This is a genomic window from Brevibacterium sp. CS2 (assembly GCF_005280295.1).
GTDB classification, from domain to species: Bacteria; Actinomycetota; Actinomycetes; order Actinomycetales; family Brevibacteriaceae; genus Brevibacterium; species Brevibacterium pityocampae.
The window spans coordinates 1090445-1205179 of the sequence record NZ_CP040020.1 but is presented as its reverse complement, the minus strand read 5'-3'; the positions used below and the strand labels follow the sequence as shown (position 1 = coordinate 1205179).

Here is a 114735-nt window from a genome sequence, read left to right as displayed (position 1 = left end):
CGCGACTTCTTCCTCGCTGCGCAGCAATTCGACGAGCTGCTCGGCGGTCCAATCGTCCTTGAACTTCAGATTTCCCCCGTTGAGCTCCGTCACGGCCTCTTGCACCTCGGACGAGTGGTAGACATCGATGAGCGTCTCCCACCGCGGATCGTCGGCGTTCTCCTCTTTGGTGACGAAGGCGTTGATGTACGCGTCGTTCGTCCCGGACTCGAGGTCGTCCTTGTAGATGATGGCTTCGTCGCCGAGCCCGCCCTTCTGCGCCTGGGTGTTGTTGACGACCGCTGCAGCGGCCGAGCCGTTGAGGGCGGTGACGGTCTGATTCGAGTCGACCGGCGTGATCTCCACCTTCGCGGACTCGATCTCCGCCGGGGTCGAAAGCGAGTCGCCACCGTCCTTGAGGGTGAGCAGTCCAGCTTCCTGCAGGTTGAGCAGGGCGCGGGCCTGGTTCGTCGGATTGTTCGGAATTGCGACCTCCGCACCCTCCGGCAGTTCCTCGAGCGAGCCGTAGTCCTTCGAGTACAGCGCGAGCGGATAGACCGCCGTCGCTCCCACGGGAACCAGAGTCCCGTTGTTGTTGACGTTGTACTGCGCGAGGTAGGCGAGGTGCTGGAACAGGTTGATGTCGATATCGCCGTTCTCTGTGGCGGTGTTGATCTGCGTACCGTCCGAGAAGGTCTTGACCTCGGCCTCGATCCCTCCTTCGGCGAGCTTCTCCTGGATGATCAGCCAGTGCTTCTCCTGGCCGTCATCGGTCCCGATGGTGAGGACATCGTCTGGGCCTTCCGCAGAGGCTGCCCCTCCCCCGCACGCTGCCACGCTCAGCAGCAACCCGGCGGCGGATAGGGAAAGGGCGGTCTTCACCCACGAATGAGTTGTCGGACGGGTCATGGCATTCTCCTCGGCGTCGAGTTGAGTCTGATGCTCGGAACGCTATGCCCGAGGCGCATCCGGAGTATGTGGGGAATGTCTCAAAAAGTCGCGATTCGTCACACATCCACCTCAGGTGACGCACAAGGTCACCATATGACGATTGGCGGTTCCCGTTCAGCCGGCTCGTCGTTCACTGTCACCTGTGCAGACAACCGCAGGGAGTGATCCGGTGAGTGACATCGATCCCCACATCCGCTTCATAAGTATTTTCAAGGAGTACCCATCCCCGCGCGGCAAGGAGAGCAGCGTGAAGGCTCTCGACGGGGTGTCTCTCGACATTGCACGCGGCTCTGTCGTCGGCATCGTCGGCTACTCCGGTGCCGGCAAGTCGACCCTCGTGCGACTCATCAACGGGCTGGAGCTGCCCACATCCGGCAGCGTCGTCATCGACGGCACCGACATCACCGGACTGCCGGAGACCAAGCTTCAGAAGGTGCGCAGCCGCATCGGCATGATCTTCCAGCATTTCAATCTCTTCGGCTCGCGCACTGTCGCCGGCAACGTCGGGTACCCGCTGAAGATCGCCGGCTGGTCCAGGGAGAACATCAAGGCCAGAGTCACCGAGCTGCTGCGCTTCGTCGACCTCGAGGACAAGGCTGATGTCTATCCGAGGCGGCTGTCCGGCGGGCAGAAGCAGCGGGTGGGCATCGCGCGCGCCTTGGCAACCAGCCCTGAGATCCTGCTCGCGGACGAGGCGACCTCCGCACTCGACCCGGAGACGACGACCGAGGTGCTGGGACTGCTGCGTCGCGTGAACCAGGAGTTCGGAACCACCACCGTGGTCATCACCCACGAAATGGCCGTGGTCCGCGAGCTCTGCGACAACGTCGTGATGATGGAGAAGGGTCGCATCATCGAAGCGGGCAGCACCTACTCCCTCTTCTCGAATCCAGTGACCGACACCACGAGGAAGTTCATCGCCACCGCTATTCAGGGAACTCCGTCCGCAGCCACGCTCGAACGCCTCCGTGCCCGCCATCCGGGCACGATCGTGGCCATAGAGATCAACGAGGAGTACGGCTCGTCGGAGGTCAACCGCATGCTGGCGGCCGCGCAGGTCACGGGCACCGTGGTGTTCGGCGGAGTCACCGAGATCGGCGAGCGCCCGCTCGGCACCCTGACCTACGAGCTGACCGGACCACCCGAGGCGATCACCGCTGCGATCGAGCAAATCGCAGCACACACCCGCACCGAGGTGCTCTCCTCGCAGCAGCCCCAGAAGGAGGTTTCCCATGGACACTGATTGGCCGACTTTGCTCCCCGTCCTCCTGCAGTCGGTGCAGGAGACACTCGTCATGGTCACCGCCACCATCGTGCTGAGCGGCATCGCCGGGCTGATCATCGGTGCTGCGCTCTACGCCTCCCGACCAGGCAACCTGTTCGAGCAGCCGGTGGTGTTCGGAATCCTCAACGTCATCGTCAACATCGTGCGGCCGATCCCCTTCATCATCTTCATCACCGCCATCGGACCGCTCACTCTTCTGGTCGTCGGGACCACGATCGGCACGGCTGCGGCGATCCTGCCGATGACCCTCATGGCCTCGGTCGTCATCGGCCGGGTCGTCGAGCAGAACCTCGTCGCCGTGGACCCGGGAATCGTAGAGGCGTCCCGGGCGGCCGGTGCCGGGCGACTGCGCACTCTGTTCAGCATTGTCCTTCCCGAGGCGCTCGCCCCGCTCATCCTTGGCTACACCTTCATGCTCATCGCCATCGTGGACATGTCCGCGATGGCCGGCGTGGTCGGCGGCGGCGGCTTGGGCAACTTCGCGATCATGTACGGCTACCAGCAGTTCGACTGGAACGTCACCCTCGTCACCGTGACCGTCATCATCGTCATGGTGCAGGTCGCTCAGCTCGTGGGCAACTGGGTCTCACAGCTCATCCTTCGGAGGTGATCACAGTCCGCACGACGAGGCAATGCCACGACGGCACAATGCGTAGATCCCAGTTTCACCGGCGGTCTGCATCCGGATGCGGCACGGTGCGATAGGCGTGCACGGATGTGACGAGCAGCCAGGCGAACCCTGCGACAACCGCAATCCAGAGGGCAAGCACTCCGAGACCGCTCAGGCCGCGCCGAACGCGACACCTGAACTGTTCTGACCGGGGCGTGCAGTGAGCAGCGCAAGCCGGAACTGTTCAGCACTCTGATTTCGCGCCGCGCGGGCCTTCGCCAGTGCGCGCAGGACCATGTAGTCGAGCCGTGGATCGATGTGTTCGCGAAACTTCGACGGCGGCTCGGGTGCGTGATGAACGTGCTGGAAGGTGAGCTCCACTTGAGAGCTTCCCACAAACGAGGTCCGGCCAGTCAGCATCTCGTAGAGGACGCATCCCGCGGAGTATGCCCGCCTCATGAACGATCGCCCGCCACGCACTGAGCTGAGTCGCCTGCAGCCTCCGACGCCGCCCCGCGTACAGGTTGACGACACCAATGATGCAGTCATTCACGCGCAGCGGCATCGCATAGATCGATCCGAAGCCAACCTCGACCGATTTGGCGCTGAAAGTGGGCCAGCGCCGAACTCAATCTCCATTTGTGCCCCCGTGCTCCGATAGAGCTCGAGTGAGCTTCTGACAATTGCGCACTCCGGGGTCTGAAATGAGCTGCGCTTGGATCCTTCAGCCGTCTGCTTTCCTGCGGCTCAGGTCTAGACAAGGAAGCAGAAGACGGCGGTCGCAATGCAGATCACCAGCATCCCGATGGCGTTGACGAAGAGGTTGCGGCCAAAATCACGAGCGCGGATGTGCATGCTGATGGCGAGGATGAAATACACGATCAGGCACACAGTGGTGAGCGCGGCCAGGCCGGGAATCCGGATCCCGAGGATGAGGCCTGCCGCCGCTGCGAACTTGATCGGTGGAATCACCCACCACCAGCGACGCGGGAAGCCGACGTCCTCGAAGCACCGCCCGATGAACTCCAAGGGCTTGATGCACACGAGCCCGTCGATGAAAGAGATGACCGCCAGCAGGATGACCGGCCATACAGGATCCGGCAGGAGCTCCATAACGCATACCGTACCGTGCAGCGCAGCGACCGGCGGTGCGTCGCGTGGTGAAGCGCCTCTGCAACGACCCATTGAACCCGAGCCCATTTTCTCGACCACGAGTGATCACGGTCCGGGTGATGATGCCACCGGTGATGCCGCCGGTGGCCGCGGGCCCGCCAGCCCCCGCGGGACTCGCCAGCCCCCGCCCCTACCGCAGCGCCCGGGCCACCTCGCGCCGCTGGGCCTGCTCGACCGGATCGGGCACCGGGAGCGAAGCGATGAGACGCCGCGTGTAGTCGTGCTGCGGGTTGCCGAGCACCTGCGCACCTGTCCCCTCCTCCAGCAGCCGGCCGTGGAACAGCACACCGATCCGATCGGAGAGCATGTCGACCACGGCGAGGTCGTGGCTGATGAAGAGCGCCGCGTAGTGGAACCGCTCCTGCAGCTCGCGGAACAGCTCGAGCACCTTCGCCTGCACCGAAACATCGAGCGCGGAGGTCGGCTCGTCGGCGATGAGGAACTCCGGGTCGAGCGCGATGCCGCGGGCCAAGGACGCACGCTGACGCTGCCCGCCGGACAGCTCGTGGGGGAACCGGGCGGCATAGGACTGCGGCAGCTGCACGGCCTCGAGCAGGTCGAGCGCGGCCCGCCGGCGCTGCTGATCGCCCAGCTCCGGACGGTGCACCGCGAGCGGCTCGGCCACGCACTCGCCGATCGACAGGTGCGGGTTGAAGGAGGCCGCCGGGTCCTGGAACACGAACCCGATCCGCTTACGCACGGGTCGGAACGTCTTCTCCCTGAACCCGACCATCTCGTGGTCGAACACCGTGAGCGAACCCCCGGTGGCACGGGTCAGACCCGCGATCGCGCGCCCGATGGTCGTCTTGCCCGACCCCGATTCGCCGACGAGGCCGAACACCTCGCCCGGCCGGATCTCGAAGCTCACGCCGTCCACGGCGGTGAAATCGCTCTTGCCGAAGCCGCCCGGATAGACGATCTCGAGGTCGCGCGCGACGACCACCGGCGCGATATCCGGGCGCACGTCCGCGGCCGGATCGGCACCGGGAGCCGCGGCCGCCGCCCCCGCCGAGGCGCCTGTTGCAGCCTCGGCGACCGGCACCTCGGTGACGGAGAGCCGGGGCACGGCGGCGAGCAGCGCGCGCGTGTACTCGTGGGTCGGATTCGCGAACAGGGTGCGGACGTCGGCGGTCTCGACGAGGTCGCCGCGGTACATCACGGCCACCCGGTCGGCGAGGTCGGCGACGACGCCCATATTGTGGGTGATGAGGACGATCGAGGTGCCCATGTCGTCGCGCAGGTCGCGGAGCAGGTCGAGGATCTCGGCCTGCACGGTGACGTCGAGCGCGGTGGTGGGTTCATCCGCGACGATGAGCCGGGCCCCGAGTGCCAGCGCCATCGCGATGACGATCCGCTGCTTCTGCCCGCCGGAGAACTGGTGCGGGTAGTAGTCGTGGCGCTCCTCGGCGTTCGGGATGCCCACGTTCTCCATCGCCTCGACGACGCGCGCCCGCATCGCCTTCCTGCTCATCTTCGGGTTGTGGGCGCGCAGGCCCTCCGCGATCTGCCAGCCCACGGTGAACACCGGGTTGAGCGCCGTCGAGGGCTCCTGGAACACCATCGACACATCCGCCCCGCGCATCTGCCGCAGCTTCTGCGGGGAGGCGGTGAGGACGTCGGTGCCGGACAGGACGATCGCCCCGCCGGTCGTCGCGGTCTCCGGGAGCAGCCCGAGGATCGACTTCGCGGTCACCGTCTTGCCGGAGCCGGACTCGCCGACGATCGCGAGCACCTCGCCCGGGCGCACGCTCAGGTCGAGGTCGTTGACGGCGTGGACGTCGCCGGCGTCGGTGGCGAAGGTGACGTCGAGGTCGGAGATCGTCAGCCGGGCCCCACCCGCCCCGGTGCCGGCGGCCCCGGTGCTCCGGGCGCGGCTGTTCTCATCGTGCGCTGCAGCGAGGTTGTCCGAGGTCATCGCAGATCCCCCTTCGTCGTCGTGGCGGCCGAGGACCCGGTCGCCGAGGTGCCCGCGGCACCGGGGGCAGTCGCCGAGGACCCGGCAGCACCTTTCGCACGGGCACCGGCACCGGCACCGGCCCGCCTGCGGCCGCGGGCCCGGCGGCGCACGCGCAGGCGCGGGTCGTTGAGGTCATTCATCGACTCGCCGACGAGCGTGATGCCGAGCACCGTGAGCACGATCGCCAGGCCCGGGAACACCGAGGTCCACCAGATGCCCGAAGTGACGTCGGACAGCGCCTTGTTGAGGTCGTAGCCCCACTCCGCGGCCGAGGTCGGCTCGATGCCGAAGCCCAGGAAGCCCAGCGCCGCGAGCGTGAGGATCGCCTCGGAGGAGTTGAGGGTGAAGATCAGCGGGATGTTGCGCGTCGCATTGCGGTAGATGTGGCGGGTGATGATGCGGAACTTCGACTCACCGATGACCTGCGCGGATTCCACGAACGGCTCCGCCTTGAGGCGCACGGTCTCCGCCCGCACCACGCGGAAGTACTGCGGCACGAACACGACGGTGATCGAGATCGCCGCGGCCAGGACACCGCCGACGACGTTCGACTGCCCGCCGGAGATCACGATCGTCATGACGATCGCGAGCAGCAGGGACGGGAAGGCGTAGATCGCGTCGGCGACGACGACGAGGATCCGGTCGAGCCAGCCGCCGATGTAGCCGGAGATCAGACCGAGCGCCACGCCGATGAACAGCGACATGACGACGGCGACGATGATGACGAACACCGCGGTGCGCGCACCCCAGATGACCCGGGAGAACACGTCGAAGCCGCCGACGGTGGTGCCCCAGATGTGGGCCGCGCTGGGCGGCTGCTGGGCGCCGAACGCCCCCTCCGGGGTGCGCAGCTGGGCGTAGTCGTAGGGCGCGATGAGCGGGGCGAAGATCGCGGCGATGAGCACGAGCGCGCAGATCACCAGGCCGCTGATGAGCATCCCCCGCTGCAGGCCGACGGACTGGCGCAGGTGGCTGACGACCGGCAGGCGCGACCAGCGCGAACGGGAGCTCGACGGGGCGCCGGGGGTCGCGGACGCCTCGGGGGCGGGCGCTCCGGGAGCGCCGGGGGTGGGGGTGGTCTCGGTGCTCATCAGTACCTCACTCGCGGATCGATGAGAGCGGCGATGATGTCGACGACGAAGTTCGTCAGCGCGACGAGCACGGCCAGCAGGACGACGATGCCCTGGACAGCGACGAAGTCGCGCGCGGCCAGGTACTGGGCGAGCTGGAAGCCCAGCCCCTTCCACTCGAAGGTCGTCTCCGTGAGGACCGCGCCGGCGAGCATGAGGGCGATCTGCATGCCCATGACGGTGATGATCGGGATGAGTGCGGGCCGGTAGGCGTGCTTGGTGACGAGCCGGAACTCGGACACCCCGCGCGAGCGGCCGGACTCGATGTACTGGTTGCCGAGCGTGCCGATGAGGTTCGTGCGCACGAGCCGCAGGAACGTGCCGCCGGTGAGCAGGCCGAGCGCGACGGCCGGGAGCACCGCGTGGCGCAGCACGTCCCCGGCGGCGTCCATGTCGCCGATCCGCAGGGCGTCGAGCAGGTAGAGGCCGGTGGGGCCGACGACGCCGGACATGAGGAGCTCGGTGTTCCCGGTCGCGCGTCCCGCGACCGGTAGCACCGGCCACATCACGCCGAACACGAGCTTGAGGAGCAGGCCGGCGAAGAACACCGGGGTGGCGTAGCCGAGGATCGCGAGCACGCGCAGCACCGCGTCGGGCCAGCGGTCGCGGAACTTCGCGGCGACCATGCCGAGCGGGACGCCGACGAGGAACGCGACGATGAGGGCGAAGAAGACGAGCTCGAGCGTGGCCGCGCCGTAGGTCAGGAGGACCTCGGTGACGGGCCGGTTGTCCGACAGGGTGGTCCCGAAGTCGCCGCGCAGCAGACCGCCCATGTACTCGAAGTACTGGACGATGAGCGGGCGGTCGTAGCCGGCGGCGGCGACGCGCTCGGCGAGCTGCGCCTGCGTCAGCCGGCCGCCGAGTGCGGCGGTGATCGGGTCGCCGGTGATCCGCATGAGGAAGAACACCAGGGTGGTGAGGATCCACACGGTCGGGATGATGAGGAGGAAGCGGACGAGGATGTACCGGCCGAGTCCCGAGCCCTGACGGGTCTTCGGGGACTTGACCGGACCCTCGGCGAGTTCCGGGGCTTGCACGCTGGCTGTCATGGATTCGCAATCGGGCTGGGGAGCAGGGGTGTGGTGCGGCGGCGCTGTCCGCGGATCACGCGGGCGGCTCGCACGGGCCGGGCCCAGGGAGACCCGGACGCCGCAGCGGGACGGGCAGGAAGATCCTACCCGCCCCGCTGCGGTGGTGGTGCCGGCGGGCGCCTCGGCCGAGGTGCCCGCCGGGTGATCGGGTGACGTCACCCGGCCGGCCGGGCGAGGACCGCCCGACCGTTCGGCATCACTTGCCGAGGAGTGCCAGACGGAACTGGAAGGACGGATCGAGGGTGTCCTCGATGCCGGTGACCTCGGAGTTCGCCACGGCGATCTGCTCGCCCTGCAGCAGCGGCAGGGTGGGCAGGTCCTCGGACAGCGTCTTCTGGATGTCCTCGATCGCAGTGGTGCGCTCGCCCTCGTCCTCCATCGACACCTGCTCGTCGAGCTTCTGGTTGAGCTCGTCGTTGGTGTAGTCGTTGCCGAGGAAGCTCGGGGAGTCCTCGGTGTTGTAGAAGAACGGGACGAGGTAGTTGTCCGCGTCGGAGTAGTCCGGGAACCAGCCGAGCTGGTACTGCGGGTAGGCGTCGATGCGCTCTTCGGCGTACTGCACCCACTCCGTCGACTGGAGGTCGACGGTGAACAGCTCGGTGCTCTCCAGCTGGTCCTTGATCTGGGCGTACTCGTCGCCCGAGGACGGACCGTAGTGGTCCGGGCTGTACTGGAGCTTGATCTCGACGGGGGTCTCCACGCCGGCGTCCTCGAGGGCCTGCTTGGCCTTCTCGACGTCCGCGCCGCCGCTGCCGTCGCCGTAGGCGCTCTTGAGCTCCTCGGCCGCACCGGGCAGGCCGTCCGGCACGTGGCCGAACAGCGGGGTGTAAGTGCCCTTGTAGACCTGCTCGGCGATCGCCTCGCGGTCGATCGAGTGGGCCATCGCCTGGCGCACGGCCTTGGCCTTGTCCTCGTCGGCCTCGTCGGTCTCGGTGCCGAAGGGCATCGAGTCGAGGTTGAAGACGATGTAGCGGATCTCGCCGCCGGGGCCCTCGTGGACGGTGAGGTTGTCGTCGCCGCCGAGGTCCTCGATGTCGGTCGCCGACAGCGAGCGCCAGGCCACGTCGATGGTGCCGCTCTGCACGTCGAGCTTCATGTTGTTCGCGTCGGTGTAGTAGCGCATCTGCACCGCGTCGGACTTCGGCTCCCCGAGCGCACCCTGGTACTCCGGGTTGGCCTTGTAGGAGACGAGCTCGTTGAACTGGTAGGAGTCGATGGCGTACGGGCCGCCGAACGCCTCACCGGAGACGATGTCGTCGTCGGCGGTGATCTCCTCGGCGGAGAACACGTCCTCGTCGACGATCGGGCCGGCCGGGCCGGCGAGCACGAGCGGGAACGTCTGGTCGTTCTCACGGGTGAGGTTGAAGACGACCGTCTGCTCGTCCGGGGTGTCGATCGACTCGAGGCCGCCGAGCAGCGAGGACGGTCCGTTGGGGTCCTGGATCGACTTCTGACGGTCGAAGCTGAACTTGACGTCGGACGAGGTGAGGTCGTTGCCATTGGAGAACTTCAGGCCCTCCTTGAGCTTCACCTCGTACTTGGTCGGCTCGGTGAATTCGGCGGACTCCGCGATGTCGGGCTCGGTCTCGGCGGTGCCGGGGGTATAGGCGAGCAGGAACGGGAACACCTGCTGCATGACGAAGAACGAGCCGTTGTCGTAGGAGCCGGCCGGGTCGAGCACGGTGACCTTGTCGGTGGTGCCGATCGTCAGGGCGTCACCGCCGCCTTCACCGCCCTCTCCCGAGGTGTCGGTGGTGGAGGTGGAGCAGGCGGACAGCAGGAGCGCGGTGGCGCTCAGTGCTGCACCGGCTTTGAGCAGCGCACGAGTGCGAGTCATCGATACATCCTTATCTCGGTCGGGATCTCAGGGTGGAGATCCGCTGGGGCTCGGCCGACATCGCGCGAGGCGGTGGGCGGCTGCTGCGCTCAGATCTGAGCACGCCATCCCTGTTCCGTGGGCATCGGCTGAGAGACACGCATCATCGTAGTCCCTTCCGGAACTCCCGGCCCCTGTTCGCCCGCCGGACGCCCGAATGCAACCGAATCGTCACTTTCGCGGGGCATGCGGGCCGGGCACGCGGCCTCCCCGGTTGCGCGGGCTGCGGCCCTCCCGCACCTCGATGCGACTGATTCTGGAGCAGACGATGGAATTCAGTCGCAAACAGCCCCGAAGGGCCGATATTCGGCTGCCGTCTGCAGGAACAGTCGCATCCCCGGACCGGACGCCTCCCCGGGGCCGGCCTGAGCGGTGCGGAGGACGACCTCCGCACCGTCGGTCACTTGAGCGCGTTGCCGGCGGACCCGAGATTCTCGCAGGCCTCGACGATGCGCGCGGCCATGCCGGCCTCGGCGGCCTTGCCCCAGGCGCGCGGGTCGTACTGCTTCTTGTTGCCGACCTCGCCGTCGATCTTGAGCACGCCGTCGTAGTCGCGGAACATGTGGTCGGCGACGGGCCGGGTGAAGGCGTACTGGGTGTCGGTGTCGATGTTCATCTTCACCACGCCGTGGCTCACCGCGGCGGCGATCTCCTCCGCCGTCGAACCGGAGCCGCCGTGGAACACGAGGTCGAACGGCTTCTCCTTGCCGACCTCCGCGCCGACGGCGTCCTGGATCTCCTTGAGGAGCTCGGGACGGAGCTTGACGTTGCCCGGCTTGTACACACCGTGGACGTTGCCGAAGGTCAGCGCGGTCAGGTAGCGGCCCTTCTCACCGGTGCCGAGCGCCCGCGCGGTGGCCAGGCCGTCCTCGACCGTGGTGTAGAGCTTGTCGTTGATGGCGTTCTCGACGCCGTCCTCCTCGCCGCCGACCACACCGATCTCCACCTCGAGCAGGGTGTTCGCCTTCGCCGACAGCGCGAGGAGCTCCTCGGCGATCTGAAGGTTCTCGTCGAGCGGCACCGCGGAGCCGTCCCACATGTGGGAGCCGAACAGCGGCTGCTCGCCGTTGCGGGCGCGCTCGGCGGAGAGCTCGAGGAGCGGCTTGACCCACGCCTCGACGGCGTCCTTGGGCGCGTGGTCGGTGTGGAGCACGATGTTGACGTCGTAGCTCTTGGCGACCTCCTGGGCGAACGCGGCGAACGCCACGGCGCCGCGCACGCGGTCCTTGATCGTCGGGCCGGACATGTACTCCGCGCCGCCGGTCGAGATCTGGATGATGCCGTCGGACTCCGCCTCGGCGAAGCCGCGGATCGCGGCGTTGATCGTCTGGGAGGAGGTGCAGTTGACGGCCGGATAGGCGAAGCCGCGGGACTTGGCGCGGTCGAGAAGCTCGCTGTAGACCTCAGCAGTTGCAATGGGCATGTCGTCTCCTTGTTCCACCGGGCCGCGCTCGGAATCGGCGGCGTGCGGGTCCTGCCTCCGATGTTTTCACGTCCGCCCGGCCGGTGCCAGTCATCAGCGCGCCCCTCACGGGGCTCCCAGGAGCCCGCCCCCAGGTGCCCGCCGATTCCGCGCGGCGCGGCACCGCGGCAACGGGGGTGCGCAGAGCACGGGCGGGATGGCGCAGACCACGGACGGGGTGGTGCGGACGGCGCCGAGGCGCCCGCCCGGTGCCGGTCCGGGCGGGCGCCTCGGGCCCGGGTCACTCGCCCTGCGGCGCCCCGCCGTCTGCGCGAGCGGCCTCCCCGGCACCCGGCGCCTCGGCTCGGCCGCGGGTGAACGGGCCGGTGGTGCGGGAGAGCCGGTAGTCGATCCGGTCGTCGACGCGCGTGTCGACCTGCCGGCCGAACGCGTGGTCGAAGTCGTCGGCGAGCTTGCCGCTGAGCATCGCGTAGCGCTCCTCCCGCTCCCGCTTCTCCCGCAGCGCCTGGTCCACCTGCAGGCTCCGCAGGGTGGACACGGCCATGAGGAGCATGACCACGCTGAACGGCAGCGCGGTGGCGAGCGAGGCCGCCTGGAGCGCCTGGAGACCGCCGGCGAGCAGCAGGCCGATCGCCAGCGCACCCTCGAGGAGGGCGAACATCACGCGCGACCACGTGGGCGGGTTGGGGTGGCCGCCGGAGGCGAGCATGTCGACGACGAGCGAGCCGGAGTCCGAAGACGTGATGAAGAAGATCGCGACGAGGACGATCGCGGCGACCGACAGAATGGTGCCCAGCGGCAGGCCGGTGAGCACGTCGAACAGGGCGGCCTCGGCGACGACGCCCGCCTCCGGGTCGACGAGGTCTCCGGCACCGAAGATCTGCCGGTAGATGCCGGCGCCGCCCATCACGGAGAACCAGAAGAAGCCGACGATCGTGGGCACGAGGAGGACGCCGGCGATGAACTCGCGGATGGTGCGCCCACGGGAGATCCGGGCGATGAAGACGCCGACGAACGGCGCCCAGGAGATCCACCAGCCCCAGTAGAAGATCGTCCACGAGGAGTTCCACGCGGCCCCCTCCTCGCCGGTGTAGGCGCCGACGTCGAAGGACATGTCGAGGACGTTGGCGAGGTAGGTGCCGAGCGACTCGATGAAGTTCTGGAACAGGAAGAGCGTCGGGCCGAGGAGCAGCACCGAGATGAGCAGGATGCCGGCGAGGGAGAGGTTGATGTTCGACAGCCACTTGATGCCCTTGCCGAGACCCGACACGACGGACAGGGTGGCGAGGAAGGTGATGACGACGATGAGGATGACGAGGATCGTGTTGTCGACCGTGTCCACGACGCCGAGGCTCGACATGCCCGAGGCGATCTGCTGGACGCCGAGGCCGAGTGAGGTCGCGACGCCGAACACGGTGCCGAAGATCGCGAGGATGTCGATGACGTCGCCGACCCAGCCCTTGACGCGCTCGCCGAACACCGGTTCGAGGGCCCAGCGGATCGAGATCGGACGGCCGCGACGGTGCACGGCGTAGGCGAGCGCGAGGCCGATGACGGCGTAGATGGCCCAGGGGTGGAGACCCCAGTGGACGAAGGTCTGCGCCATCGCGAGCTGCGCGAGCTCGGTCTCGTCGCCGCTCCAGCCCGGCTTCGGGCTCGACGTGGCGTAGGTCAGCGGCTCACCGACGCCGTAGAACACGAGGCCGATGCCCATGCCGGCGGAGAACAGCATCGCGAACCACGACAGGAGCCCGAACTCGGGGCGCTCGTCGTCGTCGCCGAGCCGGATGCGCCCGAACTTCGAGAGCGCGATGCCGACGACGAACACGATGAACCCGGCGATGATGAGCATGTAGTACCAGCCGAGGTTCGTCACGATCCAGCCCTGCACCGCCTGCAGCGCGGTGTCGGTGGGGCCGGGGGCGAGGATCGCGATCACCGCGACGGCGAGGATGACGAGCAGCGACGGCCAGAACACCGCCGGTGCGACGTTGCCGCGGCCCAGGCGCACTCCCTGCCGCTTGAGCTTCTCGGTGATCTGCGCGTCGGTGTCGTCCTCGGCGATCTGGTGCCGCGGTTCGAGATCGGGGTCGATCGGGTCGACGCCGTCGTCGCGGGTGTCGGCGCGCGCGCCGGCCGCGCCGGTGCTGTCTGATGCGTTCATCCGGGTGTCCGTTCCGTATTCGCTGAATCGTCGTGAGGTCTGGGTTCCGTATGGCCTGGGTTCCGTGAGTCCCGGGTGTCGTACCGTGACGAGGGTACTCGGGAGATTCCCAGGTTTCATCCCCTGGACGCCCCGTGTGACGAGGTGCACGGCTAGAGTGCCCGGTATGAGCACCCCCGAGACGGAGCGTCCCGCATCCGAGGTGCCCCGTCCCTCGGGGACCGCACCCAAGCGCACCGTGCTGTCGTGGGCGCTGTGGGACTGGGGCGGTTCGGCGTACAGCGCCGTCGTCGTCACCTTCGTCTTCGCCCCCTACCTGACCTCCGGCGTCGCGGCGGACGAGGTCGCCGGCTCCGCGGCGCTCGGCTGGGTGACCGGGATCGCCGGGGTCGTCGTCGCCCTCCTCGCCCCGGCCGTCGGCACCCGCGCGGATTCGAGCGGTCGGCACCGGCTGTGGCTCGGCGTCAACACCTTCCTCGTCGTCGCCTGCGTGCTCGGCATGTTCTTCATCCGGGACTCCCCCGGCTACCTGTGGCCGGGCCTGCTGCTCCTCGGGCTCGCCGGGATCTTCTACGAGCTCGCCGAGGTGTTCTACAACGCGATGCTCTCCCGGATCTCCACGCCGAGCACCGCCGGGCGGATCTCCGGTTTCGGCTGGGGGCTGGGCTACTTCGGCGGGCTCGCGCTCCTCGTCATCCTCCTGTTCACCGTGATCCAGCCGGAGGTGGGCCTGTTCGGCGCCACCGACGAGGACGGGATGCGGTATCGGATCGTGGCGGCGGCCTCGGGCGTGTGGTTCGCGGTGTTCGCCGTCCCGCTGCTCGTGTTCGGCCCGCGCGATGTGCCGGGCGCGGCGGCCGGGCCCGGTGGGGGTGTGCGCGGCATGGTGCGGCAGTGGGGCCGGGACCTCCTCCACGTCGTCGAACGGATCCTCGACCTGTTCCGCAGCGACCGGGAGACGCTCAAGTTCTTCCTCGCCTCGGCGGTGTTCCGCGACGGCCTGACGACGATCTTCGCCTTCGCCGGGGTGATCGCACTCGGCTCCTACGGCTTCAGCGGTGCGGAGGTCATCTACCTCGGGGTGGCGGCGAACCTCGTCGCCGGGATCGGGGCGGTGAGCGCCGGCTGGTTCGACGACCGGTTCGGACCGCGCGCGGTGATCATCGTCGGGCTCGTCTGCCTCATCGCCGGTTCCCTGCCGATCATCGTCAGCGATTCGAAGACGGTGTTCTGGGTCGCGGCGATGTGGCTGTGCCTGTTCGTCGGCCCGGTGCAGGCCGCCTCGCGCTCCTTCCTCTCCCGGATCACGCCGCCGGAGCGGGCCGGTGAGAACTTCGGACTCTATGCCACGACCGGGCGGGCCGTGAGCTTCCTCGGCCCCTTCATGTTCTCGACCTTCATCATGCTGGTCGGCTTCCAGCGCGCCGGCGCGATCGGGATCGCGCTCGTCCTCACCGTCGGCCTGATCCTCTTCCTGCCGGTCGGCCGACCCGCCGAGGTGCGCGCACAGGAGAGCTGATCGCGCGGGCCGATCGATCACGCAACGCCATCGACCTGCCGCCTGTGCTCGAGACCCGGGCGGATTCTCGAGCATCCGTGACAGCTCGACGTGCCGATCGCGCGGTGCCGGCAGCTCGTCGCCCGAGGGCGCCTCGGCGGCGGGCATCCGACCTTACTCAGCGGTAACGGTCAATTGTGACTGTTGCCACTCCGGCTACTACACTGGGATGCAGACCCCATCCCTGAACGAACGATCGAGGAAGATCCATGGATAATCTGCTGAGCAAGGAAGAACTCGAGTTCGCACAGCACATGCGCGAGTTCTATCGCACCGAGATCCCCGAGGACATCCGTCGCCGCAACGCGATCGGCGAGGAACTGAGCAAAGAGGACATGGTCACCTCGATGCAGATCCTCAACAAACACGGCTACGCGGTGCCCAACTGGCCCGTCGAGTGGGGCGGCCAGGACTGGACTCCGGTGCAGCGCCACATCTGGCTCGAGGAGATGCAGCTCGCCTCCGTGCCCGCGCCGCTGGCGTTCAACGCCTCGATGGTCGGCCCGGTGATCGCGACCTTCGGCAGCCAGGAGATCAAGGAACGGTTCCTCCCCAAGACCGCCAACCTCGACATCTGGTGGAGCCAGGGCTTCTCCGAGCCCGACGCCGGCTCCGACCTCGCCTCCCTCAAGACCACCGCGGTCAAGCAGGGCGACAAGTACATCGTCAACGGGCAGAAGACCTGGACGACGCTCGGCCAGTACGGCGACTGGATCTTCATGCTCGTGCGCACGGATCCGAACGTGAAGAAGCAGGCCGGCATCTCCTTCCTGCTCATCGACATGAGGACCCCGGGTGTCACCGTGCGCCCGATCCAGCTCATCGACGGCGGCCACGAGGTCAACGAGGTGTTCTTCGAGAACGTCGAGGTCCCGGTCGAGAACCTGGTCGGCGAGGAGAACAAGGGCTGGACCTACGCGAAGTTCCTGCTCGGCAACGAGCGCACCGGGATCGCCCGGATCGGCGCCTCGAAGGTTGCACTCGCCCGCGTCAAGGCCTACGCCGCAACCACCCGCACCCCGCGCGGCACGCTCCTGCAAGACCCGCTGTTCTCGGCGCGCCTGACCAAGGTCGAGGCCGAGCTCACCGCGCTCGAGTTCACCCAGCTGCGCATCCTGTCGACCCAGGCGGCCGGCTCCGACAAGCCGGACCCGCGGTCCTCGGTGCTCAAGCTGCGCGGCTCCAAGCTGCAGCAGGACATCACCGAGCTGCTCGTCGACGTGCTCGGCCCGCAGGCCCTCGACTTCGTCGACTCCCGCGAGGTCGCCGACGGCTTCACCACCCTGCCGCCCGGTGCCTCCGACGCCCTCAAGGCGTACTTCAACTACCGCAAGGTGACGATCTACGGCGGTTCGTCCGAAGTCCAGCGGTCCATCATTTCCAAGGCTCTGCTCGGCCTCTGAGCCGCGACGATATTCGAAGGAGAATCGCCCCATGGATCTCGAACTCACCGATGTTCAGCAGGAGCTCGGCTCGACCGTCGCCCGCCTGCTCAAGACCAAGTACGACGCGGGCACCCGCGAAGCCCTCCTCGCCACCGACCGGGGTTGGAGCGAGGAGATGTGGAACCAGTACGCCGAGATCGGCCTGCTGGGACTCCCGTTCGCCGAGGAGCACGGCGGTGCCGGCATGGGCTTCGCCGAGGTCGCCGTGGTGATGGAGGAGTTCGGCCGTGCCCTCGTGCTCGAGCCCTACCTCCCCACCGTGGTGCTCGGCGGCGGCCTGGTGGACGCCGTCGGCACCGACGAGCAGAAGTCACAGGTGCTGCCCGGCGTCGCCGAGGGCACGACCTTCCTCGCCTTCGCCGGCCAGGAGCCCAACAGCCGCTACGACCTCACCAGCCCGGCGACCACCGCCGCGGTGTCCGGTGACGGCGCGACGCTCACCGGTGAGAAGTCCGGTGTGCTCGGCGGCGACGCCGCCACGCAGTTCGTCGTGTCCGCGGCCGTCGACGGCGGCGTGGGCCTGTTCCTCGTCGACGCGCAGGCCGAGGGCGTGACCGTCGACGTGCGCACGCAGGCCGACGGCCTCAAGACCGCCTCGGTGCTGTTCGAGAACGCACCGGCCACCCGTCTGGGAACCGGCGATGCGAGCGATGCGATCGCCCGCGTCATCGACACCGCCAACGCCGCGCTCGCCGCGGAGGCCGTCGGTGCGATGTCGGCCTCGCTGAAGATGACCGCGGAGTACCTCCACACCCGCGAGCAGTTCGGGGCGCCGATCGGCCGCAACCAGGTGCTCCAGCACCGGGCGGCGGACATGTACGCGACTCTCGAGGGCGCGAAGAGCATGGCGCTGTACTCGAAGCTCGCGATCACGCAGGACGTGGACGGCACCTCGAAGTCGCGTCACGCCGACGTCATCGCCGCGAAGATCATCGTCGACGACGCCGCCGAGCAGATCAGCCAGGAGTCGATCCAGATGCACGGCGGCATCGGCATGACGATGGAGTACCCCATCGGCCACTACGCCAAGCGCCTCACCGTCATCCCGCGCACCTTCGACGACGAGGACTCGCTCGTCGCGGAGCTCGCCGGGCTCGGCGGACTCATCGAGCCGGAAGCCGCAGATGTGAGCTGAGTCCCGGTCTCCGACAGCACAGAGCCCCTCGGTCACCCGAGGGGCTCTGTCGTGTCAGCCGGTCCTGCCGGTCGACCGCGCTGGGCGCCGCAGCCGACCGCCCGGCTCACCGCTGCGGCCGGGTCGGCGTCGAACTCAGCGCCGCGGTGGCCGGAAGCGGTCCTGCGGGTTCTGTCCCGGATGACCCTGACCCGGGTGGTTCTGACCGGGGAATCCTCCCTGCTGCCCAGGAGGGTACTGCCCGGGCGCGTGCTGACCGGGCATCTGCGGCCCGCCCTGGGGATGTCCTCCGGGGTGGCCGCTGCCCGGCTGCACCGGCGGGGAGCCCGCGGGTCCGCCGCAGCCCGCAGGTGCCGGTCCGGAGCCGTACCCCAGTGCGGGCCCCGAGCCGTACGGGCCGGGCTGCTGCTGACCGGGCTGGGGTCCGGGGCCGTGGTGGCCGGGCGCGGGTCCCGAGCAGTACTGACCCGGCTGAGGTCCCGAGCCGTATTGCCCCGGCTGAGGTCCCGAGCCGTATTGCCCCTGCTGAGGTCCCGAGCCGTACTGACCCGGCTGCGGACCCGAGCCGTAGGGACCGGCTGCCGCTGCAGGTCCGCCCGGGTACCCCTGACCGCCGGGGGCACCGTACTGCGCACCCGGGGCACCGAATCCGGCGCCCTGCTGCTGCCGCTTCTTCTTCCGCGACATGACGATGAGCACGATGATGAGTGCCACGATCCCGAGGATCACGATGATGCCGATGACGATGAGGACCCACCACGGGAACCCTGAGGCCTGCGCCTCAGCGGTGAGCTCTTCGCCCTCGAAGGTCTGCAGGTCCCAGGACGCGGTCGAGCCGTTGACCTCCGCACCGGGCGCATCGATGACCTTGCCCGGGAAGGTGAACGCGATGACCGACTCGTCGAGCATCGAGCGGATGCTGTCGACGCCGAGACCGGTGTCGATGCCGGGTGCGGCGCCGGGGTAGCCGCCCGTCGGCGGGGCGGGCATGTCCATCGACGGCATCGCCACCGGGTTGGGCATCGACAGGGAGATCGTGCCGTCCTGCTCGCTCAGCGAGAGCTGCGAGATGAATCCGAGCTCGTCCTCGGTGAACTCGGTGGGGTCGACGTCATCGAGGGTGAACCGGATACCGACGTAGAGCTCGTCGTGCACCTCCCCCGTGGTCACGCCGCGGTCGGACATGTCCGGCACGTCCCCGGTCATCTCTTCCAGGGCCTCGTCCGTGGTCTGCCCGAGATCTTCGACCGCGGACTTCTTCATCATCACCGACATCGTCCCGGACAGTGTGAGGTCCGTGCTCACGTCGAGGTCGGAGTTGAGCTTCACACAGCCGGTGAGGACGAACAGGGTGAGCAGGAGGAGTGCGACCCCGGCGAGACGTGAACGCCGAGCGCGAGGCGGCAGGGACGCGGTGGGTGCCGGGGACATGGCCGAGCCTTTCGACGATGAGTGCTGGCTCAAACCTATGCGGCAGGCGGCCTCCCGCGCCACTGCCGGGCCGGCCCGTGGGCAGCGGACTCCCCGGTCCTGCCGTCCCCGTGCCCGAGGTGCGGGCTCACCGGCGCTCGGGCGCCGGGTCCCGGCCCGGGGCCCCGGCGGCGAGCTGGCCAAAGGCGTGCCGGCGGATCCAGGCGTGCATCGCGATCGCGGCGGCCGCGGCGGCATTCATCGACCGCGTGGACCCGTACTGCTCGATCGAGAGCACGGCATCGCACGCGGCGTGCGCGGCGTCGGTGAGGCCGGGGCCCTCCTGGCCGAAGAGGAGCATGCACGCCTCGGGCAGCTCAAAGGTCTCCAGCGGCACCGAGTCGGGGAAGTTGTCCACGCCGATGAGGCTCAGTCCGCGCTCGGCGCACCAGGCGGCGAGCGCCGCGGCGTCGGGGTGGTGGTGGATGTGCTGATAGCGGTCGGTGACCATGGCCCCGCGGCGGTTCCACCGCTTCCGGCCGACGATGTGGACGGCGGCGGCGTTGAAGGCATTGGCGGTGCGCACCACGGACCCGATGTTGAGGTCGTGCTGCCAGTTCTCCACGGCGACGTGGAACGAGTGGCGGGACCGGTCGAGGTCGGCGACGATCGCCTCGAGCGTCCAGTAGCGGTATCGGTCGACGACGTTGCGGCGGTCACCGGCGGCGAGCAGCTCCGGGTCCCAGTGGTCGCCTGCCGGCAGCGGGCCCTCCCACGGTCCGACGCCGACGGGCAGGCGCTCTGCTGAGCCCGCCTGCCCGTCGTCCTGGTGCTGCTCGGTCACCGAGCGCCCGGCTTCTTCCGCTTCGAGGCGGCCGAGGAGCCGGCTTTCCCGGACTTCCCGGCGGTACCCGGCTTCGCCGCGGACTTCCCGGTCGCGGTCTTCGCGGCCTTCGTCGCCGGAGCGGGCTTCCCGGTCGACTTCCCGGTCGACTTCGCGGTCGTGGCCGTGGACTCCTCCGCGGCATCCTCGTCCGGGTCGGAATCCTCGACGTCCGCGTCATCGAGGTCCGCGCCATCGACGTCCTCGGACCTGCCAGCGGTCGTCGACTTCCCGGACTTCCCGGACTTCGCGGACTTCGCGCCCGTGGCAGCTTTCGCGCCCTTCGACGACTTCGCGTCCTTCGTGCTCGTCTCCGCGGCGTCGTCGTCGCCGTCCTCGGTCTCGGCGCCCTTGCTCCGATCCCCCTTGACCTTCGCGGTCTTACCGGTGCGACCGGAGCCGCGCAGGAGGTTGCGGCGGTAGGCGGCGGAGGCGAGGGCGAACGCGATGAGTGCGGCGACGAGCACCGAGCCGAGCGCGATCAGACCCTCCCACCACTCGGCCTGGGAGGCGAAGTAGCGCAGCGGGGTCGCCACCGGAGCGGTGAACGGGATCCACGACATCCACTTGAGCGCCTCGAAGTTGTTGAGGAAGAACAGCGGCGCAAGCGCCCCGCCGAGCACGAGGATCACGGTGAGTCCTGCGCCCACCTGGCGGCCGCGGCGCTTGGCGGCGGTCGCGGCCCACAGGTACAGCGACAGGAACAGGAGGTGAGCGAGCAGGAACAGGCCGGCGAACCAGCCGAGTCCCGGCATCATCGACACCGCGAGCGAGGTGCGCGAGGCGATCGAGAGTCCGAGCAGGAGCACGCCGACGGCGATCGCGAGGTACCCCAGCGACAGCAGCGTGAGGCCGTACACCCGGCCCCAGGCCGCGGACTTCGCCGGGATGGTGGCGGCGATGATCTCCGCGATGCGATTGCGCTTCTCGACCCGCATGTTCGAGTAGAGCAGCGCGCCGAGGGTCATCACCGAGGCGATGAGGAGGAACGCCAGGCCCCAGCCGAGCGCCTTCGCGGCCTCGGTGTTGACCGCCGGGGGCTCGAGGTAGGTCACCGGCATCTGCGGGGCGAACTTGTCGAGCACGGCGGTCGGCTCGCTGTTGAGCGCGACGATCGTGTCGTTGCCCTGGCCCGTCACATCGGGGATGAGCGCGGCGTCGGCCTCGCCGTTGCGCACCATCTCCTGGGCGACCTCGACGCTCTCCGCGTCGAGGACCGTCATGCCGAGCTGCTGCTCGAACAGCGGGGCCTGCTCACCGATCCCGACGACCGCGACCGCGGTGTCGGAGCCGTCGCTCGTCGAGTCCGCGTTGCCGAGCCCGATGACGAGGGCGGCGAGCACGGCGAGCCCGATGGCGAGGGCGGTGACGTAGAACAGGGGGCTGCGGGAGGCGGTGGTCGTCTCCCGGTTGGAGACGAGCCAGGCCGCCTGGCGACCGGTGAGGTCACGGAACTCGGAGACGAGGCCGGTGCGCGGCTCGGTCGCCGGGTCCTGCCGGTCCTCCCGCAGCTCGTAGGGCACCTCGTCGTCATCATCGATCGTCGCGACCTCGATCTCCTCGTCGGCCGCATCCGCGTCGAGATCGTCGTCGGCGAGTTCATCGTCATCGGGATCGTCGGTGGCGGGATCCTGCGGGTCGACGGCGTCGTCCTCGGTCGTCGTGGTCTCGTCCTCGGTCGTCGTGGTCTCGTCCTCGACCAGGAATTCGTCGTCCTCGAGGTTCCCGAGGTCGGAGGACAGGTCGCGCTTCGGCCCGTTGGCGCCGGTGTCCTTGGGATTCGTCATCACACCTTCTCCTTGAACAGTTCGGCGAGGCTGGGCTCGACGGTGGTGAAGCCGCGCAGACCGCTCAGTCCGGTGACGGCGGCCCCGGCGGCGTCGACGTCGTTCGCCTCGAAGGCGACGGAATCGCCTGTGCGCGCGGCGGTGGCGACGCCCGGGCTCGCGGTGAGGTGCGCCTCGGCGGCGGTGGCCGAGGCCTCGTCGGCGAAATCGGCGCGGTAGCTGCGGTGGTCGGCGCGGAGCTCGGTCAGGGTGCCCTCACCGGCGATCGTGCCGTGCGAGAGCACGATGATGTCGTCCGCGGCGGCCTGGGTCAGCTCCCAGCTGTCGGAGGTGAACACGATCGGCACACCGGAGTCGGCGTGGTCGCGCAGGAGCTCGAACACCTTCTCCGAGCTCGCGGCGTCGAGTCCGTCGAACGGCTCGTCGAGGACGACGACGTCCGGGTCGGCGGCGAGGATCGCGGCGATGTCGACGCGCGCGACCTCGGTGCCGGAGAGATGCGACAGCGGCGCATAGGCGCGGTCGGACAGATCGAGGCGGGAGAGCAGGGTGACGGCGTTGCGCTCGGCCGCGCCCATGGTCATCCCGTGGAGGCGGGCGAAGAAGACGATCTGCTCGAGCACCTTCATGTTCGGGTAGCCGCCGCGCTCGCTGGGCAGGTAGCCGAAGTTCTGGCGGTCGCCGAACCCGAGCTCGTGGCCCTCGAGGGTGATGGTCCCGGAGTCCGGTTCGATGAGGCCCATGATGATGCGGGTGAGCTCGGTCTTGCCGGAGCCGCGGGGGCCGACGACGCCGGTGATCCGGCGGGCCTTCGCGGTGAATGACACGTCCTTGAGCCAGGTCTTGCGACCCGACTTGAGCGTGATTCCTGTGAGTGTGAGCACTGATCGTCCTTCTGTTCCGCCAGGGGTGCGCACGCGTCAGACCGATGGGTGCGCAGAGACAAGTGTGTCCCGAGGGTGGGACATGCCACAAACCGAGGGGCGGCCCGGCGTTCGTTATCCGGACAATTCCCAGTCGCCGCGCGGGGTGTGCCGGGGTGCCGAGGAGGCCCTGGGGCGCCCCGCAGCTTCGCCGGGGCCTGGGGGGCTGGAATCGGGGGCCTAGCCGGGGCGTGGAGCGGATCTAGTCGAGGCCGAGGTCCGCGGTGGTGAGGGCGGTGAGGTAGGGCAGGCCGGCCGCCTCGACCCGCTGCTTCGCTCCGGTGTTGCGATCCATCACGACGGCGACCGCGACGACCTCGGCCCCGGCTTCGCGCAGCGCCTCGACGGCGGTGAGCACGGAGCCGCCCGTGGTCGAGGTGTCCTCGACGGCGATGACTCGGCGCCCGGCGACATCGGGGCCCTCGACGCGCCGGCCCATGCCGTGGGCCTTGGCCTCCTTGCGGACGACGAAGGTGTCGAGCGGGGTGCCGCGCACCACGGAGCGGTGCATGACCGCGGTGCCGACCGGGTCCGCTCCCATGGTCAGGCCGCCGACCGCGTCGACGCGGTCGAGGTAGCCCTCGCGCTCGAGCAGGTCGAGCACGACGTCGCCGATGAGCGGGGCGGACCGGTGGTCGAGTGTGACCCTGCGCAGATCGAGGTAGTAGTCGGCCTCCTTGCCGGAGGACAGCGTGACGCGGCCGCGGACCACGGCGAGTTCGTCGATGAGGGCGAGGAGCTGGGTGCGCGCATCCGCGGCAGAGGTCTCAGACATGGCCCCAGTCTACGGCGACGGGGCGCCGGTGCCGGAGTGGTGAATACAGAAGTCCCGGGGCGCGGAGACCGCGACATCCCGGGACTTCTGCAGCACTCCCCTCGAGTACCCGGACGCATCCCCATACGTCCGTTTCATTCGTCCGATCCCCACCGGACGAATGGTTCCATTTGACCACAGGATTCCGACGGCTGTAAACCGGGCGTTCACTTTGCTCGATTACTCTCAGTCTTCTCACAAAAAGCATAGACAAGCGCGAATTCGTGCGGGTCACAGGCATCACCCGGGCGCTCCGGGCGTCGGCGCAGGTCAGACCTACTGTGGAGTAGAGCCGCCGCTACTCGCGAGTACTGTCAGATGTCCACACCTCGTCACTGCGCCCGGGCACGCCGCGCCGCCCGATCGGACTCGGACGGCCCCCGCAGCGGGTGCGGCCCGTTCAGGAGTGCGGTCCGGGCCGGGCCGGGCGGCGCAGACGGCGGAATCGGAATCCATTGCTCAGGCCTCGCAGCAGCGGCCGAGGCACGGCCTGCGCGAGGAGGTAGGCGAGCTTGTACTGCAGGCCCGGCACGGACACCGCCTTCCCGGCGCGCGCATCCGCCAGCCCCTCCCGGGCGACCTGGTGCGCTGCGACCCAGGCGATGGCCGGCATCGTCGACATGTCCACGCGCATCCGGTCGTGGAACTCCGTGCGCACGAACCCGGGCAGCACCGCGGTCGCCGTGACCGGGGTGTCGGCGAGCTCCGCGGCGAGGTTCTCGGTGAATACGAGGGCGGCGGACTTCGCTGCGGCGTAGGCACCCATGGTGGTGAGAGCGGCCATCGACACGACGTTGACGATCCCGCCGCGACCCCGTTCGATCATCCGGTGAGCGGCGTGCCAGGAGATCTGCTGGACGGCGGAGTTGAGCACCCGGTCGAGCGCGACGAGGTCTGCGGGGCCCGTGCGGAGCACCGAGTGCTTGAGCCCGTAGCCGGCATTGTTGACCACGACGTCGACCCGTTCGCGGTCGAGGAAGCCGGTGACGGTACGGATCCCCGATTCGGCGGCGAGGTCTGCGGTGAGCACTCGCACCGGGACGCCGTACTCGTCCTCGAGCACCTCGGCGGTCTCCTCCAGCCGGGCGAGAGTGCGGGCGACGAGCACCAGGTGATAGCCGTCGGCCGCGAGCGCCCGCGCGAACTCCAGCCCGATCCCGCTCGTGGCCCCGGTGACGAGGGCGACGGGCACGGGGCCCTCCGGGGCATGCGCGGCGCGGCCGGGGTGGGAGACGGCGTCGGAGGTGCGGGAGTGGGGCGAACGGTCCATGGGATCACCCTACGGCGGGCCGCTGACGCGGCGCCCGCGAAACTCCGGCCTCGCTCCGGGCCGGAACGCCCGGGGCTCGACCCTGATCCCCAGGCAGTGCGCTCCGGGTCCGGCCCGTTCCGGTGTCCATGCGCTCAGGCCCCGGCCCCGTGTCCGAGGCGTCGAATACAGTGGGGGCATGCGAATCGCGACGTGGAATGTGAACTCGATCCGGGCCCGGGCGGAGCGGATCGGAGCATGGCTCGACCGCTCGGACGCGGACGTGCTGGCGATCCAGGAGCTCAAGTGCCGCGACGACCAGTTCCCCGCCCAGGTCTTCTCCGAGCGCGGCTACGAGGTCGCCTTCCACGGGCTCAACCAGTGGAACGGCGTCGCCATCGCCAGCCGGGTGGGGCTCGCGGATGTCGAGATCGGCTTCCCCGACGTCCCGGGCTTCGGCGACCAGGACGATGTCGAGGCCCGCGCGATCAGCGCCGACTGCGGCGGGGTGCGGGTCCACTCGCTCTACGTGCCGAACGGCCGCGAACTCGACCACCCGCACTACACCTACAAGCTCGCCTGGCTCGAGGCGCTCCGCGCGGAGGTCTCCCGGACGCTCGCCGCGGACGCCGGCACCCGGCTGGTGCTGTGCGGGGACTTCAATGTCGCACCGGAGGACGACGACGTCTGGGACATGGCCGAGTTCGACGGCGCCACCCACGTCTCGGAGCCGGAGCGCACGGCGTTCGCCGCGCTCCTCGACGCCGGCCTCACGGACGTCGCCCGACCCTTCACCCCGGGACCGGGCGTCTACACGTTCTGGGACTACCAGAAGCTGCGGTTCCCCAAGAAGCAGGGGATGCGCATCGACTTCCAGCTCGCCTCGCCGGCTCTGGCCGAGCGGGCCGAGGATGCGTTCGTCGACCGCGAGGAGCGCAAGGGCAAGGGTGCCTCCGACCACGCACCGGTGGTCGTCGACTACAGCGGCTGAGGCGCAGGCGTCCTCCGAATCGCCCTGATCTGACCCCTCATCCGACAAACTTAAAAATTCTGGCCGCGTTTCTTATAAGATCATCCAGTGGACCCTGCCAGATTTGTAAGTTCCGTGTTCGGCACCGTCATCACCGACCCCCTGCTCGCGTGGGACCACCCGTTCTTCAGACCGGCGCCGATTCCGCGTTCGATATCTCTGCGACAGGAGACCAATGATGCACTCTCCCGCGCGAGCCTGGCACTGGGGAAGCTCGGGGGAGCGAGTCTGATCGTTCCGGACCCTTCGCTCTTCCTGGCCCCGTCGATGGCACAGGAAGCCGTGTCGAGCTCTCGAATCGAGGGAACCCAGGCTTCGCTCAGTGATGTTCTCTCTGCTGAAGCGATATCCGATTCGTCTGCAGTGGATCCGGACCTCCAGGAAGTCCAGAACTATCTGGCTGCGATGAGGCTCGGTGTCGAGCTCCTGCCCGATCTGCCACTGACGCAACGCTTCATCAATCGACTGCATGAAGTGCTGATGACAGGCGTTCGCGGGGAAGAGAAGAGTCCCGGGGAGGCTCGCCGATCGCCGGTCTGGATCGGGGCAGCAGACGCCACTCCCCGAACAGCCGCTTTCATTCCGCCCCACAATGAGTATCTGCCCGAAGCCCTGACCGACTGGGAACGATTCGCCAATGGCGACCACGCCATGGCGCCCGTCCTCAAGAGCGCGCTTCTCCACTACCAGTTCGAGACCATTCACCCGTATCTCGATGGAAATGGCCGCATCGGCCGATTGCTCATACTCTTCGGCTTCATCAGCGACGGGATCCTGCCTCATCCCACTCTCAACGTGTCCGGATACTTCGAAGCCCACCGACGCGAGTACTACGACCGGCTCCAGGCGGTGAGAGAACGCGGTGAGATCGACGAATGGGTGCAGTTCTTCGCCCGGGCCATCGAAGTGCGCTCCGACGCGTCATCCCGCAGACTGCAGCACTTGATCTCCACACGGGAGCGGTATCGAGAAGCTGTCACGCGCAGGAACGAAAGGACTGCATTGACGCATCTCGTCGAAATCATCTTCCGCAACCCCCTGGTCACCGTGGAGAGCGTGAGGCGGGAGCTCAACGTCAGCCAACCGACCGCGTCGACGGCCATCAGAGCAGCCGAGGCCGAAGGGTGGCTGAGATCCGAAGGCAGATGGGGCCGTGGCGGAAAGGAACGATGGGTAGCCCCTGAGATCTGGGACGCCATCAGTGGAGACGAATGATCGCAGGAACGGAATCGGCGCACTGGTGAGTCGCGCTCTCCGTCAACCGTCGACTACAGCGACTGAGGCGCAGGGGGGGGCATCCCGTGTTGCAGTTCCGCCATACTCCCGCTCGGGCGCTGGTAGGCGGCGGGAACCGTGACCTAGTGTGGACGCCATGAGCTATCCCAACGATCCCTATCGGCGCCCGAATCCCCCGCAGGTCACCCCCCGGCCGCAGACGGGCCAGGGACATGGGGCTCCTCCCGGCACGGGCAGCGGTCAACCGGGCGGCCCGTTCGCCGGACAGCCGGGCGGTCAGCAGCAGCCCGGTCCGGGCGCCGACGGATACCCCGGCGGCCCGCAGCGCCCGAGCGGTCCCGGTGGACCCGGCCCCTCCGGAGCACCGGGACATCCGGGTGCAAGTGGTCCCGGCCGTCCCGGCGCACCCGGGCCCCAGCACCCCGGCACTGCACACCCCGGCAACGCGCAGCCCGGCTATCCGGGCGCCCCGCAGAGCGGCGGACCCGGGAGCACCGGAGGTCCAGGAGGCCCCGGCGGCTACCCGGGGGCATCTCCGGCATCCGGCTACCCGGGAGCGTCCCCGGCCTCGGGCTACCCCGGTTCGCCGAGCGGACCGGGCCACCCGGGCGCACCGGGATATCCGGGCGGGCCCGGCGGCCCCCCGCCCAAGAAGAAGCGCACCGGGCTCTTCATCGGCCTGGGCGTCGGCGCGTTCCTCGTGCTCGCGCTCATCGTCGGCGGCGGCCTGTGGGCCGGGAGCACAATCCTCAACAAAGGCGAGCCCGAGCCCTCCGAGTCGGCCGTCGCCGAGCCCACGCAGGATCCCACCGGGGAACCCACGCAGGAGCCGACCCAGGATGCCGCGGGCGAACCCGACCTGGCCGTGGGCGACTGCATCGCCAATCCGGACGTCACCACCGCCCTGCAGACCGTCGAATGCGATCAGCCGCACTTCGCGCAGGTGTACGCCCAGCAGGAGATCGATGGCGACACGTACCCGGGCACGAGCACGCTGACGGCGGACGCGCAGGCTTTCTGCGAATCCGGCACTGCCGGAGCACTCGATCCGGCGAAGCTCAGCTCCGACTTCGCCGCGAGCTACGTCATCCCGACCGCGGAGACCTGGGGCCAGAACGACCGCCACATCCACTGCCTCGTCCACCGGGCGGACAAGGGCGACTTCACCGAGAACCTGCTTCCCAGCTCCTGAGGCACGTCGCGTGCACCTGCCCGAGGCGCACGCACCTGCACGCGCTGCGCCCCGGAGCAGGAGTTCTCGCACGCATGAAGCGTCCCCGCTGTGATGTCACAGCGGGGACGCTTGATCTCACGGTCGTCCGATCCGTGCACTCCGGCGGCGCGACGCGGGCGTCCCGACGGGGACGCCGCCGCGCGGGGCACCGGGGCGACCGGTCACACCGGGGCGATGACCAGCCCACCGGAGGCATCGGCCGCGGTGTCCTCCGGACGGTCCACCCGCACGGTGTCGCCGTCGTGGATGACGCCGCCGAGGATCTCCTTGGCCAGCCGGTCCCCGATCTCGCGCTGCACGAGGCGGCGCAGCGGCCGGGCGCCGTAGGCGGGATCGTAGCCCTCGATCGCCAGCCATTCGGAGGCGGCCGGGGTGATCTCGAGCGTGAGCCGGCGCTCCGCCAGGCGCTCCTGCATCGCCGCGATCTGCAGATCGACGATCCGGCTGAGATCCTCCATGGACAGCGGCTCGAACATCACGATGTCGTCGAGCCGGTTGAGGAACTCGGGCTTGAACGCCTGGTGCACCACGTTCATCACCGCGGCCTCGCGGGCCTGCTGGTCGAGCGACTGATCGATGAGGAACTGCGAGCCGAGGTTCGAGGTGAGGATGAGGATGGTGTTCCGGAAGTCCACCGTCCGCCCCTGCCCATCGGTCAGCCGGCCGTCATCGAGCACCTGGAGCAGGATGTCGAACACGTCCGGGTGCGCCTTCTCCACCTCGTCGAGCAGCACCACCGAATAGGGCCGGCGCCGGATCGCCTCGGTGAGCTGGCCGCCGGTCTCGTAGCCGACGTATCCGGGAGGCGCGCCGACGAGGCGCGACACCGAGTGCTTCTCCCCGTACTCGCTCATGTCGATGCGCACGAGCGCGCGCTCGTCGTCGAACAGGAAGTCCGCGAGCGACTTCGCGAGCTCGGTCTTGCCCACGCCGGTGGGCCCGAGGAACAGGAAGCTGCCGGTCGGCCGGTCCGGGTCGGACACGCCGGCCCGCGAGCGCCGGATCGCATCCGACACCGAGGCGACGGCCGCCTGCTGGCCGATGAGTCGCTGTCCGATGATCTCCTCGGCGCGGAGCAGCTTGTCGCGCTCGCCCTCGAGGAGCCGGCCGGCGGGGATGCCGGTCCAGGCGGCGACCACCTCGGCGATGTCGTCGGCGGTGACCTGGTCGCCGACCATCGGGCGGGCGGTGCCGGTCCCGGACTCCTTCTCCTCCGCCTCGGCGGCGGCGATCTCCTTCTCGACAGCCGGGATCTCGCCGTAGAGCAGGCGCGAGGCGGTCTCCAGGTCGGTGTCGCGGCGGGCGATCTCCGCCTGCGAGCGGAGGTCGTCGAGCTTCTGCTTGAGCTCGCCCACCCGGTTGAGCCCGGCACGCTGGGTCTCCCAGGTGGCATTGAGCCCGGCGAGCTCCTCCTGCTTGTTCGCGAGGTCCTCGCGGAGCACCGCGAGCCGTTCGACGGAGGCCGCGTCGCTCTCGTGCGAGAGCGCCATCTCCTCCATCTTGAGCCGGTCGACGGCGCGGGTGAGCTCATCGATCTCGATCGGCGCGGAGTCGATCTCCATCCGCAGGCGGGAGGCCGCCTCGTCGACGAGGTCGATCGCCTTGTCCGGCAGCTGCCGGCCGGCGATGTACCGGTTGGACAGCGCAGCGGCGGCGACGAGCGCGGAATCCGCGATCGTCACCTTGTGGTGCGCCTCGTAGCGCTCCTTGAGGCCGCGGAGGATCGCGATCGAGTCCTCGACGCTCGGCTCGCCGACGAACACCTGCTGGAACCGCCGCTCGAGCGCGGGGTCCTTCTCGATGTTCTCGCGGTACTCGTCGAGCGTGGTCGCGCCGACGAGCCGCAGCTCACCGCGGGCGAGCATCGGCTTGAGCATGTTGCCCGCATCCATCGCGGAATCGCCGGTAGCACCGGCGCCGACGACGGTGTGGATCTCGTCGATGAACGTCACGACCTGGCCGTCGGAGCCCTTGATCTCCTCGAGCACGGCCTTGAGGCGCTCCTCGAACTCGCCGCGGTACTTCGCACCGGCGACCATGCCCGCCATGTCGAGGCTGATGAGCGTCTTGTTGCGGAGCGATTCGGGCACGTCGCCGGCGACGATGCGCTGGGCGAGGCCCTCGACGACGGCGGTCTTGCCGACGCCGGGCTCGCCGATGAGCACCGGGTTGTTCTTGGTCCGGCGCGACAGCACCTGGACCACCCGGCGGATCTCCGAGTCGCGGCCGATCACCGGGTCGAGCTTGCCCTCACGGGCAGCCGCGGTGAGGTCGACGCCGTACTTCTCGAGCGCCTGGAAGGTGTCCTCCGGGTTCTCGCTCGTGACCTTGCGCCCGCCGCGCACCTCGGGCAGGGCGGCGAGCAGTCCGTCGCGGGAGACGCCGTTGCGGACGAGCAGCCTGCCGGCCTCCCCGGTGTCCGCGGCAGCGGCGATGAGGAGGTGCTCGGTGGAGACGTACTGGTCGCCGAGCGCGGACATCTCCTTCTCCGCGTTGTTGACGAGCTGGAGGCCGGCACGGGACAGGCTCGGCTGCGCCTGGTTGGTGCCGGAGATGCTCGGGAGCGTGGCGAGCAGCGTCTTCGCCTCGCTCTGCACGGCCAGGGCATCGGCGCCGAGGTGCTCGAGGAGGGCGGAGGCGATGCTGTCCGGCTGGGACAGCAGGGCGAACAGGATGTGGGCGGGCTCGACCTGGGAGTTGCCCCGTTCGACGGCGTCCTTGACCGCCGCCGACAGGGCCTCCTGTGACTTCGTGGTGAACTGGGATTCCATGGGTGTTCCTTTCGAATTCTGGCTTCTCAAAGGTCAACAGCACCAGAGTTGAGTCTATTCCACTCAAGGTGGCTTCCCTCAAGTCCGATCTCGCTGTGCGGGTCCGCCTCTCCTCCGGATTTCACCGGCGCGCACGCGCAGGTCAAAGGCTCAGCGCGGCGCGGCCGCGGCGGCCACCGCTATGAGCGCGGCGGCGGCCGGGGGCGGCTGCGGGCCGCGCCACACCGCGCGGATTTCCCGGGTGAGGTCGAGACCGGTCACGGGGATCGCGATGAGGTCGCCGCGCTGCAGGGGCCCGGCGATGACGAGCTCGCTGAGCACCGCCGGATCCGCTCCGGCGGACACACTGGCGAGCACTGCCGCGTTGCTCCCGGATTCGAGCGCCGGCGGCACCGGCCGGTAGGGGGCGAGCGCCTCGTCGAGGGTGACCCGGGTGCCGGAGCCGGGCTCGCGCACGACGAGCGGCGTCGCGGCGAGCTCCTCCGGCGCCAGCCCGTGTCGCCGGGCCGCCCAAGGGTGCCCGGGCGCCACGACGACGACCAGCCGGTCGCGCGCCACGGTGCGCGTGCGCAGCGTCGGGTGCAGGTGCGGGGTCTCGACGAACCCGAGGTCGCAGTCGCCGGCGGCGACGAGGTCGAACACGTGCGAGGAGTTGTGCACCCGCAGGCGCACCTCGGCATCGGGGATCTCGCGCCGGAGCTCGGCGAGCCATCCGGGCACGAGGTGCTCCGCGACGGTCATGCTCGCAGCCACGTCGAGGTGAGCGGTGTGCTGTGCGGCGAGCGCCTCGGCGACGGAGCTGAACTCACGGGCGGCGTCGAGCACGCGCCGGGCCCAGTCGACGACGACCGCACCCTCCTCGCTCACCCGTGAACCGGACGGGTGGCGGACGAGCAGGTCGACGCCGAGCTGCTTCTCGAGCGCCCGCATCGCGCGGCTCGCGTTCGGCTGGGCCATCCCGACGGCGCGCGCCCCGGCGCCCAGTCCCCCGCGTTCGCTCACGGCGGTGAGGAGCTCGAGGACGGCGAGGTCGGGCCAGCGGGCAGTCATATCACTATGATATGTCCGGATGCGGGATCGGGGTCTACCGGCGCTCCGGCGCGGGGCGCAGGCTGGAACGCATGCCCTCCGACCCGACGACGCTCCCGCGCAGCAGCGCTCGCATCGCGCGACTGCGGGAACTCGCACCGGGTGCGGGGCTCGCCGCCCTCGGCGCCGCGGCGGCCGTCGGCATCGGTGCGCTCCTTCCCACCGTGAGCGCCCTGCTCGTCGCGATCGTCCTCGGCATGCTCGTCCGCAACCTCGCGACCCTGCCTCCGCGCGTCGAGCCCGGCCTGAACTTCGCCGCCAAGCACGTGCTCCGCGCGGGCATCGTGCTGCTCGGCCTGCAGCTCGTCCTCGGCGACATCCTGGGCCTGGGCACCGGGGTCGTCCTCACCGTCGTCGCGGTGGTGGCCGTCGGGTTCGCAGCGACACTGCTCGCCGGGCGGCTGCTCCGGCTGTCGTCGACGCAGACGCTGCTCATCGCCTCCGGGTTCTCGATCTGCGGGGCCGCCGCCGTCGCCGCGGTCGACGGGGTGATCCGCACCGAGGACGAGGAGGAGGTCGTCACCGCAGTCGCGCTCGTCGTGGTGTTCGGCACCCTGATGATCCCCGCACTCCCGCTCGCCGCCGCCGCGCTCGGGCTCACCGAGGCGCAGACGGGGCTGTGGGCCGGCGCCTCCGTCCACGAGGTCGCGCAGGTCGTGGCGATCGGCGGGAGCCTGGGGGCTGCGGCGCTCAGCGCCGCTGTGCTCGTCAAGCTCGCCCGGGTACTCCTGCTCGCACCGGTGATGATGATCATCGCCGTCCGGCAGCGCCGGGTGATCCTCGCCGCGCGCACCTCGGAGGCGACGCGCACCTCGGACGCCGGCACGGATGACGCGCCGTCGCTGCCGCCCCTCGTGCCCCTGTTCGTCCTCGGCTTCCTCGCGATGGTCGCGCTGCGCTCCACCGGGATCGTCCCGCTGCTCGTCGTCGATGCGGCGGCGATCGCGCAGACGGCGCTGCTCGCAGCGGCGATGTTCGCACTCGGCACCGGGGTCCGGCTGTCCATCGTGAAGCGGGTGGGGGCGCGCCCGTTCGCACTCGCCGCGCTCTCCACCCTCGCCGTCGCGGCCACCGGGCTCACCGGGGTGCTGCTCGCCGCGTGATGCCACCGGGCCGAACGGCACGGCCACCGCAGCCGGCCCGTCCGGGCGCACTGTTCAGGTGCCGATGAACTCCCAGTTCTCCTGGCAGGTGATGCCGATGATGCTCGGACCCGAGCGCATCTCGTCGAGCTGCGAGGGCACCTCGGTGTCCTGCGTGCGGCCGAGCTCCGTGCCTTCGCCGAAATCGCCGGTGATCTCCTCGACGATGCAGGCGTCGAAGTAGGGCTCGTCGGAGTTCACCGCGAGCTCGAACACGCCTCCGGGGCCGGCGTGGAGGAAGTGGCCGGAGCCGAAGCCGGACTCGGGCACGAGCATCATGTCGCCGATCGGCTCGAACCGGATCTCCCAGTCGGCGTCGCCGGTGACGGTGATCGTCGACCAATCGACCGACACCCCGCCGATGTAGGTGTCCGAGGTGCCCGTCCCGTCGGCGCCGAGCAGCCAGCCCTGGCGACCGGACTCGTCGGCCTCGACCATCTGGAAGGTGCCCTCGCTCATGATCTCGTAGGTCACGACGGCCGGGCCGGTGACGTCGGCGGGGACATCGAAGTGGTCGGGGCCGGAGCCGGAGACGGTCTGCGGCTCGAAGGTGCCGTAGTTGGCGTCCGCCCAGTCGCGCGCATCCTGCTCGTCGGCGGCGGCGACGTCGATGAGCGAGGGACCGTAGTCCGGGCGCTCGGGCGCCTCCTCCTCGCCTGGATCCGGCGGCGGCACGGGCGCCTCCGTGGGCGGGGCGGAGGCCGCGGCCGGGTCCGAGGCGGAGGACGACTCCGCGGTCGGGCCAGCCACGGGCTCGTCCCCGATGGTGGCGCCGAAGCCGAACCAGATCACCCCGGCGACGAGCGCGAGGACGAGGACGCCGGCTCCCAGGGCCAGGCCGATGATGAGGCCGACCGGCTTCCCGCGCCGCGGCATCGTGCTCGGCCCGACCGGCGGGCCGGGGAGGATCGGGGCGCGGGGGTGGTGCGGGGCGCCAGGGTGCGGACCGCCCGCGGACCGCGCGCCGTCGTCGTACGGAGCGGCGCCGTCGTACGACGGGGTGCCGTTCCAGTGGGGCGGCTTACCGGGCGGTGGGGGGCGGTGTGCTCATCGTGGGACTCCGGGATGGGGGCGGCCCGCCGCCGTGCGCGGCAGGCGTGACCTGGACGAATACTCGTCATCGTAGTCGCCGTCCGGCGCCCGGACCGGCCCGGGATGTGCCAGGTCCGGGACATCCGTTCCCGGCTCCGCCACACCGGCCGCCGCGTTCGGATCGCGGTCGCGCGGGACCCGTGTCCACGCCATCGGGCACACTGGGGACATGAGCGAAGACACCGTACTCCTCACCGTCGAGGACACCGTAGCCACCGTCACCCTCAACCATCCGGCGACCCGCAATGCGCTCTCCCTCGAGCTCATGCGCGCCCTCATCTCCACCTTCCGCGAGCTCGGCGGGCGCCCCGACGTCCACGCGATCGTGCTCGCCGCCGCCGGCCACGTGTTCTCCTCCGGCCACGACCTCAAGGAGGTGAGTGCGGCGGACCACGCCGGGCAGCAGGAGATCTTCGACACCTGCTCCGAGCTCATGCTCCTCATCCAGGAGATCCCGCAGCCGGTGATCGCCCGGGTACAGGGCGTCGCGACCGCCGCCGGGTGCCAGCTCGTCGCCACCTGCGATCTCGCCGTCGCCTCGCGTGAGGCGCGGTTCGGCACCCCGGGCGTGCGGATCGGGCTGTTCTGCTCGACCCCGATGGTCGCGCTCAGCCGCGCCGTCGACCGCAAGACGGCCATGCGCATGCTCCTCACCGGCGACATGCTCAGCGCTGAGCAGGCGCTCGCCCGCGGCCTCGTCTCCGACGTCGCGGACGCCGCGGAGCTCGAATCGGCCGCCGCCGCGCTCGCCGCCCAGGTCGCCCAGGCGTCCTCGGCCACCGTGGCGATCGGCAAGCGGGCGTTCTACGAGCAGATCCACCTCCCCACCGCGGAGGCCTATGCGCGGATGAGCACGGTCATGGCCGACAACGCGGGCATGCCCGATGCCCGGGAGGGGATCGACGCCTTCCTCACCAAGCGCGAACCGCAGTGGCAGCACCGGCAGTGAGCCGCCCGACCCGTCGGGTCCGAGCGGCTGCCCGGGCCCCGCACGCGCACCGCACCGGCGCCGCGTGTGCACCGCACCGGCGCCGGTGAGGGGTGAGTTCGCACGTGTGACTTCGCTCGACGGCCTGGCTTAGGATCGAAACGGTCGCAGGCCCTGCCCGCGCCCGCCGCCCGGGCCGGTCGGGAACCGCGTCCGGAACCGCCGGCGGACCGCCGCCGCGACCGCACCCGCACCCCATCAGCAGCGTCAGGATCCCAGTGAAGTACGCAGACACCGTGCTCGACCTCGTCGGCAGCACCCCCCTCGTCAAGCTCAACTCCGTGGCCTCCGGGGTCCGGGCGACCGTCCTGGCGAAGCTCGAGTACATGAACCCCAGTGGCTCGATCAAGGACCGGATCGCCGTCAGCCTCGTCGCCGACGCCGAGCGCTCCGGCAAGCTCGCCCCCGGTGGCACCATCGTGGAGCCGACCTCGGGCAACACCGGGGTGGGCCTGGCGATGGTTGCGGCGATCCGCGGCTACGACGCCGTGTTCGTCACCCCGGACAAGGTGGGCAAGGGCAAGCGCGACGTGCTCTCGGCCTACGGCGCCGAGGTCGTCGTCACCAAGACCAACGTCGCCCCCGACTCCCCCGAGTCCTACTACGGGGTGTCCGACCGCATCACCGCCGAGCGGGAGGGCGCGTTCAAGCCCGACCAGTTCTCCAACCAGGCCGGGCCCGAGGCGCACTACCGGACCACCGGGCCGGAGATCTGGAACGACACCGACGGCCGCGTCACCCACGTCGTCATGGGGCCGGGCACCGGCGGCACGATCACCGGCACCGGCCGCTACCTCCACGAGGCCTCCGAGGGGCGGGTGAAGGTCGTCGCCGCCGACCCCGCCGGATCGATCTACGCCGACCACTCCGCCGACCTCCACAGCTACTACGTCGAGGGCGTCGGCGAGGACATGATCCCCGACACCTACGACCCCTCCGTCCCCGACGGCTTCGTCACCGTCGACGACGCCGCTGCCTTCGAGATGACGCGCCGACTCGCCGTCGAGGAGGGTCTGCTCGTCGGCGGCTCGTCCGGCATGGCGGTCGTCGCCGCTCTCGAGACCGCCCGCGAACTCGACGAGGACGCGGTCGTCGTCGTCGTGCTGCCCGACTCCGGGCGCGGCTACATCGACAAGATCTTCAACGACGAGTGGATGGCCGAGCACGGCTTCACCACTGCCGCCCGCCGGGGCGGAGACGTCGTCGCCGCTCCCGGCGCCGAGGTCGAGGACTCGGAGCCCGCAGGATCCGGGCAGCCGGGTGCCGGACACGGGCAGCAGGGCGCCTCGGTCGCGGATGTCGTGACCGGGCTCGGGATCACCCCGGGCGACTATCCCTGCGTCGGTCCCGACACCCGGCTCGCCGAGGCCGTGGCCGCTCTCAGCGGAGACGTGCTCCTCGTCGCGGACGCCGGCGCGGCCACCGAATTCAACGTGTTCGGGGCATTCGAGCGCAGCGCACTGACGTCCCTGCTCCTCGACAGCGAGGCGGTCGCCGGGCGCTCCTCCGGCCCCTCGCTCGGCCCCGACCGGGTCGACGGCGACACCGCGGTCGGCACGCTGAGCGACGCGCTGGTCGACCTCCCGAAGGTCGGCATCGGCCAGACCGCCGAGGTCCTGCGCGCCCGTCTGCTCACCGCCCCGGCGGCCCTCGTCTACGACGCCGGCCGGCCCGTCGCCCTCATCGACCGCACCGCCCTCGCCCGCTGGGCCGCCTCCCGAAAGGACCACTCGTGACCGAGAACATCACCCCCTCCTTCTCCACCAAGGCCATCCACGCCGGGCAGGAGCCGGATGCGCAGACCGGCGCGGTGATCCCGCCGCTCCACATGAGCTCGACCTACAAGCAGGACGGGGTGGGCGGATTCCGCAGCGGGTACGAGTACTCGCGCAGCGCGAATCCCACCCGCGACGCCCTGCAGGCGCAGCTCGCCGCGATCGAGGGCGGGGCGCACGCGTTCTCCTTCGCCAGCGGGCTGGCCGCGGAGGACGCCCTGCTGCGCGCGCTCACCGCTCCCGGTGACACGATCCTGCTCGGCAACGACGCCTACGGCGGCACCTTCCGCCTCATCAACGCGGTGTTCGGGCAGTGGGGCGTCAAGCACTTCGCCGTCGACCTCACGGACACGAGCACCGCGGCCGATGCGATCGCCGCCCACCGGCCCAAGGTCGTGTGGGTGGAGACGCCCACCAATCCGCTGCTCAACGTCGTCGACATCCGCGAGACCGCCCGTCTGGCCCGCGAGGCCGGGGCGATCCTCGTCGTCGACAACACCTTCGCCACCCCGTACCTCCAGAACCCGATCAGCCAGGGCGCGGACATCGTCGTGCACTCGGTGACGAAGTACCTCGGCGGCCACTCCGACGTGGTCGGCGGTGCGCTCGTCCTCGCCGACGACACCCACGCCGAGGCGATCGGCTACATGCAGAACGCCGCCGGCGCGGTCTCCAGCCCGTTCGACGCCTGGCTGACGATGCGCGGCATCAAGACCCTCGCCGTGCGGGTCAAGCAGCACAGCCAGAACGCCGCCGCGCTCGCCGCGGCGCTCACCGACCACCCGAAGGTCGAGACGGTCCTCTACCCCGGGCTCGAATCCCACCCCGGCCACGCGGTCGCGGCTCGCCAGATGCGTGAGGGGATGTTCGGCGGCATGATGTCGATCCAGGTGGCCGGCGGGCGCGAGGCCGCCCGGACCCTCGTCGACAGCACCAAGGTGTTCACGCTCGCGGAGTCCCTGGGCGGGATCGAGTCGCTCATCGAGTACCCCTACGACATGACCCACGCCTCGGTCCAGGGCACCGACCTCGAGGTGCCGGCGAACCTCGTGCGGCTGTCGGTGGGCATCGAGGACGTCGAGGACCTCCTCGCCGACCTCACCCAGGCGCTCGACCGCCTCTGACCCTCCCCTCCCCCTCACAGCAATTTTCGAAGGTTTCTGAGAGGTGGTGTCAAGCTTCTAACGCATCAGGAGCTTTTCGAACATGTCGGCCGGGGTCTGCAACTCGAGTGTGGGCCTCGGCCGCGTGTTGATCAGGTACTCGACGTGGGCGACTTCTTCATCGGTGACGTCGCGGAAGTCTGTGCCTTTGGGGAAGAACCCGCGGATGAGTCCGTTGGTGTTCTCGTTCGTCCCGCGCTGCCACGGGGAATGCGGGTCACAGAAATACACGTCCATCTTCGTCGCGGCGGTGATCTGCTTGTGCTGCCCCATCTCGACTCCCTGATCCCAGGTCAAGGACTTGCGCATCCGGGTCGGGAACTCCCCGAATCGCTCTGCGATCACCCGGGCGACGGGTTCGGGCCCATGCCCATCGGGCAGCCGGATGATCACCGCGTACCGGGTCTGGCGCTCCACCACCGTGACCAGCGCGCTCTTGTGGTCCTTCCCGATGATCTCATCGCCCTCCCAGTGCCCGGGCACACTGCGATCATCAGGGTCGAAGGGCCGGTCGGCGATATTGACCATGTCACTGATCCGGCCGCGTCGTTCCGTGCTGGAACGGGACTTCCGCTGTTTCCTGCGGGTCCGCAGGTACGTGGTGAGCTCACGTCTGAGTCCGCCCTTGGCCTGCACGTAGAGCGCTTGATAGATCGTTTCGTGACTGACTCTCATAGACACATCGTCGGGGAACTCCTCGACCAGCATCAACGCGATGAGTTTCGGTGACCATCGCTGCTGGCTGAGTTTCTCCTGCACCCAGTCCCGCAACCGGGCGTTCGTCGCGAGTTTGCATGGCCGCGTCCGGTGCCGGCGATGCACCGCTTTGAGCTGGGCGCGTGCCGGGGAGTAATCGACCCCGGCCCCGACGAGCCTGCGATCACGATTCCGCGCGACCTCGCGACTGATCGTCGAGGGACTCACCCCCAGCGATGCTGCGATCGTGCGCATCGAATACCCCGCGGCCAGACCGGCGAGGATCGCTTCGCGATCCGAGATCGTCAAGTGCTGGCCCTTGCGGGCCCGTGATCCCGGAGGGATGCGCCGCGGTGGCATTCCCCCGCGGCGCGAGATGATCCGCGAGACCCAGGTCGCGGACTTCTCGACCGTGGAAGCGATCTCCTCGATCGAGAGTCCCTGCCCGCGTAGTTCCCAGACCCGGAATTCGAACTCCCACGCCAGACCGTACCGACCGACCCTGCCCGCATTCCTCGACCCGACCATCACACAACCCCTTTCGCACCTACCCTGACAACGAGTGTTGCGATGACTGTATGACACCACCAGAGCAGTTCCGCGCATCTATGCAATGTCACGGCCCGGTGCCGGGGCGCCCGGCACGGTGTCGCGGACGCGGTGTGAGGTCATCGTGCCCGGGCACGGGGTCAGCATCGGTGCCCCGGCACGGCGCCCTCCCACAGCGCCCCGGCACGGTGTCGCGGACGCGCGGATCCGCGGGGCGCCCCACCCGGCCTCCAACCCCGGACGACCGCGCCGGAGGACACACCGGCCAATGCACTCCGCCGCACCTCGGGCGCACTAGCCTGGAGGGGAGGAAAGGACGTGCATGTCGATCGTCGTCACCGGAGCTTCGGGGTTCATCGGGCGCGCCGTCGTCCAGCGTCTGCTGGAGGACGGTCGACGCGTCGTCAGCCTGGGCCGCACCGACCCGCAGATCCCGGGCCTGGCCCATCACACTTGGGACATCCGCGAACCGGTCGACGCCTCGGCGCTGCGAGCCCTGCCGTACCTGGAGACGGTGGTGCACTGCGCCGGTCTCATCGACGACTGGGCCGACCCCGACGAGCTCCACACGGTCAACGTCACCGGCACCCGGCACGTGCTCGACGCCTTCCCGGACCAGCGGATCATCCACCTGTCCTCGACCGACGTCTACGACCCGCAGCGCGACCACCATCGCCTCTACGAGGAGGCCGGTCCTGTCGCGGAGGACCGCTACCCGGAACCCGGGCCGGCGCTGTCGAAGGCGCTCGCCGAGGCGGTCGTCCAGCGGGTGCGCCCGCAGACCCTCGTGCTCCGCCCCACCGTGGTCTACGGCCCCGGGGACACCACACTGTTCCCGCGGCTGCGCGCGACGATCGAGAACGGCACACTCCGGATCCCCGGTGGAGGCCGCAAGCAGATGACGCTCACTCACATCGACACCCTGACGGGCGCCGTGCTCGCCGGTATCGACCGGCCCGGCATCTCCGGGCCGATCAATGTCGGCGACCCGAAGCCCTATGTGCTCAAGGACGCGCTGCTCACCTACCTGGCGCGGGCCGGCGAGGAGCGGGTCGAACTCGACGAGGTGGCCGCCGACCTCGCGCTGGCGAAGACCTGGTATGCGGAGCGGCGCGCGCGGAAGAGGGGCGGCCGCCCGCTCATCACCCGGTACACGATCCGGCAGGTCATCCACGAGCGGACCTACGATCTCACCCGCCTCGAGCAGCAGCTCGGATTCACCGGCATCCAGCACCTCGCCCCGCGACGGGCCTGACCGGCAGCCGAGCATCTGCCCGGCAGCCGAAGGCCTGCCCGGACCGCAGTGCACCGATCGCCCCGATCACTGTCAGCACAACGGAAGGACCCGATGATGGACCACACCGACGGAACCGGCACCGGCCTCCGCGCTGAGCACCGCGATCGGATCCTCCGGGCGGTGGACGAACGGTTCGACGAGCAGATCAGGTTCACCCAGGAGCTCGTCCGACACCCGTCGCTGCGCACTGCGGAGGGTTCTGCACAGGACCTCATGGAACGGGCCATGGAGGCACGCGGGCTCGACATCGACCGGTGGGCGCTCGATGCCTCCGAGCTCGCCGAGCACCCCGGAGCCGGGATCGTCGAGGTCTCCTACGACGGGGTCGACAACGTCGTGGGCACCTATCGCCCCGCCGCGGAGAACGGCAGGTCGCTCATCCTCAACGGGCACGTCGACGTCGTCCCGGAGGGTCCGGAGGACCAGTGGTCGCGCTCACCGTGGGACGCGACGATCAGCGACGGCTGGCTCCACGGGCGCGGCAGCGGCGACATGAAAGCGGGCCTGGCGGCGAACCTCTTCGCCTTCGACGCGGTGAAGGCGGCCGGCTTCGCACCGGGCGGCAGGATCCACTTCGAATCCGTGGCCGAGGAAGAGTGCACCGGCAACGGGTCCCTCTCGGCCCTCATGCGCGGATACACCGCCGACGCCGTGATCATCCCCGAGCCCGAGGAGGACATGCTCGTCCGCGCGAACGTCGGCGTCATCTGGTTCCGCATCCGGGTGACGGGACGGCCTACGCACGTGCGGGAGATGGCGACGGGCTTCAACGCGATCGACGCGGCGTACTTCGCCGTCGGCGAGCTGCGGCGGCTCGAGGAGCGATGGAACGCGGAGAAGGGCCGGCACCGCCACTTCGCGGACCTCGATCACCCGATCAATCTCAACGTCGGGATGATCCGCGGCGGCGACTGGGGGTCGAGTGTGCCCGCATGGTGCGAGGTCGATCTCCGATGCGCGCTCTACCCCGGTACGACGGCGGACGAGGGGTGGGCCGCCATCACCGAGGTGGTCGACCAGATCACCACGGACGCCGCCGGGAACCCGATCAGCGTCGAAGCGAAGCGCACGGGCTTCTATGCCGAGGGGTACGTGCTCGAGGAGGGCTCCGCCGCGGAGTCCGTTCTCGAGGGGGCGCACCGGGAGGTCTTCGGCGCGGAGCTCGAGTCGTTCACCACTCCCGGCTACCTCGACGGGCGGGTCTTCGTCCAGTACGCCGGTATCCCGACTCTGGTGTACGGTCCGGTCTCGCGCGCCATCCACGGCAATGACGAATGCGTCGATCTCGAGTCCGTCCGCCGGATCACGAAATCGATCGCCCTGTTCATCGCCGAGTGGTGCGGAGTCGACGAGGTCGCCGTCGCGCAGTGACAGTGCGGTGCCGGAACTGCCTTCCGAGTCCGTTCGCACAGGCTGCTGCCTCTGCAACCATGCAGGGCGCAGACGCCGCCGGCCCGGCCCCCGGGGGGGGGGGGGCCGGGCCGGCGGGTGCGGCTGGGTCCGTGGGGCTCAGAGCCCGTCGCGGTAGTGCTCGGTGCGCTCGACATTGCCGCCGGGACCGGCCTGCGGTCCGGGGGCGGGGGCCTCACGGTAGGTCACATCGCTGCGACGACGCCGCGAGGCGAGCGTGACGAAACCGAGGATGAGCGCGAGGACGCCCACGGCGAATGCGAGGATCGCTCCGACGAGGATGAGGAAGACTCCGACTCCGAATCCCATGACTGTCTTCTGACATTGGTGGTGCGGCGACTCGGACCCGGATCCGCGGACTCCGTGCCCGCGGAGAGGGCCGCCCCCGGCGGGGACAATGCGCCTTGATTAGCTGGTACGCCTTTCAAGTATCGACGACACCGGCCCTGCTGACAACAGACACACCGGCCACCTGCGGGAATGAGGCTGCCTCTGAGATCGCAGAGAACGGCGGTTTCGCGCTCAGGAACCTTCGAAAATTGAGTGTTCAGGGGCGGGAGGTGGAGAGAACCGTGTCGAGCCAGGCGCGCGCCTCGGCGAAGGAGGTGTCCGTGGTGCGCGGGTCGACGATCACCGTGTCCCCGGCCGCCGCGGGGTACGAGCCGAGGAACTGCATCCGCCGGGCCACCCGGTGCACGCCCATGAGCGCCTCGGCCATCCGCGCCTCCGCGATGTGCCCCTGGAGGTCGATCGAGAACTGGTAGAGGCCGAGCCCGTCCCCGGTGGGACGCGACTCGATGCGCGACATGTTGACCCCGCGTGCGGCGAACTGCTCGAGCAGCTCGAGGAGCGCGCCGGCCCGGTCGCTCGACAGCACCGCGACGATCGTCGTCTTGTCCGCCCCCGTAGGAGCGGGGAGGTCGGCCGGGGTGCGCACGAGCACGAACCGCGTGATCGCGTCCGCGCGGTCGCCGATCCCGGCGGCGAGGACCTCCAGCCCGTAGCGCTCGGCGGCGAGGGCCGGGCAGATCGCGGCCTGGTACTCAACGTCCCCGGCGGCGAGGTCGCGCGCGGCGGCCGCGGTGGAGGAGGCGGGCAGGAAGTGCGCGTTCCCGAGGTGTTCGGAGATCCACGTGCGCGTCTGCGCCTCCCCGTGCGGGTGGGTCGCGAAGCTGCGGATGTCGGACAGCTGCGTGCCCGGGCGCACCGCGAGGACGAAGGTCACCTGCACGAGGGTCTCCGCAACGATCTGCAGCTTCCCGTTGCGGGTGAGCGCGTCGAGCGTAGCCGGCACCCCACCCTCGAGCGAGTTCTCGATCGGCACGACAGCCCCGTCGAGCTCGCCGCGGGCCAGCCCGGCCAGCGCCGCCTCGGCGTTGTGCATGGGTACCCGCTCGGCGTCGGTGATGCCGCGCTCGTCGAGCAGCCGGATGAGGGCGGCCTCGGTGAAGGTCGCCTCCGGGCCGAGGTACCCGAACGCCGTCATGACGGGTTTCCGTTCCCGGCCCGCCGCCTCCGCAGCCGCCGGGTCAGCAGCGCCCGGGCGACGTCGCGGTACTGGGCGGCGCGGTGGAGCTGCGCCTTGAGGTCCTTGCCGGTGACCCGGTGGTGGAGGTCGCATTCGACCTCCTCGACGCGCAGCCCGGCGTTGATGACGTCGATCGTCATCCCGGTCTCCACGCCCCAGCCGGCCGCGAACGGCAGGGCAGCGTCGAAGGCCTCGCGGGTGAGGCAGCGCATCCCGGACAGCGGCTGGGTGGCGGTGAACCCGGCGAGCTCGCTGATGCCCCTGCGGGCGAGCCCGACGACGAACCCGAACCCGCCGCCGGTGCGCTTCTGCGGGGGCAGGATCGCGATCGTCATGTCGGCCCGTCCCGCGAGCACCGGTGCGGTGAGCGGGGCGGTGTTGACCGCGGAGTCCTCGAGGTCGCCGTCGATGAAGAGGAGCGCGCGGTGTCGCGGCCTCTCGCCGGGTCCGAGCCCGGAGATCTCCCGGTTGCGGACGGCGAACGCGCCGGTCATCATCGCCGCCGCCTTGCCCCGGTTCTTCCGGTGGGTGACGACCCGGGCGCCGGCCGCCGTGGCGAGCGCCCCGGTGTCGTCGCGCGATCCGTCGTCGACGACGATGACGAGGTCGACCCCGGGGATCTCCTGCGCCGAGGCGACGGTCGCGGCGATGCGCTCCGCCTCGTCCTTGGCGGGGATGATCGCGGCCACCGCGACGGGCGCCTCGGGCAGCGCTCCGACGGGAGCCGCCTCGGGCGCGGGTCCGGCGGTTTCCGGGTGCGCAGGCGTCATCAGCGGATCGTGAGCTGGCGGGAGACGACGCCGGCCTTGGCGCGCCGCTCCTCGTAGTCGAGGTTCCCGGACTCGTTCATCGCCTCGGTGAGCTGGGCGTCGAAGGTGCCGAGCGGTCCCTCGACCTCGTCGGGCTGGGTGCCGTCGGGCAGCTCCCACACGGGGATCACGATGCCGTGAGCGCGGAAGCAGCCGAGGTACTTGCCGATCCCGCCGAACGTGTTGTCGCCGCGCGCGTGGAGGCGGGCGAGGCCGTTCATCACGGTCTCCTCGCCGTCGGTGCGGGCCCAGCGGACGTAGATCCGCCCGCCCATCTCGGTCCAGTAGGCGGCTTCGGCGGAGACGAGCTTCTCCGTGGGGCTGATGTTCTCGTTCGCCTGCTCGAGGGCGGCGGTGATGTCCTCGTCCTGCTGCGCGGTGTCCTCCGGCAGCCAGTAGTCGAAGGTCTCGCTCACGCTCACGGAGAACGGGACGGAGGTGTCGAGGATGTCCTGCAGGCGCGGACCCTCGCCGGGGTCGGAGTCCGCCTGCTGGTAGGTGCCGGGTTCGGCGTCCTTGACGGAGAGGATCGCCGCGGCGATGTCGCGCGAGGGGTCCGGTGAGGAGAACGGGACCTGGAGGCCTGCCATGACGACGCCGTCGGCACGGTGGAGCGCCTGCCAGGCGGCGGGGAGGAGGGAGGCGAAGATGATCTCGTCACCGCCGTACTCCTCGGTGAGCTTCGCGGTCGCGGTCGCGGCGGGCACGAGCTCGCGCAGGCACACGAGGTCGGCCTCGAACGGCAGGCCCTCGAAGGGCCGCTGCACGAACGCCCCGGCCTGCGCCTTGGCCAGCCGCTTGGCGATGAGTTCTTCCTTGGACTTCTTGGACTTCTTACCCATGAGGTGCAGTCTACTGGGGCGAGTCAGTCCGACCGAGGCGACCCGGCGGAGTACTGCGCGGAGAGGCCCTCCCAGCCGACCTCCATCGCGTCCGCCCCGACGACCCGCTCGACGTCGACGCCGCGCAGCCGGAGGCTCAGCACGGCGAAGCACACGTGCCAGCCGGCGGCGGTCATCGCCGCCTCGGCGTCGGTGGCGAAGTCCTGCCCGAGGCCGAGGGTGCACCCGTCCGGGCGCTCGACGATCGTCCAGGTGACGAGGCCGCCACCCCAGCGGTGGCTGAGATGGTGGGGTGCGTCTGCGGTGATGACCGTCGCGTCGACGGGGTCGTCACCGGGGTTCTCGCGGGATTCTGCCGCACCGACGGAGTCGAGCGGCCGGTCCGGCACGATCGGCGACCACCGCGCGAGGAGCGCGGGGTCGGTGAGGTGGGCCCACACCTCGGCCGGGGAGGCGGCGAGCTCGAGGGTCTGGGCGAGCGCGAACCCCGGACCGGTGCGGTCCCCGGCCGTGATCAGCTCGGTGCGCAGCGGGAGCCCGTCGATCGCCTCGGCGACGCGGGTCCGGGTGGTGTCGGTGATCATGATGGGCCTTCCCTTCGACGACACCGCCAGCGTACCGGGCCGGGTCGCCAGGGAACCGCGCCCCCTCAGCCGCGGGTGACGGTCGTGCGCACCGGCACCGGGTTCTCGATGATGTCGAGGACGGGGCAGTTGGCGTCGACGGCGGCGCGCAGCACCTCGTAGCGCTCCTGGGTCTCCTCACCGCTGAGGGTGATTTGGATGCGGACCTCGGAGAAGCCCGGGCGCACCGAGTCGTCGGCACCGAGCAGGCGGGCGGCATCGAGATCGGCCTCGGCGGTGACGGCGATCTCGTCGAACGGGATGCCGAGAGTCTGGGCGTAGAGCCGGTAGACCACGACCTGGCAGCCGGCGAGCGCGCCGAGCACGTAGTCGACCGGGCTCGGCCCGGCGTCGTCCCCGGCGAGGGCCGCGGGTTCGTCGACGATGAACGCGTGCCGTCCGGCGCGCACGGTGGTCGCGACGGTGCCGACGCCGGCTGCGGTCGCGCGGCTGGTGAGGTGGGCGCTCGTGCGGTCGGCGGCGATGCGCTCGCTCCACTCCTGCCCGGCGCGGGTCAGGCGCTCGGCGCGCTCGGCGGCGGAGGTCGTGGGGACGGTGGTCGGGTGGGCCGTCTGGGCGGCCGGTGCTGTTGTCGTCATGGTGTGGATTCTCGCCGCCGAGGCGCGAGCGGGGTCGGAGTCCCGTCGTCTCCCGTCATCCGGCGTCACCGGATGTCATGTCCGGGCACGGCCGCTGCCGGCGGGGCGTGCTTCAGGGTGTGGGCGGTCTGACCGGGACCGGACGCACCGGTGGGCCCAGCCGGGTGTCGAATCGAGTGCTCGCCAACCGCCGCTCGGTGGCCGCCACGAGATCGAGGACTTCCGAGGCGATGTATGCGCGTCGGCGCTTGCCGATCGCTCGGGTCTCGAGGATTCCAGCGGCCTCGAGTTCGTCGAGCGCCTTGACCGCGGCTGCCGCGGTCACGTCATGGATCCGCTGCACGGTCGCCGGTGTGAGCACCGGCGACCCCGGAAGGTCCCGGAGCACGAGCGTCACGGCCGAATCGCTGCGCAGTCGGCGAGTCCTGCCTTCACGCCGGCGGTGCCCGTCCAGGCGCTCGTTCCACTGTCCGCGCAGCTCGTCGAGGTCCTCGGCGAAGCTCAGAGCCTGGATGCTCGCTTCGATCACCGCGTCGGCGAAGGTGGTGATCCACCGCTCCACGGCGTCGATGGCGTCGGAGGAACCGGGTGCACCGGCATGGCGGTAGGCGGTGAGCCCAGCGACGTACTCTCCGCTGAGCGTCGACAGCACGAGGCTGACCGGCAGCACTGCCCCGGAGGTCAGTCCGCGCCGGGCGAGCACCGTGTGGATGAGAGCACGTCCCACTCGACCGTTGCCGTCGGCGAAGGGATGGATCGTCTCGAACTGCGCATGGACGAGCGCCGCCTGGATGACCGGGGAGTGAGCCGCCCCGTTGAGGTAGGTGACCCAATCGTCGAGCAGTCCGTGCACGCGCTGCGGCGCAGGGGGCACGAAGTCGGCGTCGAGCGGGTGACGGCCCGACCCGCCGATCCAGTTCTGGCGCGTCCGCACCCCGTGCATCCGGTGTGCATCCGGGAGCAGCGCGCGCTGCAGGCTGACCACGTCGTCGATCTGCACCGTCGGTGCGGCGACGAGAGCCGTGGTCGCGGACTTCACGATCGTCATATTGTTCGCGACGAGCTGCGCCTGCTCGCTGATCCCCGAGACATCCTCGGACAGACCGAGCTCCGCGAGCGCGACGTTCCGCGGATTCGGCGCGATCCCCTCGATGCGCGAGGAAGCAATCGCCTCCGAGCGCAGCAGGTACCGCGAGACTCCGGCCAGGTCCGCTCCCGCGCGCCGGTCGAGCCGGCGCACGGCCTGTTCGGCCTCGGCCACACGTGCGTCGACCTCGCGACCGAGGACGAGCGGCATGCCCACGAGCGTGTCGGGCAGGTAGGTGCGGAAGCTCCCGGTCTTCCGGTCGCGCCGCGAGATGCCCGAAGTCTCAGCGGCGACCCATTCGGCCGACTCCCAGATTCCCACGTAGCTCCTAAAGTGAACGTTCGACCCCTACTTGTTGAGTTTAAGCCTTAAAGTAAGCAACCAAAAGGTCGCAGACCGGCAGACCGCCCCCGCGCCCACCATCTGTTCCGCCCCGTCACAGCTCCGGCTGGGACCTCAGGTACCGCCCGAAGTGGGGCACGGTGAAGGCGATGCGGCCGCGCTCGGCGGAGAACACGAGGCCCTTCTTGATGAGGCCGTCGCGCGCTGGGGACAGCGACTGCGGTTTGCGGCCGAGGTGCTCGGCGAGGTCCTTCGTCGCGACCCCTGTCGGATCCGGCGAGGCACCCTCGCGGACCTCGAGATCGGCGAGCCCCTTCATGTACTCCCGCTCGGCCGGGGTTGCCCGCTCGTAGCGGGAACCGAAGAAGCCGACGGCGAGCTCGTTCTGCGCCGCGGGTGCGGCGACGGTGATGTCCTCGGCGGTGATCGGGGACTTCGGGGCGACGTCCCAGGCCGCCTTGCCGTAGGCCTGCACGAAGTAGGGGTACCCGTCGGTCGCCTCGTAGAGGGCGGCGAGCGCCTCGGCGGTGAAGTCCGCGCCCTCGTCGAGCGCCGGGGTGCGCAGTGCACGATCCGCCTGCTCCCGGTCGAGCCGGTCGATGCGCCGGTAGTGGAACAGCCGCTCGGAGTACGACTTCGACGCCGAGAGCACCGCCGGCAGGTGCGGCAGCCCGGCGCCGACGACGACGAACGGCAGTCCGAGCTGGGAGATCTCGTGGCAGGCGGCGCACAGCGCGGACACGTCGGCCGGCTGCACGTCCTGCATCTCGTCGATGAAGATCGCCACCCCCTTGCCGCCGTCCTGCGCGAGCCCGGCGATGTCGGTGAACAGCTCGACGAGGTCGATCTCGATGTCACCGGAGTCCGCGCGTCCGGTCACCGCCGGGGCGTCGATGCCCGGCTGCCACTTGTCGCGGAGCTTGGCGTCGGCACCGGCGCTGCGCTGGGCGAAGGCCTTGAGGATGCCGAGGACGTGGTTGCGGGAGTCCTCGTCGCGGATCCCGAGCTCGCGCACCGCCTGGTGGAGTGCGGCGGACAGCGGCCGGCGCAGCTCGGAGTCCGGGCGCGCCTCGATCTTGCCGGTCCCCCACCGGGACCGCACCGCCGAGGAGCGCAGGCTGTTGAGGAGCACCGTCTTGCCGACGCCGCGCAATCCGGTGAGCACGAGGGAGCGTTCGGGCCGGCCGCGGGCGATCCGCTCGAGCACGACCTGGAACATGTCGAGCTCGGTGTCGCGGCCGGCGAGCTCCGGCGGGCGCTGGCCGGCGCCGGGTGCGTAGGGGTTGCGAATCGGGTCCATGGCCTCACGGTACCGGCCTCTAGCCCGCTCTAGCCCCAGCGACATACGAGGCCGGGCCCTCCGGATGCGGCTGCTCCGCGGACGGGCCTCCCTCCCTGGACGGGCCTCCCTCCCTGGATGCAGCTGTTTCTCCGAACTGCAACCCGAGATCGCTGTCTCAGCCGGGATCGCCGGAGATTCGATCGCTCGGGAGAGAAACGCTCGCATCGACGGGCTCGACGAGTGGTGCCGGGGCGAGGCGATACTGTGGCGGGCATGGCGATCCTCTACCCCGGACTGCACAACGATGCGGTCAAGAAGCGGCACGTGCGCTGGGCGCAGACCCTCGTCGATGCCGGATTCTCCTTCGACCTCCTCGTCGACGAGGAGCGCGAGGAGACCGCCGCGCTCATCCGCGGGGCGACCGGCGCCGCAGGGTCGAGACCCGCCGAACCGACGGAATCTGCCGAACCGACGGCACCGACGGGACCCACTCCCGCCGAGCCCGCCGAACCGACGGACCCCGCCCCCGGCGCACCGCCGTCCGCGCCCACCGGCTTCGCGCTCGAGTCGCAGGACACGGGGCTCGTCGTCCGCGACGCCTCCGGCACCCTCGTCGGCGCCCTCGTCCTCACCGCGGTGAGCTACGACAACGGCACCGCGCTCTTCGTCCGGGCACTCGCCACGGCACCGGTGTTCCGCTCCCGCGGGATCGCAACCGTGCTGCTCGGGCTCGCCCCGCAGGTGCTCGGCCAGGCCGGACTGCCCACCCGTGCCCTGCTCACCGGCGCCGCTCCCGAGGCGCTCGCCGGGTTCGTCCACCGCGCCGGGTTCGTCGTCCTCGAGGCCGGGGACGAACCGCCCTTCACCTTCGGCGAGATCGAGGACGAGCTGCTCGCCTCCTCGGCGACGGCCCCGGACGACCGCTGCTGGTTCTTCAAAGAGGTCGCATGACCCGGTTGCTGTCCACCGCCACGGCGGGGGCGCACTGATGCCCGAGGGCCATACGATCCACCGCCTCGCCTCGGCGTTCGAGGACGGGTTCCTCGGCGCCCGGCTCGCCCTGTCGAGCCCGCAGGGCCGGTTCGCCGCCGGCGCCGCCCGGCTCACCGGACAGATCCTCGTGAGCGCAGAGGCCGTGGGCAAGCATCTGTTCCTCGGCTTCGCCCCGGAGGAGCGTGCGCTCGATGACGGCACGCCGGACTCCTACGTCCACGTCCACCTGGGCCTCTACGGCTCGTGGACCTTCGCCGGGGACGAATCGTTCTCCCGGGTCCACGCGATCGGCGCCCCGCGCCGGCGCCTCGGCGAGCAGGAGAGCACCCCGGGCGCCGGCTCCGGGCCCGCGGACCAGCAGTCGTGGCAGCACCTCGCCCCCGGGGAGAACGTCCGGCTGCGGGTCGTCGGCCCGCACGGGCTCGCCGACCTCACCGGGCCGACCGCCTGCGCCGTGCTCGAACCCGCCGAGCGGCAGGCGATCATCGACCGCCTGGGACCCGACCCGCTGCGCGCCGATGCGGACCCGCGCGTGTTCGTCGAACGGGTGCGGCGGTCGCGGACGGCGATCGGCACCCAGCTGATGAATCAGGCCGTGGTCGCCGGGATCGGCAACATCTACCGCGCCGAGCTCCTGTTCCGCGCCCGCCTGGACCCGTTCGTGCCCGGCACCGAGCTCACCGCGGGGATCGTGCGCGGCCTGTGGGACGACCTCGTGCCGCTCATCGGCTACGGCGCGCGCACCGGGCGGATCGTCACCACCGAGCCCGAGCACCGCGACATCCACCCGATCATCCGGGAGCGCTCGCGCGGCACCCGGCAGAACGGGGACGACGACCCAGATGTCGTCCCGCGCGAGAAGTCCTTCTACGTCTACCACCGGCAGGGGCTGCCCTGCCGCCTGTGCGACACCCCGGTGCGCGACGCGACCGTCTCAGGCCGCGCCGTCTACTGGTGCCCCCGCTGCCAGACCGCGCGGAAGCGCCGCGCCTCCTGGGACCGCGGGACCTGGTTGGACTGAGCGCACCGGCTCGACCGAGCGCAACGACACGACCGAACGCACCGGAGTGGGAATAGACCCGGCCGGTCGGCCGTTGGTCCACTCGGCCCCACCCGCCGGTCATCCGCACGGCCCGGCCCCGGATCCGAGGCACCCCGCCGCCGCGCATCACCGGCGCACCCCACCCATCTGCCCCACCCGTCACCCCACCCGCGCGCGTCGATCGATGTGCGCGTCGCCCCCGGAGGAGGATCCATGGCCGCCCGCCTCGCCGTGTTCGCGCTCGCGATCGGCGCCTTCGGCATCGGCACCGCAGAGTTCGCCACCATGGGTCTGCTCCCGCAGATCGCCGCCGGCTTCGACGCGAGCCTGCCCGAAGCCGGCCACGCGGTCTCGCTCTACGCGCTCGGCGTGGTCGTCGGCGCGCCGCTCATCACGGTGCTCGGGGCGAAGGTGGACCGGCGGCGGCTGCTGCTCGGCCTCATGGTCGTCTTCGTCCTCGGGAGCATCGGTTCCACGCTCGCGCCGAGCCTCGGCGCGCTGCTCGGATCGCGGTTCCTCACCGGCCTGCCGCACGGCGCGTTCCTCGGTGTCGCCGGGATCGTCGCCGCGTCGCTGGCGCGCCCGGAGCGCCGGGGCACCGCGATGGCCCGGGTGATGCTCGGGCTCACCGTGTCGAACATCGTCGGCGTCCCCGCCGCGGCTGCCCTCGGAGCAGCGTTCGGCTGGCGCGTCGCCTACGCCCTCGTGGCCGCGATCGGCCTCGTCACCCTGCTCGCGATCCTCGCCCTCGTCCCCACCACCGCACCCGCGGCCGCCCCGTCGATGCGCGGAGAGCTCCGCACCCTCAAGCGCCGGCAGGTGATCCTCACACTCATCGCGGGCTCCGTGGGCTTCGGCGGGATGTTCGCCGTCTACACCTACATCGCGCCGACGATGACGGATCTCACTGGCATCCCCGCGGCGGGCGTCCCCTGGGTGCTCGTGTGCTTCGGCGTCGGGATGACCGCCGGCTCGCTCATCGTCGGGCCGCTCGTCGACCGCTCGATCGAGCGCACCGCGCTGCTCGGGATCGGCGGCCTCGGCATCGTCCTCCTCACCTTCGGCGCGTTAGCGCACTTCGTCTGGGCCGCGATCGCGTGCGTGGCGCTGCTCGGCATCTGCGGATCGATCTTCACCACCGCGCTCCAGGTCCGGCTGCTCCGCGACTCCCGCGACGCCCCCTCCCTCGCCGCGGCCATGAATCACGCCGCCTTCAACCTCGCGAACGCCATCGGGGCGTTCCTCGGCGGCGTCGTCATCGATGCCGGCCTGGGACTGCGCGCGCCGGCGCTCACCGGTGCCGGACTCACCGCCATCGGCCTGGTGGTGACCGCGGCGGCGGTGGTCACCCACGCACGGTCCCGCAGCCGCTCGGTCATCGACCTCTCCGGGCCGGGCTCCCCGTCGGCGGGCACACCGGCCGCCGGCACCTCGACTGCGGACGCCCCGGCCGGCCGCACCCCGGCAGCGGGCGCCTCGACCGGTCGCGCCCCGGCTCCGGGCGCCGGAGATCCCCGCGGGTCCGCGCCCGCCGATTGACGCGGGGGCCACCCATGGGTGAAGGTAGTAAACAATCGTTCGAACCGTGTTCAAAGGCTGAGCCCGGTCCACGACACCCCCATCGCACCGGGAACAGAGGAGAGTCATGACCCGTCGATTCGAGAACACCGTCGCCATCGTCACCGGAGCCTCGCGCGGCATCGGCCTGGGCATCGCCCAGCGCCTCGTCGACGAGGGCGCCAAGGTCGCCATCACCGCCCGCGGCCAGGAGGCACTCGACACCGCCGTCGAGGCGCTCGGCGGCCCCGAGCACGCGCTCGCCGTCGCCGGCAAGGCCGACCGGCCCGAGCACCAGGACGAGGTCATCGCGAAGGTCACCGAGACCTTCGGCCCCATCGACATCCTCGTCAACAACACCGGCATCAACCCGGTCTACGGACCCATGATCGATCTCGACCTCGGCGCGGCCCGCAAGGTGTTCGAGGTCAACGACATGTCCGCTCTGTCGTGGACCCAGAAGGTCTACCGGGCGTCCTTCGCCGAGCGCGGCGGTCGCGTGCTCAACGTCGCCTCCGTCGCCGGCCTCGGCCAGCCGGAGAACATCGGCTTCTACGGCTCCTCGAAGGCCATGCTCATCCACATCACCAGGCAGCTCGCGATGGAGCTCGGCCCGGACGTGCGCGTCAACGCCGTGGCACCGGCCGTCGTCAAGACGAAATTCGCCGAGGCGCTCTACGCGAAGGACGAGGAGGGCGTGGCCGCCGGCTACCCGATGAAGCGCCTGGGCACCCCGGAGGACATCGCGGCCGCCGCGGCGTTCCTCCTGTCCGAGGAGGCGAGCTGGATCACCGGCCAGGTCCTCGTGCTCGACGGCGGCAAGGGCCTCATCGGCGGGGTGTGACACCGCCCGGACCCCGCAACGGCCACCGCGAAGGCCGCCTCACCGATGGGTGGGGCGGCCCTTCTCGTGCTCCGATTCCGCTCCCCGGTCACGGGAACCGCTAGCGTGGAGCCATCATGTCTCTCCTCCGCACGATCGCCCTGGCCACCGCAGCGATGTCCACCGCCGTGCTGGGCGGGTGCGCGCTCGGCGGCGACCGGGCCCCGGAGGACCTCGACCTGTCGCTGTACACGGCGGCGCTGATCGGCTCCGCGGTGGAGAGCGCCGAAGGCGGATCCGAGTACTCCCTGCTCACGGTCCGGCCGGACGGCTCGCTCGACCGCTTCGATCTGGGCAGGGACGACGCCGAGCTCGAGGTGCAGGGCGAGAGCCTAGTGCTCCGCAGCGGCCGGATCGTCACCCGGTACGGGACGGACCCGGTGACCGAGCGGCTGGGGAGCTTCGGCGACGGCGGGGGCGGCCACCTGCTCGGTCGGGAGGATTCGACGACGGTCGTCCGTGCGGGAGGGAAGGGCACCGAGGTCGTCGAGATCGGCGACACCGGGGTCACCACCCGCGCCGAGATCGATGGCAGGCCGGTGGCGTCGGCCGTCTGCGGTGGCACCACAGCGGTGCTCACCGGGTCGGACTCCAGTGATGACGACGGGCATCTCTGGACAGTCCGCGAGGGCAGGGCCGAGCAGCTCGACGCGCCCATCGAACCGGGGATCCTCGAGGGCCGCACCGGGGACCACCCCTGCATCGACGGGACGATGGTCCTCACCGAGCGCGTCCACCCCGACGAGGGTCTGGAGCACGGAATCCGACTCCGCGCGATCGACACCGCCGACGGCACAGTCACGGAGCGCGTGGTCGACTCCGCCGGCGACGGGTTCCTCGGCTGGGGCGAACCGCGCGGAGCAGTCGGAGGCGGGACCGGCGGCGCGGTCGTCTGGCTCGACCAGACCGGAGCGTTCGAGCAGGTGCCGATCGACGCGATCGACGGCAGCCCGGAGCCGGTGGCGGCCCGCATGCTCGACGGCGACTTCACCCCGGACACCGTTCACGGCGCCTGGATCGACGGCACCGAGGCGGTGATCGTCCACCACGCGGAATCCGTCGCGCAGCGCGACGCCGGCTCCCCGGTCCCGCAGCTCGAGTTCGTCGACCTCACCGACCCCGGGTCGAGCACCCGCCTGACGGTGTTCGAGGAGCTCTCCGACTTCACCTTCCGCGGCGAGAACGCTCTCGTCCTCGACGCCGTCCGGTTACCCTGACGGGCTCGCAGCGCCTGCGATGACCGCGAGGATCGCCTCGCCGTACTCGGCACGCTTCTTCAGGCCCACCCCGCTCACGGTGCCGAGCGCACCGATCGAGGTCGGCCGGGCTTCGACGATGCCGACGAGCGTGGCGTCGGAGAACACCATGTAGGGCGGGATCTTCTTCTCCCGCGCGGTCTCCGTGCGCCAGTCGCGCAGCGCCTCGAACAGCTCCCTATCCGCACCCTCCAGCCCGTCCGCCGCCGAGGCGCGGGCCCCTCCCGCACCGCTCGCACTGCGGGAGCGGCGGGACGCCCGGGCCGGCTCCGGGTCGTCGCGCAGATGCACGATCTCCTCCCCGCGCAGCACCCCGGTGGCGCGGGGTCCGGGCACCAGCACGTTGTACTCACCGGCCGCGGCGACGATGTCGGCGGCCATGAGCTGCCGGATGACGGTCCGCCACTGCTTCTCGGACAGCTCCGCGCCCACGCCCCAGACGCTGAGCTCCTCGTGCCGGGACTGCGCGGAGCGCGGGTTGTCGCGGCCGAGCAGCACGTCGATGACCTGGCCGGAGCCGAACTGCTGGCCGCGTTCGCGGTCGAGCCGGATGAGCGCGGACAGGAGCTTCTGCGCGGCGATCGTCGCCTCCCAGGTGCGCGGCGGGTTCAGGCAGGTGTCGCAGTTGCCGCACGGCTCGGACTCCTGTCCGAAGTAGCGCAGCAGCTGGACGCGGCGGCAGTCGACGGTCTCGCACAGGGCGAGCATCGCGTCGAGGTGGGCGCGCTGGCTGCGCTGGAACTCTGCCGAGCCCTCCCCGGAGTCGATGAGCCGCCGCTGGTTGACGACGTCGCCGAGCCCGTAGGCCATCCAGGCGGTCGCGGCGAGGCCGTCACGCCCGGCTCGCCCGGTCTCCTGGTAGTAGCCCTCGATCGATTTCGGCAGGTCGAGGTGGGCGACGAACCGGACGTCGGGTTTGTCGATGCCCATCCCGAACGCGATCGTCGCGACCATGACGATGCCGTCCTCGTGGAGGAACCGCGCCTGGTTCGCCGCGCGGTCGGCGGCGTCCATGCCCGCGTGGTAGGGCAGGGCCGGGATCCCGCGGGCGTCGAGCGCCTGCGCGACGGCGTCGACGCTCTTGCGCGACAGGCAGTAGACGATCCCGGCCTCGCCGGAGTGCTCACCGGCGATGAAGTCCATGAGCTGCTTGCGCGCCTGGTCCTTGGGCACGATCCGGTACTGGATGTTCGGCCGGTCGAAGCTCGACACGAAGTGCCGGGCCCGGCCCATCCGGAGGCGCTCGGTGAGCTCCTCGTGGGTGGCGCGGGTGGCGGTCGCGGTGAGCGCGATCCTCGGGATCTGCGGGAACTCCTCGGCGAGGAGGGACAGCCCCAGGTAGTCGCGCCGGAAGTCGTGCCCCCATTGGGAGACGCAGTGGGCCTCGTCGATGGCGAACAGCGACACGTGCCCGCGCCGGAGCAGGGCGCGGGTGCGTTCGAGGACGAGCCGCTCCGGGGCCATGTAGAGGAGGTCGAGCTCGCCGGCCTCGAACGCCGCCTCGACGGCGCGCGCCTCGTCGACGTCGAGCGAGGAGTTGAGGAACGCCGCCCGGATGCCGAGCGATTCGAGCGCCGCGACCTGGTCGGCCATGAGGGCGATGAGCGGGGAGACGACGATCCCGGTGCCCGGGCGCAGCAGCGAGGGGATCTGGTAGCACAGCGACTTGCCGCCGCCGGTGGGCATGAGGACGACCGCGTCCCCACCGCCGGCGACGTGGTCGATGATCGCACCCTGGTCGCCGCGGAAGGAGTCGTAGCCGAAGACCTCGGAGAGGATCCGCAGCGCCTCCGGGGAGCCGGCGGGAGCCGAGTCCGACTCGCCGGGCCCTCCCCCGGGCGGGTCGTCCACCGTCACCCAGGCGCCCGCCGACTCCCCCGCACCCGCTCCCGGGTCACCAGGCGCGGGGTCATCGGTGGACATCGTGTCCGCGTCGGACATGACAGACTCGCCGGGCACCTCGGGTTCACCGACGGCCGTCGGCGGTGCCTGTTCGAAGGGTGGTGCTGGGGTGGGGTGGGGGTGCGCGGCCTCGTCCATGCTTCCAGCCTACGGGTCGCCGCGGACACCCCGCGGGGAGGGCGCAGCCGACCCGCGTCCCGGCACCCCGAGCCGCCCGGCTCAGACGGGTTCGCGCGCCGGTTCGACCTGCCCTGCGGGGCCGCCGATCACCGTGGTGAGCAGCGCGACGAGCGCGACGACCGAGGCGCCGGCGTACAGGAGCACCGGCGCACCGAGCGGGTAGATCAGCGCGGCCCAGGCGTATCCCGTGGCCATCCCCATGAAGCGGGAGGTGTTGTGGATCCCGAAGGCCATGGAGTTCTTCGCCGCGAGCGAGCGCGAGATCGCGTACGCCGCGATGCTCTGCCCGGCATTGAGCCCGGCGCCGATGAGCAGGAGGAGCACGATGACGACCGCGACCTGGACCGCGGCGGAGTCGGACTCGCGCGAGGTCCACCAGCCGAGCACGAGCGGCGCGAGGATGAGGACCCCGAGCCCCATCTCGATCACGGTGCGCATCGAGAGCTTCGCCGACAGCCACGAGGTGAGTCGGCCCGACACCGCCATCGCGAAGGCCATCGCGAACACCACGAGGCCCACCGGGCCCGGTGTCAGGCCCAGCCGCTCGCCCAGGTAGAGCGGCAGGCTGACCAGGCACACCCCCATGATGAACATCGTCGAGCCCGCCGACACGGTGCCGCGGATGTAGCGCTTCTCGAGGAGCGAGCGCGGCTCGAACAGGGTCTCCGGGTAGCGCGTGGCGAGCACGACGTAGACAACGAGGCCGAGCGAGGCGATGATCGCCACGACGGCCTCGGCGAGCGGGTCCGCGCGCTGCCCGACGAGGGTGACGAGGAGGACCGAGGCCCCCATCGCGATCATCAGCACCGCCATCCCGATGCCGTGGATGGGCGCCTGCCGCCCGCGCACCTTGGGCACGGCGACGACGATGACGACGGCGAGGAGAAGGCACAGGGAGGCCTGCAGGATGAACACGGCGCGCCAGCCGAAGATCTCCGAGACCACGCCGCCGACCGGCGGTCCGACGGCCTGGCCGACACCGATCGCTGAGGCCCACGCCGCCATCGCGGCCTGGCCCTTCGACGGCCACAGCGCGACGAGGGCGCGCTGCACACCGGGCGGGAAGGTCGAGCACGCGATCCCCTGCACCACCCGGAGCACGATGAGCATCTCGAGGTTGACCGAGAATGCGGCGAGGGCCTGCGCGACGATCATGATCGCGAGTCCTCCGAGCACGATCCGCACGGTGCCGAAGCGATCGCACAGCCACCCGGTGAAGGGCACGAAGATCACCATCGATACGGTGAAGGCCGACACCGCGAGCACCGTCTGACTGTCGGTCGCCCCGAAATCCTGCTGGATCCGGTGGAGGGGGGCGTTGATGACGTTGCCCGACAGCGCACCGACCGTGGTGGTGCCGAGCATCGCGACGTAGGCGAGCCGGCCGGGCTCGACCTGCTTCGCCTGCTTCTCCGGCACGCGCTCCGGTCCCGGCCCGCGCCCCTGTGCGGGATCGCGTTCCGGGACCGGGTGCGGTCCTGCGGCGTCGGTCACGCCCTTCAGGCCTCGGCGGGTCGCTGCGGTGCGGCCTCGTCGGGGCGGGTGTAGTCCTCGTTCAACCAGGCGCGCACGAGCTCGGTGTCCTGCCCGAGCGCGGGCGGGGCGAGGTCGTAGACGACCGGGGACTTCGACAGCGAGATCGGGTTGCGCACGGTGGGGATCGTACGGTCCCCGGTGCTCACCTCGACGATGGGTTCGAGACCGATCCGCTCGGCGAGCTGCACGCCCTGCTCGATCGAGTTGATCGGGGCGCACGGCAGGCCGGCAGCGGTGAGCAGCTCGTACCACTCCTGCGCGGTGCGGTGGGACAGCGCCTCGATGAGCAGCGGTTCGAGCGCCTTGCGGTTGCTGTTGCGCGGGAAGGCGGTGGCGAAGCGCTCGTCGGTGAGCCATTCGGGGCGCTCGACGGCGTTCGCGAGCACCGCGAACTGGCGGTCGTTGCCGCAGGCGACGATGAGGTCGCCCTCCTGCGTGGGCATCGGCTGGTACGGGTAGAGGCTCGGGTGCTCGTTGCCCATGCGGTGCGGCACGACGCCGCCGGCCACGTAGGCGGAGGTCTGGTTGACGAGGCCGGACAGCGCCGAGGACAGGAGGTTGGTGTCGACCTTCTGCCCCTCCCCGGTGCGGTTGCGGTGCTGGAGGGCGGCGAGGATGCCGATCGTCGTGTGGAGGCCGGTGATGACGTCGAACACCGCCACGCCGCCGCGGTAGGGAGGACCGTCGGCGTCGCCGGTCAGGCTCATGAATCCGGAGAGACCCTGGACGAGCAGGTCGTAGCCGGGCTGCGGGTTGTTCGGCCCGAAGCCGGTGACGGAGGAGTAGATGACGTCCGGGTTGCTCCGTGCGACGGTCGCGTGGTCGAGCCCGAACTTCTCCAGCCCGCCGGGCTTGAAGTTCTCGACGATGACATCGGCGCGCCGGGCGAGCTCACGGGCGAGCGCGAGGTCCTCCTCCTTGCGGAAGTCGAGCACGACGTCGGTCTTGTTCCGGTTGACCGACAAGTAGTAGGTCGCGTCGTCCTCGCGCACCGGCGGCTTCCACAGCCGGGTGTCGTCGCCGCCGGGGCTCTCGACCTTGATCACCGTCGCGCCGAGGTCGGCGAGCAGCATCGTCGCGTAGGGGCCGGCGAGCACACGGCCGAAATCGGCGACGATGATCCCGGAGAGGGGGCCGTTACCGGTGCGCGAGAAGCGCTCGCGCAGGTCCTGCGCCTTGCTGTCCTGAGCCGTGGTGTCCACGTGTCTCCTCCTGTTGCCACCCGCCGGTGGTGACGGCGGGCGATCGGTCTGGCGGCCGGTGGCGGCCGGGTCGGTCGTGCGCGTCAGCGCAGGTAGAGCCTGACGGTGTCGATCTCGTCGCGCAGCAGGCGCACCTCCTCGACGGTGGGCTCCGCGGTCGTCTCCACGGTGGGGCCGACGGCGAGGTCCCAGCCCGTATTCTCCCGCACCTGCTCGACGGTGACGCCGGGGTGCACATGGGTGAGCTCGAGCTCGCCGTACTTGTCGGTGCGCTGGAGCACGCCGAGCGGCGTGATGACGACGCTCACGCCGTGGCCGGCCGGCTGGATGCCCACGGCGGCCTCGCGGGCGCGGACCGGCGAGGGGGAGGTGACGAAGTCGACCGCCTCCGGGAAGGCGGAGAGGTCGTGGCGGCGGACGATGACGAAGATCTCCCCGGCGTTGGCCATGATGTCCGTCGCCCCACCGGATCCGGGCAGCCGCACCTTCGGCCGGTCCCAGTCGCCGATCACCGTGGTGTTGAGCGAGCCGTGCCGGTCGATCTGCGCCGCGCCGAGGAAGCCGACGTCGACGTTCCCGCCCTGGAGCACGTAGCCGAACAGCGCCTGCATGTTCACGACCGCCTCGGCCCCGGACACGACGACGGAGTCCGCGATCCCCTCGGCCATGGCCTCCGGGTGGGCGCCGGACACACCGGACTCGTAGATGAGCTCGATGTCGGGGTTGATGGTGCGGTGCGCGAGGTCGACGGCGAGCGTGGGCAGTCCGATCCCGGCGAACACGGTGCGCTTGCCGGCGAGCATCTGCGCGGCGGCGCACACGATGAGCTCGGTCTGGGTGTAGTCCGGTGCGGTGCTCATGCCTGCCCTCCGTCGGTGGTCGTGGTGGCCGGGGGTGCCGGCGGCGCCGCCGGTGCCCTCGGTGCGGTCCGCTGGGCCGGCGGCGTCCGAGGTGCGGGCCGCTGCGTGCTCTCCGGCCTCGGCGGCGGCGAGCTCGGTGCCGAGCAGGCGGCGGCCGTAGTCGACCGAGCCCGAGGGCCGGGATCCGACGGCGAGGCCGGCCATCCGGTCGCGTCCGAGCACATCGAGGTACTCGGCGTGGTCGGCGGTGTTCCGCACGTGGTCGTCGAGCCATTCCTGCAGACGCTGCGGATCCTTGCTGATCGGCGTCCACTCGCGGTAGAAAGCGCAGTCGCGGTCGTAGGATCCCTGCACGTAGGACGGGTGCGCTCCCTGCGGGACGACGCATACGGCGTCGACCGCGTGGGCCGGGATCAGGGTGCGGTTGGGGTCGGCGCGGATGACCTCGGGCGCGACGATCTCCTCGACGACGACGATCGCCCGCTCCGCGGCGTAGACGGCCTCCTGCTGGACCCCGGTGATGCCCCAGATCTGGGCGTTGCCCCTCGTGTCGGCACGCTGCGCGTGGATGATCGTGACGTCGGGGTTGAGCGGGGGCACGACGTAGGTGGTGCCCCCGGTGTAGGGGTCGGCGACGAGCTTGATGTTCGGGTTGATCGACGGGATGTCGGAGCCGGCGAAGGAGCGGATCGGCATGAAGGGCAGGCGGGCCGCGCCGGCATGGTAGCGCAGCACCATCGCGTGGTGGCTGTACTCCTCGACCTCGAGCGGCTCCGGGTCGTGGTGCTCGAGGCGGCGGCGCACCTCGTAGAGGCTGCCGGCGGATCCGGAGGCGAAGAAGGAGCACACGAGCTTCGACACGCAGCCCGCGGCGAGCATCATGTCGCAGATGAGGTCCGGGGTCATGCGGCAGAACGTCAGGTCGGTGATGCCCTGGCGGATGATCTCGTGGCCGGCGGCGAACGGGATGAGGTGGGAGAAACCCTCGAGCGCGACGGTGTCACCGGAGTGGACGTGCGCGGCGATCGCCTCGGCGAGGTCGACGACTTTGTCTGTGTTCATGTTCGCTTTCACTGGTGGATCCGCGATACTGGCAGTGGACGAGCGCGGTGCGAGGAGCGGCTCGTTCCACATTAAGTCATCTGGCGCACGAATACCACCCCCATTCTTTACGCGACGTGCAATAATGTGGGCATGGAAATCCACCAGATCCGCGCGTTCCTCGCCGTCGCCGAGGAGCTCCACTTCGGTCGCGCCGCAGACAAGCTCGGCATGGCGCAGCCGCCGCTGAGCCGCACCATCCGGCAGCTCGAGCGCGAGCTCGGCACCGACCTGTTCCGCCGCACCACCCGCTCGGTGAGCCTGTCCCCGGCCGGCGCCGCGCTCGTCGAACCGGCCCGCGCCGTGCTCGACAGCACCCGCACCGCGCGCGAATCGATCAAGCTCGCCACCCTCGGGGACATCGGCCATGTGCGCTTCGGGTTCGCCGGCGCCTCCTCGAACAAGCTCGTCGCCAAGCTCGCCTACGCCTCCCGGCAGCGCAAGCCCGGGATCACCCTCGACCTCGAATCGACGACCTTCGCCAACGAGGCGCTCACCCGCGTCATCGACGGCTCGCTCGACCTCGCGCTCGTCCGCTGGCAGGCCAAGCCGCCGCGGATCTCCGGCCGGCCGGTGATGATGGAGCGCCCCGTGGTCGCCGTGCACACCGAGCACCGCTTCGTCGGCCGCTCCTCGATGGACATCGCCGAGCTCGCCGACGAGGATCTCATCCTGCTGCCGGCGGAGTCCGGGGCGAACATGCGCGACCTCATCGACCACTGGTGCTTCCGGGCCGGCTTCACCCCGAACGTCATCCAGGAGGCCCCGGACTCGTGGATCGTCATCGCGCTCGTGTCCGCGGGGATGGGCATCACCATCACCTACGATTCGGTGGTCGCGAGCTTCAACGACCCGAACATGGTGACGATCCCGCTCACCGTCGACCACGACCCGATCAAGGTCTACCTCGCCCACCGCGAGGACGACGACAACCCCGCCCTGCGCGAGGTGCTTGCCGCCGCCGAACTCGCCCTCCCCACCGTGGGCTGAGCGGCGGGTCCGCGGGGTGAGGGGGCGCGGGCCATGGGTTGAGCGGCGGGCCGAGGGTCCGCAGCACCTGCTCTCGCATCGACCTGCCACTTCTGTTCGATCCTCCCGTCGAGCTGTCGCTCCCGCTCGAAGCACCCATGGATCCTCGAGCACAGATGGCAGGTCGATGCCGGGGTCGCGCAGAAGTGGCAGCTCGACGGCACCCGCGGCGGGTGGGCGAGACCGAGGTCATCCCCAGGAGCCCTCCGCAGTCATTTCAGTGCGGTGCCGGCCTCGCCCAGCCAATCCAGTGCGGTCCAGCATCACCCCAGCCACTCCAGTGCGGTCCTGCATCTCCGCAGCCACTCCAGTGCGCTTACCCGCCGGTATCCGCACTGGAACGACCCGGGAACCCAGCCGGCGACCGTGGTCCCGCTCGGCGACCCTGGTCCCGGCCGGACCGCCGCCGTACGATGGGATCCCGGGGCCGTGCAGCGCAGCACCGCATCACGGCGCACCGCAGCACCCCAGCACCGCAGCACCCCAGCCCAGCAGCACTGCAGTACCACCCCACCGCAGCGCACCACCGCACCGCCCCCGCGACCCGCCCGCCGAGGGAGAGCCATGACCGCGACACCCACCGGACGGACCCCGACCGGACGCCTGTCCGCGCACCACCCGCTCACGCTCGAGATCAGCCGCGAGTTCGCCGTCGAACCCGCCGAGCTCTGGGCCGCGCTCACCGAGTCGAGCCGCACCGCGGCCTGGATCGGCCCGTGGTCCGGGGACCCGGCCTCCGGCACGATCGCCATCCGACTCAACGCGGAGGAAGGTGCCCCGGAGCAGACCGCGCGCATCACCGCCTGCGAGCCCCCGCACCGGCTCGGTGTGACCGTCGACGCCAGGGCCGGGCAGCCGTGGCGCCTCTCCGCCGAGGTCTCGGCAGCACCCGACGGAAGTCGCGTCACTCTCCTGCACCACCTCGACGATCCCGCGACCGCGGAATTCAGCGGCCCTGGCTGGGAGTTCTACCTCGACCGGCTCGCCGCGGTGATCACCGACGCCGAGGACCCCGCGGAGATCGACTTCGAACCCGACTACGTCCCCAGCATGTGCGCGCACTACCGGGCACTCATCGAGGACGCATGAACGGCTCCGCGGAGGCACGTGAAGAGGAAGGCACCTGAACCCCTCCCCGCGAACGCCCTGCCCGCACACCGGACACCTCGCCCGCACACCGGAGCCCACCCGAAGGCCCTGCCGGGGCCCCGCCAGGGGCCTGATTACCTGTCGAAGAAGTATTAATCCAACGTGAATACCCTCTGGACAGGTATAGATAACCCGTGACACAGTGGACCCATACGGTCACGACTCCCGTCACCCATCGCCTCCAGGAGGGCACCCATGTCTGAAGACATCGTCATCTGCGAACCCCTGCGCTCCCCCGTCGGCGCCTACGGCGGCCAGTTCAAGGACATCGCTCCCGAGGAGCTCGGCACCCAGGTCGTCAAGGCCCTCATCGAGCGCACCGGCATCGCCCCGGACGTCATCGACGACGTGATCTTCGGGCAGTGCTACCCGCAGATGGAGGCCCCGGCGCTCGGCCGCGTCGTCGCGCTCAACGCCGGCCTGCCCACCACCGTTCCCGGCCGCCAGGTCGACCGCCGCTGCGGCTCGGCCCTGCAGGCCGTCATCGACGGCGTGTCCGCGATCGCCACCGGCGGCGCCGAGGTCGTCATCTCCGGCGGCGCGGAGACCATGAGCCGCGCCGCGTTCTTCAACGAGAACATCCGCTGGGGCGTGCGCGGCGGCAACATCGAGCTCAAGGACAGCCTGGTGCGCGGGCGCCTCACCGCCGGCGGCACCCACTACCCGGTGCCCGGCGGCATGATCGAGACCGCGGAGAACCTGCGCCGCGAGTACGGGATCTCCCGCCAGGAGCAGGACGAGCTCGCCGTCGAGTCGCACCGCCGCGCCGCGGCCGCGACCGACAACGGGACCTTCGCCGAGGAGATCGTGCCGATCACCATCCCGGCCACCCGCAAGAAGCCCGAGCAGCAGATCACCCTCGACGAGCACATCCGCCCGGGGGCGAACCTCGAGTCGCTGTCCAAGCTCAAGCCGATCATGGGCAAGCAGGACTCCGAGGCGACCGTCACCGCCGGCAACGCCTCGGGTCAGAACGACGGCGCCGCCGCGACCATCGTCACCACCCGCTCCAAGGCCGAGGCGCTCGGCCTCAAGCCGCTCGCCCGGTTCGTCAGCTGGGGCGTGGCCGGGGTCGAGCCGAACCGGATGGGGATCGGCCCCGTGCCGGCCGTGGAGAAGGCGCTCGGCCGCGCCGGCCTGACGATGAAGGACATCGACCTCATCGAGCTCAACGAGGCCTTCGCCGCACAGGCGCTCGCCTGCACCCGCGAGTGGGACTTCGGCAAGGCCGACTTCGAGCGCACCAACGTCAACGGCTCGGGGATCTCGCTGGGTCACCCGGTGGGCTGCACCGGCGTGCGCATCCTCACCACCCTCGTGCGCGAGATGGACCGCCGCGGCGCCCGCTACGGGCTCGAGACCATGTGCATCGGCGGCGGCCAGGGGCTCGCGGCCGTGTTCGAGCGGGTCGAGGCCTGATGGCGCTCAAGCCGCTCGCCGGGATCACCGTCTTCGAGAACGACTCCTTCGTCGCCGGACCGTCCTCCTGCCTGGGCCTCGCCCAGCTCGGGGCCGAGGTCATCAAGATCGACCCGATCAAGGGCGGCCCGGACATCGACCGCTGGCCGATCACGCCGGAGGGCCGGTCGATCTACTGGGGCACCCTCAACCGGAGCAAGCGCTCGGTCGCGATAGATCTGCGCAGCGAGGCCGGCCAGGAGCTCGCGCAGGCGCTCATCACCTCCCCGGGCGAGGACGCCGGAATCTTCGTCGAGAACAACGTCGGCCGCCCGTTCCTGTCCGATGAGGTGCTCCGCGGCAAGCGGGCGGACCTCATCCACGTCAAGGTGCAGGGTTCGGCCGACGGCGGGCCGGGGGTCGACTACACCGTCAACGCCGAGGCCGGCATCCCGCTCATCACCGGCTCCGCCGAGGTCGACGGCCCAGCCAACCACGCGCTCCCGGCCTGGGACCTGCTGTGCGGTCAGGCCGCCGCGACCGCCGTGCTCACCGGGCTTCTCCACCGCCGGTCCACCGGCGAGGGCCTCTACGAGGAGATCGCGCTCAAGGACATCGCGCTGGCCGCGGTCGCCAATCTCGGGTGGTACACCGAGACCTTGCAGCCGGCCGGTGAGCGCGCCAAGCACGGCAACCACATCTTCGGATCATTCGGCTCGGACTTCGCGACCTCCGACGGGCGCTACGTCATGATCACCGCGATCACCAAGCGCCAGTGGGGCAACCTCGTCAAAGTCACCGGGCTGACCGAGGTGGTCAGCGCCTTGGAGACCGCCCTCGGCACCGACTTCGCCCTCGAGACCAACCGGTACACGTACCGGGAGACCCTCGAGGCACTGCTCAAGCCGTGGTTCGCCGCGCGCACGGCCGCACAGATCACCGCCGACCTCGAGGGGTCGGGAGTGCTCTGGGCGCCGTATGCCTCGCTCGGCGAAGTGGCGCAGGACACCCTCGCCGCCGCGCAGGACGTCCCGGCGGGAGCCGGCGTGCTGCGCACCCTGGAATCCGAGGCGCTCGGCACCATGCTCGTGGGCGCCTCGCCCATCCGGGTCAACGGGGAGTACCTCGCCGAGGATTCCCCGACGGTCTTCGGATCCGCGACCGAGGCGGTCCTCACCGAACGCCTCGGCTTGGGATCTGCTGAGATCGGCAGACTCCATGATGAAGGCATCATCGCCAGTTGATAACGTTAGAGAGCTATCCCTTTCGAAGGTGCACGTCTTCGCGTTCGAACGGGTACCAGGTTCTTCAGGAAGGATGAATCTCCCCATGCGGATTGTCACTTTTGTCAAGTACGTCCCGGACGCCGCCGGTGACCGCTCGTTCGAGTCGGACAACACCGTCGACCGCTCCGTCGACGGCCTCCTCTCGGAGCTCGACGAGTACGCGGTCGAGGCCGCCCTCAAGATCGCCGAGGACGAGGACGACGCCGAGGTCATCGCCGTCACCGTCGGCCCCGACGATGCCGTCGACGCCGTGCGCAAGGCCCTGCAGATGGGCGCCGACTCCGGCGTCCACGTCCTCGACGACGCGCTCGAGGCCTCCTGCGCCCTCGGCACCGCGAAGGTGCTCGCCGCTGCCGTGAAGAAGGTCGAGGAGGAGGAGGGTCCGGTCGATCTCGTCATCACCGGCCTCGCCTCCACCGACGGCCAGATGTCGGTCGTGCCGGTGCAGGTCGCCGAGCTGCTCGGCCGTCCCGCCGCGACCCAGGCCTCGGCCCTCGAGGTCTCCGGCGGCACCGCCAAGATCCGCCGCGACGGCGACACCGCCTCGCAGCACATCGAGGTCACCCTGCCGGCGCTCGTGTCGGTCACCGACCAGATCAACGAGCCGCGCTACCCCTCCTTCAAGGGCATCATGGCCGCGAAGAAGAAGCCGCTCGAGGAGTACGAGCTGTCCGAGCTCGGCGTCGACGCCGGAGAGGTCGGCGCCGCCGGTGCCACCACCGAGGTCGTCGAGCTGACCGAGCGTCCGCCGCGCACCGCCGGTGAGATCGTCACCGACGAGGGCGAGGGCGGCAACCAGCTCATCGAGTGGCTGGCGTCGAAGAAGCTCGTCTGATCCGCCGGTCCGCACCCGAATCGCACAGACTCCTCCTGACTGAAGGATTGATCACACACCATGTCTGAAGTTCTTGTTCTCGTAGACCACGTGGACGGCGACGTCCGCAAGTCCACCCTGGAGATGCTCACCTTCGCCAAGCGCCTGGGCGAGCCCACCGCCGTGTTCGTCGGCGACGCCGCCCAGGGCGAGGCGGCCGCCTCGACCCTCGGCGAGTACGGCGCCGAGAAGGTGCTCGTCGCCTCGGATCCGGCCTACTCGGAGTTCCTCGTGGCTCCGCAGGCCGAGCTCCTGGCGAACCTCATCGAGACCCGGCAGCCCGCCGGCGTGCTCGTGCCCGCCACCGCCGACGGCCGGGAGATCGCCGCCCGCGCGGCCGTCCGCACCGGTTCCGGCATCATCACCGATGCCAGCGACATCGCCGAGGGCTTCGTCGCCACGCAGTCGGTGTTCGCCGGTTCCTACACCGTCTCCGGACGTGTCACCAAGGGCACCCCGATCGTCGCCGTCAAACCGAACTCGGTCTCCCCGGAGGCCGCCGCCGGTGCCGGTGCGGTCGAGACCGTCGACTTCGCCCCGAGCGATGCCGCGAAGACCGCCCGCGTCGTCTCCGTCGAGGAGAAGCCGCAGTCCGGTCGCCCGCAGCTCAACGAGGCCGCGATCGTGGTCTCCGGCGGCCGCGGCACCGCCGGCGACTTCGCTCCGGTCGAGGCGCTCGCCGATGCGCTCGGCGCCGCTGTGGGTGCGTCCCGCGCCGCGGTGGATGCCGGCTGGTACCCGCACGCCAACCAGGTCGGGCAGACCGGAAAGACCGTGTCGCCGCAGCTCTACGTGGCGGCCGGCATCTCCGGTGCGATCCAGCACCGCGCCGGCATGCAGACCTCGAAGAACATCGTCGCCATCAACAAGGACGACGAGGCGCCGATCTTCGAGCTCGCCGACTACGGCGTCGTGGGCGACCTGTTCCAGGTCCTCCCGCAGGCGACCGAGGCGGTCAACGCCCGCAAGTGAACCACCCCGGCTGAGCCCTGACCCCTGAGGCTCATCCAGAACGCGATATCCCGCGGTTCCTGAGAACGGAACCGCGGGATTTCGCTGTCTCGGCACCCGGCCGGATCGCCATGGCGTCGGACCCGCATCGGCCCGGCGCCGAGCCCGGCGCCGGGCCCCGTCAGCTCAGCGTCGGGAGCGGGGCGGAGTCGTCGAGGGGGACGCGCTTGTCGATCGTGCCGTCGTGGCCGATGAGGGTGAGCACGCCCTCGCCGCCGCGGTCGGGACCCGCAGCGATGCGCGCGCCGGGCGCGACGATGCAGTTGCGCAGCCGCACCCCGGATTCGACCACGGCGCCGTCGAGGAGGACCGAGTCGCGCACCTCGGCTCCGGCCTCGATCCGGCAGTCGATGCCGACGACGGAGTGCTCCACGCCGCCGTGCACCTCGGCCCCGGCGCTGATGAACGCCCGGCGCGCCTGCGCCGACTGGCCGAGGAACGCCGGCAGCCGCTGGGGCTGTGCGGACAACAGCGGCCAGTCGGGGCGGTGGAGGTCGATCGCCTCGCCATCGATGAGCTGGAGGTTCGTCGTCCAGTACGACTGGAGCGTGCCGAGGTCCATCCAGTACCCGCCGAGGTCGTGGGACACCACGGTGCGCTCGGCGAGGAAGTGCGGGATGAGCTCGTCGCCGTAGTCGGAGAGCTGCCCGTTCTCCTCGAGCAGCTCCTCGAGCGCCTCGAACAGCGCCTCGGCCCGGTAGAGGAAGATCTCCGTCGTGACGTAGGTGTCGCGGGCGCCCTCCGGCTTGTACTCGAAGCTCGCGATCCGGCGCTCCGGCCCGATCTCGACCACCCCGTAGCGCGAGGCGTCGCCGTCCTGATGGGTGGTGACCATGGTGAGGTCCGCCCCGTGCTGCAGGTGGGTGTCGTAGACGTCGAGGAAGTTGAGGTTGTAGAGGTGGTCGGCGCTGAGGACGAGCACGTGCTCGGGTGCGAACTCCCTCATCGCGTCGAGCTGGCGGGCCAGGGAGTCCGCATTGCCCTGCGCGAACCCCTCCCCTCCCCGCCCTCGAACGGCGGGGTGACGACGAGCCCGCCGTGCGTGCGGTCGAGGTCCCACGGCCGCCCGTTGTCGATGTAGAGGTTGAGCTTGTGCGGCTGGAACTGCTCGACCATCCAGACGTCGCGGATGTGGGAGTGCGCGAGATTGCTCAGCGCGATGTCGATGAGCGTGTACGTGCCGCCGATCGGCAGGGTGGGCTTGGGCTGGTCCTGCGTCAGACTCTCGAGCCGGCTGCCCCTGCCGCCGGCGAGGACGAGTGCGAGGATGCGGGGGATGCGCACGGGAGGGACCACCCTTCATGAGGAACATGCCTTGTCGGAACCCGTCCCATCCTAGAGCGCGGAACCGGCGCGCACCGGCTCTCCGATCCCGTGAAGTCGCCTAGACTTTCCCTGTGAGCACCCAGTCGAAGCAGGACCCGCGCCAGGACACCCGCCAGGACGCCGCCGGCGGCCCGAACCCGGGCCGGAGCGCGTCCGGGCATCAGCATGCCGAGTCCGACCGCCGGCACACCGGCAGCACCGCCGAGGCCTCGCCGCACCGGCTGACGAAGACCTCGTGGAAGTACGCGTGGGCCCGCACCATCCATCAGTACAAGCACAACCGGCGGCACAACACCGCCGCCACGCTGTCCTTCTACTTCATGCTCGCGCTGCTCCCGGCGATCGTCGCGGTGCTGTCGATCCTCAACGTGTTCGGCCAGGGCCCGCAGACGGTGTCAGCAGTGATGGACTGGCTGTCCCAGGTGTCCGGCGAGGGCAGCGTCCAGCAGCTCGAGCAGCCGCTGCTCAGCCTCGCCGAATCCCCCGGCGGCGGTGCGGCGTTCGGCATCGGCATCCTCGCCTCGCTGTGGTCGGCGAGCAAGTTCGTGCGCGCTTTCGGTGCCGCGATCAACGACGTCTACGGGATGGCCGAGGGACGCTCGAGCTGGCTCCGCTTCCTCCAGACCTACCTCGTGACGATCGTCGCGATCGGGCTCGTCGTCGCGATCCTCCTGTGCCTGCTGGGCTCCACTGCGCTCCTCGAGCCGTTCGGGTTCGACGACACCCTCACCACCGTCTGGGCCTGGGTCCGCTTCCCGCTCGCACTCGTCCTCACCCTCCTCCTCATCACCCTGCTCTACGCCGGCACGAGCAACGTCCGCCGCGCCAAGTTCGTGCTCTCGACGATCGGCGCGCTCGTCGCGCTGCTCGCCTGGGCGATCCTCACCGCCGGCCTCTACCTCTACGCCGTCGTGTTCAGCGGCTTCGATTCGACCTACGGGGCATTCGCCGGAGTGCTGATCTTCCTGTTCTGGCTGTGGCTGACGAACATGGCGCTGCTGTTCGGCGCGGAGTTCGACTCGGAGATCGAGCGCACCCGCCAGCTCCAGGCCGGGATCCTCGCCGAGGACACCATCCAGCTCCCACCGCGGTCGACGAAGAAGATCATCGACGACGCGCAGGTGCAGGCCCGCTTCCAGCGCCAGGGTCGAGAACTCCGGGAATCCCGCGGAGCCACCGACGGGGACGAGAACTCCCTGCCGGTATAGACTGGCACCGAACCGGCAGGCGCTCTCGCGCACGATCGCGCGGAGCAAGGATGCTTGCCGTGATATCCATGCGCCGTTCAGGGCGCTGACCCCAGGGAGGGACCATGAAGAAGCGACTCATTCTTCTCGCCGGCGTCGGAGTCGGGTTCGTGCTCGGTTCGCGTGCCGGCCGCCAGAGCTACGAGAAGCTCAAGGCCCAGGTCGAGGAGTGGTGGCAGGACCCCCGCGTCCAGGACTCGGTGACCAAGGCGACCGACACCGTCAAGGAGCAGGCGCCGATCGTCGCCGACCGCGTCAAGGAGAAGGCTCCCGAGGTGGCCGGCAAGGTGCAGTCCGCCGCCGGATCCGCCGTCGGTGCGGTGCAGGGCAAGGTCGACGACGTCAAGACCAACCGCGAGCAGAAGAAGGCGGAGAAGAGCGCCGCTGCCGGCGCAGACGACCTCGACGCGAAGAAGGACGCCGAGGCGAAGGCCGCCGCTGCCGCCACGCCGGCTTCCGGCAGCGTCGCGGATCCGACCTCGCAGGCGCAGCAGGACACCGGCGTGGAGGCCGGATCGAAGACCAGCGCGGGCGGATCCGTCACCGAGCCCTCGTCGAAGGCCACCGGCACGTCCGGCGCCGGCAGGGCGAGCGCCTCCGGCAAGGCCGCGGGCACCTCGTCCGACGCCGTCATCCTCGACGACTCGATCTCGGATCCCTCGACCCCGCTCGAGGCCGAGGGGCCGACCACCGGCGCCTCGAGCTGAGAGACCCGCGCATCGGGCGCTGCGCAGCGCTCTGAGCCCGCTGGGCGCCCAGCGCGTTGCGCACTGCTCGGCGAGCAGCACGAAGCCCCGTGCACCGGAAGGTGTGCGGGGCCTCGTGCGTTCTCGGCAGGCCGGCGGCGCTAGAGCAGGGAGCTCGTGAGCCGGCACAGGCTCTCGAGGTACTTCCGGCCGAGCGAGCGCTGCCGCCAGGCCTCCACGTCGAGCTCCACGGAGTTGGCACGATAGTCGTCGACCTCGAGGCCGTACATCCGGTCGGTGAACTCCTCATCGACGATGAACAGGGTGACCTCCATGTTCATCGCGAAGGACCGCTCGTCCATGTTCGAGGAGCCGATGAGAGTGACCTCGTCGTCGATGAGGAGGAACTTCGAGTGGAGCACCGTGGGGGCGTGGTACTGGAAGATCCGCACCCCGGCGTCGACGAGCTCGTCGTAGTAGGACTCCTGGGCCTTCTGCGCGATCGCGTGGTCGCTCGTCGCCCCCACGTAGAGCCGCACGTCCACCCCTGAGAGCGCCTCGGTGACGAGCGCATGCATGAGCGACTCGTCCGGGACGAAGTAGGGCGAGCACACGACGACGGTGTGGTTGGCGTTGTAGATCAGGTGATTGAAGAGCCGGAGGTTGTTCTCGAGCTCGAACCCGGGGCCGCTCGGCACCACCTGGGCCATGATCCCGCCGTCGTCCGGCGATTCGACCTCGGAGTCGAACTCATCGGTGAGCATGACGCCGGTCTCGGAGTACCAGTCGGAGGCGAACACCGCATTGAGCTCCGCGACGACCGGGCCGGTGCACCGCACCGACAGATCCTTCCACTCGAAGCCCTTCCTGAGGTTCGCGCGCTTGTTGTACGTGCGGTGGATGACGTTCTGCGAGCCGGTGTAGGCCACGGTGCCGTCGACGACGAGGATCTTGCGGTGGTTGCGCAGATCGGGCCGCTGGTACTCGAGCTTCCACGGACGGATCGGCAGGCACCGGCGCCAGCTCACCCCGGAGGCGTCGAGCATCTTCACGAGCTCCGCGTATCCGGGGTAGCCGAGCGAGCCGATGTGGTCGATGAGGATCCGGACCCTGACGCCGCGGGCATGGGCGGCGAGCAGCGCGTCGAGCAGCGGGCGGGTCGCCTCGTCGATGGCGACGATGTAGAACTCGAAGTGGACGTAGTCGGTGGCCCTGTCCACCTCGGCGGCCATGTCGAGCATGCACTGGTGGTTGTCGGGCTCGAGGGTGAAGTCGTTGCCGTGGGTCATCGGCAGCGCCCCGAGCCGGTAGTTGAGCTGCGCGGAGGTGACGAGCGGCTCGCTCAGGTGGTCCTCGCGGCCGAGGATCGCCTCGTCGTCGGTGCGGCTGCGGATGAGCTCGTTGACCTCACGCTGCTGGGCGCGGCGGCTGGGCGGCAGCTTCGCGGAGCCGAACAGGAGGAACGCGATGATGCCCACGTAGGGGATGAGGAAGATCGCGAGCAGCCAGCCGAGCGCCACCGAGGGCTTGCGGCGATAGGGCACCCAGCCGAGCGCGACGATCCGGATCACGGCATCGATCGCGATGAGCGTCACGAGGACCCAGGTGGGCCACCGCGCGTCGAAGGGGAAGATGATGAAGGATTCCACAGGCCGTTCGTCTCTCGCAGGTGCGGCACCGCGGCTCGGCCGAGCCGGTGCCGGTGTGCCCTCATCCTACGTCCCCGCCGGGGGCCGCGGCCCGGCCGTCCACGTCCGCCGGAACACCGTCGACCTGCCGGTCGTGCTCGAGGTCCGGGGCGGGATCGAGCAGCGACGGCAGGTCGACGGTGCGTGCGGCGCAGGCTGCGGCCGGAACCGCGGCCGAACCGATCAGATGTGGCGGCCGCCGGCGATCTCGAGCACGGTGCCCGACATGTAGGAGGACATGTCCGAGGCGAGGAACAGCACGACCGAGGCGACCTCGCTCGGCTCGCCGGCGCGGCCCATCGGGATCTCGGCGAGCTTCGCGTCGATGACGTCCTGGCGCATCGCGGCGGTCATCGCGGTGTTGATGAAGCCGGGCTGGATGGCGTTGACGCGCACGTTCTTGAAACCGACCTCCTTGGCGGCGGCCTTCGTCATGCCGACGATGCCGGCCTTGGCCGCGGAGTAGTTCGTCTGGCCGAGCATGCCGACCTTGCCGGAGATCGAGGACACGTTGATGATCGAGCCGCCCTTCTCCTGGTCGCGCATGATGCCCGAGGCGGTCTTGAGCCCGTTCCAGGTGCCGCGCAGGTGCACGGCGATGACCTGGTCGAACTGCTCCTCGGTCATCTTGCGCATGGTCGCGTCGCGGGTGATGCCGGCGTTGTTGACCATGACGTCGACGGCGCCGAACTTCTCCTGCGCGAGCGCGCACAGCGCCTCCACCTGGCCGAGGTCGACGACGTTGCAGGCCAGGCCGACGGCGCGGTCGCCCACGCCGAGCTTCTCAGCGGCCGCGACGACGGCCTCGTCGTTGAGGTCTCCGAGGACGGCGTTGGCGCCCTCGGCGACGAGCGTCTCCGCGATGGCGTAGCCCAGCCCCTGAGCGGCGCCGGTGATGACGGCGGTGCGGCCTTCGAGCAGACCCATGATGTACTCCTTCGATCGGTGGTGCGGACGTGATGATGATGCGGTGGACGGGGTGACGGGAACCGGTGCGGCCAGCGGTGCACGGACCCGTGCGGGCGGCGCGCCGACCGCTGCGGTCGCGACCCGCCGGGCCCGGCGGGCTCACTCCCCGGTGAACTCCGGGGAGCGTTTGTCGAAGAACGCCGCCTTGCCCTCGCGGAAGTCGGCGGTGAAGAACAGCGCACGCTGCCCCGCCGCCTCGGCCGCGAAGGCCTCCTCGAGGCTCGGCGCGCCGACGGACAGCGCCTGCTTGATCGCCCGCACGGAGCCCGGCGCCCGGGCAGCCAGGCGGGCGGCCACCTCGGCGGCGGTGCTCAGCGCGGCGCCGTCCTCGACGAGGTGGTCGACGAGCCCGTAGGCGGCGCCGTCCTCGGCCCGGACCGGGTCCCCGGCGATCATCAGGCGCCGCGCCCGGGCCAGGCCGACGCGCGCCGGCAGCAGGGCGAGGAGCCCGCCGTCGGGCACGATCCCCAGGCGCGTGAACGGCAGGAGGAACTGTGCGCTGCGCCCGGCGACGATGACGTCGCAGGCGCAGGCGAGGCCGACCGAGGCACCGGCCGCGGCCTTCTCCACCGCGGCGACGGTGACGACCGGCAGGCCGGCGACGAGGCGGATGAAGTCGGCCACGGCCACCATCCGCTCGTCACTGGCCTCGGGGCTCTCCGGCGGCATCGAGGCGAGGTCGCCGCCGGCGGAGAACACGGAGTCGGCACCGGTGAAGACGACCGCCCGCACCTCCGCCGGCAGCGGGAACAGCACGGCGGAGATCTCCGCGCGCATGTCCGCGCTCAGCGGGTTGCGGCGGGCCGGCTCGTCGAGCGTGATCGTGAGGATCCCGGCGGCGAGCTCCGTGCGGATGAGGCTCATGCTCAGCGGCCCTCGAGGTGGGCGCCCTTGAGCATCTGGCGGGCGATGACGAGCTTCTGGATCTCGGAGGTGCCCTCGTAGATCCGGAACAGGCGGGCGTGGCGGTAGAATCGCTCGACCGAGGTCTCGCGCATGTAGCCCATCCCGCCGAACACCTGGACGCCGCGGTCGGCGACGCGGCCGAGCATCTCGGAGGCGAAGAGCTTGCAGGAGCTCGGGCCGAGCTTCTTGTCGGTGCCCTCGTCCCAGCGGCGGGCGGCGGCGAGCACCATCTCACGCGCGGCGGAGAGCTCCGCGTAGGACTCTGCGAGGAGCGCCTGCACGAGCTGGAACTCACCGATCGCGGTGCCGCCCTGCTTGGCGACCTTCGCGTGCTCGACCGAATCGTCGAGGATGCGGGTGGCCTGGCCGACGCACATCGCGGCGATGTGGAGACGACCCTTGTTGAGCGAGGCCATGGCCGCCTTGAAGCCGACCTCCTCCTCGCCGCCGATGAGGTACTTCGAGGGCACGCGGACGTCGTCGAAGAAGATCTCCGAGGTCCAGGCGCCGGCCTGGCCCATCTTCTTGTCGTGCGGGCCGACGGTGACGCCGGGGGAATCGGTGGGCACGAGGAACACGGAGATGCCCTTGCTGCCCTTGGCCTCCGGGTTGGTGCGGGCGAAGACCATGAGGACGTCGGACAGCGCGGCGTTGGTGATGAAGCGCTTGGCACCGTTGATGACGTAGTCGTCACCGTCCTTGACCGCCTTGGTGGTCAGGCCGGACGGGTCGGAGCCGGCGTCGGGCTCGGTGAGCGCGAAGGAGGCGACGACCTCGCCCGAGGCGATCCGCGGCAGCCACTCCTGCTTCTGCTCGTCGGTGCCGTAGTTGACGAGCACCTGGCCGGCGATGCCGTTGTTCGTGCCGAACAGCGAGCGGAAGGACGGGGTGGTGTAGCCGAGCTCGAAGGAGAGCTTCGCGTCCTGGTAGGCGTTGAGGCCGAGGCCGCCGAACTCCTCCGGGATCGCCCAGCCGAACAGGCCCATCTCCGCGGCCGCGACACGGATCTCCTTGGGGATCTCGTCCGTGTCCTCGATCTCGAGTTCACGGGGGATCACCTGCTCGCGGACGAACTCGCGGACGGTGGACAGGATGTGCTTGAGATCGGAATCGTCCATGATCTGCTTTCTCTCGGTGACGGCGGCAGGTGATGCCGGGCGGGGTTCCGGCGGTCTGCCGGGATGTCGATGGCGCAGGGCCGTCGGCGCCGAAGGCTGGGCCGAACGGCGCCGACGGGACGGCGGGAGGAGCTCAGTCGTCCTCGACCATGAGGGTGACGGCCTCGGCGATGCAGGCCGGGCGGTCCGAGCCCTCGATCTCGATGACGTGGTCCATGACGACCTGGATGCCCGAGCTCTTGCGGACGATCTCCTTGAGGGTGACGACGTCGCGCACCTTGGCACCGGCCGGCACGGGCTTGGGGAAGCGGACCTTGTTGAGGCCGTAGTTGATCTTCATCTTCATGCCGGTCACGTTCATCACCTCGGCGCCGAGCAGCGGCAGCAGGGAGAGGGTGAGGAAGCCGTGGGCGATCGTGCCGCCGAACGGCCCGGCCTTGGCGCGCTCCTCGTCGATGTGGATCCACTGGTGGTCGCCTGTGGCATCGGCGAAGGTGTTGATCCGCTCCTGGTCGACGGTGACCCAGTCGCTCGTGCCGAGCTCCTGCCCGAGGTGCTTCTCGAGCTCTGCGATTCCCTGGAATTCTCGCACCATTGCGCGTCTCCTTCTGTGCGGTGTGGAGGGGTGTCCGGGTGCGTGCGGCCCTCGGTGATTCTTACCTCAAACTGCATCAATCGCGCCGGACTTTTTGTGTTTTCTGCAACAGTCTAACCCGCTAGAGTGAACTTCGGTAGTACTGCCCCGGACTTCTTCGAAGGACATCCCATGGCGGACACCGCCCGGTCGGACGCTGCAGCCCCGCGCAGCCTCGATGTCGCCCAGACCCTGCTCTTCGTGCCCGCCACGCGACCGGACCGCTTCGCCAAGGCGCTCGCCTCCGGCGCACACGCGGTCATCATCGACCTCGAGGACGCGGTCGCCCCCGAGGACAAGGCGACCGCGCGGGATTCCGTCGCCGCCTGGCTGTCGGAGGGCGAGTGGACCGGCGCCGGCTCGGACACCGCGGTCGTGGTGCGGATCAACTCCGCCGACACCGAATGGTTCGCCCCCGACGTCAGCACCCTGGCGGCGGTCGCGTCCCGCTTGAGCACCGTCGCCGCCGAACGCTCGGGACACTACGCGCAGTGCCCGTTCGGGGTGATGATCCCCAAGTGCGAGTCCGAGGACCCCGTCCACGAGATCCGCCAGCGCTTCACCCAGCACGGCGTGGCCGCGCCGTACTTCATCGGCCTGCTCGAGACCCCGCGCGGCATCGTCGCCGCCGAATCCCTGGCCCGGGCCCATTCGGTGCACCGGTTCGCGTTCGGCAACTACGACCTCGGTCTCGAGCTCGACGCGATCGTCGGACCCGAGGAGACCGAGCTGCTCCATGCGCGCTCCCGGGTCGTCATGGCCGCCCGCGCGTTCGGCATGCCCGGGCCGATCGACGGCCCGTGCGCGGACTTCTCCACGGACGGGGCGACCGAGGCCTCTGCGCAGCGCGGGCGGGCCCTCGGCTTCGCCGGGAAGCTCGCGATCCACCCCCGTCAGCTCGCCGCGATCGACGCCGAGTTCGGCGATTCCGCCGAGGACGTCACCTGGGCCCGCCGTGTGGTCGACGCCGCCGAGGCCGCCGGCGGGGCCGCGGTCAACGTCGACGGCGCGATGGTCGATGCGCCGGTGCTCAAGCGCGCCCAGCGCATCGTCGCCCGCGCCGGACGCTGAACCGGGCGCCGAACCGGGTGTTGAGCCGGGCACTGGGCCGGAGCGCCGCGCCGGGGCACCGAACCGTCCGCCGCAGCCCTTCCGGTCAGTACTGACTGCCCGGATGCCGGACCCGCGCGTGACCTGGATCACGGCGCCGATACAGTACGGAGAAGACACGTCCGGCCCGCACCTGCAGCGGAGCAGCCCGAGCGGCGGAGCCGGCTGAGCCGAAGGTGGATGAATGGTGCGCGACCTGCACGACGAAGGACATGATCGCTCCGACCGCGTGGGCACATCTCTCAAGAGCAATCTCGCCCCGCCCGGGGTCGAGACGCCGATCAAGCCCGCAGTGAGCGTCATCGTGGCCCGCGATACCGCGGACGGCCTCGAGGTCTTCGTCCAGCACCGGGTGACGACCATGGACTTCGCCGCCGGCGTGCTCGTCTATCCCGGCGGTCGGGTGGATCCGCAGGATCACGAGATGGCGGCCGCGCTCGAGGTGCCCGGAGAGGTGCTCGACGCTCACGTCCGCGCCTGGGCGAAGACCGAGCTCGGCGCCGAGCCGGAGTTCGCGAAGGCGCTCATCGCGACCGCGCAGCGCGAGGTCGGCGAGGAGGCCGGGGCCACGATCGCGACCACCGCACTCAAGCCCTGGGCCAACTGGATCACCCCTCCCGGGCGCACCCGCCGCTTCGACACGTACTTCTACGTGGCGCGCGGCGACGAGATCGGCGATCTGCGGCACCAGACCACGGAGGCGACGAACTCCGAGTGGATGAACGTCGAGCACATCCTCGCCGAGGAGGCCGCCGAGCGGCTCAAGCTCATGCGTCCGACCCTCGTCCTCCTCAACGAGGTGCACTCCTTCGGCAGCGTCGAGGCACTCATGGCCGCCGAGCGCGACATCGAGCCGGTGCGGCCGGCGATGCCCGGAAAGCACGGCTGACGCGCGCGATCGGGATACAGCCCAGCCCCACCCGGCGGGGCCCCACCCCAGGAGCACCGACCCTCACCCGTCGTCCGTCCGCTGTGCGCCCACGTGGCCGCACAGCGGACGGACGGTGAAATCTCAGCGCCGTCCGAGCCACAGGCCACGGAGCGCACAACCTGCGCTGATACCCTCGATGAGATCCACATCACACCAGCGCGAAAGGGTCGCAGGTGCATTCTTCGCCCCAGGCTCACTTCTCCGATTCCACGACCTCCACCTCGTCGGCCCCGCCGACGACCCCTACGACACCCGCGCGTCCCGCGCCGCCTGCGCCCGGTTCCTCCGCACCTGAATCCTTCGCACCGAGCGGCTCCGCCGGCCCCGCGGCGGACCTCGGCGCGGTGTGGTCCCAGGCGGTCGCCTGCCGCGGCACCGCTCCGTTCCTCACCTTCATCACCGGCACCGGTGACTCGAACACGTGGTCGTACCGCCAGTTCGCCCAGCTCGTCGGGCTCACCGCGCAGCGCTTCCGGGCGCTCGGCGTCGCACCGGGCACTGCAGTCCACCTCAATCTCGAGAGCTCGCCGGCCTTCATCATGAGCTGGCTCGCCTGCGCCTCGCTCGGCGCCGTCGCCGTGGCGAGCGATCCCGAGGCCGAGGTGCCCGCCCTGCTCCGGGAGCTCTCCGGCACCCACCCCGTGCTCGGGGTTGTCGGCCTCCGCCGTCGCTGGACCTACCGCAACGCGGTCAGCCGCTCCGCGACCCCGGAGTTCCCCGTCATCGAGGTGTCCGAGGACGAGCCCGACACCCTGGCGGGCTCCCCGCTCTTCACCCCCGGGCCCGTCTTCGGCGCCGTCCGACGCCGCGACAGCGCGGGTCGATCCGGACCCCCGTCCCACCCCGTTGCGGGCTCCCGGGCAGCCGAGCGCCCCCGGCCCTGCGGTCCCACCGCCGCGGCCGCCGGCTCCCTGCCCGAGTCCGGACCGATCCGAGCACTCCCGGCCGGTGCGCTGAGCATCGTCGTCGGCGCTGAATCGGCTCACGACCCGACCGCAGCAGGGGCGCACCTCCTCACCCATGCCGACGGCCTCAGCGAAGCGCACGAGGCAGCGGCCGCCGCCGGGCTCGGCCAGGACCACCGCTGGCTCATCACCGGCGATCTCCACACCCTCGCCGCTCAGGCGCGCGAGCTCACCGCCGTGATCACCGCAGGCGCCACCGTGGTGCTCGCCGCTCGCTTCGCTCCCGAAGCCTGGCTCGAGCAAGTGCGCACCCACGCGGTGACTCACACGTGCCTGACCGCGGACCGGGCCCGCGAAGTGCTCGGCGACGGGTCCGTCGGTGAGGATCTCGATCGCCTCGCAGCGCGCACCGGCGTGCGCATCGGACCCGTCGCGTCGGACCCCGCAGTCGGCACGACATGGGCCCTCGCCGCGCCCGACGCCGCCGTCGCCGTTCCCGCCGGTCTCTGAGCCGGGCCGGCTCGCGCCGGAGCCCCGGTCACGAGCGAGGCGGGGATCCGGCCGCCAGGTCAGCGGCAGGCCGCCCGGTCACGGGGCCAGCCGGTCAGCCGGTCAGCGGCAGGGATCCCGCCTCGAAGTCGAGCACCCACTGCTTCCGGTCGTGGCCGCCGCGGTAGTTCCCGAAGCTGCCGTCGCTGCGGACGATCCGGTGGCACGGAAGGATGAGCGGGATCGGGTTCTTCGCGCACGCCGTGCCGACGGCCCGCACCGCCTTCGGGTTCCCCAGATGCGCAGCCATCTCCGCATAGCTCATCGTGCTCCCGAAGGGGATGTCGGCGAGCGCCTGCTGGACCTCGGCCCGGAAGCCCCGGGTGAGTCGGAGGTCGAGGGCGATGTCGAAGGACCTCCGCTCCCCCGCGAAGTACTCCCCGAGCTCCGCCACCACCGTCCGGGTCATCCCGCTGTCCTCGACGACCACGGGTCCGACCGCCTCGGCGACCTCGGTGAGAACGGCGGAGAGCTCCTCGGTGTCGAAGCCGATCCGGAGCAGGCCGCGGTCGGTGACGACGACGACGAGTTCGCCCATGGGCGAGGGCATCAGGGTGTAGGCGGCATCGACGAGCTCGGTGGCGTCACCGCGGGCGAGGACCTCGGCGTTGAGGGCAGCCACCATCGATTCCTCGAGCGCCGACGCGGGTCCGGAGAGCCGGTCCTCCGGCACGGCGCCCCCTGTTCCGGGACCCGGCTGCGAGTCGAGCCCGGCCGATGCGAATCCCTCGGGTGGTCCCGGGGTCGTGGGCACGGTGCGCGTCATGAGTGGTGCGCGGGTCATGGTCTCTCCTCCTCGATCATCCGCCGCAGTGCCGCGATCCCGTCCGCCGCCGCCCGGCGGGCGGCCGCCGGTGTGCCGCCGACCTGGGCAGCGACCTCGGCGTAGGGCAGCCCCCACACGTGGTGGTAGGCGACCGCCTCCCGCTGCCGGTCGGTGAGCCGCCACAGCAGAGCGAACACGTCGATCTCGCCCTCGCTCCCCTGGCCGGGGTTCTCCGGCCGGCCGCCGAGCGAGAAGCCGCCCGACCAGGTGTTGCCCGGCCCGGTGCCCACCGGCTCCGGCAGCTGCTCGACGGGGATCGCCCGCCGCGCGTTGCGCCGGTGCACGTCGATGCAGGCATGGCGTGCGATGGTGATGAGCCAGGCCTCGAGGTTGGCGTCCTCGGGCAGGGATGCGTATCCGCGCAGCGCGGCGAGGAACGCCTCGGAATAGGCGTCCTCGGCGTCCGCCGGCTGCGCGTGCATGGACCGGCAGAACCGCAGGATCCGCACCGAGTGCGTGCGGACGAGCTCGTCGAACGGTGGCTTCTTCATCATCCTGCAGACGTTCGGGAGGCCCGGAACGTGAGGTCGATGGGGAAGTTTCTCACTCCTCGCCGAACAGCGCGCGGCCCACCGCGTCGGAGATCTCCCCGGAGCCCACCTGGGAGAGCCCGCCGTCGACGAGGAACTGCGCGCCGGTGACGTAGGCGCCGAGCGGGCCGGAGAGCACCGCGGCCATCGCCCCGATCTCCTCCTTCTCCGCGTAGCGGCCCAGCGGCACCGCCTTCCTCCACATGTCGTCACCGGTCGGTCCGGCCAGCCGCGACATCCCCTCGGTGCCGGACACCGGCCCGGGGACCAGGGAGTTGGAGCGGATCCCGTGCCGGCCCCATTCCACCGCGAGATCCTTCATGAGCATCTCGATGCCAGCCTTCGCCGCCCCGACGTGCGCCTGGTAGCGGGTGGCCTTGAAGGCCTGTGAGGCGGAGATGAAGAGGATCGAGCCGCGGGTGCGCTGGAGGTACGGGAACGCGCAGCGGGCCGTGTGGTAGGCGCCCATGAGGTCGATGTCGACGACGGTGCGGAAGGCGTTGGAGCTCATCTCCTCCGCCTTCGCGAAGAAGTTCCCGGCGGCCCCGGCGACCGCGATGCTGATGTCGCCGAGTTCGGCGGCGGCATGGTCCATGGACGCCTGGAGGGCGTCCATGTCGCGCACGTCCGCGGCCCGGTAGGCGACCTTTGCACCGAGCGCGGCGAGCTCCTCGGCGGCGGCGGCGAGCTTCTCCTCGGTCCGGCCGCAGATCGCGACCGCGGCACCGCATCGGGCGAAGGCCTTGGCGATGCCGAGGTTGATGCCGGATCCGCCGCCGGTGATGAAGGCGACCTGCCCGGCGAGGAGATCGGAGGACAGGTGCCCGATCGGGTCATGGGCGGACTCGGCGCCGTGCGGCGCGGTCCCCTGCCGGCCGGTCATCACTGCGCTCCCTTGCGTGCGGCGAGAGCGGCGAGTCGCTTGTCGACGGCCTCGATCTGCTCGGGCCCGCCCATGAGCTCGGCGATGACCTCCTGCTCCGCATCGAATCCCTCGGCGAGGTCCGCGGTGGCGGCGAGGTCGATGAGCATCTTCGACCTCACCAGCGCGGTGCGGGACTTGTCGGCGATGGCGCGGCCCACCTCGAGCGCGCGCTCGACCGGGTCGTCGACGACCTCGTCGGCGAGCCCGATCTCCCCGGCCCGGGCGCCGGAGAAGACCTCGCCGGTGAAGATCAGCAGCTTCGCCCGGGAGGGGCCGACGAGCCGCGGCAGCAGCTGGGTGCCGCACATGTCCGGGGCGAGGCCCCAGTTGATCTCCATCATCGACAGCTTGGTGTCGGGTGCCATGATCCGCACGTCGGCGCCCATCGCGATCTGCAGGCCTCCGCCGAATGCGACGCCCTGGACGCCGGTGATGACGGGCACCTCGAGCAGCTGCCAGATGTGCACAGCCTGCTGCGCGATCGCACGGGCCGAGCCCAGCCGCTCTCCGAGGGCCACCGCGGGGTTCTTCTCCCCCGACTTCATCATGCCGAACTCGCCGAGGTCGAGGCCGGCGCAGAACGCGCGCCCGGTGCCGGTGAGCACGACCGCGGCGACGGAATCGTCGCCCCGCAGTCGCGTGCCGATCTCGACGAGGTCCTCGAAGACCTCGCGGGTGAGGGAGTTGAGCGTGTCGGGGCGGTTGAGCTCGACGCGGGCGAGGCGGTCCTCGATCGTCAGGGTCACCGTGCCATGGGAGGCGGTGTCGGTCATCATGCTCCTTCGCAGTGATGGTGCGGGTGCGGCGCCGCGCGGGCGGCCTGATCGGGCGTGATCAGGCCGGCAGGATCGTCGGACGGATCGGATCGGATCGGGCCGGGTGGATCGGATCGCTCCGGGCGGGGCCGGCGGCTCCTCCTACTCTAAACCGAAACCGAACGCTCGTTAAGAGGTGGGGTGCGCGCCGCACCAGCCGGCAACTCTCCCCACCCGCTCCCCCGGTGCGCGACAATGTCCCCATACGCATCCATCGTTTCGAAGGAGAGACCATGCGCGGCACCACCGTCGTCCTCGCCGAGCCCGGCCGCATCGACTACCAGGAGTTCGAGGCCGTCGCGCCCCCGCCCGGCGGCATCCTCATGCGGATGGTGCGCGCGAACGTCTGCGGCTCGGAGATCCACATCCTCAAGGGGCACCATCCACTCGTCCGGCCCGGCTGCGTGCTCGGGCACGAGGGCGTCGGCGTCGTCGAGGCGCTCGGCGACGGGGTGGACTCGGACTTCACCGGCGCACCCCTGGCCGTCGGCGACCGGATCGTCGCCACGTACTTCCAGGCCTGCCGACGCTGCCCCGAGTGCAACAACGGCACTCCGCACATCTGCCGCAACGCCTACACCCTGTGGGGCACCCCGGCGGCGGAGGCTCCGCACTTCAACGGCACCTTCGGCACCTTCTGCGCGATCGGCCCGAACCAGGCGGTGTTCAAGGTCCCCGACTCCGTGACCTCCACCGCGGTGTCGTCCGCGAACTGCGCGCTGTCGCAGGTGTACTTCGGGTGCGAGCTCGGCGAGGTGTCGCTCGGCCAGAAGGTCGTCGTGCTCGGCGCGGGCGGGCTCGGCGTGTGCGCCTCGGCGGTGGCGAGCCGGATGGGGGCCGAGGTGTTCGTCGCAGAGATGGCACCGGCCCGGCTCGACAAGGCGCTCGAGTTCGGGGCGCACCACGGCATCGACCTGTCGCAGGCCGAGGACTCCGCCGGCCGGGTTGAGCTCATCCGGGAGGCCACCGCGGGCTCCGCCGACGTCGTCATCGACCTCACCGGGGTGCCGGACGGGTTCACCGAGGCGGTCCGCTCCACCCGCGCCGGCGGCATCATGGTGTCGATCGGCAACATCAGCCCGAACCGCTTCACCGAGTTCGACCCCGGTCTGTTCACCCGCTCCGGCGCGCAGATCCGCGCGGCGATCCGCTACCCCGGGGCGACCCTGGGGCGTGCCGTGCGGTTCATCGCGGACACCCCGGAGCTCGACTGGGGGCACCTCGTCGACAAGGACTTCGCCTTCGACGACATCGGCTCCGCGCTCGAGGCGGCGGAGTCCCGGTCGGTGACCCGCGCCGGGATCGTCATCGACCCGAGCCTCTGAGACCGGGGCTGCAGCCCGCGCCTCCCGCAGATGCACAGGATCGCAATCTTCGAAGGTTTCGTTCTGGTGGTGTCAAGCTTCTAACGCATCAGGAACCTTCGAAAATTGAGTACTGGGGGTCAATCGACGTCGATGTCGAAGGGATCCTCGACGGGCCCGCCGGACACCTGCGCGGCGAGGCTGAGGAACCCGTGCGCGATGTGCTCGCTCACCGTGCGCGCGGCGGCGGCCGGATCCACGGCCCGCACCGCCTCGACGATCGCGAGGTGCTCGCCCTTGACGTCACTGAGCCGCTCGGCGCTGTCGAGCGTGAGATCCCAGGGGAAGGCGTGCCAGCGCGCCTCGATGTCGTCGCGCAGCCCGGGCAGCCCGCAGCGGTCGTAGAAGAAGAAGTGGAACTCCATGTTCTTCGCGTTCCGGGCCGCGGCGTCGCCGGCGGCGGAGGCCTCGTCGAGCTCGTCGAGGAGGCGCTCGGCCGTGCGCAGCTCGTGCCTCGAGATCCGCGGGGTGGCGCGCTCCATGGCATAGGCCTCGGTGAGGCGCCGAGTGATGTAGAGCGCCTTGAGGTTCTCCATCCGCACACCGGCGACGCGCACACCGCGGTGCGCCTCCGAGGTCACCAGCCCTTCGGCCTCGAGCGCCCGCAGCGCCTCGCGCACCGGGGTGATCGAGGACTCGAACCAGGCGGCCACCTCGTCCTGGCGCAGGCGCGCGCCGCGCTCGAGCTCACCGGCGAGGATCCGCCGGCGCAGCCCGGCGACGATGAGGTCGCGCTTCGTGGCGCCCCGGGTCGTGGTCGGCGCTGCGCCCATCGTGGGTCCTCCGCTGTGGGTCTGGATGATGTGAAGAATGGATGATCCGCGGCAGATGACATCATCGACTCCCGTCGCGGCATGCAGTCCTCCCAATCTACCGCACAGTCACCCGATTCCGATACTGTCGGAGCCGGACTGTTGGAATCATGCATGATCTGTGCGATCATGTTTTCATCCGGATTCCGCATCCTGCGCCCGCGTCGGGACGCCCGCCTCCGGGCCCGCGCCCCATCACTTCCGTCCGTCACACCGCCGTGGAGGCACGATGAGCACCGCTCTCCCGCTCGCAGGCATCACCGTCGTCAGCTGCGAACAGGCCGTCGCCGCCCCGTTCGCCACCCGCCAGCTCGCCGACCTCGGCGCCCGCGTCATCAAGATCGAGCGGCCCGGCGTCGGAGACTTCGCCCGCGGCTACGACACCACGGTGCACGGCCAGTCGAGCCACTTCGTGTGGCTCAACCGGTCGAAGGAGAGCCTCGGCCTCGATCTCAAGGCCCCGGAGGCCGCCGGGATCATGGACGACCTCGCCCGCGAGGCCGACGTGTTCGTCCAGAACCTCGCCCCCGGTGCCGCCGAGCGCCTGGGCCTCGGAGCCGAGCGCCTGCGCGAGCTCAACCCGCGCCTCATCCACGTCTCCGTGTCCGGCTACGGCTCCGACGGCCCTTACCGCACCGCCAAGGCCTACGACGCGCTCGTGCAGTCCGAGGCCGGCCTCGTGTCCGTCACCGGGACGGAGGAGTTCCCGGCGAAGACAGGTATCTCCACCGCCGACATCTCCGCCGGCATGTATGCCTACTCCGGCATCCTCACCGCGCTCTACACCCGCGAGCGCACCGGTGAGGGCGCCGCGCTCGAGGTCAGCCTGTTCGACTCGCTCGTCGAGTGGATGGGCTTCCCGCTCTACTTCACCCGCTACGGCGGCTCGCGGCCGGTGAGGGCGGGCACCTCGCACGCGGCGATCGCCCCCTACGGCACGTTCGCGTGCGGCGACGGCGCCCAGGTCGTGCTCGCGATCCAGAACGAGCGCGAATGGCAGCGGTTCTGCGAGACCGTGCTCGGCCGCCCCGAGATCGCACTCGATCCGCGCTTCGACCGCGCCGCCCAGCGCTTCGCCCATCGCGAGGAGCTCGAGGCCGTGATCGACGAGGTGTTCGCCGGGTACACCGGGGACGAGTGCGAGAAGCTCCTCCTCGAAGCGCAGGTCGCCCACGCCCGGCAGCGCGACATGTCCGAGGTCGCCGCGCACCCCCAGCTCGTCGACCGCGGCCGCTGGACCTCCATCGACACCCCGGCAGGACCGATCGAGGCGGTGCTGCCGCCGGTGACGATGTCCGGCGTCGAATACCGGATGGACCCGATCCCCGCCGTCGGCGAGCACAGCGACACGATCCTCGCCGGGATCGGCCGGACGCCCGAGCAGATCGCCGCCCTCCACGCCGAGGGCACGGTCTGATGAGCACCCCGACCGCCTCCTTCCGGTACTCGGAGATCCTGCCGACCGGGCCCGCCGAGGTGCCCATGCGGCGGCTGGACATCGACGGGGTGGGCATCGCCCGCGCCGAGGTGGCCGGCACCGAGCGCACATTCCTCACCATCGCCCCCCAGGTGTTCTCCGAGCTCGCCCGCACCGCCTTCACCGAGATCGCGCACTTCCTGCGGACCGACCACCTGGCGAGCCTGCGCCGCATCCTCGACGACCCGGAGTCGAGCGACAACGACCGCTATGTGGCCCTCGACCTGCTCAAGAACGCCGTCGTGTCCGCCGGCCGGGTGCTGCCGATGTGCCAGGACACCGGCACCGCGATCATCACCGCCAAGCGCGGTGCGGAGGTCCTCACCGACGGTGCGGATGCCGAGCACCTGAGCCGCGGGGTGCACGCCGCCTTCCGCGACCTCAACCTCCGCTACTCGCAGCTCGCTCCGCTCTCCCTGTTCGAGGAGACGAACACCGGCACCAACCTGCCGGCGCAGATCGACATCGGGCTCGACGCGCACGGCGGCTACGAGCTCCTGTTCATGGCCAAGGGCGGCGGCAGCGCGAACAAGTCCTTCCTCTACCAGGAGACGAAGGCGATCCTCGACGAGCAGCGTCTGCTCGACTTCCTCGCGGAGAAGATCTCCTCGCTCGGCACCGCGGCCTGCCCGCCGTACCACCTCGCGATCGTCATCGGCGGGACGACTGCGGAGGCCGCGCTCAAGACCGCGAAGCTCGCCAGCGCCCACGCCCTCGACACCCTGCCGGAGACCGGCGATGCCGCGACCGGCCACGGCATCCGCGACCGCGCCTTCGAGGACAGGGTCCTCCGGCTCACGCAGACGCTCGGCTTCGGCGCGCAGTTCGGCGGCAAGCACTTCTGCCACGACGTCCGCGTCGTGCGGCTGCCGCGCCACAACGGCTCCCTGCCGGTGGCGATCGCGGTGAGCTGCTCGGCCGACCGCCAGCTCGTCGCCCGGATCGACGCCGACGGGGTATTCATCGAGGAGCTCGAGCACGACCCTGCCCGCTTCCTGCCGGCCGCCGGCACCGTGGAGGAGATCGAGTCCGGAGAGGTCACCCCGATCGACATCGACCGGCCGATGGACGCGATCCGCGCCGATCTCTCCGCCCGCGCAGTCGGCGACCGCCTGTCGCTCACCGGCACGATGATCGTCGCCCGCGACATCGCCCACGCCCGGCTCCGCGCGATGCTCGAGGCCGGCCAGGAGCTGCCCGCCTACTTCCGCGAGCACCCCGTGTACTACGCGGGCCCGGCGAAAACGCCCGAGGGCATGCCGAGCGGCTCCTTCGGCCCCACCACCGCGAGCCGGATGGACGCCTATGTGCGCGATTTCCAGGCAGCCGGCGCCTCGCTCGTCATGCTCGCCAAGGGCAACCGCTCCGCCGAGGTCACCGAGGCCTGCCGCGAGCACGGCGGGTTCTACCTGGGATCCGTCGGCGGCCCGGCCGCCCGGCTCGCCGCGGAATGCATCACCGAGGTCGAGGTGCTCGACATGGCCGACCTCGGGATGGAGGCCGTGTGGCGCATCCGAGTCGAGGACTTCCCCGCCTTCGTCGTCGTCGACGACAAGGGCAGCGACTTCTTCGCCCGCACCCGCGACGCCGGCCTGTCGCTCGGCCGCACCCGCACCGCGGCTCAGGACGGCACCCTGATCTGACCTCTGCACCGCCGCCCAGACCGAATACCGAACCCCACCGCCGTAAGGAGCTCCCATGACCATCAGCAGCGAAGAGACGATGATGATCACGACCGTCGCGGACTTCATCGACCGCGACGTCCGGCCCACCGTCAACGAGGTCGAGCACGCCAACGAGTACCCGACCCAGTGGATCGAGCAGATGAAGGCGATGGGAATCTTCGGGCTCGCGATCCCCGAGCCGTGGGGCTTCGGCAAGGTCTCCACCGCGGCCTACGTCCACATCACCCAGGAGCTCGCACGCGGCTGGATGTCGCTCGCCGGCGCGATGGGCGGCCACACCGTCGTCTCCAAGCTCATCCTCGAGTTCGGTACGGACGAGCAGAAGGAGAAGTACCTGCCGCGCATGGCCACCGGTGAGATCCGCGCGACCATGGCGCTCACCGAGCCCGGCGGCGGCTCCGACCTCCAGGCCATGCGCACCGTGGCGAAGAAGGACGGCGACGACTACGTCATCAACGGCACCAAGACCTGGATCACCAACGCGCGGAAGTCCGACCTCCTCGCGCTGCTGTGCAAGACCGACCCGGAGGCCGAGCCCCGTCACCGGGGCATCTCGATCATCCTCGTGGAGAAGGGCGAGGGCTTCAGCATCTCGCAGGATCTCCCCAAGCTCGGCTACAAGGGTGTGGAGAGCTGCGAGATCTCCTTCGACGGGCTGCGCCTGCCGCAGTCCCAGCTGCTCGGCAGCACCGAGGGCGTGGGCTTCAAGCAGATGATGAAGGGCCTGGAGATCGGCCGTATCCAGGTGGCCTCCCGCTCGCTCGGCGTGGCCCAGGCCGCGCTCGACGACGCGGTGAAGTACGCGCAGGAGCGCGAGTCGATGGGCAAGCCGATCTGGAAGCACCAGTCGGTGGGCAACCACCTGGCGACGATGGCGACGAAGCTCGAGGCCGCCCGCCAGCTCGTCCTCCACGCCGCCCGCACCTACGACTCCGGTGAGCGCGTGGACATGGAGGCCGGGATGGCGAAGTACTTCGCCTCGGAGATGGCCGCCGAGGTCGCGCTCGACGCGATCCGCGTGCACGGCGGCTACGGCTACTCGACGGAGTACGAGGTCGAGCGCTACTACCGCGACGCCCCGCTCATGATCGTCGGCGAGGGCACGAACGAGATCCAGCTCGGCGTCATCGCCAAGCAGCTCGTCAACCGCAACAAGATCTGACACCCCCGCCCCTGCCAGACAGCAATATCCTGTGGTTCCTGAGAACGGATCCGCAGGATATTGCTGTCTCAACCAGGCGCCGGGCGGGCCCGCAGCCGGCGCCGACCCCGCGCCCACCTCGCACCTGGCGCGTGGCCCGGGTCCGCCAGGTCGACGCCCTGCCCGCGCCTCGCACCTCGCGCCCGGCCCCGTGATCCGAGCGGCTTCCCGCACCCCCGAGTAGGGGAAGCCCCAGTGCCCGCGCGCGGCGCACGGAGAAGAATCGAAGCACGAGGAACCGGGAGATCGCCCCGGATCCCCACCCGATTCGAGGAGCTCCGATGAACACCCCGACCTTCCCTCCCTCCGTCGACCCCCACCCCCGCGCCACCCCTCCCGCCGGAGCTGCCCCGCTTACCACGATGCCTTCGACGGCGACGCGGAGCGGATCCACACCATGTACACCGCCGGCGGGCCCGAGGGGCGCGTCACCCACCATCCGCTGCCGCAGACCCACCCGGGCGCCGGGTTCCAGCCCACCCCCGGGACGGTCGGCGCCCGGGACCACCACGGTCAGCGCTCGTTCCTCACCGCGGCACTCCTGTCGATCCTCGTCGGCAGCTTCGGCGTCGACCGGTTCTACCTGGGGAAGATCGGCACCGGCGTGCTCAAGCTCGTCACCCTCGGCGGCTTCGGCGTGTGGTGGATCATCGACGCGATCCTCCTGCTGACGAACAGCACCCGCGACGCCGAGGGCCGCGAGCTCCACGGCTACGCGGAGAACCGGACGATCGCCTTCGTCGTCGCCGGGGTGGTCGGCGGGCTCACGCTGCTCAACGGCTTCTGGTTCCCCGTCTTCCTGTTCTGACGCCCCGCCCCCGGCGCCACCGCCCGAGCGGCCCGTCCCGCAGCACTCCTCCCCAAGCACCCGGCACCGGCACCCTCCCGAGGCGCCCTCCGGCATCCCCGCTGACGGGCGCCTCGGCCTGTGTCCGATTCCACGACGCCGGGGTCGGGACTGCCGCATCGGTGTGATCGGGTCCACAATGGTGGGACGCAGGTACCGTCGCCGGCCGCGCCCCCACTGCTGCGGGCCCCACAGAAGGACGCACCATGACCCACCCCGGAACCCCGCGCGATCAGCAGCCCACCACCGGCGAGCAGGCACCCACCGGCGCCACCAGCCCGCCGACCCGTACACCCGGGCCGCCGCCCGCGCGGCCGAGGACCCGGAGGGCTTCTGGCTCGAAGCCGCCGGGCTCATCGACTGGACCACGCCGCCCACCCGCGCGCTCGACGACAGCCGCGCCCCGATCTACCGCTGGTTCCCCGACGGCGAGCTCAACGTCTGCTACAACGCGCTCGACCGCCACGTCATCGCCGGCCGCGGGGACGACGCCGCGCTCGTCTACGACTCCCCGGTCACCGACACCGTGCGCACCTACACCTACGCCGAGCTCACCGAGCTCACCGCACGCTTCGCCCGGGTGCTCGCGGACCGCGGGGTGGGCAAGGGTGACCGGGTGATCATCTACATGCCGATGATCCCCGAGGCAGTCATCAGCATGCTCGCCTGCGCGCGCCTCGGGCCGTCCACTCGGTCGTGTTCGGCGGCTTCTCCGCCCACGAGCTCGCCGTCCGGATCGACGACACCGCCCCGAAGGCCGTGATCTCCACCTCGTGCGGGATCGAGCGCAGCCGGGTCATCGAGTACAAGCCGCTGCTCGACCGCGCGCTCGAGCTCGCCGAGGCGCGCCCGGAGTTCACCGTCATCGTCCAGCGCCCGCAGCACCCCTGCCCGCTCGTCGAGGGCCGGGACCTCGACTACGCGGAGCTCATGGACGCCACCCCGGAGGGCGCGCCCTGCACCCCGGTCAAGGCGACCGACGAGCTCTACGTGCTCTACACCTCGGGCACCACCGGCAAGCCCAAGGGGATCGTGCGCGACTCCGGCGGGTACGCCACCGCGCTGGCCTGGTCCCTGCCCAACCTCTTCGACCTCCATCCCGGGGACACGATGTTCACCGCCTCGGACGTCGGCTGGGTCGTCGGCCACAGCTACATCGTCTACGCCCCGCTCATCGGCGGCGTCACCACCGTGCTGTTCGAGGGCAAGCCGATCGGCACCCCGGACGCCTCGACGTTCTTCCGCGTGGTCTCCGAGCATCGCGCGAACGTCTTCTTCGCAGCCCCGACCGCGATGCGCGTGATCCGCAAGGAGGACCCGGAGGGTGCGTTCATGCAGCAGTACGACCTGTCGAGCGTCCGCGGCTGGTTCCTCGCCGGCGAGCGGCTCGACCCGGACACCTACGCCTGGACGACCGAGAAGCTCGCCGCGGCCACCGGCCGCGACATCCCGGTCATCGACAACTGGTGGCAGACGGAGACCGGCTGGCCGATCGCCACGAACCCGATCGGGCTGCACCGCTTCCCGCTCAAGGCCGGTTCGCCCACCAAGCCGGTGCCGGGGTACCAGGTGGAGATCGTCGATGCCGGCGGCGAACCCGTGCCGGCCGGGCAGGACGGCCTCGTCGTCATCCGCCTGCCGCTGCCACCGGGCACCATGGCTACGGTGTGGGGCGACGACGAGCGCTTCGTCTCCTCCTACCTCTCCGCGTTCGAGGGGTACTACCTCACCGGCGACGGCGGCTACCTCGACGAGGACGGCTACGTCTACGTCATGGGCCGCACCGACGACGTCATCAACGTCGCCGGCCACCGCCTGTCCACCGGCACCATGGAGGCCGCGATCGCCTCCCACCCGGCGGTCGCCGAGTGCGCGGTGATCGGCGTGCACGACGAGACGAAGGGCCAGGTGCCGCGCGCCTTCGTCGTGCTCGCCGACGGGGCGGACACCGATGCCGAGGCGCTCGCCGGGGAGCTCGTCACGCTCGTCCGCAGCGAGGTCGGCCCGGTCGCCGCCCTCAAGCGGGTCGACATCGTGCCCGCGCTGCCGAAGACCCGCTCCGGCAAGATCCTCCGCAAGACCATGCGCGAGATCGCCGACCACCGCTCCGACGTCGTCGTCCCCTCGACGATCGAGGATCCCGAGGTGCTCGAGCGCATGCGCGGGGCGCTCGAGGGGTGAGCGGCGCGCCGGGCGCACGCCGGGGTGACGACGATCGGCCCTCGGCGGATGCGATCGACCCGTTCGAGGTGACAAGCGCGTTCCCGGAGCCGGTGTCCTTCGACGGGTTCCGACGCCCGCACCCGCCGAACCCGGCCCCCGGGCCCGAGGCGCCCGCCCCCGACCTCGATCCCTCCGCCCCGGCGCCCGAGGTGCGCTCCCCGGAGCCGACTCCGGCATCCCCGCCGACACCCGGAGGAGCCGATCCGGACGCGCGGGACGAGCCCGTGCTCCCGGACTTCTCCGCGCTGGCCCGGGAGTCGCGCGTCCAGGAGACGGCGGAGGACCCCGATCCCGCCTCGCCCGGGGTCGGGTCCCGGGCCGCCCCCGGTCGGGATCCGGCGACGGTCCCGCGTCGGCGTCCGGAGGGCTTCGCCCGGCGGCGGATCTCCGACGAGGAGCGGGACCGGCCCGGTCCGCGGAGGCTGTCGGCCGTCGAGTTCATCATGTGGGTGGTGCTCGGATCGGTCCTCCTCGTCGTCCTGGACCGGGTCTTCGGGCTGTTCTGAGCCACCGCACCGCGAGTGCCGGATCAGCGCGCAGCTCCTCGACCGCACCGCGGGTGCCGGGTCATTGCGGGTGCCGGGTCACGCGGGTGCGCGGTCAGAGCATGACGATGCCGCGCACGAACGCCACCGCGCCGCCGGCACCGGCGAGGGTGATCGCGAGCCGGCGGGCGATGTGGGTGGGGACCCGCCGAGACAGCCACCCGCCGATCCGGATCCCGAGGACCACGGTGACGACGATCGCCCCGAACAGCTGCCAGGGCGGGAGCTGATCGAAGGTCGTGGCGCCGACGGCGACCTTCGTGCCGACGGAGAAGATCCCCATCGTCATGAAGGTCGGCTGCATGGTGGCGGCGAAGGAGCGCTGGTCCCAGCGGGCGAACCGCGAGTAGATGACCATCGCGGGGGCGGCGACCCCGGCGCTCGTGTTGAGGAACCCGCCGACGAGTCCCGCCGTCCCGGTGAGCGCCGGCGACTGCACGTGCGGCACCCGCGGCATCCCGAAGGTCAGGCCGAGGGCGAGCAGGACGACGCCGCCGATGACGATGTCGAGCCAGGCGGCGTCGAGCTCGCGGACGAGGAGCGCGGCCGGGATCGCGCCGAACAGCGCGGTGGGCGCGAAGATCAGGTAGCGCTTCCAGTCGACCTCGCGGATGACGGCGAGCATGATGAGGAAGCCGGAGACGATCGTCGTCGCGTTCGTCATGAACACGCCGAGCGCCGGGCCGAGGAGCAGCGCGAGCACGGGTGCGACGACGAGTCCCACCCCGGTGCCGGACAGCCGCTGGAGCACCGCGCCGACGAGGATCGCGGCGAGCGCGATGAGGACGACAGAGGTGCTCACCGGCGGTCCCCGCGACGGGGCTGCGGCCGGATCCGGGCGGGCACCTCGGGCGTGGTCGGCATCGTCTCGCAGTCTAGCCGCGGCACGCGCACGAGGCTCCGGGGTGTGACGCGACAGACGCCCGCGGCGGGAACACGCGGCACCGAGATCCGGTCGTCCTGGAGGACGGCGACACCACGGCCGCCCGATCCCGATTCTCGAGGAGTGATTCGACATGACCGATCGCTAGGCAGGCAAGTCCATCATCATCACCGGTGCCGGATCCGGTCTGGGCCAGGCGGTCGCGGAGCGTCTCGCCGCCGAGGGCGCCCAGCTCGTCCTCGTCGACCTCAACGCCGAGGGGCTCGAAGCGACGAAGCAGCTCGTCCTCGACGCCGCCCCGCAGGTGCAGGTCGAGGTCATCACCGCAGACGTCACCCGCGAGGAGAACGTCAAGAAGTACGTCGACGCGACGGTGGCGAAGTTCGGCAAGATCGACGGCTTCTTCAACAACGCCGGCATCGAGGGCAAGCAGAACCTCACCGAGGACTTCGGCGCCGAGGAGTTCGCCAAGGTCATCGCCGTCAACCTCAACGGCGTGTTCCAGGGCATGGCCCACGTCCTCAAGCAGATGCGCGAGCAGGGCTTCGGCTCGATCGTCAACACCGCCTCCGTCGGCGGCATCCGCGGCGTCGGCAACCAGTCGGGCTACGCGGCCTCGAAGCACGGCGTCATCGGCCTCACCCGCAACTCCGCCCGCGAATACGGCCAGTTCGGCATCCGGATCAACGCGATCGCCCCGGGCGCGATCATGACCGCGATGGTCGAGAACTCGCTCAAGCAGATGGATCCCGACAACTGGGAGTCCGCCGGCGAGCAGTTCGTGTCGGTCAACCCGATGAAGCGCTTCGGCAAGCCGGAGGAGGTCGGCGGCCTGGTGAGCTTCCTCCTCAGCGAGGACGCCGGGTTCATCAACGGCACCGTCATCCCGATCGACGGCGGCCAGCACGCGATGTACTGAGTTCCACCGCGGGCTGAGGCCCGCAGCGGGAAGAATCCCGCGGCACTCCTCGCTGAGTGCCCCGGCGGCCGCCGACCCCCCCGGGGGCGGCGGCCGTCGTCGTGGCTCAGGCGTTCAGGTGCCGGCGTCCCCCGCCGAGGCGCCCTCACCTCTCGATCCGGCGCACCATCTCCGGGGTGAGCTCGGACAGGTCCGCCGCCCCCATCAGCTGCATCGTCACCCGCATCTCCCGCTCGAGGATCTCGAGCACCTTGCGCACCCCGGCCTCACCGGCGGCCATGAGGCCGTAGAGATAGGCGCGGCCGATGAGCGCGAAGTCCGCCCCGAGCGCGAGCGCGGCGATGACATCGGATCCGGTCATGATCCCGGAGTCGAACATGATCTCGACGTCGTCCCCGGCGGCGGCCCGCACCTCGGGCAGGGCGTCGAGGGTGACCGGGGCCTTGTCGAGCTGCCGGCCGCCGTGGTTGGACACGATCAGGCCGTCGGCGCCGGTGTCGAGCGAGCGGCGGGCGTCGTCGGCGGTGAGCACGCCCTTGACGAACAGCCTCCCCGGCCAGATCTCCCGGATCCAGGCGAGGTCCTCGATGCTCAGCGTCGGGTCGAACATCCCGTTGATGAGCGAGGCGAGGTCCGAGGTGCTGCCCGACAGCGAGGCGAAGGTCAGCGGGTCCGTGGTGAGGAGGTCGAACCACCACTGCGGCCGGTACGAGGCGTCGAGCACCGTGCCGGCGGTGAGCTTGGGCGGCACCGTCATGCCGTTGCGGGTGTCGCGCAGCCGCAGGCCTGCGACCGCGGTGTCGACGGTGACGAGCAGGGTCTCGAAGCCGCTCGCCCACGCCCGCTCGATGAGCGCGCGGGACGCCTCGTGGTCGCGCCACAGGTAGAGCTGGAACCACTTCGTGGCCGCCGGGGCCGCGGCGGCGACGTCCTCGACGGACCGCGAGCCCATGGTCGACAGGGTGAAGGGCACGCCGGCGTGCTCGGCGGCGCGGACCCCGGCGACCTCGCCCTCCGTCTGCATCATCCGGGTGAACCCGGTGGGCGCGATCCCCACCGGCAGAGCGGACCGGCGGCCGGCGATCGTCGTCGACAGGTCGACCTCGGCGTTGCCGGCGAGGATCGCCGGGGTGAGCACGAGGTCGTCGAAGGCCGCGCGGTTGCCCTGGTGGGTGCGCTCGGCCCCGGCCGCCCCGTCGACGTAGTCGAAGGCCGCCCGCGGCGTGCGGCGGCGGGCGATCGTGCGGAGATCGGCGATGTCCCCGACCCGGCTCAGGCGTGCACGCCGACGGTTGAGGGTGAGATCGAACTGCAGGAGCGGGGCGAGCTCCTGCCAGCGCGGAAGGCGACGGGTGACGGCCATGATCCTCCGATGCGGCGGCGGTGGGCGCCGGCGGTGCCGACGCAGGCACCGGGCCGGGCGGCCCGGGCTGCGGCCCGCGACAGTGCGGACCTCCTCTCAGCCTACGACCCGGATGGCCCCGGTGCGCATCCCGCCTCCCGCGCCGGGTCCGCTCCTCGTCCGGGTCCTGCCGGACCGGGCCGACCGCCGTTGCGCGGGCCCGCGGCGTGGGCGAGGATGAGGCCATGACCACTGTCGTTCTCTTCCACTCCGCCGTCGGCCTCAACGACGGCATCCGCCTCATGGCGCGCGTCCTCACCGATGCGGGGCACACCGTCCATACCCCCGACTACTACGACGGGCACGTCTTCGAGACCACCGAACCGGGGATCGCCTACCGCGACGAGGTGGGCTTCCCGGAGCTCGCCCGGCGCGCTTCGGCGCTCATCGAGGAGCTCGAGGGGCCGCTCGTGTTCGGCGGGTTCTCGCTCGGCGCGGCGATGGCGCAGTCGATGGGCAAGCGCGACCCGCGCGCCGCGGGCTCCCTGCTGTTCCACGCCGGCGGGGTGCCGAAGCCCACGAGCTGGCAGCCCCACGTGCCGCTCGAGATCCACCACAGTGTCGGCGATCCGTGGATCGAGGAGGGCGCGCCGCAGCGGCTCATCCGCTCCGCCGCCGAATCCGGCGCCCAGACCGCGCACTACGTCTACCCGGGCAGCGGGCACCTGTTCGCCGACCCGACGAACCCGGAGTACGACGAGGCGAGCGCGGCCCTGATGTGGCGCCGCGTGCTCGCCTTCCTCGACGACCTGCGCTGACCGGACCGCGCGAGGCGGGACACGATCACCGGCGACACCCGGCAGGCAGGAGTCCGCCGGCCGCAGAACGCGGTTCCCCGGTCGATCCAGTGCGGTCGACGCCCGGAAACCGCACTGCAGTGACCCCGGTACCGGACGAACCGCACTGGGACGGCCCCGGAGCAGCTCGCAGCTCAGTCCATGACGAGGCCGTTGTCGACCACGAGGTTCTGCCCCGTCACGGCCCGGGAGGCGGGCGAGGCGAAGAACGTGATCGCCGAGGCGAACTCCTCCGGCGTGGTGACGTGGCCCAGGGGCGTGCCGGCCGCGATCGCGTCGAACACCTCCGCCGGAGTGGCCGAGGAGGCGTCGGTGGTGCGCAGCAGCCCGCCGGACACCATGTTCACGCGCACCCCGGACGGGCCGAGGTCCTTGGCGAAGGTGCGGGTGAGCGACAGCAGGGCCGCCTTCGCCGCGGTGTAGTCGTGGTAGGGCACGACGGGGTTCTGGAACAGGTTCGTGCCGACGTTGACCACACGACCCGAACCGATCTCGCGGAACCCGCTCATCGCACCCTGGATGACGTTGAGCGCACCGCCCACCGTGCCGCGGTACTGCGCCTCGAGCGCGGCGTAGGAGATCTCGTCGGCGCCGTCGCGCTCGTCGCCGTTGAAGGAGAAGTCGACGAGCGCATTGTTGATCACCGTGGACACCGGCCGGTCGAACTCCGCGCGGGCGGCGTCGAACATCGCCACCACGGCGCGGAAGTCGGTGACATCGGCCTCGACGGCGAGCGCCTGGCCGCCGCGGGCGCGGATCGCCTCGGCGAGCTCGTGCGCGGCATCGGCGCTGTGCCGGTAGTTGATGACGAGCGCGGCGCCCTCCTGGAAGAACGCCTTGACGACCGCGGCCCCGAGTCCCCGGGCGCCGCCGGTGACGAGGACGACCTGCTCGGCGATCGGCAGGGCGCTGGTGGTGTGGGCGTGGGCGTTCGTCATGGCGACTCCTCCGGTTCTCACTTCCGCCCTGCTCACAGCCTCGTGCGCAGGGGCGCGTCTCCTCTCGAGCCTACCCGGCCCGGGACCCCGGCGGGGCCTGCGCGCACACCGGCCGCCGCAGGGTCCGGTGCGGGCACGGCGAACCGCGGACGGGGAGCCGGATGGGAACCTGCGGGGAGCCGTCGCCGAGGCGCGGGCCGGCCCGTGCTCGCACGCGGGCCCGGTGGTGTCTGTCAGCGGCGGCGGCGCTCGGCGCGCAGCCGCTCGCGGCGCGAGGCGAACACGACCTCGGCGGGAGAGTCGTGAGCCGCACCGGGCTCTCCTTCGGCCTCGTCCTCACGAGCCGCACTGCCCGGCCCGCTCCGCGGAGCCGTCGCTGCGGCAGGTCCTCCCGGACGGCTGCGCCGTGCCGCATCGGCCCAGGTCTCTCCGGCCGGGAAACCCAGGGGCCGACCCGGGGCGGTGAGCGGAGTGAGGACGACGAACCACAGGATCACGAGGAGGGCCGCACCGATGAGCACGTTCGCCCAGGCCGGCAGCCCGAGCACGGTGGACTGCAGCCACGACGCGACGGTCATCGAGAGCACCTCGGGCACTCCGATGAGCCCGTTGGTCAGCATGAAGACGAGGCCGACGGCGATGAACACGAGGCCGCCGATCACCTGCGTGGAGTGGAACTCCCGGCCGCCCACGGTGATCGTGCGGCCGCGCAGCCAGCGCAGGCGGGAGGCGCCGAGCCGCTGCCACACCGTGGCGATGACGAGCATCGGGGCGGCGATCCCGAGGGCGTAGACGAACAGCAGGAGCAGACCGGATGCCGCGGTGCCGGCCGAGGCCGCCATGGTGAGGACCGCTCCGAGGATGGGTCCGGTGCAGAAACCGGCGACGCCCGACACGATGCCGAGCACATAGGAGCTCAGCAGCCCGGAGACGCCCCCGGCCCGATCGGCTGATCCGGTGCCCCCGGCCCGGTCGGCGGGTTCGGCGCCCCCGGCGGTACCGGACAGCCCGGTGTCCCGGCGGGCACCCCGCGGACCGGCGCTCGCCGTCGCAGCACGCGCACCGCCGGGCAGGCGGGCGCCCAGGTCGAAGCCGATCCCGAGGATCTGGAGGATCCCGAGGACGACGAGCACGGCCCCGGAGACGAGGATGAGGGTCGAGCGGTGCTCGGTGAGCAGGCTGCCGATGAGACCGGCACCGGCTCCCATCGGCAGCAGGATCGTGAGCAGGCCGAGGAGGAAGATCCCGGTGCGCAGGAGGAGCCGGCCGGCGCCCGCGGTGGTGAACGCGAAGAACGCCGGGACGAGGAGCGCGCCGCACGGGCTGAGCAGGGCGAGCACGCCTCCGAGGAAGGCCGCGATGATGCCGATGGTCATCGGATCGACCTCAGCCCTCGGACGCCGGTTCGGACCCGGCACCCGAATCCTGACCCGATTCAGAGCCCCCGCCCGCCGGGTCGTAGGGCGCGGCCTCAGCGGCGAGCTCGATCGCGGCCTCGAACTCCTCGGCCGGCAGCGCCCCGGCCAGGGGCTGGCCGTTGATGAGGAAGCTCGGGGTGTTGAAGGCGCCGATCGAGCTCGCCTCCTCGACGTTCGCCTCGACCCAGGCGGAGGCCTCGGCGGATTCCATGTCCGCCCGGAAGGCCTCCTCGTCCAGGCCGAACTGCTCCGCCACCGCGACGAGCTCCTCCTCGGTGAGGTCGGCCGGACCCAGCTGCTCGCCGTCGCCGAACAGCGCACCGTGGTACTCGCGGTACATGCTCTGCCGACCCGCCGCCCAGGCCGCCCGCGCGGCGCGGTTCGAGTCCTCGCCGAAGAAGTCCATGTCCCGCCACTCGATGCGCAGGGTGCCGGCGTTGACGTACTGCTCGATGAGCGCGCTCTCCGTCGTCGCGGCGTGCTGCGCGCAGTACGGGCACTGGCCGTCGGAGTAGACGACCATCGCGACCGGCGCATCGACCTGTCCGAGCGCGTAGGGGTCCTCGGCATCGCGCCGCGCGGTCGACTCGATCCGCTGGACCTCGTCCGCCCGGGGCCCGGCCTCGGCCGTCGCAGCGGCCTCGCCTCCGGCGACCGGCGCCTGCTCCCCGCCGTCCTCGTCGATGGCGAGGATGCCCACGGTGATGAGGGCGATGATGACGATATTGACAGGAATCGCTCAGAACCAGAACAGCCGGGAGGAGGGATGCATGTGCTCGATCCGAGGTCGGGGACGAGCCCACTCCAGGCTACGCCCCCGCGTCCACGTCCGCCGCTGGGCCCGCGTCGCCGCCCTGCCTCCCGCCGCCGCATCCGGCCGGCGCGTGGTCCAGGTCACGTTCCGAGGCCCCTGATTCCGGCAGTGCCCATTGTCTCAACGAACGCCGTGTCCAGCATGTTCTCCGCGGTATTAGGATGAGGGAGGCTCGCACCCGACCATCACCTGCATCGAACGGACCCTCTTGAACGGCAACTCGACTTTCCGACATGACAACGTCGCCCTCCTCTCGATCACCGAGGTCACCGCACCGATCGAAGTGAAGTCCGAGGTCTTCGACGAGACCCTGGCGGACACCCTCGCGGAGCTCCGCCTCCCCAAGGGCCTCCTCCAGCGCGTCGCCGGCGTCCACGCCCGCCGCAACTGGGAGAAGCCCGGCGACTTCGCCACCGGCTCCGCCGAGGCCGGCCGCGCCGCCCTCGCGCAGGCCGGGATCTCCGCCGACCAGGTGGGTCTGATGATCAACGCCTCGGTCAGCCGCGAGAACCTCGAGCCCTCCGTCGCCACCCGCGTCCACCACGAGATGGGCCTCGGCCCTCAGGCGATGAACTTCGACATCACCAATGCCTGCCTGGGCTTCGTCAACGCGATGACCGTCGCCTCGACGATGATCGACTCCGGCCAGCTCGACTACGCCGTGGTCGTCGCCGCCGAGGACGCCCAGCGCGTGCAGCGGGCCACCGTCGAGCGGCTCGCCCGCCCGGGCGTCACCCGGCACGAGTACCTCAACGAGTTCGCCTCCCTGACCCTGGGCTGCGGCGCCGCCGCCGCGGTCCTCGGCCCGGCCGACCGCCACCCGGAGGGCCACCGCGTGCTCGGCGGGGTGACCCGCGGCGCGACCCGGAACCACGAGCTCTGCGTGGGCGGCTTCGACGGCATGTTCACCGACACCAAGGGACTGCTCGACAACGGCATGGAGCTCGTCACCTCCGCCTGGCACGAGGCGCTCGCCGACGGCTGGGACTGGCAGCACATGGACCGCTACATCATGCACCAGATCTCCGACGTCCACATGAAGTCGGTGGCCACCGCCGCGGAGCTCGATCCCCAGCGCATCCCGAAGACCTACCCGCAGCTCGGCAACGTCGGCCCGGCCTCGCTGCCGATCACCCTGGCCCTCGAATCGGAGAAGCTCGAGCGCGGCGAGCGCGTGCTCTGCGTGGGCGTGGGCTCCGGCCTCAACACGGCGATGACGGAGATCGTCTGGTGAAGTTCGCAGCCGCACCCGCCGCCCTGCCCGGTCCGCTCCCCGAATGGGACCCGCAGTGGTCCCGGCTGGTGCGCGCGGACACCGTCGACGGCGAGCACACCTTCCACGTGCTCGACACCCTGCCCGCGCTCCGGGCCGCCGGACGCGAGCCCACCGGGACGATCCTCGCCCTCCACGGCAATCCCACGTGGTCCTACCTGTGGCGCCACCTCGCCGCGGCGAGCCTGCGTTCGACGACCGGCCGCACCTGGCGCGTCATCGCCCCGGACCAGCTCGAGATGGGCTTCTCCGACCGGCTCGCACACGATGCGCTGCCGACCACCCACGGGCCCGGCTACCGCCGCATCGCCGAGCGCGTCACCGATTTCGACGCCGTCGTCCGCACCCTCCTCGCCGAGGTGCCCGCCACCGCCGCGGCCACCGCTGCCGCGACTGAGCCCGCGACCCCATCGCCCACAGCCGGCTCCCCCGCCGCCGAGGCGCCCGCCGGCGACCACCCGATCGTCACCATCGGCCACGACTGGGGCGGCGTCCTGTCGCTCACCTGGGCCGCCCGGCACCTCGACCTCGTCGACGCCGTGATCAGCCTCAACACCGCCGTGCACCAGCCCGAGGACGCGCCCCTGCCGGCGCCGCTCCAGGCTGCGCTCGCCGGGCCGATGCTGCCGACCTCGACGGTGCTCACCGATCTGTTCCTGCGGATCACGCTCGGCCTCGGCCAAGGCCCCATCCGCAAGGAGATCAAGGAGGCGTTCCGCGCCCCCTACCGGACCGCAGCCGACCGCCGCGGGATCGGCGCCTTCGTCGCCGACATCCCGGCGCAGGACACCCACCCGAGCCGCGCGGAGCTCGAGCAGCTCGGCGCGGACATCGCCGGCATCGACGTCCCCGCCCTCCTCATCTGGGGCCCCAAGGACCCGGTGTTCCTCGAGCGCTACCTCCGCGACCTGCGCGGCCGCCTGCCGCACGCGGACATCCACCGCTTCGAGAAGGCCTCCCACCTCGTGTCCGAGGACGCCGACGTCGCCGGGCTCGCACTGCGCTGGCTCGAGAACCGCTTCCCCGCCGCCGAGGCGCCGGCCGCGGATCCGACGCACGCCGCCTCCGGAGCCGCAGCAGAGTCCGCCACCGCCGGCTCCCCGGACACGCAAGCTCCCGGCACCGGGGCTCCCGCCGCCGCTCAGTCCTCCACCGACTCACCGCTGATGTTCGACGCGCTCCTCGCCCGCGCCGGCGACCGCTCGATCGCGAGCGTCGACATGTCCCAGCAACCGCCGCAGTCGGTCACCTGGGCGCAGCTCGCCGGCGTGGTCGACGGGATCGCCCACGGGCTGCGCGACCTCGGACTGCGCCCCGGCGACCGGGTCTCCCTGCTCGTGCAGCCGGGCAACAACCTCACCGCCGCGCTCTACGCCGTGCTCCGCGCCGGCGGCGTCGCGGTCGTCGCCGATGCCGGGCTCGGTGTCGCCGGGATGACCCGCGCGATCAAGGCCGCCGACCCCCAGTGGATCATCGGCCAGGTCCCCGGCCTCACGCTCGCCCGCACCGCCGGCTGGCCCGGGCGCCGGATCTCCGTCAGCCCGCTCAACGCCCTCGAACGGACCGCGCTCGGAGTGGAGACGAGCATCACCGAGCTGTCCCGCACCGTCCCGAGCGCCCCGCTGGCCCGCCCGGACGCCGACGACGACGCCGCGATCCTCTACACCTCCGGCTCGACCGGCCCCGCCAAGGGCGTGCGCTACACCCATGCGCGGCTCGGGGCGCTCGGCCGGAAGCTCGCCGACCACCTCGGCGTGGAGCCCGGCTCCGGACTGGTCGCAGGATTCCCGCCGTTCGCGCTGCTCGGACCCGGGATCGGCGCCACGAGCGTCACCCCGGACATGTCGGTGACGAAGCCGCGCACGCTCACCGCCACCGCGCTCGCCGACGCGATCCTCACCGGCGACTGCACGATGGTCTTCGCCTCCCCGGCCGCGTACCGCAACGTGTGCGCGACCGCCGGCGAGCTCAGCGCGGAGCAGCGCGGCGCCTGCGCCTCCGTTGAGCTCGTGCTGTCGGCCGGCGCCCCGGTGCCGCTGCGCCTCATGGACGCGCTCGCCGAGCTGTTCCCGAACGCCGCGATCCACTCCCCCTACGGCATGACCGAGGGCCTGCTGCTCACCGACATCGACCGCCACGGGGTCGCTGCCGCCGCGGCGCAGTCACGCGACCACGGCGTCTGCGTCGGCACCCCGGTGCCGGGCGTGTCGCTCGCGCTCGCCCCGATCGACGCCGCGGGCCGGTCCTCCTCGACCCTGCTCACCGGGGCCAAGGCCGTCGACGTGCTCGGTGAGTTCGTCGTCTCCGCGCCCCACGCCAAGGCCGGATACGACCGGCTGTGGCTCACCGATGCGGACTCCAAGCGCGACGAGCTCGACGGCCGCATGTGGCACCGCACCAACGACATCGGGCACATCGACCCGGAGGGCCGGGTGTGGCTCGAGGGCCGCCTCCAGCATCTCCTCACCACCGCGGACGGCCCGCTCGGCCCCGGCGGCATCGAGGCGGTCGTCGACGAGGTGCCCGGCGTGCTGCGCTCCGCGGTCGTCGGGGTCGGCCCGCGCGGCACCCAGGCCGTGGTCATCGTCGTCGAACCCGACGCCGAGGCACCCGCCGGCGCCCGGCAGAAGCCCGGCCTCGCCGACCTCGAGCTCACCGACGCGGTGCGCACCGCGGTCGCCGGCCACTTCGCCGCCGACATCGCCGCCGTCCTCATCAGCCCCACCTTCCCCACCGACATCCGCCACAACTCGAAGATCAACCGGGAGCGCCTGGCCGGGTGGGCCGACGCCGTGCTGCGCGGCGAGCCCGTCGGCAAGCCCTGAGCCGGCAGGCGGAGCCTGCTCCGCACGCCGTAGCCCACCCCGTTCCCGCGATCCGCAGGAGGCACACATGAAGGTACTCGTCACCGGCGCCTCGGGCCTGCTCGGCTCCTCGGTCGCCGCCGCGCTGCTGGCCGAGGGCCATGCCGTCACGACGCTGCAGCGGCGCGCCTCCGGCGTCACCGGTGCTCTCGACGTGCTCGGCAGCGTCACCGACCCGGGGCTCGTCGAGCAGGCGACGGCCGGGCAGGACGCGGTGATCCACCTCGCGGCGAAGGTCGCGATGACCGGGGACCCGGCGGCCTTCGAGGCCGTGAACATCGAGGGCACCCGCACCCTGCTCGCCGCCGCGCAGGCCGCCGGCGTCTCCCGCTTCGTCCACATCTCCTCGCCGTCCGTCGCCCACGCCGGCGACTCGCTCGTCGGCGAGCCCGCCGGGCCGGCCGACCCGGAGCACGCCCGCGGGGAGTACGCGCGCACCAAGGCCCATGGCGAGCTCCTCGCGCTCGCCGCCGATTCCCCGGCCTTCCCCGTGCTCGCGCTGCGCCCCCACCTCATGTGGGGCCCCGGCGACACCCAGCTCACCGAGCGCATCATCGACCGCGCCCGGGCCGGCCGGATGCCGATCCTCGGCAGCGGTGCAGCCCTGGTCGACACGCTCTACGCGACGAACGCCGTCGATGCGATCCTCGCCGCGCTCACCGCCGTCACCCGCACCCACGGCGAGGCGCTCGTCGTGACGAACGGGCAGCCCCGGCCGATCGGCGAGTTCATCACCCGGCTGGCGCTCGCCGGCGGGGCGTCCGCGCCCGGCCTGCGCATCCCGGTGGCTCCCGCGCTCGTCGCGGGAGCGGCGGTGGAGAAGGTCTGGGAGCTCGGCGAGCACGACGACGAGCCGCCGCTCACCCGCTTCCTCGCCGAGCAGATGTCGACCGCGCACTGGTTCGACCAGCGCCGCACCCGCGAGGTCCTCGACTGGACGCCGCGGGTGAGCATCGCCGAGGGCATGGCCGCGCTCGCCCGTCACTACAGCGGGACCTGAGCTCGACCCCTTTTCAACTCTCTCGAACGATCGCTAGGATGAGTCCGATGTCCGGGCCCGCCGCCCGGGCGCGATCGGCCGGACGACGGAGTTCACCCATGCCACCCGCACCGCATTCGGCGAGCGCGCTCGCCGCCGACACCCGCGCCCTGCTCGCGGAGTTCCCGCCGGAGGAGGTCCGCATCGAGGAGGACCGCTTCACCTTCCTCGAGGCCCGCTACGACGCCGGCCTCGCCGCGGTCCACTACCCGCCGGGATACGGCGGGCGCGGACTGCCGCGCGAGCACCAGGCCGAGGTCTACGCGATCCTCGCCGCGGCCGGCGCCCCGGACAACCGCCCGGCCCACATCATCGTCAACCTCGGCATGGCCGGCCCGACGATCCTCGGCGCCGGGACCACCGAGCAGAAGGACCGCTTCATGCGGCGTCTGTGGACCGGCCGCGACCGCTGGTGCCAGCTGTTCAGCGAGCCCGGGGCCGGCTCCGACCTCGCCGGGCTGTCCACCCGGGCCGTGCGCGACGGCGACGACTGGGTGGTCTCGGGGCAGAAGGTGTGGACGACGCTCGCGCACCTCGCCGATTTCGCGATCCTGCTCGCCCGCACCGACCCGAGCGTGCCCAAGCACCAGGGCATCACGTACTTCCTCCTCGACATGCGCTCGGCCGGGGTGACGGTGCAGCCGCTGCGCCAGATCACCGGCGAGGCGGAGTTCAACGAGGTGTTCCTCGATGAGGTCCGCATCCCGGATGCCATGCGCCTGGGCGAGGAGGGCGAGGGCTGGGCGCTCGCCAACCTCACCCTGTCGAACGAGCGCTCCGGCTCGATGAAGCGCCCCGAGCGCGAGGGCGGGCCGATCCGCACCCTCCTCGACACCTGGCGGGAGACCCCCGTCGAGGAGCGCGACCCCGCCTACCGGGACTCGATCGCGCGCGCCTGGGTGCGGGCCGAGGCGGTGCGGCTGGCCGGCATCGCGATCCATCGCGCGATGGCCCAGGGTGATCCCACCCCGGAGGCGAGCGCACTCAAGCTCGCGAGCGCGGAGACGAGCAAGGCGATCGCCTCGCTCGCGCTCGAGACCGCGGAGGCCGGCGGGCTCCTCCAGCCCGACGGCTACGACTTCCACCAGCCGGACTTCATGTCCGTGGACATCACCGGCCGCTCGGCCGGGTACGCGTACCTGCGCACCCGCGCGAACTCGATCGAGGGCGGCACGTCCGAGGTGCTCAAGAACATCATCGCGGAGCGCATCCTGCGGCTGCCTCGCGAACCGCGCACCGACACCCAGGTGCCCTTCACGGAGGTCCCCCGATGACGGACACCGACACGACCCCCGCCCCCGGGGCGCACACGGCTCCCGGGGGCGGAATCGGCCCCCGATCCCGCGCTCGCCGGGGAGCTCGCCGCCGGTCTGCGCGCCGCGGTGCGCGGCCTCGGCGGCATCGATGCGGTGCGCGACGCCCTCGACGACCTCGCCCCGATCCGGCAGGCGCACCGGCAGATGATGGACACGATGGGCCTCGGCGGCGTACTCGCCGAGGAGGAGCGCGGCGGGCTCGGGGCCGGCATGGCCGCGATCGTCGCGCTCGGCCGGGCCGCCGGCGCGGTGCCCGCCGCGGATCTCCTGGGCCCCTACGTCAGCGCCCCGGTGGCCTTCGGCATGCTCGTCGTCGGCCACCCGGATGCGGGGGTCCGCTCGCTCGCCGGCGACACCCTGCGCCGGATGGCTGAGGGCACGACCTGCGTCGGCACCGTCGCCGGCGGCCTGCTGTTCGACGCGGAGCTCTGCGAGGAGGTGCTCGTCCACCAGGACGAGACGATCCACCTGGTGCCGCGCACGGAGCTCGAGCTCACCGCGCTGCCCGCCCTCGACCCGACCCGCACGCTCCACCGGGTCACCGAGTCCTCGGTGCTCGGCGCGGGGACGATCCTCGCCGACGGCGACATGGCAGCCGAGATCGTCGGCGCGTCGATCATCGCCGGGCGGGTGTACCTCGCCGCCGAGCTCGAGGGCGTCGCCCGGGCCGTGCTCGCGGAGACCGTGACCTTCCTCAGGGAGCGGATCGCGTTCAGCCGGCCGCTCGGGTCCTTCCAGGCGCTCAAGCACCAGCTCGCGGAGATGTGGTCGGAGGTCTCGCTCATCGGCCCGCTCGTCGACGAGGCCGCGCTCCTGCTCGACACCGGGGACGACCCGACGGAGGCGGCGATCTATGCGGCGGCCGCGCTGTCGTTCGCCGCGGACACCGCGACCCGGGTGTGCGAGCAGGCGCTCCAGCTCCACGGCGGGGTCGGCTACACCTGGGAGAGCCCGGTGCACATCTGGCTCAAGCGCGCAGCGGCCGACCGGGTGCGCCTCGGCACGCCCCACACCCTGCGCGCCGAGCTCGCCGCCCTCACCGACATCTGACCCGGCCGGCGGAGTCGGCGGACCCTACTTCCCGTACTCGTCGCGGAGCCTGTGCTTGAGCAGCTTGCCGGAGGCGTTGCGGGGCAGCTCGGGCACGACCTCGAGGCGCGTCGGCTTCTTGAATGACGCGAGCCGGTCGGACAGGAACTCCTGGATCTCCTCGAGCGTCGGCGGATCGGCGGAATCGGCGGGCACGACGATCGCCACCGGCGTCTCCACCCATTTCTCGTCCGGGGCGCCCACGACCGAGGCGTCGGCGACCTTGGGATGGGCCGCCACCGCGTGCTCGACCTCGATCGAGGAGATGTTCTCGCCGCCGGAGATGATGAGGTCCTTCGCGCGGTCGACGACGTACATGAAGCCCTCCTCGTCGCGCTTGACGAGGTCCCCGGAGTGGAACCAGCCGTCGTGCGTGGCCGCCTCGGTCTCCGCCTCCTTGTTCCAGTAGCCGGCCATGAGGCCCGGCCCGCGGTAGACGACCTCGCCCATCTCGCCCTCGGCGACGTCCGAGCCCTCGGCGTCGACCACGCGCACCGCCACCGGCCCGACGGCCTTGCCGATCGACCCCATCTTGCGGATCGAGTCGTGGTCGTGGAGCTGAGCGGTCACCGGGGACATCTCCGTCTGCCCGAACGCCGCACTGATCGTCGCTTCGGGGAAGGTGTCGGCCATGAGCTGCAGGGTCTGCTTCGACGCCGGCGAGGCGCCCCAGGACAGGGTCCGCAGCGGCAGGTTCCGCTCCTTGATCCCGGGCAGGGAGCACAGCGCCTGCCAGATCGTGGGCACGAGGAACATCGAGGTCACCTGCTCGCGCTCGACCATGTCGGCGAGCGCCGGGATGTTCGTGAGCACCTGCGGCGGCGCGAGCACGATCCGCATCCCGGTGAAGAACGCCGGGGTGAGGAAGCCGACGGCGGCGATGTGGAACAGCGGCACGACGACGAGGTTCGCCTCGGGAAGCTCCGTGGGCGGCTGTGCCGAGCGCAGGATCGGGATCATCTGGCTGGCGAGGTTGAGGTAGCTCAGCATGACGCCCTTGGGCGCGGCCGTGGTGCCGGAGGTGTACATGATCATCGCGATCGAGTTCTCGTCGACGTCGACGACCTCCGCCTCCCCGCCGCCGGCGATGATCCCCGGCACGTCGTCGTCGAAGGAGATGATGTCGATCTCAGGCGCGGCACCGCCATCGGCGCCGAGCCCCGCGACCGCCTTCGCACCGAAGCCGTCGACGAACATCGCCCGCGCGCCGGAGTCCTCGACGAAGTAGGCGACCTCGCGCGGCACCGAGCGGATGTTGAGCGGCACGGTGATCGCGCCGATCGTGTTGATCGCGACCATCGCGGCGATGTACTCCGCGCGGTTGAGGGCGAGGATGAGCACCCGGTCGCCCGGCTGCACCCCGCGCCGCTGGAGGTCCGCGGCGATCGCCTGCACCTGGGCGCGCAGCTCGCCCCAGGTCACATGCCCCGCCTCCGAGGTGATGATGACCTCCTCAGGCCGGTCGATCGCATGGAGCTCGAGCATGTTCATCCAGTGCAGCCGGCGGGACAGGAACGGCTGGCGGTTGGGGACTGCGGGAATGGTCATGGTGGCGCCTCTCTGCAGGTCATCGCTGCACATGTCGGTGCTGCACATGCCGGTGCTGCACATGCTGGTGCTGCACATCGTCGTGCGGACACAGCACTGTGTCGTACCTCACAGCCTAGGGCAGAGTGCGTGAGCGAGCGTTCGAAATTCGGTAAAAATCTGGCAACGACCAGGCGTGCGCAGTGCGCTCTACTTCGTCAGTCCGCCGAACAGCAGGGACACCGTCATCGCGACGATGACGGTGTTGAAGACGAAGGCGAGCGCGGTGTGCTCGCGGGCCGCCCGCCAGCCGGTGCGCGTGCGGATCCGGGCGCCGAGGGTCGAGGCCATCGTCGACATCGTGAAGGCCATGGTGAGGTGGTCGCCGAACACCGGCGGCTCGAGCTGGTCGAAGTCGATCCGCTCCCCGCCGGAGTGCAGCCGCGGATACCGCAGTGCCTACGAGTAGACCATGGCGAACCACGAGGCGGCGACGGTGGCCATGCCGAGGAGGATGAACACCAGTTCGGAGCGGAACATCTCCGTCCGCGCCAGGCCCACGGCGAGGATCGCGGCCACGAGGGCGCCTGCCACCGTCCAGGAGCCCGCACCGCCGTAGCCGAACATCTTCGACATCAGCGAGGGTCGGTGCCGGCTCTGGACCGCGGCGATGCGCACGAGCTCGGGCCGGGGCGTGCGCGCGTAGACCACGTGGGTCCACGCGATGTAGCAGAGCACGAAGAGCACCCCGTGCGGTCGTCAAAGTAGCCACGTCTTGACCGGTTACTTCTGCTGGCTTCTTGTCTCATGAGAGTGGGCAGAGGGCTGAGCAGTGGTCGTACTCAGCGTGTCCGCCAGCCAGGAAATCACGTCGGCTGGGTGTCCGTTGGGCGCAGAGGTGAAGCCGATCGGCGTCACCTGCGCGGCCTGCTGTTTGGCGTAGGGCGCGGGGCAGGTGATGTACGGCTGGATAGGCAGTAGGTGCGCTGTCGTCGTGCCGGTTAGTGAAGCCGTTGCGCAGTGCCCGTGCCGGGCGTCCGGTGAACGCGCGGGTGATGACAGTCTCAGTGAATCTCGGATTGGCGAGAGCGGCCCGATGTGTCGGCGATGTTCCTGCCTCGTCGGTGCGCAGCAGCAGCGTGCCGACCGTGACCGCCTCGGCTCCCGCATCCAGGAGTGCGCGGACAGTGGCCGGGCCATCCACACCACCGGCAGCGATCACGGGCAACTGGATCGTGGAGCGAACATCGCGCACGAGCGCTCCGGTCGAAACCTCGCCCAGGCTCCGCGCGGGATCGTAGGTGGCGCTGTGCCCGCCAGCAGCCGGGCCTTGCACGATCAGCCCATCCACGCCAACAGCCTGCGCTTCCAGTGCTTCACCTGGCGTCGTGACGGTCGCGAGTACCTGCGATCCCGCCCGCTGCAGCGCGGCGATCGCGGCAGGATCGGGCAGCGCGAACGTCAGCGACACGACTGGAACCGGATGATCGATCAGCAGGCCGAGTTTGTCCTCCCAATGGTCGTCATCGGACACCGGGTCGGGATCGAGTTCGAGGCCGTAGGCGTCGGCCTCGACCTGCACCTCGGCGGCGTAGCGGCGGAACGCGTCACGGTCGAGATCGCTCTTGCTCGGCACGAACAGGTTGACCCCGAAGCGGTCGGTGTGCTCGCGCACCTCGGCGATCTGTGCGGCGAGTCCATCGCGGGTCTGGTAGCCGCCGGCGAGGAACCCGAACCCGCCCGCGCCAGCGACTGCGGTGACGAGCGCGGGCGTGGTCGGCCCGCCAGCCATCGGAGCGGCCACGATCGGCAGTGGAGTGTCCAGCAGGGGGGTGCAGTTCACGGATTCTCCTCTCGATACGGCCAACCATCGACGGTCTCGATCCCACAAGTGCTCGTCACAGGTGGCGGCGCCGCGGCGTCGGCGACCCTTCCATCCTACTTGGACATTCAGTATCCAAATACTCTAGGTTTGGTAGGGCGTACCCGTATCGACCCAGGAGGCAACAAGGATGACCGCTACTCGAACCGCACTCGTGACCGGAGCCAGCCGAGGAATCGGGCAGGCCACAGCCCGACGGCTGGCGTCGCTGGGCTTCGACGTGATCGCCCAGCATCGCGGCGATGACAGCGAGCTGGGTCCGATCCGTGAGATCGCCGCCGAGCACCAGACGACCGTGACCCCGGTACAGGCCGACTTCTCCGACCCCGGAGCGGTCGAGGCCCTGCTGCCACAACTCGATGCGGCACTCGACGGCCGCACGGTCGATCTCGCGTTCCTGAACGCCGGGATCGCGCCGTTTGGCGACTTCACCCAGCTGACGGAGTCGGCGCTGCGCGACCTGTTCCAGGTCAACACCATCGCCCCCTATGCACTCGCCGCAGGGCTGGCGGACAAGATGACGAGCCCTGGCGGGCAAGTCGTCTTCACCGGATCTGCCCTCACCCGCTACGCGTTCCCGGCATTGACCGGGTACGGGATGAGCAAGATCGCCCTGGAATATCTCGCCCGCAACATGGCCGCGAGCCTCGGGTCGCGGGGCATCACGGTCAACGTCGTCGCGCCCGGCGTCGTGGACACCGACATCAACGCCGGCTGGCTGCGCGGCAACGAGGAAGCAGCGGCCGGCACTCGTGAGTCGTCGGCGCTGGGGAGGATCGCCGAGGCCGATGACATAGCCGAGACGGTTGCCCTGCTTGCGCAGTCTTCGTCGCAGACGATCACCGGGCAGGTCATCGACGTGTCCATGGGCACCAGCCTGTAACCGACGAGGAGGCGAGCACTGATGAAGACCGTCGCGATCATCTACCACTCCAGCACGGGGAACGTGCACCAGATGGCCCTGGCCGCGCACACCCACGCCGAACAGCTCGGACACGGCGTCCTGTCCACCCGGCTTCCCGAACTGGACGACCCAGACGCTACCGTCGCCGCGCATCGGAAAGCCCTCGGCGACCTTGAAGCCGCCGATGCGGTTCTGTGGGGCACGCCCGGCCGGTACGGGGCAATGTCGGGGCCGATGAAGCACTTCCTCGACCAGACCCTGCCACTGCACCAGCGCGGCGCCCTGGCAGACAAGTACATGTCGACGTTCGTGTCCACCGCCTCCAACCACGGAGGACAGGAGTCCACGATCCTCGCGTTCAACAACGTGCTCTACCACTGGGGCGCGATCATCGTTCCCGCCGGAGCCGCAGGCGAGGCCCAGGCGATGCCGCTCAACGGCAACCCCTACGGTGTCTCCAGCGTCTCCAAAGCCCAGCCCGACGCGGTGCCGTCCGAGAACCTGGAAGCGATGAAGTTCCTGGTCGAACGGCTCCTCACGCTCGTGCCAGGCGAGTGACCCACGATCGTTCCGCCCCTGCCGCATCATCTGCGCGGCAGGGGCGGGCTGCTGCTCGCACCGTTGCTCAACCCGGACAATGCGGGTCTTCGTTGAGTAGGATCGACGTGTGAAACTGCCGCGCGGAACCGAGTGGATGGCCCACTGCCTCGTCGCGCTCTCCGCCTGCGAGGACATCGGCCCGCTCGCCAAGCACACCCTGGCAGAGATGTTCGATATCCCCGACGCCTACCTGAGCAAGCAGCTCCAGCAGCTCGTGCGCGCCGGCATCATCCGATCCTCCGCGGGAAACCGCGGCGGCTACTTCCTCGCGAGACCCGCGAGCACTGTGACCCTGCTCGACGTCATCAAGACCGTGCAGGGCGACGCCCCGCTGTTCGTATGTGAGGAGGTGCGCTGCCGCGGCATCTTCACCGACGACGCCGACGCCATCAGAGAGACCGGCCCCTGCGGTATCCACCACGCCATGGTCGAAGCCGAGAACCGCTGGCGCGACTCTCTCGCCACCGTCACTGTCGAAGCACTGACCCAACAGATCGGAGAACAGGGCGTCACCAGAATGCGCGACTTCGCCCGAGCACAGCGCGCCCATCAATAGTTGGCGCGGTGCCGCTACCCGAAAGGTAGAACGCCACGGGCCAGCCTGTGGGTCGTCAGTTCCCCAGGAGCGGCATCCCGTTGATCAAGCCGCGAAGGGCGAGTACGTCGCGTGGGATGAACTCTGCGACCGTCAGGCCAACCACGTCTGCGGCCGCGGTGAGGTCAGCGACGATCCGCCGCACGTCTGCGCGGGTAAGCCCACCGGGAACCATGCCCAGCCCGAGCGCGACCTCGTCACTGTCGACGACATCGACATCGAGGTGGATCGCAAGTTTCGTCGCCACGGTGCCCGCCACCCACTCCAACAACCTGGCGCTGGAGCCTCGCAGATCGTCAGGCGTGAACTCGGGCAGACCCCACGAGCCGACGTTTTCGTACGCGTCCTCGACCCAGTCGTGCAAGCCGACCAAGGCCAGCCGAGAGGCAGACACCGTCGCCGGAAGCATACTCGTGACCTCCGGGTCACCGTGGCCGAGCAGCGTGCTCACAGCCATGGCGTGGTAACCG

General features: G+C 70.7%; 100 protein-coding genes and 1 pseudogene (2 of these 101 only partly in view). 48 read left to right on the top strand and 53 right to left on the bottom strand.

Translation table 11 applies throughout. The annotated features are described in order from the left end of the window. Positions 1–861 carry the 5' portion of a MetQ/NlpA family ABC transporter substrate-binding protein gene (locus FDF13_RS05260; RefSeq protein WP_137318748.1) on the bottom strand. Its footprint begins 15 nt before the window's first position, so 861 of the gene's 876 nt are visible here — the first part of the coding sequence; its start codon is at positions 859–861; the stop codon falls past the left edge of the window. Positions 862–1099: 238 nt separating this feature from the next. Between FDF13_RS05260 and FDF13_RS05255 the strand changes: the two genes are divergently transcribed. Then, positions 1100–2173 carry a methionine ABC transporter ATP-binding protein gene (locus tag FDF13_RS05255; protein WP_254668921.1) on the top strand — a complete coding sequence of 358 codons (1074 nt, stop codon included), beginning with the start codon at positions 1100–1102 and terminating at the stop codon, positions 2171–2173. Beyond that, positions 2163–2825, top strand: a complete 663-nt coding sequence (locus tag FDF13_RS05250) for a methionine ABC transporter permease (RefSeq protein ID WP_137318747.1) — start codon at positions 2163–2165, stop codon at positions 2823–2825. The genes FDF13_RS05255 and FDF13_RS05250 overlap by 11 nt, the downstream gene beginning before the upstream one ends. A 171-nt stretch (positions 2826–2996) precedes the next feature. Here FDF13_RS05250 and FDF13_RS05240 read toward each other — a convergent pair whose 3' ends face one another. From FDF13_RS05240 to FDF13_RS05205, 8 genes are all read right to left on the bottom strand, one after another. Further along, on the bottom strand, positions 2997–3206 hold the full coding sequence (locus tag FDF13_RS05240; RefSeq protein WP_137318746.1) for a hypothetical protein: 210 nt from the start codon (positions 3204–3206) through the stop codon (positions 2997–2999). 372 nt (positions 3207–3578) lie between these two features. Further along, entirely contained in the window at positions 3579–3938 is a 360-nt protein-coding gene (locus tag FDF13_RS05235; protein WP_137318745.1) for a DoxX family protein, read from the bottom strand. A gap of 190 nt (positions 3939–4128) precedes the next feature. Further along, on the bottom strand, positions 4129–5913 hold the full coding sequence (locus tag FDF13_RS05230; RefSeq protein WP_137318744.1) for an ABC transporter ATP-binding protein: 1785 nt from the start codon (positions 5911–5913) through the stop codon (positions 4129–4131). Beyond that, complete coding sequence (locus FDF13_RS05225) at positions 5910–7046, bottom strand: ABC transporter permease (protein WP_137318743.1); 1137 nt, start codon at positions 7044–7046, stop codon at positions 5910–5912. The genes FDF13_RS05230 and FDF13_RS05225 overlap by 4 nt, the downstream gene beginning before the upstream one ends. Beyond that, positions 7046–8134 carry an ABC transporter permease gene (locus FDF13_RS05220; RefSeq protein ID WP_137318742.1) on the bottom strand — a complete coding sequence of 363 codons (1089 nt, stop codon included), beginning with the start codon at positions 8132–8134 and terminating at the stop codon, positions 7046–7048. The genes FDF13_RS05225 and FDF13_RS05220 overlap by 1 nt, the downstream gene beginning before the upstream one ends. A 238-nt stretch (positions 8135–8372) precedes the next feature. Beyond that, the gene (locus tag FDF13_RS05215; RefSeq protein WP_137318741.1) at positions 8373–10013 is read right to left on the bottom strand and encodes an ABC transporter substrate-binding protein; all 1641 of its coding nucleotides are present in this window, start codon (positions 10011–10013) and stop codon (positions 8373–8375) included. 439 nt (positions 10014–10452) lie between these two features. Continuing rightward, positions 10453–11475 carry a class II fructose-bisphosphate aldolase gene (gene fbaA / locus FDF13_RS05210; protein WP_137318740.1) on the bottom strand — a complete coding sequence of 341 codons (1023 nt, stop codon included), beginning with the start codon at positions 11473–11475 and terminating at the stop codon, positions 10453–10455. A 280-nt stretch (positions 11476–11755) separates the two neighbouring features. Next, positions 11756–13639, bottom strand: a complete 1884-nt coding sequence (locus FDF13_RS05205; protein ID WP_137318739.1) for a BCCT family transporter — start codon at positions 13637–13639, stop codon at positions 11756–11758. Between the two features lie 166 nt (positions 13640–13805). Between FDF13_RS05205 and FDF13_RS05200 the strand changes: the two genes are divergently transcribed. The 3 genes from FDF13_RS05200 (at position 13806) to FDF13_RS05190 (ending at position 17777) form a co-directional block, all read left to right on the top strand. Next, positions 13806–15158, top strand: coding sequence for an MFS transporter (locus FDF13_RS05200; protein WP_137318738.1), 1353 nt, complete (start codon positions 13806–13808; stop codon positions 15156–15158). A 248-nt stretch (positions 15159–15406) separates the two neighbouring features. Further along, entirely contained in the window at positions 15407–16600 is a 1194-nt protein-coding gene (locus tag FDF13_RS05195) for an acyl-CoA dehydrogenase family protein (protein ID WP_137318737.1), read from the top strand. 31 nt (positions 16601–16631) lie between these two features. Then, the gene (locus FDF13_RS05190) at positions 16632–17777 is read left to right on the top strand and encodes an acyl-CoA dehydrogenase family protein (RefSeq protein ID WP_137318736.1); all 1146 of its coding nucleotides are present in this window, start codon (positions 16632–16634) and stop codon (positions 17775–17777) included. 135 nt (positions 17778–17912) lie between these two features. Here FDF13_RS05190 and FDF13_RS05185 read toward each other — a convergent pair whose 3' ends face one another. The 6 genes from FDF13_RS05185 to FDF13_RS05160 all read right to left on the bottom strand — a co-directional run bounded on the left by FDF13_RS05185 (position 17913) and on the right by FDF13_RS05160 (position 24864). Continuing rightward, positions 17913–19208 carry a hypothetical protein gene (locus tag FDF13_RS05185; protein ID WP_137318735.1) on the bottom strand — a complete coding sequence of 432 codons (1296 nt, stop codon included), beginning with the start codon at positions 19206–19208 and terminating at the stop codon, positions 17913–17915. Between the two features lie 127 nt (positions 19209–19335). Then, positions 19336–20031 (bottom strand): TrmH family RNA methyltransferase, encoded by a 696-nt coding sequence (locus tag FDF13_RS05180; protein ID WP_137318734.1) that lies wholly within the window; start codon positions 20029–20031, stop codon positions 19336–19338. Next, positions 20028–21857 carry an ABC transporter permease gene (locus tag FDF13_RS05175; protein ID WP_137318733.1) on the bottom strand — a complete coding sequence of 610 codons (1830 nt, stop codon included), beginning with the start codon at positions 21855–21857 and terminating at the stop codon, positions 20028–20030. The genes FDF13_RS05180 and FDF13_RS05175 overlap by 4 nt, the downstream gene beginning before the upstream one ends. Next, complete coding sequence (locus FDF13_RS05170; RefSeq protein WP_137318732.1) at positions 21857–22741, bottom strand: ABC transporter ATP-binding protein; 885 nt, start codon at positions 22739–22741, stop codon at positions 21857–21859. The genes FDF13_RS05175 and FDF13_RS05170 overlap by 1 nt, the downstream gene beginning before the upstream one ends. Positions 22742–22982: 241 nt before the next feature. Further along, positions 22983–23555 carry an orotate phosphoribosyltransferase gene (gene pyrE, locus FDF13_RS05165; RefSeq protein WP_137318731.1) on the bottom strand — a complete coding sequence of 191 codons (573 nt, stop codon included), beginning with the start codon at positions 23553–23555 and terminating at the stop codon, positions 22983–22985. A 439-nt stretch (positions 23556–23994) separates the two neighbouring features. Beyond that, on the bottom strand, positions 23995–24864 hold the full coding sequence (locus tag FDF13_RS05160; RefSeq protein ID WP_137318730.1) for an SDR family oxidoreductase: 870 nt from the start codon (positions 24862–24864) through the stop codon (positions 23995–23997). A gap of 178 nt (positions 24865–25042) precedes the next feature. Between FDF13_RS05160 and FDF13_RS05155 the strand changes: the two genes are divergently transcribed. The 3 genes from FDF13_RS05155 to FDF13_RS05145 all read left to right on the top strand — a co-directional run bounded on the left by FDF13_RS05155 (position 25043) and on the right by FDF13_RS05145 (position 28301). Further along, the gene (locus FDF13_RS05155) at positions 25043–25834 is read left to right on the top strand and encodes an exodeoxyribonuclease III (RefSeq protein ID WP_137318729.1); all 792 of its coding nucleotides are present in this window, start codon (positions 25043–25045) and stop codon (positions 25832–25834) included. Between the two features lie 114 nt (positions 25835–25948). Then, complete coding sequence (locus tag FDF13_RS05150; RefSeq protein ID WP_175406868.1) at positions 25949–27088, top strand: Fic family protein; 1140 nt, start codon at positions 25949–25951, stop codon at positions 27086–27088. Positions 27089–27245: 157 nt separating this feature from the next. Next, positions 27246–28301 carry a septum formation family protein gene (locus FDF13_RS05145; RefSeq protein WP_137318727.1) on the top strand — a complete coding sequence of 352 codons (1056 nt, stop codon included), beginning with the start codon at positions 27246–27248 and terminating at the stop codon, positions 28299–28301. Between the two features lie 203 nt (positions 28302–28504). Here FDF13_RS05145 and clpB read toward each other — a convergent pair whose 3' ends face one another. After that, positions 28505–31114: an ATP-dependent chaperone ClpB gene (gene clpB / locus FDF13_RS05140; RefSeq protein WP_137318726.1), complete on the bottom strand. Its 2610-nt coding sequence runs from the start codon at positions 31112–31114 to the stop codon at positions 28505–28507. 150 nt (positions 31115–31264) lie between these two features. Beyond that, positions 31265–32164 (bottom strand): LysR family transcriptional regulator, encoded by a 900-nt coding sequence (locus FDF13_RS05135; RefSeq protein WP_137318725.1) that lies wholly within the window; start codon positions 32162–32164, stop codon positions 31265–31267. A 71-nt stretch (positions 32165–32235) separates the two neighbouring features. Between FDF13_RS05135 and FDF13_RS05130 the strand changes: the two genes are divergently transcribed. Further along, positions 32236–33306 (top strand): YeiH family protein, encoded by a 1071-nt coding sequence (locus FDF13_RS05130; protein WP_137318724.1) that lies wholly within the window; start codon positions 32236–32238, stop codon positions 33304–33306. Positions 33307–33360: 54 nt separating this feature from the next. On the opposite strand, the gene FDF13_RS05125 is transcribed toward FDF13_RS05130, so the two are convergent. Then, positions 33361–34221 (bottom strand): hypothetical protein, encoded by an 861-nt coding sequence (locus FDF13_RS05125; RefSeq protein WP_137318723.1) that lies wholly within the window; start codon positions 34219–34221, stop codon positions 33361–33363. A gap of 385 nt (positions 34222–34606) precedes the next feature. Between FDF13_RS05125 and FDF13_RS05120 the strand changes: the two genes are divergently transcribed. The 3 genes from FDF13_RS05120 (at position 34607) to FDF13_RS05110 (ending at position 38324) form a co-directional block, all read left to right on the top strand. Then, positions 34607–35386 carry an enoyl-CoA hydratase gene (locus FDF13_RS05120; RefSeq protein ID WP_137318722.1) on the top strand — a complete coding sequence of 260 codons (780 nt, stop codon included), beginning with the start codon at positions 34607–34609 and terminating at the stop codon, positions 35384–35386. 257 nt (positions 35387–35643) lie between these two features. Further along, on the top strand, positions 35644–37161 hold the full coding sequence (locus FDF13_RS05115) for a pyridoxal-phosphate dependent enzyme (protein ID WP_137318721.1): 1518 nt from the start codon (positions 35644–35646) through the stop codon (positions 37159–37161). Further along, the gene (locus FDF13_RS05110; RefSeq protein ID WP_137318720.1) at positions 37158–38324 is read left to right on the top strand and encodes a cystathionine gamma-synthase; all 1167 of its coding nucleotides are present in this window, start codon (positions 37158–37160) and stop codon (positions 38322–38324) included. Before FDF13_RS05115 ends, FDF13_RS05110 begins: the two co-directional genes overlap by 4 nt. Positions 38325–38381: 57 nt before the next feature. Here the strand turns inward: FDF13_RS05110 and FDF13_RS05105 are convergent, their stop codons facing one another. Further along, entirely contained in the window at positions 38382–39587 is a 1206-nt protein-coding gene (locus FDF13_RS05105) for an IS30 family transposase (protein WP_175406867.1), read from the bottom strand. Positions 39588–39930: 343 nt separating this feature from the next. Here FDF13_RS05105 and FDF13_RS05100 point away from each other — a divergent pair, with 343 nt between their 5' ends. Next, the gene (locus FDF13_RS05100; RefSeq protein ID WP_137318718.1) at positions 39931–40863 is read left to right on the top strand and encodes an NAD(P)-dependent oxidoreductase; all 933 of its coding nucleotides are present in this window, start codon (positions 39931–39933) and stop codon (positions 40861–40863) included. A 93-nt stretch (positions 40864–40956) separates the two neighbouring features. Further along, positions 40957–42276, top strand: a complete 1320-nt coding sequence (locus tag FDF13_RS05095; RefSeq protein ID WP_254668920.1) for an ArgE/DapE family deacylase — start codon at positions 40957–40959, stop codon at positions 42274–42276. 138 nt (positions 42277–42414) lie between these two features. Here FDF13_RS05095 and FDF13_RS05090 read toward each other — a convergent pair whose 3' ends face one another. The 8 genes from FDF13_RS05090 to FDF13_RS05055 form a co-directional block, all read right to left on the bottom strand. Next, positions 42415–42624 carry a hypothetical protein gene (locus FDF13_RS05090; RefSeq protein WP_137318717.1) on the bottom strand — a complete coding sequence of 70 codons (210 nt, stop codon included), beginning with the start codon at positions 42622–42624 and terminating at the stop codon, positions 42415–42417. A gap of 238 nt (positions 42625–42862) precedes the next feature. Further along, positions 42863–43801 carry a prephenate dehydratase gene (gene pheA, locus FDF13_RS05085; protein ID WP_137318716.1) on the bottom strand — a complete coding sequence of 313 codons (939 nt, stop codon included), beginning with the start codon at positions 43799–43801 and terminating at the stop codon, positions 42863–42865. Next, positions 43798–44613, bottom strand: coding sequence for a glycosyltransferase (locus FDF13_RS05080; RefSeq protein ID WP_137318715.1), 816 nt, complete (start codon positions 44611–44613; stop codon positions 43798–43800). Before FDF13_RS05080 ends, pheA begins: the two co-directional genes overlap by 4 nt. Next, a complete protein-coding gene (locus FDF13_RS05075; protein WP_137318714.1) occupies positions 44613–45494 on the bottom strand; it encodes a DUF5926 family protein in 882 nt (293 codons plus the stop codon). Before FDF13_RS05075 ends, FDF13_RS05080 begins: the two co-directional genes overlap by 1 nt. A 23-nt stretch (positions 45495–45517) precedes the next feature. Next, positions 45518–46078, bottom strand: a complete 561-nt coding sequence (locus tag FDF13_RS05070) for an SRPBCC family protein (protein ID WP_137318713.1) — start codon at positions 46076–46078, stop codon at positions 45518–45520. Between the two features lie 65 nt (positions 46079–46143). Then, positions 46144–46716 carry an OsmC family protein gene (locus FDF13_RS05065; protein ID WP_137318712.1) on the bottom strand — a complete coding sequence of 191 codons (573 nt, stop codon included), beginning with the start codon at positions 46714–46716 and terminating at the stop codon, positions 46144–46146. A gap of 112 nt (positions 46717–46828) precedes the next feature. Continuing rightward, positions 46829–48124, bottom strand: a complete 1296-nt coding sequence (locus FDF13_RS05060) for a Fic family protein (protein WP_254668919.1) — start codon at positions 48122–48124, stop codon at positions 46829–46831. A 115-nt stretch (positions 48125–48239) separates the two neighbouring features. Then, complete coding sequence (locus FDF13_RS05055) at positions 48240–49445, bottom strand: ATP-binding protein (protein ID WP_137318711.1); 1206 nt, start codon at positions 49443–49445, stop codon at positions 48240–48242. Positions 49446–49700: 255 nt separating this feature from the next. Between FDF13_RS05055 and FDF13_RS05050 the strand changes: the two genes are divergently transcribed. From FDF13_RS05050 to FDF13_RS05030, 5 genes are all read left to right on the top strand, one after another. After that, positions 49701–50378: a GNAT family N-acetyltransferase gene (locus FDF13_RS05050; RefSeq protein ID WP_175406866.1), complete on the top strand. Its 678-nt coding sequence runs from the start codon at positions 49701–49703 to the stop codon at positions 50376–50378. A 37-nt stretch (positions 50379–50415) separates the two neighbouring features. After that, on the top strand, positions 50416–51441 hold the full coding sequence (locus FDF13_RS05045) for an Fpg/Nei family DNA glycosylase (RefSeq protein ID WP_137318709.1): 1026 nt from the start codon (positions 50416–50418) through the stop codon (positions 51439–51441). A 234-nt stretch (positions 51442–51675) separates the two neighbouring features. After that, a complete protein-coding gene (locus FDF13_RS05040) occupies positions 51676–53001 on the top strand; it encodes an MFS transporter (RefSeq protein WP_137318708.1) in 1326 nt (441 codons plus the stop codon). A gap of 106 nt (positions 53002–53107) precedes the next feature. Further along, the gene (locus FDF13_RS05035) at positions 53108–53863 is read left to right on the top strand and encodes an SDR family oxidoreductase (RefSeq protein WP_137318707.1); all 756 of its coding nucleotides are present in this window, start codon (positions 53108–53110) and stop codon (positions 53861–53863) included. Between the two features lie 116 nt (positions 53864–53979). After that, the gene (locus FDF13_RS05030) at positions 53980–55119 is read left to right on the top strand and encodes a hypothetical protein (protein ID WP_137318706.1); all 1140 of its coding nucleotides are present in this window, start codon (positions 53980–53982) and stop codon (positions 55117–55119) included. On the opposite strand, the gene recQ is transcribed toward FDF13_RS05030, so the two are convergent. The 4 genes from recQ to FDF13_RS15165 form a co-directional block, all read right to left on the bottom strand. Beyond that, positions 55111–57198, bottom strand: coding sequence for a DNA helicase RecQ (recQ, locus tag FDF13_RS05025; protein WP_254668918.1), 2088 nt, complete (start codon positions 57196–57198; stop codon positions 55111–55113). The two genes, FDF13_RS05030 and recQ, sit on opposite strands and share 9 nt — an antisense overlap. Positions 57199–57279: 81 nt before the next feature. Beyond that, the gene (locus FDF13_RS05020) at positions 57280–58734 is read right to left on the bottom strand and encodes an MFS transporter (RefSeq protein WP_137318705.1); all 1455 of its coding nucleotides are present in this window, start codon (positions 58732–58734) and stop codon (positions 57280–57282) included. A gap of 5 nt (positions 58735–58739) precedes the next feature. Next, a complete protein-coding gene (locus tag FDF13_RS05015) occupies positions 58740–59978 on the bottom strand; it encodes a CaiB/BaiF CoA-transferase family protein (protein ID WP_137318704.1) in 1239 nt (412 codons plus the stop codon). A gap of 83 nt (positions 59979–60061) precedes the next feature. After that, entirely contained in the window at positions 60062–61900 is a 1839-nt protein-coding gene (locus FDF13_RS15165; RefSeq protein WP_254668917.1) for a CoA-transferase, read from the bottom strand. A 132-nt stretch (positions 61901–62032) separates the two neighbouring features. On the opposite strand from FDF13_RS15165, the gene FDF13_RS05000 reads away from it, so the two are divergent. The 6 genes from FDF13_RS05000 (at position 62033) to FDF13_RS04975 (ending at position 68647) form a co-directional block, all read left to right on the top strand. After that, positions 62033–62929 (top strand): LysR family transcriptional regulator, encoded by an 897-nt coding sequence (locus tag FDF13_RS05000; RefSeq protein ID WP_137318703.1) that lies wholly within the window; start codon positions 62033–62035, stop codon positions 62927–62929. Positions 62930–63532: 603 nt separating this feature from the next. Then, entirely contained in the window at positions 63533–64057 is a 525-nt protein-coding gene (locus FDF13_RS04995; RefSeq protein WP_137318702.1) for an SRPBCC domain-containing protein, read from the top strand. Positions 64058–64312: 255 nt separating this feature from the next. Beyond that, positions 64313–65536, top strand: coding sequence for an acetyl-CoA C-acetyltransferase (locus FDF13_RS04990; RefSeq protein ID WP_137318701.1), 1224 nt, complete (start codon positions 64313–64315; stop codon positions 65534–65536). Further along, complete coding sequence (locus FDF13_RS04985) at positions 65536–66759, top strand: CoA transferase (RefSeq protein WP_137318700.1); 1224 nt, start codon at positions 65536–65538, stop codon at positions 66757–66759. Before FDF13_RS04990 ends, FDF13_RS04985 begins: the two co-directional genes overlap by 1 nt. 85 nt (positions 66760–66844) lie before the next feature. Then, complete coding sequence (locus FDF13_RS04980) at positions 66845–67636, top strand: electron transfer flavoprotein subunit beta/FixA family protein (protein WP_137318699.1); 792 nt, start codon at positions 66845–66847, stop codon at positions 67634–67636. Between the two features lie 60 nt (positions 67637–67696). Beyond that, entirely contained in the window at positions 67697–68647 is a 951-nt protein-coding gene (locus FDF13_RS04975) for an electron transfer flavoprotein subunit alpha/FixB family protein (RefSeq protein ID WP_137318698.1), read from the top strand. A 160-nt stretch (positions 68648–68807) separates the two neighbouring features. Here the strand turns inward: FDF13_RS04975 and FDF13_RS04970 are convergent, their stop codons facing one another. Together FDF13_RS04970 and FDF13_RS15160 are read right to left on the bottom strand one after the other, a co-directional pair. Beyond that, positions 68808–69632, bottom strand: coding sequence for a sugar phosphate nucleotidyltransferase (locus tag FDF13_RS04970; RefSeq protein ID WP_254668916.1), 825 nt, complete (start codon positions 69630–69632; stop codon positions 68808–68810). Further along, positions 69629–69970, bottom strand: a complete 342-nt coding sequence (locus FDF13_RS15160; protein ID WP_254668915.1) for a sugar phosphate nucleotidyltransferase — start codon at positions 69968–69970, stop codon at positions 69629–69631. Before FDF13_RS15160 ends, FDF13_RS04970 begins: the two co-directional genes overlap by 4 nt. A gap of 113 nt (positions 69971–70083) precedes the next feature. Here FDF13_RS15160 and FDF13_RS04965 point away from each other — a divergent pair, with 113 nt between their 5' ends. Both FDF13_RS04965 and FDF13_RS04960 read left to right on the top strand, forming a co-directional pair. Beyond that, complete coding sequence (locus tag FDF13_RS04965) at positions 70084–71220, top strand: YihY/virulence factor BrkB family protein (RefSeq protein WP_137318697.1); 1137 nt, start codon at positions 70084–70086, stop codon at positions 71218–71220. A gap of 104 nt (positions 71221–71324) precedes the next feature. Then, a complete protein-coding gene (locus FDF13_RS04960; RefSeq protein WP_137318696.1) occupies positions 71325–71966 on the top strand; it encodes a hypothetical protein in 642 nt (213 codons plus the stop codon). Positions 71967–72106: 140 nt separating this feature from the next. Here FDF13_RS04960 and cls read toward each other — a convergent pair whose 3' ends face one another. The 5 genes from cls to FDF13_RS04935 all read right to left on the bottom strand — a co-directional run bounded on the left by cls (position 72107) and on the right by FDF13_RS04935 (position 77218). Continuing rightward, the gene (cls, locus tag FDF13_RS04955; protein ID WP_137318695.1) at positions 72107–73594 is read right to left on the bottom strand and encodes a cardiolipin synthase; all 1488 of its coding nucleotides are present in this window, start codon (positions 73592–73594) and stop codon (positions 72107–72109) included. Between the two features lie 222 nt (positions 73595–73816). Beyond that, complete coding sequence (gene fabG / locus FDF13_RS04950; protein ID WP_137318694.1) at positions 73817–74560, bottom strand: 3-oxoacyl-ACP reductase FabG; 744 nt, start codon at positions 74558–74560, stop codon at positions 73817–73819. Positions 74561–74701: 141 nt separating this feature from the next. Next, a complete protein-coding gene (locus FDF13_RS04945) occupies positions 74702–75466 on the bottom strand; it encodes an enoyl-CoA hydratase-related protein (RefSeq protein WP_137318693.1) in 765 nt (254 codons plus the stop codon). Positions 75467–75468: 2 nt separating this feature from the next. After that, on the bottom strand, positions 75469–76626 hold the full coding sequence (locus FDF13_RS04940) for an acyl-CoA dehydrogenase family protein (RefSeq protein ID WP_137318692.1): 1158 nt from the start codon (positions 76624–76626) through the stop codon (positions 75469–75471). A 133-nt stretch (positions 76627–76759) separates the two neighbouring features. Then, positions 76760–77218 carry a MaoC family dehydratase gene (locus FDF13_RS04935; protein ID WP_265809287.1) on the bottom strand — a complete coding sequence of 153 codons (459 nt, stop codon included), beginning with the start codon at positions 77216–77218 and terminating at the stop codon, positions 76760–76762. A gap of 174 nt (positions 77219–77392) precedes the next feature. Between FDF13_RS04935 and FDF13_RS04930 the strand changes: the two genes are divergently transcribed. From FDF13_RS04930 to FDF13_RS04920, 4 genes are all read left to right on the top strand, one after another. Next, a complete protein-coding gene (locus FDF13_RS04930; protein WP_137318690.1) occupies positions 77393–78331 on the top strand; it encodes a CoA ester lyase in 939 nt (312 codons plus the stop codon). Positions 78332–78554: 223 nt separating this feature from the next. Further along, positions 78555–79259 (top strand): NUDIX hydrolase, encoded by a 705-nt coding sequence (locus FDF13_RS04925; protein WP_137318689.1) that lies wholly within the window; start codon positions 78555–78557, stop codon positions 79257–79259. Positions 79260–79437: 178 nt separating this feature from the next. Then, entirely contained in the window at positions 79438–79596 is a 159-nt protein-coding gene (locus FDF13_RS14680; protein WP_175406865.1) for a hypothetical protein, read from the top strand. Between the two features lie 49 nt (positions 79597–79645). Then, complete coding sequence (locus tag FDF13_RS04920) at positions 79646–80716, top strand: AMP-binding protein (protein WP_175406864.1); 1071 nt, start codon at positions 79646–79648, stop codon at positions 80714–80716. A gap of 94 nt (positions 80717–80810) precedes the next feature. Here FDF13_RS04920 and FDF13_RS04915 read toward each other — a convergent pair whose 3' ends face one another. Genes FDF13_RS04915 through FDF13_RS04900 form a run of 4 tightly spaced genes read right to left on the bottom strand, consistent with a single transcriptional unit; the run spans position 80811 to position 83812 of the window. Continuing rightward, positions 80811–81539 carry a methylated-DNA--[protein]-cysteine S-methyltransferase gene (locus tag FDF13_RS04915; protein WP_137318687.1) on the bottom strand — a complete coding sequence of 243 codons (729 nt, stop codon included), beginning with the start codon at positions 81537–81539 and terminating at the stop codon, positions 80811–80813. Continuing rightward, a complete protein-coding gene (locus FDF13_RS04910) occupies positions 81536–82072 on the bottom strand; it encodes an RNA polymerase sigma factor (RefSeq protein ID WP_137320371.1) in 537 nt (178 codons plus the stop codon). The genes FDF13_RS04915 and FDF13_RS04910 overlap by 4 nt, the downstream gene beginning before the upstream one ends. A 52-nt stretch (positions 82073–82124) precedes the next feature. After that, positions 82125–82994: an SDR family oxidoreductase gene (locus tag FDF13_RS04905; protein WP_137318686.1), complete on the bottom strand. Its 870-nt coding sequence runs from the start codon at positions 82992–82994 to the stop codon at positions 82125–82127. Continuing rightward, complete coding sequence (locus FDF13_RS04900; RefSeq protein ID WP_254668914.1) at positions 82994–83812, bottom strand: crotonase/enoyl-CoA hydratase family protein; 819 nt, start codon at positions 83810–83812, stop codon at positions 82994–82996. The genes FDF13_RS04905 and FDF13_RS04900 overlap by 1 nt, the downstream gene beginning before the upstream one ends. Positions 83813–84084: 272 nt before the next feature. Here FDF13_RS04900 and FDF13_RS04895 point away from each other — a divergent pair, with 272 nt between their 5' ends. Then, positions 84085–85176 (top strand): alcohol dehydrogenase catalytic domain-containing protein, encoded by a 1092-nt coding sequence (locus FDF13_RS04895; protein WP_175406863.1) that lies wholly within the window; start codon positions 84085–84087, stop codon positions 85174–85176. 119 nt (positions 85177–85295) lie between these two features. Here FDF13_RS04895 and FDF13_RS04890 read toward each other — a convergent pair whose 3' ends face one another. Further along, positions 85296–85988: a GntR family transcriptional regulator gene (locus FDF13_RS04890; RefSeq protein WP_137318684.1), complete on the bottom strand. Its 693-nt coding sequence runs from the start codon at positions 85986–85988 to the stop codon at positions 85296–85298. A gap of 268 nt (positions 85989–86256) precedes the next feature. Here FDF13_RS04890 and FDF13_RS04885 point away from each other — a divergent pair, with 268 nt between their 5' ends. The 6 genes and pseudogenes from FDF13_RS04885 (at position 86257) to FDF13_RS04860 (ending at position 93966) form a co-directional block, all read left to right on the top strand. Further along, positions 86257–87444, top strand: coding sequence for a CaiB/BaiF CoA-transferase family protein (locus FDF13_RS04885; RefSeq protein ID WP_137318683.1), 1188 nt, complete (start codon positions 86257–86259; stop codon positions 87442–87444). Next, a complete protein-coding gene (locus tag FDF13_RS04880; protein WP_137318682.1) occupies positions 87444–89147 on the top strand; it encodes a FumA C-terminus/TtdB family hydratase beta subunit in 1704 nt (567 codons plus the stop codon). The genes FDF13_RS04885 and FDF13_RS04880 overlap by 1 nt, the downstream gene beginning before the upstream one ends. Before the next feature lie 55 nt (positions 89148–89202). Further along, on the top strand, positions 89203–90351 hold the full coding sequence (locus FDF13_RS04875; RefSeq protein ID WP_137318681.1) for an acyl-CoA dehydrogenase family protein: 1149 nt from the start codon (positions 89203–89205) through the stop codon (positions 90349–90351). A gap of 436 nt (positions 90352–90787) precedes the next feature. Further along, positions 90788–91198 carry a TM2 domain-containing protein gene (locus FDF13_RS04870; RefSeq protein ID WP_137318680.1) on the top strand — a complete coding sequence of 137 codons (411 nt, stop codon included), beginning with the start codon at positions 90788–90790 and terminating at the stop codon, positions 91196–91198. Positions 91199–91544: 346 nt separating this feature from the next. After that, positions 91545–93418, top strand: a pseudogene (locus FDF13_RS04865) (acetate--CoA ligase); the annotation flags it as partial. 68 nt (positions 93419–93486) lie between these two features. Further along, a complete protein-coding gene (locus FDF13_RS04860) occupies positions 93487–93966 on the top strand; it encodes a hypothetical protein (RefSeq protein WP_137318679.1) in 480 nt (159 codons plus the stop codon). A gap of 94 nt (positions 93967–94060) precedes the next feature. Here FDF13_RS04860 and FDF13_RS04855 read toward each other — a convergent pair whose 3' ends face one another. Continuing rightward, on the bottom strand, positions 94061–94807 hold the full coding sequence (locus FDF13_RS04855) for a sulfite exporter TauE/SafE family protein (protein ID WP_254668913.1): 747 nt from the start codon (positions 94805–94807) through the stop codon (positions 94061–94063). Positions 94808–95048: 241 nt separating this feature from the next. Between FDF13_RS04855 and FDF13_RS04850 the strand changes: the two genes are divergently transcribed. After that, complete coding sequence (locus tag FDF13_RS04850) at positions 95049–95807, top strand: glucose 1-dehydrogenase (protein ID WP_137318677.1); 759 nt, start codon at positions 95049–95051, stop codon at positions 95805–95807. A gap of 145 nt (positions 95808–95952) precedes the next feature. Here FDF13_RS04850 and FDF13_RS04845 read toward each other — a convergent pair whose 3' ends face one another. Beyond that, a complete protein-coding gene (locus FDF13_RS04845; protein ID WP_137318676.1) occupies positions 95953–97170 on the bottom strand; it encodes an alpha-hydroxy acid oxidase in 1218 nt (405 codons plus the stop codon). 224 nt (positions 97171–97394) lie between these two features. Here FDF13_RS04845 and FDF13_RS04840 point away from each other — a divergent pair, with 224 nt between their 5' ends. Next, positions 97395–97967: a dienelactone hydrolase family protein gene (locus tag FDF13_RS04840; RefSeq protein ID WP_137318675.1), complete on the top strand. Its 573-nt coding sequence runs from the start codon at positions 97395–97397 to the stop codon at positions 97965–97967. 173 nt (positions 97968–98140) lie between these two features. Here FDF13_RS04840 and FDF13_RS04835 read toward each other — a convergent pair whose 3' ends face one another. The 3 genes from FDF13_RS04835 to FDF13_RS04825 form a co-directional block, all read right to left on the bottom strand. Continuing rightward, complete coding sequence (locus FDF13_RS04835; protein WP_137318674.1) at positions 98141–98944, bottom strand: 3-oxoacyl-ACP reductase; 804 nt, start codon at positions 98942–98944, stop codon at positions 98141–98143. A gap of 233 nt (positions 98945–99177) precedes the next feature. Further along, on the bottom strand, positions 99178–100320 hold the full coding sequence (locus FDF13_RS04830; RefSeq protein ID WP_137318673.1) for a cytochrome c biogenesis CcdA family protein: 1143 nt from the start codon (positions 100318–100320) through the stop codon (positions 99178–99180). Positions 100321–100330: 10 nt separating this feature from the next. Continuing rightward, entirely contained in the window at positions 100331–101062 is a 732-nt protein-coding gene (locus tag FDF13_RS04825; RefSeq protein WP_137318672.1) for a thioredoxin domain-containing protein, read from the bottom strand. A gap of 322 nt (positions 101063–101384) precedes the next feature. On the opposite strand from FDF13_RS04825, the gene FDF13_RS04820 reads away from it, so the two are divergent. The 5 genes from FDF13_RS04820 (at position 101385) to FDF13_RS04800 (ending at position 108718) form a co-directional block, all read left to right on the top strand. After that, complete coding sequence (locus tag FDF13_RS04820; protein ID WP_137318671.1) at positions 101385–102410, top strand: 3-oxoacyl-ACP synthase III; 1026 nt, start codon at positions 101385–101387, stop codon at positions 102408–102410. Next, on the top strand, positions 102407–105274 hold the full coding sequence (locus FDF13_RS04815) for an alpha/beta fold hydrolase (RefSeq protein ID WP_254668912.1): 2868 nt from the start codon (positions 102407–102409) through the stop codon (positions 105272–105274). Before FDF13_RS04820 ends, FDF13_RS04815 begins: the two co-directional genes overlap by 4 nt. 67 nt (positions 105275–105341) lie before the next feature. Further along, entirely contained in the window at positions 105342–106313 is a 972-nt protein-coding gene (locus tag FDF13_RS04810) for an NAD(P)-dependent oxidoreductase (RefSeq protein ID WP_137318669.1), read from the top strand. A gap of 98 nt (positions 106314–106411) precedes the next feature. Then, positions 106412–107626, top strand: coding sequence for an acyl-CoA dehydrogenase family protein (locus FDF13_RS04805; RefSeq protein WP_137318668.1), 1215 nt, complete (start codon positions 106412–106414; stop codon positions 107624–107626). 108 nt (positions 107627–107734) lie between these two features. Continuing rightward, complete coding sequence (locus FDF13_RS04800) at positions 107735–108718, top strand: acyl-CoA dehydrogenase family protein (protein WP_137318667.1); 984 nt, start codon at positions 107735–107737, stop codon at positions 108716–108718. A gap of 24 nt (positions 108719–108742) precedes the next feature. Here FDF13_RS04800 and FDF13_RS04795 read toward each other — a convergent pair whose 3' ends face one another. From FDF13_RS04795 to FDF13_RS04780, 4 genes are all read right to left on the bottom strand, one after another. After that, positions 108743–110305, bottom strand: coding sequence for an AMP-binding protein (locus tag FDF13_RS04795; protein ID WP_137318666.1), 1563 nt, complete (start codon positions 110303–110305; stop codon positions 108743–108745). Positions 110306–110494: 189 nt separating this feature from the next. Further along, positions 110495–110677, bottom strand: coding sequence for a DUF1345 domain-containing protein (locus tag FDF13_RS04790; protein ID WP_254668911.1), 183 nt, complete (start codon positions 110675–110677; stop codon positions 110495–110497). Between the two features lie 66 nt (positions 110678–110743). Beyond that, on the bottom strand, positions 110744–111031 hold the full coding sequence (locus FDF13_RS04785; RefSeq protein ID WP_137318664.1) for a DUF1345 domain-containing protein: 288 nt from the start codon (positions 111029–111031) through the stop codon (positions 110744–110746). Between the two features lie 58 nt (positions 111032–111089). Continuing rightward, a complete protein-coding gene (locus FDF13_RS04780) occupies positions 111090–112127 on the bottom strand; it encodes a nitronate monooxygenase (protein ID WP_254668910.1) in 1038 nt (345 codons plus the stop codon). A 193-nt stretch (positions 112128–112320) separates the two neighbouring features. Between FDF13_RS04780 and FDF13_RS04775 the strand changes: the two genes are divergently transcribed. From FDF13_RS04775 to FDF13_RS04765, 3 genes are all read left to right on the top strand, one after another. After that, a complete protein-coding gene (locus FDF13_RS04775) occupies positions 112321–113049 on the top strand; it encodes an SDR family NAD(P)-dependent oxidoreductase (RefSeq protein WP_254668909.1) in 729 nt (242 codons plus the stop codon). Positions 113050–113070: 21 nt separating this feature from the next. Beyond that, a complete protein-coding gene (locus FDF13_RS04770; RefSeq protein ID WP_137318662.1) occupies positions 113071–113628 on the top strand; it encodes an NAD(P)H-dependent oxidoreductase in 558 nt (185 codons plus the stop codon). Positions 113629–113737: 109 nt separating this feature from the next. After that, a complete protein-coding gene (locus tag FDF13_RS04765) occupies positions 113738–114226 on the top strand; it encodes an Rrf2 family transcriptional regulator (protein WP_137318661.1) in 489 nt (162 codons plus the stop codon). A 55-nt stretch (positions 114227–114281) separates the two neighbouring features. Here FDF13_RS04765 and FDF13_RS04760 read toward each other — a convergent pair whose 3' ends face one another. Continuing rightward, positions 114282–114735: the 3' portion of an arginase family protein gene (locus FDF13_RS04760; RefSeq protein WP_137318660.1), read on the bottom strand. It continues 443 nt past the right edge of the window; only the last 454 of its 897 coding nucleotides appear in the window; its start codon lies off the right edge, out of view — the gene reads right to left on this strand; the stop codon is at positions 114282–114284.

Coding starts and splice junctions, on each gene's coding strand:
- FDF13_RS05035 (WP_137318707.1), top strand. CDS start 53,108: ATGACCCGTCGATTCGAGAACACCGTCGCCATCGTCACCGGAGCCTCG.
- FDF13_RS04940 (WP_137318692.1), bottom strand. CDS start 76,626: ATGGACGATTCCGATCTCAAGCACATCCTGTCCACCGTCCGCGAGTTC.
- FDF13_RS05070 (WP_137318713.1), bottom strand. CDS start 46,078: ATGATCACCGACACCACCCGGACCCGCGTCGCCGAGGCGATCGACGGG.
- FDF13_RS04895 (WP_175406863.1), top strand. CDS start 84,085: ATGCGCGGCACCACCGTCGTCCTCGCCGAGCCCGGCCGCATCGACTAC.
- FDF13_RS05230 (WP_137318744.1), bottom strand. CDS start 5,913: ATGACCTCGGACAACCTCGCTGCAGCGCACGATGAGAACAGCCGCGCC.
- FDF13_RS05095 (WP_254668920.1), top strand. CDS start 40,957: ATGATGGACCACACCGACGGAACCGGCACCGGCCTCCGCGCTGAGCAC.
- FDF13_RS05145 (WP_137318727.1), top strand. CDS start 27,246: ATGAGCTATCCCAACGATCCCTATCGGCGCCCGAATCCCCCGCAGGTC.
- FDF13_RS04835 (WP_137318674.1), bottom strand. CDS start 98,944: ATGACGAACGCCCACGCCCACACCACCAGCGCCCTGCCGATCGCCGAG.
- FDF13_RS04900 (WP_254668914.1), bottom strand. CDS start 83,812: ATGATGACCGACACCGCCTCCCATGGCACGGTGACCCTGACGATCGAG.
- FDF13_RS04795 (WP_137318666.1), bottom strand. CDS start 110,305: ATGACCATTCCCGCAGTCCCCAACCGCCAGCCGTTCCTGTCCCGCCGG.
- FDF13_RS04985 (WP_137318700.1), top strand. CDS start 65,536: ATGGCGCTCAAGCCGCTCGCCGGGATCACCGTCTTCGAGAACGACTCC.
- recQ (WP_254668918.1), bottom strand. CDS start 57,198: ATGGACGAGGCCGCGCACCCCCACCCCACCCCAGCACCACCCTTCGAA.
- FDF13_RS04975 (WP_137318698.1), top strand. CDS start 67,697: ATGTCTGAAGTTCTTGTTCTCGTAGACCACGTGGACGGCGACGTCCGC.
- FDF13_RS05235 (WP_137318745.1), bottom strand. CDS start 3,938: ATGGAGCTCCTGCCGGATCCTGTATGGCCGGTCATCCTGCTGGCGGTC.
- FDF13_RS04885 (WP_137318683.1), top strand. CDS start 86,257: ATGAGCACCGCTCTCCCGCTCGCAGGCATCACCGTCGTCAGCTGCGAA.
- FDF13_RS05045 (WP_137318709.1), top strand. CDS start 50,416: ATGCCCGAGGGCCATACGATCCACCGCCTCGCCTCGGCGTTCGAGGAC.
- FDF13_RS05065 (WP_137318712.1), bottom strand. CDS start 46,716: ATGACGACAACAGCACCGGCCGCCCAGACGGCCCACCCGACCACCGTC.
- FDF13_RS04960 (WP_137318696.1), top strand. CDS start 71,325: ATGAAGAAGCGACTCATTCTTCTCGCCGGCGTCGGAGTCGGGTTCGTG.
- FDF13_RS04870 (WP_137318680.1), top strand. CDS start 90,788: ATGTACACCGCCGGCGGGCCCGAGGGGCGCGTCACCCACCATCCGCTG.
- FDF13_RS04925 (WP_137318689.1), top strand. CDS start 78,555: ATGGTGCGCGACCTGCACGACGAAGGACATGATCGCTCCGACCGCGTG.
- FDF13_RS05155 (WP_137318729.1), top strand. CDS start 25,043: ATGCGAATCGCGACGTGGAATGTGAACTCGATCCGGGCCCGGGCGGAG.
- FDF13_RS04830 (WP_137318673.1), bottom strand. CDS start 100,320: ATGACCATCGGCATCATCGCGGCCTTCCTCGGAGGCGTGCTCGCCCTG.
- FDF13_RS05160 (WP_137318730.1), bottom strand. CDS start 24,864: ATGGACCGTTCGCCCCACTCCCGCACCTCCGACGCCGTCTCCCACCCC.
- FDF13_RS04890 (WP_137318684.1), bottom strand. CDS start 85,988: ATGGGCGCAGCGCCGACCACGACCCGGGGCGCCACGAAGCGCGACCTC.
- fabG (WP_137318694.1), bottom strand. CDS start 74,560: ATGGGTCTGCTCGAAGGCCGCACCGCCGTCATCACCGGCGCCGCTCAG.
- FDF13_RS05000 (WP_137318703.1), top strand. CDS start 62,033: ATGGAAATCCACCAGATCCGCGCGTTCCTCGCCGTCGCCGAGGAGCTC.
- FDF13_RS05075 (WP_137318714.1), bottom strand. CDS start 45,494: ATGGGTAAGAAGTCCAAGAAGTCCAAGGAAGAACTCATCGCCAAGCGG.
- pheA (WP_137318716.1), bottom strand. CDS start 43,801: ATGACGGCGTTCGGGTACCTCGGCCCGGAGGCGACCTTCACCGAGGCC.
- FDF13_RS05200 (WP_137318738.1), top strand. CDS start 13,806: ATGAGCACCCCCGAGACGGAGCGTCCCGCATCCGAGGTGCCCCGTCCC.
- clpB (WP_137318726.1), bottom strand. CDS start 31,114: ATGGAATCCCAGTTCACCACGAAGTCACAGGAGGCCCTGTCGGCGGCG.
- FDF13_RS05100 (WP_137318718.1), top strand. CDS start 39,931: ATGTCGATCGTCGTCACCGGAGCTTCGGGGTTCATCGGGCGCGCCGTC.
- FDF13_RS04915 (WP_137318687.1), bottom strand. CDS start 81,539: ATGACCCGCGCACCACTCATGACGCGCACCGTGCCCACGACCCCGGGA.
- FDF13_RS05130 (WP_137318724.1), top strand. CDS start 32,236: ATGCCCTCCGACCCGACGACGCTCCCGCGCAGCAGCGCTCGCATCGCG.
- FDF13_RS04970 (WP_254668916.1), bottom strand. CDS start 69,632: ATGAGGGAGTTCGCACCCGAGCACGTGCTCGTCCTCAGCGCCGACCAC.
- FDF13_RS05250 (WP_137318747.1), top strand. CDS start 2,163: ATGGACACTGATTGGCCGACTTTGCTCCCCGTCCTCCTGCAGTCGGTG.
- FDF13_RS04910 (WP_137320371.1), bottom strand. CDS start 82,072: ATGAAGAAGCCACCGTTCGACGAGCTCGTCCGCACGCACTCGGTGCGG.
- fbaA (WP_137318740.1), bottom strand. CDS start 11,475: ATGCCCATTGCAACTGCTGAGGTCTACAGCGAGCTTCTCGACCGCGCC.
- FDF13_RS04930 (WP_137318690.1), top strand. CDS start 77,393: ATGGCGGACACCGCCCGGTCGGACGCTGCAGCCCCGCGCAGCCTCGAT.
- FDF13_RS05175 (WP_137318733.1), bottom strand. CDS start 21,857: ATGACGAATCCCAAGGACACCGGCGCCAACGGGCCGAAGCGCGACCTG.
- FDF13_RS05120 (WP_137318722.1), top strand. CDS start 34,607: ATGAGCGAAGACACCGTACTCCTCACCGTCGAGGACACCGTAGCCACC.
- FDF13_RS05090 (WP_137318717.1), bottom strand. CDS start 42,624: ATGGGATTCGGAGTCGGAGTCTTCCTCATCCTCGTCGGAGCGATCCTC.
- FDF13_RS14680 (WP_175406865.1), top strand. CDS start 79,438: ATGAGATCCACATCACACCAGCGCGAAAGGGTCGCAGGTGCATTCTTC.
- FDF13_RS04990 (WP_137318701.1), top strand. CDS start 64,313: ATGTCTGAAGACATCGTCATCTGCGAACCCCTGCGCTCCCCCGTCGGC.
- FDF13_RS05125 (WP_137318723.1), bottom strand. CDS start 34,221: ATGCCGCGGCGCGGGAAGCCGGTCGGCCTCATCATCGGCCTGGCCCTG.
- FDF13_RS04805 (WP_137318668.1), top strand. CDS start 106,412: ATGCCACCCGCACCGCATTCGGCGAGCGCGCTCGCCGCCGACACCCGC.
- FDF13_RS04880 (WP_137318682.1), top strand. CDS start 87,444: ATGAGCACCCCGACCGCCTCCTTCCGGTACTCGGAGATCCTGCCGACC.
- FDF13_RS04875 (WP_137318681.1), top strand. CDS start 89,203: ATGACCATCAGCAGCGAAGAGACGATGATGATCACGACCGTCGCGGAC.
- FDF13_RS04980 (WP_137318699.1), top strand. CDS start 66,845: ATGCGGATTGTCACTTTTGTCAAGTACGTCCCGGACGCCGCCGGTGAC.
- FDF13_RS04995 (WP_137318702.1), top strand. CDS start 63,533: ATGACCGCGACACCCACCGGACGGACCCCGACCGGACGCCTGTCCGCG.
- FDF13_RS04840 (WP_137318675.1), top strand. CDS start 97,395: ATGACCACTGTCGTTCTCTTCCACTCCGCCGTCGGCCTCAACGACGGC.
- FDF13_RS05215 (WP_137318741.1), bottom strand. CDS start 10,013: ATGACTCGCACTCGTGCGCTGCTCAAAGCCGGTGCAGCACTGAGCGCC.
- FDF13_RS05220 (WP_137318742.1), bottom strand. CDS start 8,134: ATGACAGCCAGCGTGCAAGCCCCGGAACTCGCCGAGGGTCCGGTCAAG.
- FDF13_RS15165 (WP_254668917.1), bottom strand. CDS start 61,900: ATGAACACAGACAAAGTCGTCGACCTCGCCGAGGCGATCGCCGCGCAC.
- FDF13_RS05080 (WP_137318715.1), bottom strand. CDS start 44,613: ATGACGCCTGCGCACCCGGAAACCGCCGGACCCGCGCCCGAGGCGGCT.
- FDF13_RS04905 (WP_137318686.1), bottom strand. CDS start 82,994: ATGACCGGCCGGCAGGGGACCGCGCCGCACGGCGCCGAGTCCGCCCAT.
- FDF13_RS05190 (WP_137318736.1), top strand. CDS start 16,632: ATGGATCTCGAACTCACCGATGTTCAGCAGGAGCTCGGCTCGACCGTC.
- FDF13_RS05195 (WP_137318737.1), top strand. CDS start 15,407: ATGGATAATCTGCTGAGCAAGGAAGAACTCGAGTTCGCACAGCACATG.
- FDF13_RS05050 (WP_175406866.1), top strand. CDS start 49,701: ATGGCGATCCTCTACCCCGGACTGCACAACGATGCGGTCAAGAAGCGG.
- FDF13_RS05040 (WP_137318708.1), top strand. CDS start 51,676: ATGGCCGCCCGCCTCGCCGTGTTCGCGCTCGCGATCGGCGCCTTCGGC.
- FDF13_RS05205 (WP_137318739.1), bottom strand. CDS start 13,639: ATGAACGCATCAGACAGCACCGGCGCGGCCGGCGCGCGCGCCGACACC.
- pyrE (WP_137318731.1), bottom strand. CDS start 23,555: ATGTCTGAGACCTCTGCCGCGGATGCGCGCACCCAGCTCCTCGCCCTC.
- FDF13_RS05105 (WP_175406867.1), bottom strand. CDS start 39,587: ATGGTCGGGTCGAGGAATGCGGGCAGGGTCGGTCGGTACGGTCTGGCG.
- FDF13_RS05225 (WP_137318743.1), bottom strand. CDS start 7,046: ATGAGCACCGAGACCACCCCCACCCCCGGCGCTCCCGGAGCGCCCGCC.
- FDF13_RS04810 (WP_137318669.1), top strand. CDS start 105,342: ATGAAGGTACTCGTCACCGGCGCCTCGGGCCTGCTCGGCTCCTCGGTC.
- FDF13_RS04845 (WP_137318676.1), bottom strand. CDS start 97,170: ATGGCCGTCACCCGTCGCCTTCCGCGCTGGCAGGAGCTCGCCCCGCTC.
- FDF13_RS05135 (WP_137318725.1), bottom strand. CDS start 32,164: ATGACTGCCCGCTGGCCCGACCTCGCCGTCCTCGAGCTCCTCACCGCC.
- FDF13_RS05055 (WP_137318711.1), bottom strand. CDS start 49,445: ATGGACCCGATTCGCAACCCCTACGCACCCGGCGCCGGCCAGCGCCCG.
- FDF13_RS04770 (WP_137318662.1), top strand. CDS start 113,071: ATGAAGACCGTCGCGATCATCTACCACTCCAGCACGGGGAACGTGCAC.
- FDF13_RS05030 (WP_137318706.1), top strand. CDS start 53,980: ATGTCTCTCCTCCGCACGATCGCCCTGGCCACCGCAGCGATGTCCACC.
- FDF13_RS04945 (WP_137318693.1), bottom strand. CDS start 75,466: ATGAGCCTCATCCGCACGGAGCTCGCCGCCGGGATCCTCACGATCACG.
- FDF13_RS05185 (WP_137318735.1), bottom strand. CDS start 19,208: ATGTCCCCGGCACCCACCGCGTCCCTGCCGCCTCGCGCTCGGCGTTCA.